Consider the following 113634-nt stretch of genomic DNA (forward strand, 5'->3'; position numbering starts at 1 on the left):
CCAGGGCGGACGGGTCGACGAGCTTCTCCGCGACGATCCGCGGGTTGGGGTCGACGCCCTCGCCCATCGGGTGGCGGCCCATGTGCTCGACGCCGCCGGCGATCGCGACGTCGTAGGCGCCCACGGCGATGCCGGAGGCCACGGTGGTGACGGCGGTCATCGCGCCGGCGCACATCCGGTCGATGGCGAAGCCGGGCACCGTCTTGGGCAGGCCGGCCAGCAGGGCGGCGGTGCGGCCGATGGTCAGGCCCTGGTCACCGATCTGGGTGGTGGCGGCGATCGCCACCTCCTCCACCTTCTCCGGCGGCAGCTGCGGGTTGCGGCGCATCAGCTCCCGGATGCAGCGGATCACCAGGTCGTCGGCGCGGGTGTTGCCGTACATCCCACCCGCCTTGCCGAACGGGGTACGGACGCCGTCGACGAAGACGACATCTCGAACTTCACGGGGCACTTGGAGCCTCCCTCGGCACTTGCCATTTGCACGGATGCTACTCGTCAGTAACCAATGGCGTCACCACTCCCCGTGTGGCCCATCCCACACCCGCGACCGGGATCAGGGGGTACGCAGGGCCTCGGCGAGCGCGGGCAGGAGCAGGGTGATCTGCCACTCGCGGGCGCCCAGGGTGCGCAGCGCCTCCGCGACGGTGTCGTCGGTGATCTCCTCCGGCGGCTGCCAGGCGACCCGACGGATCGAGTCCGGCGCGATCAGGTTCTCCGCCGGCAGCCGGTGGGCCGCGGCGGTGCCGACCACCACCTCCCGGCAGCGGGCCAGCCGACCCGCCGCCACCGGGTCGCGCTCCGCCCACCGGTGCGGCGGGGGCGGGCCCTCCACCGTCGGGCTCACCGGCAGCGCGTCGTCCGGAAGCTGGCGTGCGTCGTCCAACGCCGCCAACCAGGTACGCGCCAGCCGGCGCACCGAGCGACCTCCGAACCCGGGCAGGGTCAGCAGGGCCTTCTCGTCCTTCGGATCCAACTCGGCCGCCGCCACGATGGCCGAGTCCGGCAGCACCCGGCCCGGCGCGGCGTCCCGCCGGGACGCGATCTGGTCCCGGGCGTACCAGAGGGAACGGACCCGGGCCTGGGCGCGGGCCCCGCGTACCCGATGGATCCCGGACGTGCGTCGCCACGGTTCGGCCCGGACCCGGGGCGGACGGGCGCCGTTACGCACAAGCGCGGCGAACTCCTCCGCCGCCCAGCCCGACTTGCCCTGCCGGTCGAGTTCGGCGTCCAACACGTCGCGCAGGTCGACCAGGAGTTCCACGTCCAGTGCCGCGTACGTCAACCAGGACTCCGGCAGCGGCCGGCTGGACCAGTCGGCCGCCGAGTGGTGCTTCTCCAGGCTGAAGCCGAGCAGCTGTTCGGTCAACGCGGCCAGGCCGACCCGCTCGAATCCGGCCAGCCGGGCGGCCAGTTCGGTGTCGAACAGCCGGCGCGGACGCAACCCCACCTCGGCCAGGCAGGCGAGGTCCTGGCTGGCGGCGTGCAACACCCACTCGGTCTCGGCGATGGCCGCGTCGAGGGCGGACAGATCCGGCAGCGGCAGCGGATCGACAAGGGCGGTGCCGGCGCCCGCCCGGCGAAGCTGCACCAGATAGGCCCGCTGGCTGTAGCGGTAGCCGGAGGCGCGCTCGGCGTCCAGGGCGACCGGGCCGGTGCCGGCAGCGAAACGGGCCACCACCTCGTCGAGCTCGGTCGAGGTGGCCACCGGCGTGGGGGTGCCATCGCGCGGAGCGGTGAGCGGGACGGCTGCGCCCGGGTCGGTATCGGTCCCCGCGTCCGCCGGCTCCGGCCCGGCCGACGACGGATGCGGAGACACCTCTCCCGTACGGCTTTCAGCGGCCCGACGGCGCAGGGGTGGTTCGTCGGTCACCTGACAACCCTAGTGCGCCGGACGATCCGGCGCGCGCAGCCGGGTCCGGCGCGTGTCGAACGGATGTCCGCAGGTTGTCCGGAACGTGACGGGTTGCGCATGCGTGACAGGGTCGGACATCGGGGAAGACAAACCCTGTTCCCGCCGGTACGGTCCATCGAGCCGTGAGCGGAACGGGGGCGGCCGGGACAGCGGTCGGACGTCGGCGGAGCCGGCGGGGAGGACGGGCGATCATGGCAGGCGGGTACGGAACCGGCGACGGTGTGCCGGGGCAGGACGGCGACGGAACGGAGCGGCCGGGGCCGCTCCCGCCGCGCATCGCCCCACCCGACCCCGGATGGGGCGGCAGCGGCGGCTATCCGGGACGGCCGCCCTCCGGCGCTGCCCGCGCGGCATCACCTGTCGTGCCGGCCCAGCCGTCCTCGGGCTCGGCGTATCCGTCCTCGGGTCCGGCGTATCCGGCCCGGCCGAATTCCGGCCCCGCCCGTCCCGGGCAGCCCGCCGGGGCGGCCTACCCGGCCCAATCGGCGCCTCCGTACCCGGAGCGGCCGGCCGTCGGTTCGTCGTACCCCGGGTCGCCGGTCTCCGGCCCCACCTATCCGGGCCAGTCGTCCTCGGGTGCGGGCCAGCCGGTGTCGGGCCCCGCCTACCCGGGCCAGCCGGTGTCCGGCCCCGCCTACCCGGGCCAGCCGGTGTCCGGCCCCGCCTACCCGAGCCAGCCCGGGCCGGGTGCCGGCTATCCGGGCCAGCCGACAGGCGGTCCCGGGCAGGCCGGGTTCGGCGTGCCACCGCTCGCCGGTCATCCCGAGCGCCCCCGGCGCCGTGGCGCGCTGCAGCTGGTGGCGCTGGCCCTGGCCGGTGTGCTGGCGGTGATCACGGGCGTGCAGGCGTACCAGATCCACCGGCTCGACGACCGACTCGCCGCCGCCGACCGGCAGGCGGCCGAGGCCCAGGGCGTGGACGCCCGCCGGCTCGACGGGCTGGAGCAGCGCGCCGGAAGCCTGGAGAAGCAGGCCGGCGCCGCCTTCAACCCGGAGGCGGTGGCGAGCGCGGTGCTGCCAAGCGTGTTCCGGGTGCGGGCCGGCCAGTTCACCGGTACGGCGTTCGCCGTCGGCAAGGCCCCGTCCGGCGGCGGCACCACGCTGCTCACCAACTTCCACGTGGTGGAGGCGGTCTTCGCCGCAGGCGAGCGCAAGGTGTTCCTGGAGCGCACCGACCAGCGGTTCGAGGCGACCATCATCGACACCGACAAGGAGAAGGACCTGGCGCGGTTGCGCACCACCGCGAAGTTCGGCGGGCTGGTCGCGGCGCGCGCGCCGGTCAAGTCCGGCCAGCAGATCGTGGTGGTCGGCGCCCCGCTCGGGCTCCAGGACAGCGTCACCACGGGTGTGGTGAGCGCGTTCCGCCAGGACGAGGGGGGTTCCGGCCCGGTGATCCAGTTCGACGCGCCGATCAATCCCGGTAACTCCGGCGGCCCGGTGATCAACGGGTCGAAGGAGGTCGTCGGCATCGCCACGGCCAAGGCCCGCGACGCCGAGGGGATCGGCCTGGCAGTGCCGATCAAGACCGCCTGCGACCGGTTCAAGCTCTGCTGAGTGGTCGCTCGACCCTCGGCCGCCCCACGGGGAACCCGCACATCTGGAGGAACGACATGTCCCAGCCACCGACCGGAGCGGATGGTCACCCGCCCCAGCCGCCGGGCGGCACGGTCTACGGCAACACGTACGGGAGCCCGCCCACGCCCCCGTCGTACGGCCCGGCCCAGCCCGAGCCCACTCGGCCCCAGCAGCCCGTGCCCGGCCAGTACGCCCCGGGCGGCCCCGGCTCGGGTGGTTACGCCCCGGGCAACCCCGGCTCGGGGAGCTACGGCGCCGCCCCGGCCCCCGCGCCGGGACAGCCGATGTCGGCGCCACCGGTCTCCGTACCCCCGGTTTCCGGCGCCGGCTACCCGCAGTCGATGTCGGCGCCGCCCGGTCCCGCTTACGAACCGCAGCCGATGTCCGGACCGCCCGGCGTCGCGCCCCCGTACGGACCGGTCGGGTTCGGTCCGCCCGGGTACGGGCCGCCTGCGGGTGCGCCGGCCGGCGGCGGACGGGGACGGACCACGCTGGTCCTCGGCCTCGTCGCCGGGCTGCTCGTCGTCCTCGCCGGCGTGATGACCACCCTCTACGTCACCACCAACAGCAAGTTGACCAAGTCGGAACAGCAGGTCAGCCAGCGTGACGGCACGATATCGGCGAACCAGCGGGAGATCGACCGGCTCAAGGGCGAGATGAAGACGGTCCAGGAGCGGCTGGCCGACACCGAGCAGGACCTGACCGGCACCAAGAACGACCGGGACGAGCAGGCCCGGCAGAAGAAGGTCATCGGGGACTGCCTGAACAAGTTGACCACCGCTCTCGCCGCGGCGTCGCGCGGCGACAAGGCGGCCTTCGAGGCGGCCAACAAGGGCCTCGACAAGGTCTGCGACGAGGCCGAGAACTACCTCTGATCCCCTGCCTCGGTCGATCATGAGGTTGACGGCGATCTGGCTCTCCGGAACGGCCGTCAACCTCATGATCGCGAGGCTGACGGCCGGTGGGTGGGTGGGGTGGGTGGGGGTGGGGTCAGGCGGCGCCGGCGGAGCGGCGGGTGGGCAGCGCGGTGACGCCGGGTGGCGGCAGGCCCGCCGTCGAGGCCAGCAGCGTGCACCAGCCGAGCAGGTGCGGGCCCAGGTCCGCCCGCAGCGGCGTCCAGGAGGCGCGGATCTCGATGTCGCCGGCGGCGGGTGGCCCGGCCAGCTCGCCGAACCGGGTGGAGAGCGTCTGGGTGACCGTGCCACCGATCGCCCGGTGCCCGGCGCCCTGCGCGTCAAGCGCGTCGGTCAGCCAGGTCCAGCCCACGCCGGGCAGCAGCGGATCGCTTGCCAGGTCGACCTCCAGCTCGGCGGTCACGTAGGTGACCAGCCGCAGGGTGCCCTGCCATGCCTCGTGCCCGGCCGGGTCGTGCAGCAGGATCAACCGGCCGGTGGCCACCTCGTCGTCGTCGCGCATGACCGCGGCGGACAGGGCGAACGCGTACGGGGCCAGCCGCTGTGGCGCGCCGACCTCCTCCAGCTCGATCTCTGGCCGGGGTGTCACCGATCGCAACCCCGCGACCGCGCGAGCGAACGTTTCCGGGAGCGCGATCGGGGGGGCCATGCCGGCAGCCTATGCCGCCTCCGGCGCGCCGTGGGTGACGGCGCGCCGGGCGCGTCGCGGGCGCGGGTGTTAAGCGGGGGCCCCTGCTATACCGGAGGCGTTAAGCGGGGCCCCCTCCTTCTACGTCACAAATGCGGACGGGGGGCGTGGGGGGCGGTGGGGGGCGTGGCACGATTGCCGCGATGACCACCGACACCACGGGCACTGCCGCCCGAGACGGACAACCCCGCCGCGGCGGGCCGGCCGACTCGCCGTTCGTGCGCGCCTGCCGGCGTGAGCCGGTCCCGCACACCCCGGTCTGGTTCATGCGCCAGGCCGGCCGGTCGCTGCCGGAATACCGGGAGATCCGGGCCAGCGTGCCGATGCTGGAGTCGTGCCGCCGCCCCGAGCTGGTCACCGAGATCACCCTCCAGCCGGTCCGCCGGCACGGGGTGGACGCGGCGATCCTGTTCAGCGACATCGTGGTGCCGGTGGCCGCCGCCGGGATCGACCTGGACATCGTGGCCGGGACCGGGCCGGTGGTGGCCGAGCCGGTGCGCACCGCCGCCGACGTCGAGCGGATCGCCCTGATCGGCCGCGACGACGTGTCCTACGTGGACGAGGCGGTCCGGCTGCTCGTCGCCGAACTGGGCGACACCCCGCTGATCGGCTTCGCCGGCGCCCCGTTCACGCTTGCCAGCTATCTGGTCGAGGGCGGGCCGTCGCGCACCCACGCGAGGACCAAGGCGCTGATGTACGGCGATCCGGAGCTGTGGCACGCGCTCTGCGCCCGGCTGGCCGAGGTCACGCTGTCGTTCCTGCGGGTGCAGATCGACGCCGGGGTCTCCGCCGTGCAGCTCTTCGACTCGTGGGCCGGCGCGCTCTCCGAGGCCGACTACCGTCGCTTCGTGCTGCCCCACTCCACCCACGTGCTGAGCGGCCTCGACAACGCCGGGGTGCCGCGCATCCACTTCGGGGTGGGCACCGGCGAGCTGCTCACCGCGATGGGCGAGGCCGGCGCCGACGTGGTCGGCGTGGACTGGCGTACGCCGCTCGACGTCGCCACCGGCCGGATCGGGCCGGACAAGGCGGTGCAGGGCAACCTCGACCCGACCGTGCTGCTCGCGCCCTGGCCGGTGGTGGAGGCCGAGGTGCGGCGGATCGTCGAGCAGGGCCGGGCCGCCCCCGGCCACGTGTTCAACCTCGGCCACGGCGTCCTGCCGGAGACCGACCCCGACGTGCTGACCCGGGTGGTCGCGCTGGTGCACGACCTGTCCGCGCGCCCGGCCCGCTAGGGGGTCGTCGTGGCGCGTCCGTGGCGGGTGGCGATCGTCGGTGGCGGGATCACCGGGTTGGCCGCCGCCGTCCGGTTGCGCGACCGCGCGCCCGCCGGCACCGAGATCACCGTGTACGAGCAGTCCGGCCGGCTCGGTGGCAAGCTGCGCACCGGTGAGCTGGCCGGTGGCCCGGTCGAGTTCGGGGCGGAGTCGTTCCTGATGCGCGACCCGGCCGGCGGGGAGTCGGCGGCCGTGACGCTTGCGCGCCGGCTCGACCTGGCCGCGGAGATCGTGCACCCGAGCGTCGGGCAGGCCGCCCTGCTCGTCGACGGCGGGTTGCGCCAGGTGCCGGGCGGCACGCTCGTCGGCGTACCCGGGGATCTGGCGAAGGTGGCGGCGGTGGCGCGGCCGGCGGCGGACGCCGACCGGGACGCGGGCCGCCCGCTGCTGGCCCCCGGCGAGGACCTCGCGGTCGGCCGGCTGGTCCGGGAGCGTTTCGGTGACGCCGTGGTGGACCGGCTTGTCGACCCGATGCTCGGCGGTGTGTACGCCGGCCGGGCAGACGATCTTTCCCTGGTCACCACCATGCCGGCGCTGGCCCGCGCGGCCCGTCGGGAACACACGCTCGTCGGCGCGGTACGCGCCGCGCAGGCCGCCGCGCCGCGTGCCCCCGGCGCGCCGGTCTTCGGCACCCTGGCCGGCGGGTTGACCACGCTCGTCGACGCGGCGGCCCGGGGCAGCGGCGCGACGATCCGCCGGGACGCGGCGGTCCGCGAGTTGCGTCGCACCCCGGCCGGCTGGCGGCTCACCGTCGGCCCGACCCGCGACGCCGAGCACGTCGAGGCCGACGCGGTGCTGCTGGCGGTGCCGGCCCGGCCGGCGGCCCGGCTGCTCGCCGGCGAGGCGCCCGAGGTGGCGGAGACGGTGGGGGTGCTCGACTACGCGAGCGTCGCACTTGTCACCCTCGCCCTGCCCGGGCCGGCCCTGCCGGAGCTGTCCGGTTTCCTGGCGCCGGCCGGCGAGGGTCTGCTGATCAAGGCGGCCACGTTCTTCACCACCAAGTGGGGGCACCTGCGCCGGCCCGACGGGATCGCGCTGGTCCGCGCCTCGGTGGGCCGGTACGGCGACGAGACCTCGCTCCAGCTCACCGACGACGACCTGGCCGCCGCCGTGCACCGGGAGCTGTCGGCGGTGCTCGGTACGGCGCTGCCCGCCCCGGTGGCCCGGCACGTGCAGCGGTGGGGCGGCGCGTTGCCGCAGTACCGGCCGGGGCATGCCGACCGGGTGGCGGCGGCCCGGACGGCGTTGCACGCCGCCCACCCGACGCTGGCCCTGGCCGGGGCCGGTTACGACGGCGTCGGCATACCTGTGTGTGTCCGCTCCGGCGAGACGGCGGCCGAAGAGATCATCACGGCACTGGGAGGATCGGCAGCATGACCGAGCAGACCAACGCGGCGCGGCTGCGGGAACTCAACGAGACCATCCGCTACACCATGTGGTCGGTGTACCGGGCCACCAGCCCGCTGCCGTCGCTGCGGGAGAACGTCGGCCAGGAGGTCGAGTCGCTCTTCGCGGAGCTGGCCGGCAAGGACGTGACCGTCCGCGGCACGTACGACGTGGCCGGGCTGCGCGCCGACGCCGACCTGATGATCTGGTGGCACTCGTCGTCGAGCGACGCGCTCCAGGACGCGTACCTGCGGTTCCGCCGGACCACGCTGGGCCGGGCGCTCACCCCGGTCTGGTCGCAGATGGCGCTGCACCGGCCGGCGGAGTTCAACCGCAGTCACATCCCGGCGTTCCTGGCCGACGAGGAGCCGCGCGCCTACCTCTGCGTCTACCCGTTCGTCCGCTCCTACGAGTGGTATCTGCTGCCGGACGCCGAGCGGCGGGAGTTGCTGGCCGAGCACGGGAAGATGGCGCGGGGCTACCCGGACGTGCGGGCCAACACGGTCGCCTCGTTCGCGCTCGGCGACTACGAGTGGATGCTGGCGTTCGAGGCCGACGAGCTGCACCGGATCGTCGACCTGATGCGCGACCTGCGTGCCTCCGGGGCACGCCGGCACGTCCGCGAGGAGGTCCCCTTCTACACCGGCCGCCGCCGCCCCATCGCCGACATCGTCACCTGCCTGGTGTGAAAGGCGGGGGCCCCGCTTAACGCTTTCGGTAGAGGCGGGGGTGGGTCAGGCGGTTGTGGTGCAGGAGAGGATGCCGGGCACCGGGTTGGTTCCGGTCGAGGTGCCGGTGAAGCCGAACGAGGTGCTCGCTCCAGGCGACAGCGTGCCGTTGTAGGCCACGTTGCGCGCGGTGACGAGTGTTCCACTCGTGGTCACCGTGGCGTTCCACGCCGAGCTGACCTGCTGGCCGTTCTGGTAGTTCCAGCTCACCGACCAGCCGCGGATCGGGGAACCGCTGCCGTTCGTCACCTTCACCTCGGCCTGGAAGCCGCCGCTCCACTGACCGGTGATCTGGTAGGTCGCGGTGCAGCCCCCGGCCGGGTTCGGCGTCGTCGGGCCGCCGGTGGGCGACGCGGTGGGGCTGGTGGTGGGCGACGTGGTCGGGCGGGTCGTCGGCGAGGTGGTCGGGGACGCGGTCGGCGACGTGGTGGGGGACGCGGTCGGCGACGGGCCGCTGCCACCGAAGTCCACGTCGCTGCACAGGTAGTAGGACTGGTCCAGGTGGCTGGCCTGCCAGATGGTGTAGACGATGTGCCGGCCGGTGCGGCCCGGCGCGCTCGCCGGCACCTGGATCGACACGCCCGACGCCTCCGGCGTCCACTGGCTGGCCGGGGTGTTGCCGATCTGGCCGACCTGCTCCAGGTCACTCCACCGCAGCGGCGTGGTGAGCGCGTTGAAGCCCTGCTTGGTCACGTACACCCGGATGTAGTCGGCGCCGTGGCTGGCCTGGTCGGCCAGCTTGATCCGGAAGTTGTTGGAGATCGACGTGGTCTTCCAGGCGCCGACCGTGTCGAGCGCGTTGTAGCGGCCGGCGGAGGTGTGCCCGGCGCTGCACAACTGGCCGTCCGGGATGGCGCCCTGGTGGTTGCCGGCGACGCCCTCGCGGAACAGGGCGTTCCAGTTCCACATGGCGGACGGGTCCGCCTGCCAGGCCTGCCAGCACATCGGGTCCTGGGTGGCCATCGCCGGGTTCTGGAAGTCGCTGCCCCAACGCTGCCAGCAGCTGTAGTTGCGCGAGGCCGGGTCGATCACGGACCCGTGCGCCGAGGCCGGGCCGGAGAACGCGGTGGTGAGCAGCGCGGCGACGACCGCGCAGACGCCGAGGATCGCCGCGCCGAGCGGGATCCGACGGCGGTACGGAGTGGACATGTGAAGCCTCCGGGTGGGGGTCGGTGCACGACGCCCGGACTGTCGGGAGTTGCCCTCTCCCGCGTGGCGGCTCGGTTCCGCACGCTGCCACATAAAACGACATACGTCAATTAGTTTGGATTCCGGCGCATCGGCGTGTGCGGGATGCCGTCCTCCAGGTAGCCGGGGCCGCTCACCCTGAAGCCGTGGCCGGCGTAGAAGCCGACCAGGTGGGTCTGCGCCTCAAGCGCGCACGGCCGGTCGCCCACCGCGGCCAGCGCCTCGGTCATCAGCGTCCCGGCCAGCCCCGCGCCGCGGGCCGCCGGCGCCACCACCACCCGGCCGATCCGCGCCACGCCGTCGGGGTCGGCCAGAATCCGGAGGTACGCCTCGACGGCGCCGTCGCGGGTCAGCCACAGGTGGCGGGTGCCGGGCTCGACGTCCCGGCCGTCGAGTTCCGGGTACGGGCAGGACTGCTCCACCACGAACACGTCGATGCGCAGCCGGAGCAGGTCGTGGAAGGTGCGGGCGTCCAGTTCGGCGAAACCGGCCAGGTGGGACTCGACGGGCATCCCGCAAGGCTAGGCCGTGACCGCTGGGTGGCCGCCACCGGTGGGACCGGGCCCGCTCCGTCCTCCCCGGTCAGGCGGGGCGGGCGCCGACCGCGTCGCGGATCTCGGCGCCCTGGTCGCCCTCGACGGCGCGGGCGCAGTGGGCGCAGCAGAAGAAGCGGCCGGACACCTCGACGCCGTGCCCGACGATCTTGATCTGACAGTGCTCGCAGACCGGTGCCATCTTGTGCACCGCGCACTCGAAGCAGTCGAAGGTGTGCCGGGCGCCGTCCACCGTGCGCACCTCGAACGCCAGCCAGTAGTCGTTGCCGCAAACTTCACAGGTAGCCATGCGAAACCCCCCGAAAACGGACCTGTCATCCCAGGGTCGCGCAGCGGACACGTCGAGGCAACCGGAACCGGCGAACCTGGTCCGGCTCGACGGCGAGTCACCCCCGGCGTGTCGCACGCTGCCCCTGGTGACCGCCGAAAATCCCCGGAGGATCCGTGATCAAGCGCAACAAGCTCTTCGGCACCCAGACCCGGGTGACCTTCTGCCTGCCCCGGAACGCCCCGGCCGGCACGGTCAGCGTGGTCGGCTGCTTCAACGGGTGGGAGCCCGGCCGGCACGAGCTGGTGCCCCGACGCGACGGCACCCGGACCGTGAGCGTCCGGCTGGGCCCGGGTGAACACCGCTTCCGCTACCTCGCCACCGGCGGCGTGTGGCTGGACGACGAGGCCGCCGACCAGATCGACGAGGCCGGCGGCCTGCTGCGCCTCTAGGCGTTCGGCTCCAGCCGCACCGAGATCGAGTTGACGCAGTGCCGGGTGTCCTTCGGCGTGAAACCCTCACCCTCGAACACGTGCCCGAGGTGGCTGTCGCAGCGCGCGCAGCGGATCTCCGTGCGCCGCATGCCGAGCGTGTTGTCGGGGATCTCCTTGACCGCGCCCGGGATGGCGTCGTCGAAGCTGGGCCACCCGCAGTGCGAGTCGAACTTGGCGTCGCTGCGGAACAGCTCCAACCCGCAGGCCCGGCAGTGGTAGACGCCCGGGGTCTTGGTGTCGACGTACTCGCCGGTCCAGGGCGCCTCGGTGCCGGCCTCGCGGAGCACCCGGAACTCCTCGGGGCTCAGCCGGACCCGCCACTCGTCCTCGGTGCGGGGCAGTTCGTTGTCGGAAAGACTCACCCCTCCACGGTACGTCGAGTGTCGGGGGCATCGCATATGGTCGCCTGATGGCGGGCAGCAAAAGCGCCGTCGAGGAGATCGAGGTCGCCGGGCGGGCCGTGCGGCTCAGCAGCCCGGATCGGGTGATCTTCCCGCAGCGCGGCTTCACGAAGGCGGACGTGTTCCGTTACTACCTCGCGGTGGGCGAGGGGATCACCCGCGCCCTGCGGGACCGGCCGACCACCCTGCAACGCTTCCCCGAGGGCATCGAGGGGGAGATGTTCTTCTCCAAGCGCGTGCCGGCGCGCGGCGTACCCCCGTGGATCCAGACCGCGGAGATCAGCTTTCCCAGCGGCCGGAAGGCGCACGAGCTCTGCCCGGCCGACCTGGCCCACGTGGCCTGGGCGGCGCAGATGGGCACCGTGGTCTTCCACCCCTGGCCGGTGCGCGCCGCCGACACCGACCGTCCGGACGAGCTGCGGGTGGACCTCGACCCGCAGCCCGGCACCGACTTCGCCGACGCGGTGACCGCCGCCGGTGAGCTGCATGGGCTGCTGGACGAGCTGGGCGTGCCCGGCTGGCCGAAGACCTCCGGCGGCCGGGGTGTGCACGTCTACCTGCGCATCCAGCCGCGCTGGACGTTCGTCGAGGTGCGCCGGGCCACCATCGCGCTGGCCCGGGAGCTGGAACGGCGCCGGCCCGAGCTGGTCACCACCGCCTGGTGGAAGGAGGAGCGGGGGCGCCGGGTCTTCGTCGACTTCAACCAGACCGCGCGGGACCGCACCATCGCCTGCGCCTGGTCGCTGCGGGCCAACCCGCGCGCCACCGTCTCCACCCCGGTCGACTGGGACGAGCTGCCCCGGGTCGACCCGGACGACTTCCACCTGGGCACGGTGCCGGCCCGGTTCGCCGAGCGGGGCGACCCGCACGCCGCGATCGACGACGCCCCGTGGGACATCACGCCGCTGCTGGAGTGGGCCGAGCGGGACGCCGCCGACGGCCTCGGCGACCTGCCCTACCCGCCGGAATACCCGAAGATGCCGGGCGAGCCGAAACGGGTCCAGCCCTCCAAGGACCGCGACCGCCCGCGAGACGCCTGAGCGGGCGGCGCCCTGACGGGCGACGCCGCGTCGCATGCCCGACTGCCCGCACCGACCGCCGTCGATACCCTGTTCCGCGTGTTCTCCGACGCGGTACGGGAGCTTCGCCGGCGCGGCGCGCTGACGCAGGAGGATCTGGCCGCCAGGACGGGGCTGTCCGTCCGGCACCTGCGGGACCTGGAGGCGGGCCGGATCGCGCGCCCGCGACCCGTGACCATGCTGTTGTTGGCCGACGCCTTCGCGCTGCACGGGCCGGAGCGGGACCGGTTCCTCGCCGGGGCGCCGGCGCCGGCCCCGCTGGGCGGTGTTCCGGCGCAACTGCCGGCGGACGGTTTCGGCTTCGTCGGCCGGGCCGAGGCGCAGGCCCGCCTCGACGAGATCCTGGCCGGGACGGCGGAGCAGCCCACCGCGATGGGTCTCGCGATCGTCTCCGGCACCGCCGGGGTCGGCAAGACCGCGCTCGCGGTGCACTGGGCGCACCGCGCCGCCCCGCTCTTTCCCGACGGCCAGCTCTACGTCAACCTGCGTGGCTTCGACCCGGGCGGCGCTCCGGTCGGCCCGAGCACGGCGCTCGCCGGGTTCCTCAACGCTCTCGCCGGAGCGGGCGACCGTCCGCCCACCGGCCTGGAGGAACAGGTCAGTCGCTATCGCAGCCTGCTCAGCGGCCGGCGGATGCTTGTCGTCCTGGACAACGCCGGTGACGCCGACCAGGTACGCCCGCTGCTGCCGGGCGCGCCCGGCTGCTTCGTCCTCGTCACCAGTCGTGCCCAGCTCCCGGGCCTGGTCAGTGTCAACGGCGCCCACCCGGTCACCCTGGACGTCATGTCGGCGGCCGAATCCCGCGAGCTGCTGAGCCGGCGCATCGGCACGCGGCGGGTGACCGCCGAGCCCGAGGCCGTCGACGCCATCGTCGCAGCCGCCGCCGGGTTGCCCCTGGCGCTGTCCGTCGTGGCCGCCCGGGCCGCCATCAACACCGGTTTCCGCCTGTCGGAGCTGGCGGCTGACCTGCGCCAGGCGTCCGGACGCCTGGACGCCTTCGACGGCGGCGAACCCGTCACCGACCTGCGGCTTGTCATGTCCTGGTCGTACCGGACCCTCGACCCGGGCACCGCCCGGCTGTTCCGACTGCTGAGCGTCCACCCGGGCCCGGACTTCGCCGTTCCGGCGGCGGCAAGCCTCGCCGGGATCGCGCCCGCCCAGGTCCGCCGGCACCTGGCCGAGCTGACCCGGGCCCACCTGCTCACCGAACACCGTCCCGGGCGCTTCACCTACCACGACCTGCTCCGCGCGTACGCCGCGGAGCTGACCGCGGCCGAGGACGGCGAGGCGGACCGGCACACGGCCCGTGCCCGGTTGCTCGACCACTACCTGTCCGTCGCGTACGTCGCCGACGAGCTGGTCTATCCGCAGCGGGACCGGCTGCCGGTCGACCCGCCGGGGCCCGGCGTCGCGCCGGTGACCCTGGCCGACCGCGACCAGGCCCTGTGGTGGTTCACCGAGGAACGCCAGGTGTTGCTCTCCGCCCTGGCGCTGGCCGGCGGGCACGGCTTCGACCGCCACACGGCCCACCTCGCCTGGGCGATCACCACCTACCTCAACCAGCGCGGCTACTGGGAGGACTGGACCAGCAGCCTGCGGGCGGCGCTGTCGGCGGCCGTCCGCCTGGGCGACGACCAGATCGAGGCGTACGCCCACGGGGTGCTCGGCTTCGCCGGCATCTCACTGGGCCGGTACGACGACGCGCGGCACCACCTGGCACGGGCGTACGACGGGTATCGGCGGCTTGGTGACCTCGCCGGGCAGGCCCGGGTCGAACTCAACCTGGGGTGGATCAGCGACCGGACCGGCCAGCCCGAGCAGGCGCTTGCGCACGCCCGGGAGGCGCTGCGCCTGCACCGACGGGCCGGGCACGTCACCGGGCAGGCCTTCGCGCTCAACGCGGTCGGCTGGTCGCACGGCCAACTCGGTGACCACCGCGCCGCGATCGAGAGCTGTGAACAGGCCCTGGCCCTGTTCACGTCGGTCGACAACGTGCTGGGCCAGGCCATCACCTGGGCCAGTCTCGGGCAATCCCACCTCCAGCTCGACGCGTTCACCGCGGCGGTCGGCTGCTACGAGCACGCGGTCCGCCTGCGCCGCGAGATCGGCCACCGTCGGTTGGAGGCGGACGCGTTGGTGAGCCTCGGCGACGCGCACCTGGCCGCCGGCGACCCCGCGTCGGCCCGCCGGGTGTGGCAGCAGGCGCGGGATATCGTCGCGTCGCTCGACGTGGCCGACACCACCGGGATCGACGCCAAACTCGCCGCCCTGCGCTGAGCCGGCCCGGAAGTGCCGGCCAATCTCCGGTCCGGCTCCTGTCCGGGCCCGGCGGCGGACGAAACGATTGGGTGACAAGCCGCGCGACGCAGCGTCGCCCGCGCGACAGTCACCTCGACCAGGGGGTTCCCATGCTCCGACGTCTCGTCCGCCTCGGCCTCACCCTCGCGCTCACGGTCACGACCGCCGGCGGTGCGGTCGCCATCTCGTCGCCCGCCCAGGCCGCCCTGCCGCACTGCAACGGCGCGGGCGTCTACACCTCCACCTGGTCCGGCGCGCGGGGCGCCACGGCCTGGATCCCGGCCTACATCACCAGCACCTTCAACTTCAACTGCCTACTGACCCGGGGTGACCACAACTCCGGCGTCGGTGAGCTGCAGCGGACGTTGCAGGGCATCTACGGCAGGTACCTCGGCCCCAGCGGAGTCGACAACGACTTCGGCGGTTACACCCAGAGCGCGTTGCGCAGCGTCCAGTCCGACCTGGGCATCTCCGCCGACGGCGAGTACGGGCCGCAGACCCGTGACCACGTGTGCTGGCGGTGGACCGGCAGCGACAACTCCTGCATCTGGCTCAACAACAACCACTGAGGACGCGCGGGGCATGCCGACGGGGGGATGCCCCGCGACCGACCGCCCCGGCTCCGGCCGGGGCGGTCGCCCTGTCTCCACCCTCCCGGATCAGGCGGCGGCGAGGAGCATGCGGATGGACGCCTGGATGTGGTGAGGGCGGCGGTAGAGGTCCGTGGCGGTGTAGACGCGCATCCGCCAGCCCTGTTCGGCCAGCCAGTTCAGCCGCGAGCGGTCGTGGTGCAGGCGGTCGGGGTCGAGGTGGGAACGGCCGTCGTACTCGACGCCGATCCGCTGCCGGCGGTAGCCCAGGTCGAGCCGGTAGACCGGCACGCCGTCGCCGTCCGGGACCCAGAGCTGCGGCTCCGGCGCGGGCCGGCCGGCGTCGACCAGCAGCAGCCGCAGTTGGCTCTCCTGCCGGCACTCCGAGCGCGGGTCGGCCAACTCGGCCAGGTGACTCGCCTGGCGCACCCCGCGCAGCCCGGCATGCGACGCCACCTCGGTCATCAGGTCCTCGCGCCGGCAGGCCCCCACCCGCAGGCAGAGATCCAGCACGGGCAGCGCGTCCGCCCGGCGCAGCACCCGGGCCAGGTCGACGGCGCAGCGGGCGGCCGGGGCACAGGGCACCCCGGCGATGAACTCCACGTCGGTGACCGGCAGGACCGATTGGCGCACGGTCACGCCCCGGATGCTCGGCACCGGGCCGCCGGCCGGCACGATCACGTGCACCGAGTCGCCTGGCGCAGCCCCGAACCGGTGCAGCCGGGCGCCGGTGTGGAACCCCGCCACGGCGTCGGGCGGCAACCGACGGAACAGCGCCCGCAAGCGGCTCATCTCGTCGTCCGCGTATCCGTAGACGCCCCTCGAAAGCCGGCCGAGCCGTCCCGCCTCCACCCGGTGCCGCACCGCCCCGCGACTCATCCCGGCCGCGCGTAACTCCTCGTACCGCCACACCCCACCACCCTCGCGCCCCACCGGCCCCCGCGTCCGCCCCTGTGGATAACCACCCCACCCCAGGCCCCGCCCCGCCCCACCCCAGGCCCCGCCCCGCCCCAGGCCCCGCCCCGCCCCGCGCCCCGTGCCCCGCGACTCGCCCCGCGCCCCGGGTCTTGCCCCGCCCGGGCCTCCCGTCGATCTAGGACTTGTGGCAACTCGCAAAGGCCGCTAACGGCACATTTCCTGGCACCACAAGTCCAAGATCTGCGAGGCCCTGGGCGGGGCGAGACCCGGGGCGCGGGGCGAGTCGCGGGGCGCGGGGCGCCGGGCGGCGCGGGGCGAGTCGCGGGGCGCGAGGCGCGAGGCGCGGGGCGGCGAGGCGCGGGGTGGCGCGGCGCGGGGTGGCGCGGCGCGGGGCGGCGAGGCGCGGGGTGGCGCGGCGCGGCGCGGGGTGGGGTGGGGTGGGGTGGGTAACGATCTTGTAACGGGCGCGAACCTTTTCCCGGGCCTGGTGGGTCTTCCTGGTCATCGGCCCACCCGGGCCCGGGAGGGACATCGGATGAAGCTGGTGTGGAGGCGGGCGGTCGAGACCCGTGGGCTGCTGCTCGCCGCCGCGGTCGCGGCGCTCGTCGCGGTCGGGCTGGTCACCGGGCTCTCCGACTACAACCGGCGGGCGGTCGAGGCGGGCGCCCGCGCGGTGCTCGACGCCGCCCCGGCGGAGGAACGCAGCCTGCTTGTCAGCGGCTCCGGCGGCGCCGACGCCACCGCGTTCGCCGAGCGGGACCGGGCGGTCCGGGCGCAGTTCGCCGACGGCCTGGGCGGGGCGCCGGTCACCGTCGCCGCCGCCCGCTACGGCACCGGGCGGGAGCTGACCGGTGACGTGGGCGCCGCACGCGCCGACGACGACCCGATGTTCGCCAACCTCGCCGTCCTGGACGACCTGGCGACGCGCGCCGAGCTGACCGCCGGCACGTGGCCGACACCAGGCGCCACCCCGCTCCAGGTCACCGTCCCGGAGAAGGTGGCCGCGCGGCTCGGCCTGGCGGTCGGGGAGCGGGTGCCGCTGTTCGACCGGGCGGCGGAACGCGCCGGCTCGGTGACGGTCGCCGGCACCTGGCGGCCCCGGGACGCGTCCGACGCCTACTGGCGGCTGGCCCCGGGGGTCGGCGACAGCCAGGGCGACGCGGGAGACAGCTCGTACGGGCCGTTCGCGCTGGACCCGGCCGACTTCGCGCGTACCTTCCCGGGCTCCGTGTCGGCGGCCTGGCTTGTCGCCCCGGACCTGGTCCGGGTCGAGCCGGCCCGGCTGTCCGACGTCACCGCCGCGCTTGCCGACGTCACCGGCCGGCTGCCCGAGGCCACCGGCCTGGGTTCCTCTGCGCAGCAGGTCAGCCACCTGGACCTGCTTGTCGACCGGCTCGGCCGGGCCGACCTGGTGGGCCGGTCCGCCCTGCTCACCCCGCTGCTGCTGATCGTGGTGCTCGGCGGGTACGCGCTTGTGCTCGTGGCCGCGTTGCTCAACGAGGACCGGCGGGCGCAGACCGCGCTGCTGCGGGCCCGGGGCGCCGCGCGTGGCCAGCTCGCCGGGCTCGCCGTACGCGAGGCGACGCTCGTGGTGGCGCCGGCCGTGCTGCTGGCCCCGGCGGTGACCGGGCAGGCGGTCCGGTATCTCGGCGCGGACCTGGGGCTCACCGACGGCGGTGTGGCCCGGGTCTGGTTGGTCGCGGTCGGCGCCGCCGTCGGCTGCCTGCTCGCCATGGTGCTGCCGGCCCTGCGCCGGGCCGGCACCTACGTCGCGGACATGGCGGCCCGCTCCCGGCCCACCCGGGGCGCGGCCGTGCAGCGGGCAAGCGTGGACCTGGTGCTTGTGGCGCTTGCCGTACTCGCCTGGACCCAGCTGCGGCAGTACTCCTCACCGCTGGCCGGCGCGAACGGCAGCCTCGGCATCGACCCGCTGCTCGCCGCCGCGCCCACCATCGGCGTGCTCGCCGGCGCCGTCATCGCGCTGCGGCTGCTGCCACCGACCACCCGGCTCGCGGAACGCTTCGTCGACAGGCGGCCGTGGAACGCCACCATGTTCGGCATGTGGCAGGCCGGCCGCCGCCCGCACGCCGGGCCGGTGCTGCTGCTCGCGCTCGCCGTCGGCGGCAGCACCCTGGCCTGGTCGCTTGTGGCCTCCTGGGAGCGGTCGCAGCGCGACCAGGCCTGGCACACGGTCGGCACCGACCTGCGGTTGACCGAGCGCGACGGCACCGCCCCCGACGACCGGGCCGCCGTCTTGGCCGCGGTGCCCGGGGTGGACCGGGTGCTGCCGGCCTGGCGGGACGACATCCGCCTCGGCCGGGAGGCCCGGCCGGCCACCGCGATCACCCTGGACGCCGCCGCCGCGCGCGGGATGATCCGACTCGACGACGCCGACGGCGGGGCGTCCACCGCCGCGCTGCTGGACCGGCTTGTCGACGGGCGGGGCGCGCCCGCCGGAGGCGTCCTGCCGGCCGGGGCGCGGACGCTCGCCGGCACCGTCCGCACCCCGGTCGACACCGAGTTCGGGCCGCCGACGGTGACCGTGACCGCCCTGTTCACCACCGACGCCGGCACCGCCTGGCGGCTGCGGCTGGCCGAGGCCGGCGGCGACGGCCGGCCGGTGCGTTTCTCCGTCGCGCTGCCGGACTCCGGCGGCGCGCCGCTGCGGCTGGCCGGCTTCGAGGCCGACGGCGGGGACGTGCTCGGCTCCGCCTACCGGCTGCGCCTGGACGGGCTGCGGCTCACCGACGCCGGCGGCACCACGCTGCCGCTCCCGCTCGACGGCGCGTGGCGGGTGATCGACCCGGCGAACGGGCCGCGCGGCGCCGCCCGGACCACCCCGACGAGCGTGGACGCCACCCGGACGTTCGACGTGCCCGAAGGGATGCTCGTGTACGCGAGCACGCCGCCGACCCGGTTCGCCGTGGTGCCCCGGGGGGAGGACCCACCGGTGCCGGTGCTTGTCACACCGGGTGTCGCGGCGGCGTTGAGCGTGGGCACCGGCGACACCCTGAAACTGACGCTTGCCGAGGTGACGCTTGAGGTCACGGTGGTGGGCCAGGTCGACGCGGTCCCCGGCACCGACGGCGACGGGGTGCTCCTCGACCTGCCGGCCGCCACCGACCAGTTGCTCCAACGACGCGGCGGCGTCCGGCCGGTCGCCGAGTGGTGGCTGCGGGCCGGGCCCGGCGGTCACGTCGCCGCGGCCCCGGCGCTCGCCGCGCTCGACGGCACCACCCTGCACGACCGGCGAGAGGTGGCGCAGGAGGCGGCCCGGGACCCGTACTGGCGGGGCGCCCGCACCGGGCTGCTCGCCGCCGCGCTCGGCTCGGTGCTGCTCGCCCTGGTCGGCCTGGCGGTGGACGTCTGGGCCACCACCCGGCGCCGGCTCACCGAGTTCGCGGTGTTCACCACGCTCGGCGCGACCAGCCGGCTGCTGGCCCGCGCCTACCTGGCCGAGCAGACGTTCCTCGCCGCCATCGGGGTCGGTGTGGGGCTGGCGGTCGGCGCCGTGGTCGCGGCGACCATGGTGCCGCTGGTGATCCTCACCCCGGCCGCCGGCCGGCCGGTGCCGGAGGCGGCCTTCGTCGTGCCCTGGTCGCCGATCGGGCTGACCGCCGCCGGGCTGCTGCTCGCCGCGCTCGCCTTCGCCGCCGTCATCACCACCGGCATCCGCCAGCGGGTCGCCGCCGTGCAGCTCCGGATCGGGGGAGCCCTGTGAAGCGCGAGGAGGGGAGCGCGGTGAGGCTGCCAGGTGCCGCGGGCCGGGTCCGGGCGTACGGGGGGCAGTTCCTGCTGCTCGCCGTGCTGACCGTGGTGACCGCCCTGCTGATCACCGGGGTGCCGCGGATCGCCGACCGGCTCACCGGCCAGGGGCTGCGCGAGCACGTCGCCAATCAGCCGGTGGCCCTGCGCGACCTCACCTACGACACCGCGCCCGCCACGTTCCCGCCGACCCGCCAGCCGGTCGTCGCCCCTCAGGCCGCCCAGCTCGCGACGATCGAACACGGGATGCCGGAAGCGGTGCGGGAGACGATCGGGGAACGCTGGTACGTCGCGAACACGGCGTCGGGTCGGCTGCGCGGCCCGACGCTCGCCAGCGACAAGGGGCTGATCGACCTGATCCTGCGCACCGGGAACGGGCTGCGTGAGGCGGCCACGCTCACCGGCGGGCGGTGGCCCGAACGCGGCGTCACCGAGGCGGGCGCGATCGAGGTGGCGCTCGCCGACACCGTGGCCACCAGCCTCGGCGTCGCACCCGGCGACCGGTTCCGCCTGTCGCTGCTGCAACCGAACAGCCCGAACGGTGACGCGCTGATGTCCCGCCCGGTCGAGCTGGTGGGGGTGTGGCGGCCGAACGACCCGAAGGGCGGGGCCTGGGACGCGCTGCCGCCGATGCTGCGGCTCACCCCGCCGGAGGGCGACGGCAAGCCGTACGTGGCGGTCGGCTACACCGCCGACGCCGGGGTGGACGCAGCCGCCGCCGTCGGCTGGCCGGTGAGCTTCGCCTGGCGGTACCGCATCGCCCCGGACCGGCTCGCCCCCGGCCGGCTCGACGCGTTGATCGCGGGCCTCGACAGCCTGGAGCGGGTCCGCCCCGCCTCGGTCCGGCTGAACCAGGGCGTGGACATCGCGCTGCGCCGCTTCGCCGACGCGCTCGCCGCCGCCCGTACGCTGTTCGCCGTCATCGCCGCCGGGCTGCTCGCCACGCTCGCCGGGCTGTCCCTGCTGGCCGCCGGGCTGGCCGCGCGCCGCCGCCGCGCCGAGTTCCACCTGATCCGGGCCCGGGGCGGTTCGACAGGTGACCTGCTGCGTCGTGGCCTGGCCGAGTCGGCGCTCGTGCTGCCGGCGGCGGCCGGGATCGGTTGGCTGCTCGGCGGCCTGCTACCCGGCGCCGGCACGTCGCCGCGGTGGGTGCTGCTGGCCGCGCTGCTTGCCACCGGACTCCCGCCGGCCGCGGCGCTCGCCGCCGGCCGCCGGGGCACCCAGCGGTCCGACCTCGGCGGCCGGTCCCCGGCGGTCCGGCTGACCGTCGAGGCGGCGGTGCTCGCGGTCGCCGTGCTCGGGGCGTTCCTGCTGCGCCGGCGTGGGCTCACCCCCGGCCCGGTGGACCCGCTGCTGGTGTCGGTGCCGGTGCTGCTGGCGGTGGCCGCGGCGTTGCTGGCGCTGCGCGCGTACCCGTGGCCGTTGCGGCTGCTCAGCCGGGCCGCGGCCCGGGCGCGCGGCAGCGTGGCGTTCCTCGGCGCCGCCCGCGCCGGCCGGGCGGCCAGCACCGGTCCGCTTGTCGTGGTGGTGCTGGCCGTCGCCACCGCCGCGTTCTGCGGGGTGGTGGCGACAGGCATCGAGGCCGGCCGGGACACCGCCGCCGTCCACGCCGTGCCCGGGGACGTCCTGATCGACGGCGAGCGGTTCGCGCCGGACACCGCCGCGCAACTGGCCGCGCTTCCGGGCGTCCGCGCGGTGGCTCCGCTGCTGACCATCCAGGCCGAGCGGCCGTACGCCGACCGGGCCGGCCGCCTTGCCCCGGTCAAGGAGCTGCGGGTGCTGCTCGTCGACGGTGACCGCTTCGCCGAGGTGGCCCGCCGCGCCGGCGTACCGGTGCGGGTGCCCGACCCGCTGCGCGCCGGCGGTGACGGCAGTGCCCCGCTGCCGGCGCTCGTGTCCCCGGCGGTCGCCGGGGAACTGGCCGGGGCCGGGCTCGCGGACGCGCAGGGGCGGCGCCCCGCCTGGCTGGACGTGCAGGGCAACCGGTTGCCGGTGCGGACCGCCGCCACCGTCGACGGGTTCCCGCTCGTCGACGGCGACGTCAGCCGGTTCGTGGTGCTGCCCTGGCCGGCGCTGCCGGCGGACGCCCTGCACCCGCTCGCTCCAAACGGTTTCGTGCTGGCCGGGCCCACCGTGGACCCGGCCGAGGTGAACCGGGTGGCGATCGAGGGGCAGCGCCGTTACCTGCGGATCGGCGCGGTCGCCACCGCCGACAAGGCGCGCGTGCCGGAGGTGACCACCCGGTCCGCCGTCCGGGCCGAACTGGGCGGCAGTGGCGTGAACGGGCTGCTGGTGTTCGGTTTCGCGCTCGGCGCCGGCGGGGGCGCGGTGTTGGGCCTGCTCGGGCTCGCGTTCGCGGTGCTCGCCGGCGCCCGGTCCCGCGGGCAGGTGCTCTCCCGGCTGCGCACCATGGGCCTGTCCCGCCGGCAGTGGCGCGGGTTGCTGCTCGTCGAGCTGACCCCGCTGGTGCTGGTGGCGGTGTTCACCGGCGCGGTGGTCGGCGCGTTGCTGCCGCTGCTGCTCACCCCGGTGCTCGGCCTGCCCGCGTTCACCGGCGGGGTGACCGTGCGTCCCCGTTTCGAGCCCGGCCTGGTGGCCGGGGTGTCGGCCCTGGCCCTGCTGGCCCTCGGCTTCGCGATCACCGTGGAGGCCGTGAACAACCGCCGGATGCGCCTCGGCGAGGTGCTGCGGCTCGGAGAGGAGAGCTGATGACCGCGACCACGGAGACCGTGCCGGACCTGGCCGCCCTGCAACAGCGGGCGGCCGAGCGTGCCGCCGAACGGGCCGGTGGGCGGGACCGGCTGCGCGGGCACATCGTCTGCGACGGGCTGGTGCGCATCTTCAAGACCGAGGGCGTGGAGGTGGTCGCCCTCCAGGGTCTCGACCTGGTGATCGACCGGGGTGAGCTGGTCGCGATCGTGGGCGCCTCCGGCTCCGGCAAGTCCACCCTGCTCAACATCCTGTCCGGCCTGGACACCCCGACCGCGGGCATCGCCCGGGTCGCCGAGTACGACCTGCTCGCCCTGTCGAACCGGAAACGCCTGGCCTACCGGCGGGAGATGGTCGGCTTCATCTGGCAGCAGACCGGCCGTAACCTGCTGCCGTACCTGACCGCCCTGGAGAACGTCGAGTTGCCGATGAAGCTGGCGGGGCGGCACGGCGGCCGGCGGGACCGGCGGGAGCGGGCCCGCCGGCTGCTCGACCTGGTCGGGGTCGGCTACTGCGCGGACCGGCGGCCGGGCCAGATGAGCGGCGGCGAGCAGCAGCGGTGCGCGGTGGCCGTGGCGGTGGCCAACGACCCGGAGATCCTCTTCGCCGACGAGCCGACGGGTGAGCTGGACGAGGCGACAGGCGCGGAGGTCTTCGCGGCGCTGCGCACCATCAACGCCGAGCTGGGGGTGACAATCGTGGTGGTCACCCACGACCACGCCGTGGCCGGCCAGGTCCGCCGGACCGTCGCGATCCGCGACGGCCGGACCGCCTCCGAGGTACGGCGCACCGCCCGGGTCACCGCCGACGGCGGCACCGAGATGGTGAGCGAGGAGTACGCGGTGCTCGACCGCACCGGCCGGATGCAGTTGCCGGCGCCGTTCGTGGAGGCGCTGTCCCTGCGCGACCGGGTCCGGCTCAACCTGGAACCCGACCACGTCGAGGTGCGCCCCGGCGACCGGGCGCACGCCGAGGAGAGTGAGCGATGACCGACCAGGCCGTGGTGCTGCCGGCGACGACAGTCGAGGAGGTGGTCCGGGTCGAGGGGGTGAGCCGCACCTTCGGCCGGGGGGAGCATGCCGTGCACGCCGTACGGGACGTCTCGTTCGCCGCCGGGCGCGGGGAGCTGGTCGCGGTCCGGGGCCGTTCCGGCGCCGGCAAGACCACGCTGCTGAACCTGGTCGGCGGCCTGGACCGGCCGGACAGTGGGCGGATCCAGGTGGCTGGGCACGACGTGACGGCGGCGGGGGAGCGGGAGCTGCTGTCGTTGCGGCGGGGCACCGTCGGCTTCGTCTTCCAGACGTTCGGCCTGGTGCCGATCCTGTCCGCGGCGGAGAACGTGGGGGTGCCGTTGCGGCTGGCCAAGGTGCCGGCGGCGGAGCGGGAGCAGCGGGTGGCGGTGCTGCTGGAGCTGGTCGGGCTGGGCGCGCACGCGGCGCAGCGCCCGTACGAGCTGTCCGGCGGGCAGCAGCAGCGGGTGGCGGTGGCCCGGGCGCTGGCGAACGAGCCGGACCTGCTCATCGCCGACGAGCCGACCGGGCAGCTCGACTCCGAGACCGGCCGGTCGATCATGGATCTGCTCCGCGCCGTGGTGCACGCCCGGGGGATGACCGCGCTTGTCGCGACGCACGACCCGGCGCTGATCGAGCTGGCCGACCGCACCCTGGTCCTGCGCGACGGGCAGTTGGTGACCGACTGAGCCGGCGTGTGCGCCGAACTTCCCATACTTCTGAAGTAGTGTTGATGTCATGTCCATGCCGTTGGAGTCCGTGCCGTTCTCCGAGTTGCTGCGCCAGCCGGCGGAGACCGCCGAGCGACTGTCCCGAGCCCGCGCGTTGCGGCTGCGCCGCCGCGACGCCGCCGACCTGGTGCTGATGTCCGCCGACCGCGCGGCTGCCGAGGGCGAGGTGGTGGACCTGACCGCCCGGTTGATGGCCAGCCTGGTCCGCCGGGATCCCGGCCTGGTGCGCGAGGCGCTGCCCACCGTGCTGCCCTGGATGCGGTTCCTTCCGCCGGAAGACGCCCGGCAGATGGCCGGCGAGTTCATCGCCACCGCGGAGGCTGCCGCCGCGGTGGGCAACACGGCGGCGCTGTCGCAGCTGCTCACCGAGTGGCGGCACACCGCCGAGATCCACGCCGATCCCGACCTGCACCGGATCCTGGCCGCGCCCAGCGACGACGACTTCGGGCCGGTCACGCGCCCGACCGGCACGGCATGAGCGAACGCACCGAGCGGAGCGAGGGCCGTGAGCGCATGCCCGACCGGCACGGCATGAGCGAACGCACCGAGCGGAGCGAGGGCCGTTAGCGCATGCCCGGCAGCACGGCGTGAGCGCGAAGCGAGGCGACCGGGCCGCGCCACCACCGCGCCCCGGCGGCTACACCCTGCGATTCGCCACCAACGATGCGGCCAAGGGTTGGGAGGAGCTGTGCCGTCAGGCGGCGGCCAACACCCGCGCCGCGTTCGACGCCATCGAGGCCGAGCCCTGCCCCACTCCGCCGACCAACCGTCAGCATCCCCTCAAGGGCTCCCTCGCCGTCGGCGTGCACAACCGGGAGGCGCTGCCGCAGTGGCAGTACGAGGTCACCGCCGGTGGGCGCGTCTGGTACCTGGTGGACCACGACAACCGCACCTGCTGGATCAAACACGCCGGCACCGGCCATCCCAGAGCCACCGACTAGCGACCGGCCGTCGCCTCTGCGCCCGCGCGGCGGCGGTGCGCTCAGCCTGGTCGGCGGCCGGACGTGCGCCCTCCCCCCGCCGGAGGGATCCGGCACCCCCTACAGCGGCAGCTTCATCCCCTCGTGGCTGGCCACGAACCCGAGGCCGACGTAGAAGCGGTGCGCGTCGGCGCGCCGCTTGTCGGTGGTGAGCTGCACAAGCGCGCAGCCACGCTCGCGCGCCCGGTCGATCGCCCAGCGCATCATCGCCCGGCCCAGCCCGCGTCCGCGCCGGTCCGAGCGGACCCGCACGGCCTCGATCAGCGAACGCTCCGCGCCGTGCCGGCCCAACCCGGGGATGTACGTGATCTGGAGGCAGCCGACCAGCTCACCGCCGTCGTCGGCGACGATCAGGTGGTTGCGCGGGTCGGCGTCGAGGTCGGCGAACGCCCGCTCGTACGCGGCGTCGACCTCGGGGAGGTCGCGGGTGCGGCCCAACATGTCGTCGGCGAGCAGCGCGAGCACGGCGGGCAGGTCGGCCCGGACCGCCTCCCGGAAGATCACATCGGTCACGCGGGCAGCTTGGCACGGACGTTCAGCAGGCGTCCAGCCAGCTTCGCAGCGCCCACCACCAGTGGATGGTCCCTGGGCGCCGCCGGCGTGGTCAGGGTGATCGACATGCGGGACCGGCTGGCCGCCGCCGTCACCGGGCGGGGCAGCGCTGCCCCTCCCGGGGGACGGTGAGCGAGATCAGGTACGCGTCGACGGCCGCGGTCACGCACCGCGTCTGCGGGTAGGCGGTGTGCCCCTCGCCCTCCCACGTGAGCACCCGGCCCACACCGAGCATCGAGGCGAGCGCGCCGGTCTGCTCGTAGGGCGTGGCCGGGTCGCCCGTGGTGCCCACCACCAGGATCGGCGGCGCGCCGTCCGCCCGGCCGGTCGGATAGGGGTCACGCCCACCGGGCCACTCCACGCAGCCGAGCATCCCCACCGCCAGCGCCGGGCCGAACAGCGGGTATTTCTGCCGCCACTGCGACTGCAACGACCGGACCTGCTCCCGGGTCGGCTTCTCGGTCTCGTCGGCGCAGTTGACCGCCAGGTTGGCGTCGAACAGGTTGGAGTAGTGCCCGTCGTCCTCGCGGCCCGCGTACGCGTCGGCGAGCTTGAACACGCCCGCCGGGTCGCCGCCCTGGAGGTCGTCGATCGCCTGGGCCAACTCCTGCCAGCCCTGCTCGGTGTAGAGCGAGGAGATCACCGCGTAGAACACCCAGCCGGCGGTGGCCTCCCGACCGCCCGCGCCGCGTACCGGGGAGGCGTTCGCCTTGTCGATCGCGGCGGTGACCGCCCCGCGGGCGTCCGGCGCGATCGGACAGCGGCCGGCGTTCGCCGCGCACCACCGGGAGAAGTTGTCGAAGGCCCGCTCGAAGCCCTTGGCCTGGCTCTCCGAGCCGGCGATGAGCTGCTGTCGCGGGTCGACCGCGCCGTCGAGCACAAGCGCCCGCACCCGCTGCGGGTAGAGCTGCGCGTAGGTGGCGCCGAGCAGCGTGCCGTAGGAGTAACCCAGGTAGGTCAGCTTGTCGTCGCCGACCGCCGCGCGCACCGCGTCCATGTCCCGGGCGGCCTGCGCGGTGCCGTAGAGCGGGAGCTGGTCGCCGTATTTCCCGCCGCAGCGCTGCCCGATGCGCCGGTTGAGGTCGACGAAGCCGTCGAAGGACGCCTGGCTCTCCGGGTCGGGGTCGTAGCCGAAGCTGGCGTCCAGGTCGGCGTCGGGGATGCACCTGACCGGGCTGGACCGGCCCACCCCGCGCGGATCGAAGCCGACGATGTCGAACCGGTCGGTGACCGCCGTCGGCAGGCCGCCGAACGCCGGGCCGAAGGAGAGGTAGACCGCGGTGTCCACGCCGGAGGCGCCGGGGCCGCCCGGGTTGACCACGAGCGACCCGATCCGGTCGCGCTGCTTGGCCGGCCGGATCCGGATCAGCGCGATCTCGAACGTCTCACCGGTGCCCGGGCCGGCGGTCGCGCCGGTGGCCGCCCCGGCGCCCCAGTTACGTGGCACCGCGATCCGGGCGCACTCGTAGCGCATGCCGGACGCGCCCCGGCCGACCAGCTCGTCGGGCACCTCGGGGCAGGCCCGCCAGGTCGGCGCGGTGCCCGGTGGGGCCGCCTCGCCCTCGCTCTCGGCGCGCGGGGCGAACGCCGGCAGCGTGCAGCCGGCGGTGAGCACCACCGCCGCGACGAACGCGGCAAACGCGGGCCGGATCCGGCGGGGCCGGGCGGGGAAGCCTGTCACGTGGACGCCCTCCATGATCGTGTCGACAGTCAGGCTACGCCCGGCGGCCGGCGTCGTTCACCGTCGCCGCCGGATCCCCGCGCAGCACCTCGTCGACGTCGAAGCGGATCGGGCGGTCGAGCTGGCCGTAGTCGCAGGAGCGGGGCTCCCGGTCGGGCCGCCACCGCAGGAACCGGGCGGTGTGCCGCAGCCGGTCGCCCTCCATCGCGTCGTAGGCCACCTCGACCACCAGCTCGGGGCGCAGCGGCTCCCACTCCAGGTTCTTGCCGCCGGTCCACCGGCTCACCCCGCCCGGGATGCGCTGGCCCCGCTCGTGGTCGCCGTGCACCCACGGGTGGTCGCCGCCGACCTCGCGGTAGGGCTCCAACTCGTCGAGCAGCTCCTTGCGGCGGGCCATGGTGAACGAGGAGCTGACGCCGATGTGGTGCAGCAACCCGTCGTCGCCGTAGAGCCCCAGCAGCAGCGAGCCGACCACCGGGCCGGACTTGTGCCAGCGGAAGCCGGCCACCACCGCGTCCGCGGTGCGGGCGTGCTTGACCTTGGACATCAGCCGCTTGCCCGGCTCGTAGGGCAGGTCGGCCGGCTTGACGATGAGCCCGTCCAGGCCGGCGCCCTCGAACACCTCGAACCAGCGCCGGGCGGTCTGCGGGTCGGTGGTCACCTGGGTCACGTGCACCGGCGGCCGGACCCCGGCCAGGGCCTGCTCCAGCCGCTCCCGGCGCTGCGGGTAGGGCCGCCCGGTGAGCAGCTCGTCGTCGAGGGCGAGCAGGTCGAACGCGACGAAGTCGGCAGGGGTGGTCTCGGCGAGCAGCTTCACCCGGGAGGCGGCCGGATGGATCCGTTGGGCCAGCAGCTCGAAGTCGAGCCGCGGCTGCCCGCCTGGACCGTCCCGGCGGATCACGATCAGCTCGCCGTCGACCGCGCACCGGGGCGGAAGCTGGCGACGCGCCTGCTCGACCACCTCGGGGAAGTAGCGGGTCATCGACTTGCCGCCGCGACTGGCCAGCTCGACCTCGTCGCCGTCGCGGAAGACGATGCAACGGAAGCCGTCCCACTTCGGCTCGTAGGTCAGGCCGGGATCGGTGGGCAGCTCGGCCACGCTCTTGGCAAGCATCGGCTCGACCGGCGGGTTGATCGGCAGGTCCACGGCGACAAGTCAACCAGACCCCACCGACACCCGTGAGGCAGATCACCACCCGGCGCCGGGCGGCGTGTCCCGCCCGGGACCCGTTCATCACCCGCGCCCGGATGAGGTAGGCGCAGGTCAGAGCTACCGTCGCGGCGTGCCGGAGTGGAGCTGCGGATGCTGCGGTCGCTGGCGGGTCAGCGTGGAACTGGTCCGGGGGCGGTACCGCTACCGGCTCGTGCACCGCTATCCGCCGGAGCACGGCGGCGGCGCGAACGTCGTCGGCGAGGTGGGTTCGGTGGCCGAGCTGGAACGCCTGCTGCGGCGGTACGCCCCGGTCGGCCTGGCCGACCTCCACGAGGCCGCCTGAGCGCGCGGGGCCGCCTGAGCGCGGGACCACCTCTGAGCGACGCCCCGCGTAGCCTGAGGCGGACCGGCTCCGGGAGGGAACGCCATGCGCTTCGTCGATTCCGTCGAGATCGCCGCCGACGTCGATCGGGTCTGGGCGGTGCAGACCGACGTGGAGAGCTGGCCCGAGTGGACGCCCTCGGTCACCGCCGCCCGCAGGCTGGAGCCCGGTCCCCTGGTCCTCGGCTCGACCGTCCGGCTCACCCAGCCCCGGCTGCGGCCGGCGGTGTGGCGGGTCACCGAGATCGACCCGCCGTACGCCTTCGTCTGGGAGTCCGCGAGCCCCGGCGTCCGCAGCCGCGGCGAACACCGGCTGGTGCGGCTGGACGACCGGCGCACCCGGGTCGAGCTGGCGCTCGTCCAGACCGGGCCGCTGGCCGGGCTGGTCGGGTTGTTCGGCGGCGCGACCATGCGCCGCTACCTGCGGCAGGAGGCGGACGGGCTCAGGCGTCGCTGCGAGCGGGCGTGACCTTCTCCAGCACCGCCAGGCGGTTGCCGTTCTCGTCCGACCGGTGCGCCACCACGAGATAGCCGCGCCGCGCGTACAACCCCAGGTTCTCCGCGCTCCGCGCGCCGGTGAACAGCGCGAACCGCGCCACCCGGTCGGCGCACGCCGCCTCGATCGCGGCCAGCAGCCGGCCGCCGATGCCGCGACCCTGCTGGTCCGGGGCGACCGAGAGACGGCCGACGTGGGCGGTGTCGCCGTCCAGGCTTGCCCGCACCGAGCCGACCAGGCGGGCGCCGTGCCGGGCGGCGAGCACCACGACCGGGCCGGCCAGCGCGGCCCGGACCTCGTCAAGCGTCTCGGTCAACGGGGGCAGGAACACGTCCCGGTAGCGCTGCGCCTCCACCAGGTACGCGGCGCGCTGCACGGTGAGGATCTCACCGGCGTCCGCGGCGACGGCGGGGGCGACGGTCACGTCGTCGGTCACCCGGTCAGCACACCACACCCGCGCCGGGCGGTCGTACCCTGGCGGGTGTCCCGTGCGAGGAGAGGTGGCCGACGTGCCCGAGCTGACGTACCCCGAGGTGGGCGCGACCCGCGACGGCGACCTGCCGGCCGGCTACCACCACCTGCGCCACCGGGTCCGGCTGCCGGACGGCGCCTTCGCCACCGCGGCGGACGCGGTGCTCGGCTGGCGGCTGCACCGCGCCGCAGGCGTGGTGATGCGCGCCGACGCGCCGCGCGCCGCCCCCGGCGTGCGGGTCACGCCCGGGCTCGGCGTCGGCCCGGCGCGGGTCTGGGGCCCGACCGAGGTGGTCTGGGCCGTCGACGAGCCGGACCGGGCCGGTTGCGGCTACGGCACGCTGCCCGGGCACCCGGAGGTCGGCGAGGAGGCGTTCCTGGTCACCCGCGAGCCGGACGGGACCTGGTTCGAGGTGACCGCGTTCAGCCGGCCGGCGCACTGGTACGTGCGCGCGGCCGGGCCGGTCACCCGGGGCTTCCAGCGGGCGTACGCGTGGTGGCTGGGTCGGACGCTGCGCCGGCTCGCCGCTCAGTAGCGGGCGAAGGAGCGGATCGGGGCGCGCGGCCCGTACTTCGGGGCCTGGATGCCGGCGGCCTCCAGCAGCACGCAGACCCGCCCCCGGTGCCCGGTGAACGGCTTCAGCAGCGCCAGCATCCGGGCGTCGTCGCCACGCGGCTCCCCGGCCAGCGCCCAGGCCACCGTGTTCGGCACGTGATAGTCGCCGACGCTCACCGCGTCCGGGTCCCCGTAGGCGATCCGGACCACCTCGGCGGCGGTCCACGGGCCGATGCCGGGGATCGCGGTGAGCCGGCGGGTGGCCTCGGCGGCGTCCGCGCAGCGTTCCAGCCGGTCCGCGACGGCGGCGGCGCGGCGCAGCGTGTCGGCCCGGCGCTGTTCCACCCCGAACGGGTGGAACACCCAGTACGGCGTGGCCGCCACCGCGGCCGGCTCCGGCGGCAGCAGCAGCGGTTGCAGTGGGCCTGGCGCCGGCTCGCGGAAGTGCCGCACGGTCGCCGCGTACGCCCGGTACGCCTCCTTGCCGGTGACCTTCTGCTCGAACACGGCCCGCAGCAGTCGGGGGAAGACCTGGCCGGTGGCGGGCATCCGCAGCCCGTGGTGCGCCTGCGCCAGCCGGGCCACGAGCGGGTGCGCGGCGGCGAGCGCGGCGAACCCGGTCAGGTCGTCGCGCAGCCCGGCGACGCCGTCGGCGCGCTCGACCACCCAGGACGCGCCCGGGCCGTACCCCTCGGCGACAAGCTCGCCGGCCTCCGGGCGCAGCGTCAACGTGGCCGGTCCGTCCGGCGTGCGGGTGGCCCACCAGAAGCTGCCGGCGGCGATCCGCGCGCACGGGTCGTACGGGCTGAAGGTCAACGCCCGCACCGAGGCGGCAAGTCGGTAGCCGGCCGGCGGTCGCAGCGTCCGGCGGGCGTCGGGCGGGGTCACCCCGACACTCTGCCACGTGGCCCGGCCGGGACGGACGACACCGCCGTGGGCGGTGGGCCCAGGGCGGTGTCGGTGTCGGTGCCGGGAGGCGGGGCGATGCCGGTACGCCCCGCCTCCCGGGTTCACGACGGTGACCGGCCGCGCCCTCCCCGGCGGCGGCCGGTCACCGTGTCCAGTGCGGTCAGTACGAGTAGTCCGAGCCGCCGCCCGAGTCGCCCGAGTCGCTCGACGACGGGGGCGCCACCGCCTTCGGGGTGCCCTTCGGCAGGCAGGTCAGGTTCTTCTTGCCGTTGGGGTCGACGACGAACCAGGTGCCCCCGACGGCCTGGCCCTTCCACTGGCCGGGCTTCTTGTCGCCGATGTAGCGGTAGACCGGCCAGTCCCCGATGGTGATCTGCCGGGTGCCGTCCTGCCGGGTGACCGTGCCGATCTTGTCGTCGGAGACGCCCTGCAACTGCGGGTTGCCGTCGGTGAGCGCCGGCGGCCATACCTCGGCGCACTTGTCCACGCAGTTGGACTGCGCCGGCTTCGACGAGTCCTTGTCGAACCGGTACAGCACCCAGCCGTCCTGGTCGGTGACGACCTTGCCCATCCGGGGCAGGGTCTTGCCGACGAGCTGGTCGGTGAGTTTCACGTCCGACGGGGGTGCCGCCTGGTTGTCGGTAGGCGTCTCGGGGGTGGCCGACGCCTCGGGTTCGGCCGCCGCGGTGGGTTCGGCCGCGGCGACGGCGACCGGCTCCGCCGCGCTCGAGTTCGCCCCGTCGTAGCCTGCTGGGGCGCAGGCCGTAAGTGCGACCATCGCGCTCGCGACGATGACGGTCGTCCGCTTGTGGTGTGCCACGTGCCCTCCTCGTTCTTGGCAGTTCGCCGGGTAGTACGGGCGGCGGTGCTGTCAAGGTTGAACGCAGAAGCGTGGTCCATTTCACAGTGGATCGATTGAACCGATCCCGCCGGCCGCGCGTGCGCCACCACGACGGGACCGTCCGCAAACGACACGACGGCGCCGGGCGGTCTCGCCGCCCGGCGCCGTCGGCGCGGTGGATCTACAGGTCGGAGACGGTCACCAGCGGGCTGGCCACCCCGTTGACGTCCACGGACTGCACCTGGACCTTCTCGATGTCACCGAGCGGGGCCGAGGTGGACGCGGTCAGCTCCAGCCCGAGCGGGTTCTGGTTGGTGCCGTAACCACTGCCCGGCACCGACCAGGTGCCGACCACCTCGCTCGTGGCGTTCTTGCGCACCACGAGCAGCCGGCAGGTGCGCGGACCCGGCAACCGGCTCAGTTGCACGGCGATCTGCGTGCCGTACTCCTTCTTCGCCAGCCACATCGTGGTCTTCACCCCGGTGCCCGCGTCGGTCGCGTTGTGCTGGTCGCCCTCCTGCTCGTTCCCGCCGATGTTCGGGTCGTTCGGATCCTCGGACCCGCCGGTCGGGGCCGCGGTGGGCACGCTCTGCGTCGGCTCGGCCCGCGGCACCGGCGGCGGGTCGTCGCCGAGCATCCCGGCCGCGACCCCGCTCAGGCCGCCGAACACCACCACGGCCGCCGCGGTGGCAAGCAACTGCCGGACCCGGGTACGCCGGCGGTCCCGCCGCACCGCCACCAACGTGCGGTCCAGCAGCGCCGGATCGGTGTGGGTCTGCTCCAGCGCGGCCATCGCCTCGCCGTCGATACCGGAGAGCATCCCCACCACCGGGACCATCGTCTCCAACTCGGCGGCACACGCCCAGCAGGTGGCCAGGTGCTCCTCGAACCGCTCCGCGTCCTGTGCGTCGAGCACGCCGAGCGCATAAGCGGCGACGTCCATGTGGTCGGCCCGGCTCATTCCGTCACCCCCCTCTCCTGCAGAGCGGTGCGCAGCGCGCGCAGCGCGTAGTAGACCCGTGACTTGGCGGTGCCGAGCGGAAGGCCCAGCTCCTCCGCCGCCTCGGGGACGGTACGACCCCGAAAGTACGTCGCCACCAGGATCTCCCGGTGCGACTGGCTCAGCGTCCGCAGCGCGTCCGCCACGGTCATCGTGCGCAACACCCGGTCGGTGCTGTCCGACTCGGCGAACGCGGTCAGGTCCCGGTCGTACGTCTCCGCCGGGCGGGCCTGCTCGCTGCGGTGCTCGTCGATGGCGATCCGCCGGGCCACCGTGACCAGCCACGGACGCAACGAGCCCTGACCCTGCACACCCAGGCGGTGCGCGTTGCGCCAGGCCCGCAGCAGCGTCTCCTGCACGATGTCCTCGGCGCGTTGCCGGTCCCCACCGGTCAGTCGCATCACGAACATCAGCAGCGGGCCGGCGTGCTCGGCGTAGAGCAGGCGGATCAGCTGGTCGGAGTGGCTGGCCTCGGCGGAGGTCGCCTGGTGGCGTCCGGGAGCGGGTCGCGGCGGCACCGGATCATTCTGGCGATCGGCGGGGCGGGCGTCGACCCCCCGATCCGTACGCGCCGCCCGCGAGTGCGGCTGCGCCCGGGCGAACATCCACTCGGGCCTTGCCACCTCGCCGTGCCAGCCGGCCGCCACCGCATGCATGCAGACCTCCGGTGTCCAATGACATCAGCCGGCCCCCCACGGGCATGGCCGCCCGGTGATACGCACCGAACCCACGAACGGATCAACGTTTGACAGAAAAAATTCCTGGCGGCGGCGGAGCGGAGTCCACGGCGTCCACGTCGTGGACCACCGGAACGCCGCCGGCGAACCGGTCCAGCTCCGCGCCGGCCACCACCCGGCCGGGGAACCAGTCGCCGGCCGCGCGTCGGGTCAGCTCCGGCACCGGCGGCTCCACCCGGGACGCCACGAGCACCAGATTGCCGTACCGCCGGCCGCGCAGCACCGCCGCGTCGCCTACCAGGCAGGCCCGGGGCAACACGGTACGCACGGTGGCGACCTGCCCGCGGACGTGCCGCAACGGCGGGCCGTCGGCGACGTTCGCCAGGTAGCAGCCGCCCGGCGCCAGCACCCGGGCCACCTCGGCGGCGTACTCCACCGAGGTCAGGTGGGCCGGGGTGCGGGCGCCGGCGAAGACGTCCGCCACGATCACGTCGTACCCGGCGTCCCGGCTCGACGCCAGCGTGGCACGGGCGTCGGCCACCCGGACCCGCAGCCGCGGATCGGACGGCCAGGGCAGCTCCCGCCGTACCAGCTCCACGAGCGCGCCGTCCACCTCGGACACCCGCTGCGTCGAGCCGGGCCGGGTCGCCCGCACGTAGCGCGGCAGGGTGAGCGCGCCGCCGCCCAGGTGCAGCACCCGCAGCGCCGCGCCGGCGGGTGCGACCAGGTCGATCGCGGCGGCCAGCCGCCGCACGTACTCGAACTCCAGGTGGGTCGGGTCGGCCAGGTCGACGTGGGACTGCGGCGCGCCGTCGAGCAGCAGCGTCCACGAGCCCGGACGGTCCCGGTCCGGCACCAGCTCGGCCCGCCCGGTGTCGACGTCGGCCACCACCCGGTCGGTGTCGCGTCGCCGGCCCATCAGCGCCGCATCCCGCGCGCGGCCGAGGTGAGCACCCGGTGCAGCAGCCGCGCGTCGCCGAGCATCCCGCGCAGCCTGCGCTCCAGCCCGGCGATCGGCACCAGGTTCTGCGGCGCGCGCGGGTCCTTGTACGGCGTCGACGCGAACCGGGGCAGCGTGACGAGCGACAGGTCGGCGAGCGCGACCGCCTCCGGCACGCTCAGCTCGGCCGAGCACTCCATCCGCACGATGCCCGCCCAGGGCGCCCCGGCGGCCACCGGCAGTCGCAGATACCACGACCAGCCGCCCCACGCGGTGCCCAGCCGGAACACCGGGCAGCGCTGGCCCGGCGCCAGCCCGGTCACCACCGCGGTCAGCCGGGCGTCGAGGTATTGGCTGTGCTGCGTCTTGATGTAGCCGAGCGTGCGCGGCAGGTTCCGCCGGCTGCGCAGCGGGCCGTCCACCACGAGCAGATCGCCGTCGGCGCGCACCGCGTCCGACACGTCCACCTCAAGCGCGGTGAGCGGGCCCTGCACCGCGGCCGGCAGCTTGCTCAACTCGCCGGTGCCGCCGACCCGGTGCACCGGGTAGCGGATCGCGCCGGCCACCACGTCCCCCGCCGACGGGCTGGCCGTGAACAGACCCCGGCCCACCCGGGAACCGGCCAGCTCGGCGGCGCCCCGGTCCAGGTCACAGCGGACCACCCCGGCCGCGTACGAGGCGGCGATGCCGGGGAACGAGCCGCCGTCCTCCTCCGCCGTCCAGATGCTGGCGTCGATCCGGCGTACGCCGTCGACAAGCAGCACCACGTCCGGCGCCCGCACCCCCGGCCGGGGGCCGATGGCGCGCCAGTCGGTCACCGGCAGCTCGACGTCGGCCTCCACCTGGGCGCTGCTCGGCGTCGCCGGCCCGGACCCGCCCGCCGCCTCGAACGACGCCCCGTACGCCGGATCCCACGAGTCGACGAAGAACCGGGGCTGTGCGCTCACAGGCCGGTCCGCTCGATGCGGGCCGTGCGGGCGTCCTTGCGGACCTCGAAGCGGACCGGGATCCGCTCGGCGAGCGCCGGCACGTGGGTCACCACGCCGACCATCCGGTCCCCCCGGGCGGCCAGGTTCTCCAGCGTGGCCGCGACCGTGTCGAGCGTCGCCGCGTCGAGTGTGCCGAAGCCCTCGTCCAGCACGATCGACTCCAGGCTCGCCGCGCTCGTGGACATGCCGGCGAGCTGCTCCGACAACGCCAGAGCCAGGGCCAGCGACGCCTGGAACGTCTCCCCGCCGGACAGCGTCCGCACCCCGCGCCGCAGGCCGGCGTCGTGATGGTCGACCACGAAGAACTCGCCCTTGTCGTGGATCAGGTCGTACTGCCCGCCGGACAACTCGCGGAGGATCCGCGACGCGCCGTCAACAAGCAGGTCGAGCGCCTCGGTGAGCAGCCAGCGCTCGAAGTTGTTGGCCCGCAGGTGCCCGGCCAGCGCGCGGGCCACCCGCGCCTGGTGCTCGTGGCCGGCCCGCTGCTCCCGCAACTCGGCCGCCTGCTCGCGCCGCTCGGTCAGCCGGCGCAGCTCCGCCCCGGCCCGCTCCACCGCCACCGCGACGTCGCGCAGCGGATCGTCCGGCGCGTCCAGCCCGGCGGCGGTGAACGACGCGCCGATCCGGTCGGCCACCTCCGTCACCGCCCGCTGGGCCGCGTCGACCGCGTCGGCCAGCCCACCCCGGTCGGCCCGCCGGCGGTCGGCCTGCTCACCCGCCCAACCGGCGAGCGCCGCCCAGGCGGCGGCCACGTCGTCCCGGTCGGCGGCCGGCGGGCCGAACCGGGCCAGCCCGTCCCGCGCCGTGTCGAAGTCACGCCAGGCCCGGCGCAACCGGTCCTGCGCGCCGTCGAGCGTGCCCCGGGCCCGCCGGGCGGCCTCCCGCCCGGCCCGGACCGCGCCGGCCGCCTCGTCCAGCGCCGCCCGGAGCCGGGCGTGTTCGGCGAGCGACGCGCGCAGCGCGTCAGGCGTGGCGGCGTCGGCGAGTTGCCCGTCCAACTCGGCCAGCCGCGCACCGAGCCCGTCGTGTTCGGCCCGCACACGCAGCAGCACCCGTTCCAGGTCACGGGCGGCGGTGTCGCGCTCCTGCACCACCCGCTTGGCGGACTCGCTCGCCGCACGCGCCGACTTGCCGGCCGCGAGCGCCCGGCTCACCGCCGAGCCCTTCGGCATCGCCGGCACGGCGGCGACCACCTGCTCGCACACCGGGCAGGGCGCGCCGTCGACCAGATGCGCCCGCAGCGCCACCGCCTGGTCGGCCGCCTTCGCCTCCTCGTGCGCCCGGAACGCCGCCTCCAGCTCGGCCTCGGCCCGCGCCGCCTCGGCCCGCGCGTCGGCAAGCGCCGCCACCGCCGCGTCGTGCTCGACCCGCGCCGCGTCGACCGCCGCGCGGACCGTGGCCGCCTCGCCGGTCAGCCGCTCCCGGTCGGCGTACGCCCGCAGGTGCAGACGCAGCGCGCTCTCGTCACCGGCCGCGGCCAGCTCGCCGCGCAGCTTCTCCTCCCGCTCCTCGGCCAGCCCGACGGCCGCGGCCGTCTCGTCGGCGGTCACCCGGGCGGCGGCCACCGCGCGGGCCAGCTCGGCGATGCCGTCCGGCGGCCGGACCCCGGCCAGCACGCCCAGCTCGGCGTCGAGGGCGGCAAGCGCCGCGGCCCGTTCACCCGCCGTGGCCCGGGCCCGCTCCAGCTCCGGTACGGCCAGAGCGACCGCGCCGGCCAGCTCCCGTGCCACGTCGACCCGGCCCCGGGCGTCGGCCAGGCGCGCGTCGTCGACGTCGGCGAGGCCGCCGAGCATCTTGTCGACCGCCTCCAGCTTCGCCTCGGCCTGCCCGGCGCGCTCGACCGCCTTCTTCTGCACCCCCTCGTAGACGCCCAGCCCGAGCAGGTTGACCAGGATCTGCTGGCGGGTCGCCGGCTTGGCGTGCAGGAAGTCGGCGAACTGCCCCTGCGGCAGCACCACGCACGAGGTGAACTGCTCGTAGGGCAGGCCGACCGCGTCGAGCACCGCCTGTTCCATCTCGGCCGGCGTGCCGGCCACCACGTCGCCCAGATCCTCCGGGCTGAGCCCGGTGTCGAGCTTGGTGATGTCGAACCCGGGCGGCATGAGCTGGAGCCCGGCGTTCGTCGTCTTCACCGTGCCCCGGCCGTCGCGGCGGACCACCCGGGTGGCGACGTAGCGGTCGCCGGCGGACTCGAAGACCAACCGGACCCGCGCCTCGGTGGCCGACGGCGCCAGCGCGTTCGCGAGCCCCCGCGTCCCACCCCAGCGCGGCACCGTGCCGTAGAGCGCGAAGCAGATCGCGTCGAGCACCGTCGACTTGCCCGAGCCGGTCGGCCCGACAAGCGCGAAGAAGTCCGCGTCGGTGAAGTCGACCGTGGTCTCCTCGCGGAAGACGGTGAAGCCGGCCATGTCCAGCCGCATCGGCCGCATCAGTGCTCAACTTCCTCGAGCAGCTCGTCGAAGAGCTCCCGCACACCCTCGTCGGCGTGCCCGCGGCTGCCCAGATAGTCGGCGAACAACTCGCGCGGGGAGCGACCGGCCCGCTGGGCGGTGCGGGTGCCGCTGCCCGGCGCCGGCATCAGCTCCGGGTCGATCCGGATCTCCAGCGCGCGGGGAAGCAGCTCCTGGACCTCCTCGCGCAGCCCGGCCCGGGGCTGCTCCCGGACGAAGACCCGCAGCCAGCCGTCGGGCGGCTCGATCTCGGCGAGCTGGGCCAGCGTGCCCCGCACCGTGCGCAGCGGCACGGCGCCGGGCACCGGCACCTCCCGGACGCGCGCGGCGGTGGTCGCGGTCACCTCCACGATCGTCACCGAGCCGATGTTCTCCTGCTCGCCGAAGTCGACCGCGAGCGGGCTGCCGCTGTAGCGGATCGGGCAGGGGCCGATCACCCGCTGGGCGCGGTGCAGGTGGCCCAGCGCCACGTAGTGCGCGTTGCCGGGGAAGACGGTGGCCGGCACCGCGTAGCCGAGCACGGTGTGCGCGTCCCGCTCGCCGCCGCCGGTGCTCGCCCCGACCACGGTGAGGTGGGCGGTGACCAGGTGCACCCGGTCCGGCTCGGTGAAGCCCTCGGCCAGCTTGCCGAGCACCCGGCCGAGATGGTCGGCGTAGGTCTGGTTGGCCTCGGCCGGGGTGAGCGCGTACATCTCCACCGCGCGGACGGCGTAGCGCTGGGAGAGGAAGGGCAGCGCGGCGACCTGCCAGCGCTCGCCGTCGCCTGTCACCCCGTCGACGACGTGCTCGGCCGGATTCTCCCGCACGCTGCCGCGCAGCGTGATGCCGGCGGCGTCGGCCCACGGGCGCAGCGCGTCGAGCGCCGCGCCGTTGTCGTGGTTGCCGCCGATGGCCAGCACGTCGGCGCCGGTGCGGCGCAGCGCGGTGAGCGCGCGGGTCACCAGCCGGGTCGCCTCCGGCGTGGGCGCGGCGGTGTCGTAGAGGTCACCGGCGACGATCACCAGGTCCGGCCGCTCGTCGCGGGCGATGTCGATCACCTGGGCCAGGACCTGGGTGTGTTCCTCGGCCCGGGACTGCCCCTTGAGGACCTTGCCGACGTGCCAGTCGGAGGTGTGCAGGATCTTCATGTGGGTGCCGCCTAGAACGGGATGTCGTCGTCGGAGGAACCGGAGCCGACCACCGCGAACGGGTCGGCGGCCTGGGTGATCGACCGTAGCGTCTCCGACGGGGCGCGGCCGGCCTCGGACACCCGGGTCGCCCACGCCGGGAACGGGAACTCCAGGCACAGCGGCACCGGGATGTCGGGCTGGTTGACGAACATGGTGCCCGGCTTGGCCAGCAGCGCCCGCTGCCGCTGGGCGGGCGGGAGGAAGCCGTATTCCGGGCGGGACGCCTCGGCCGGGTCGAGCCGGCCGACCACCCGGATCGCCGAGTTGGTGACGATCCGCCGTTCCACCTCGCTCGCGGTCTGCTGCGCGCCGACCAGGATCACCCCCAGCGACCGGCCCCGCTCGGCGATGTCGAGCAGCACCTCCTTGATCGGGGAGGACCCCTCCCGGGGGGCGTACTTGTTCAGCTCGTCGAGCACCACGAAGAGCAACGGCTTGGCGGTGCCGGCCTTCTCCTTGCGCTCGAACTCGCTCTTCAGCGTCACGCCGACCACGAAGCGCTGCGCGCGGTCCGGCAGGTTGTGCAGGTCGACCACGGTGACCTGGGCGCTCTCCGCAGTGTTGATCGAGTGCGGGCGGCGGGCGGCCAGATCGCCCCGGATCAGCCGGCCCAGGTCCTTCTTGCTGCCGATGAGCCGGCGGGCGAACGCGTTGACCGTGCCCAGCCCGACCGCGCTCCCGGCCCACTCACCCCGGGTCTCGTCGTCGTTGAGCCGCTCGACGACGTGGTCGACCAGATCGGCGTAGGAGCCGAGCCGCACCCCGTCGATGCTCACCCCGCCGTCGGCGGGCTGGGCGTAGCGGGCCAGGTGGGCGGCGACCGAGTGGACCACCATGGTGTATTGCTGGCGCTCGTCGTCGGCGTCGGCGAAGACGTAGGGCAGCAGCCGGTCGGCGCAGAACTCGGCGAGCGTCCAGTAGAAACTGTCCACGCCGGTGAGCCGGCTGCTCACGTCGGGCGTGCCGGACGAGTCGCCGACCCGGGGCGGCGCGTACACCCGGACGTCGGGGAACGCGCCCGCGTCGAGGCCGAGCTTCGCGTACGCCGCGCGGGTCGGGTCGTCGAGCCGGCTGTTGGGGTGGTCGAGGAAGAGCAGGTCCTCGCCCTTGACGTTGAAGATCAGCGCCTTGGCGTTCACCGCGTCGCCGCCGAGCACCCCGGAGCGGAACACGGAGTAGAGCAGGAAGGTCGCGAAGCTGGTCTTGGTGGCGACACCGGAGATGCCGGAGATGGAGACGTGCGCGCCCCGGGTGCCGTCGAGGAAGTCGGCGTTGAGGTAGACCGGCACGCCGTCGCGGCCCATCCCCATCGGGACCCGCCGTTCCATCCGGTCGAAGTGCAGCGCCCGGGCCCGGGCGTCGCCCTCGGCCCGGTGCACCACCGCGCCCGGGGTGGGCGGGACGTAGAACTCCGGATCGACCCGGGTGGTGGTGATCTCGGCGGCCTCCTGCACCTGCGCCGGCAGCGTGCCGTCGGCGATGGCGAAGACATCGGAGTCGAACTGCGCCCCCTCGTGCCGGGCGCGCACCTGGGTCACCACGCCGGCGATGGTCACCGGCTCGCGGTCGGGCAGGTCGCGCCGGGTCACCACCACGTCGTCGAGTTGCAGGTAACTCCCCGGGGCGACGGCGGTCCAGAAGGTGAGCGGGGTGGCGTCGGCGGTGCCGAGCACCCGGCCGACACCCTCGCCGGGCCCGTCGAGCTGGTCGTCGGTCATCGGCGGTCTCCGGTCGGCTTGTCGTTCCGGTCACGGCGCACGTCCTGCATCCTGCCCGAGGTATGCGACAGGTTGCCACGCGACGCGGCGGACGCCACGCCTGTCGCGTCCCGGCCGGTCGCCGCGTGGATCCGGCCGACCACGGTGCGTGCGATTCCCCGCCCCGACCGACCTCACAACCCCCGTCCCCCAGCGTGACCCACCCACCCCCACCCCCACCCCGGCGCGCTGATTCACGGAAAGAGGGCTCATGCCGCCGGGGATGGCCACGCTTTCCGTGAATCAGCGCGCGGCGGGGAGGGGGTCACGCGCGTAGCGCAGCATCAGTACGCCGTCGGGGGTGGCCAGGGCGTGACGCAGGGGGAGGTGGCGTGGGGGGGTTGGGGAGCCGGCGGCGATCCGGCCGGGGCCGGCGCCGGCGAGCAACGGCGCCACGGTCAGGCAGAGCTCGTCGACCAGATCGGCCGCGGTGAGCGCGCCGAACAGGTGTGGCCCGCCCTCGCAGAGGAGTTGGCCCAACCCGCGGCGGCGCAGCTCGCTCAGGCCGGCGGCCAGGTCGACCCGGTCGTCGCCACAGTGGATCAGGTCGGCCACCTCGGTCAGGCCCGCGGGCGGCTCGGCGCCGGCCCGGGTGAGCACCAGCGGCCGGACCGGGGCGTCGGCGAAGCACGCCTGGGCCGGATCGAGGTCGAGCGAGCCGGAGACCACGACGAGCGTCGGGTACTCGGCCAGCCCCCGGTCGCGTCGCCAGGCCCGGCGCCCGGGGCTGAGCCGCACCGCGCGGTAGCCCTCGTGGCGCAGCGTGCCGGCGGCCACCAGCAGGCCGTCGCAGAGCATCCGCAGCAGCCCGAAGACGCGCTTGTCCGGCTCGCCGGAGAGCCCGGCGGAGTAGCCGTCCAGGGTGACCGCGCCGTCCGCGCTGACGACGAAGTTCACCCGCAGGCGCGGCGTGGGCGCGCGGCCGTAGAGCGCGGTGAGCTGCGGGTCGGTGAGCGGACCGGTGACGGGCGCGGGCCAGATCCGATCGATCGGTGTTCCGACGCTCATTCGCCGGCCGGACCGGTGACCGGCGGGGTGGGTTCGGGGGTACGGTGCTGGCAGTCGCACCACTTCCGGCCAGGACAGTCGTCGTGCCGCCGCTCCCGGCAGGCTCGGCAGATCATGCGGGCAGCCTATGCCGAGGAAGGATGGGACCACGTGTCGCGTCAGATCTTCCAGCTGATGGTGTCGCTGGCCGGGACCCGGCCGCCGGTGTGGCGGCGGGTGCTGGTGCCCGGTGGCTACACCCTGGACCGGCTGCACCGGGTGATCCAGCACGCGGTGGGCTGGCGCGACTGCCACCTGCACTCGTTCGACATCGGCGGCCAGCAGTACGGCGAGCCCGATCCGGGCGGCGAGCCGGCGCTCCGCGACGAGTTGGACGTGCGGTTGGACGCGGTGGTGGGCAAGGGCGACCGGTTCTGTTACACCTACGACTTCGGTGACTGGTGGGAGCACGACGTCGTCGTGGAGGACGTCTGCGCCGTCGACCCGGACGAGCGCTACCCGGTCTGCGTGGACGGCGAGCGCGCCGCCCCGCCGGAGGGCGTGGGCGGCCCGGAGGGGTACGCCGTGCTGCTTGCCGCGCTCGCCGACCCGGCGCACCCCGAGCACCTGACGATGCGGGACTGGGCCGGCCCGGCGTTCGACCCGGCCGGGTTCGCCGCCGATCGCGCCACCACGCTGCTCCGCCGCTGCTGCTGAGGCGTCCCGCGAGGGCGCGGATCAGGGGTAACGAAATGGGAACGCTCCCAGCGGCCTATTGACACCCCTGTTACCTGCCGGCAATCTCATGGGAGCGCTCCCGGGAGTGGCGTGGATCTCTTCCCCTGCCCGCTCCGGCACGAGCGATGCGCACCCCCCACCACACAGATAACTCGCCTCACCACCGAAAAGAGGGGTCTGAAAGATGAGCGTCCCAATCCGCCGTCGGCAGCTCGCGGCCATCGCGCTCGCGTCTGTCGTGGTGCTCGGCACCGCGACCGCGTGCAGCGACGACGACTCGCCGAGCGGCGGCGACAGCGACGGCCCGGTCACCCTGGTCGTCGACGTCTTCGGCGATCAGGGCTTCGGTTACGAGGACCTGTACAAGCAGTACGAAGCCGAGCACAAGAACGTCAAGATCCAGGAGCGGGGCAAGGGCCTCGGCCTGAACGACTACAACACCCGCCTGACCCAGCAGATCACCGCCGGGTCCGGCGCCGGTGACGTGGTGGCCCTGGAAGAGGGCACCATCGTCCAGTTCTACGCCCAGGCCGACAAGTTCGTGAACCTCGCCGACCAGGGCGCGAACGACCTCAAGGGCAACTTCCTGCCGTGGAAGTGGGAGCAGGGCACCACGCCCGACGGCAAGGTGCTGGGCCTCGGCACCGACGTCGGCGGCATGGCGCTGTGCTACCGCAGCGACCTGTTCAAGGCCGCCGGCCTGCCCACCGACCGCGAGCAGGTCGGGGCGCTCTGGCCGACCTGGGACGAGTTCATCGCCGCCGGCCAGAAGTTCACCGCCGCCGACAAGAAGCACAAGTTCGTCGACTCGGCGACCAACTTCTACAACGTGGTGCTGATGCAGATCGCGGGCCAGGGCACCGGCTACACCTACTACGACAAGAGCAACAAGCTGGTCATCGACCAGAACCCGGACGTGCAGGCCGCGTACCAGCTCGCCACCAAGATGGTCGGCGCCGGTCTGTCGAACAACCTGCAGTCCTTCTCCAACGAGTGGAACGCCGGGTTCAAGAACGGCACCTTCGCCACCATCGCCTGCCCGGCGTGGATGACCGGTGTCATCAAGGGCCAGGCCGGTGACGCGGCGACCGGCAAGTGGGACATCGCCAAGGCCCCCGGCAACGGCGGCAACTGGGGCGGCTCCTTCCTCGGCGTGCCGAAGTCGAGCAAGCACCAGAAGGAGGCCGTCGAGCTGGCCAAGTTCCTGACCAGCGCGCAGGGCCAGATCGGCGCGTACAAGGCGGTCGGCAACCTGCCGTCGAACCCGCAGGCGCTTACCGACCCGGCCGTGGCCGACTCGACCAACGAATACTTCAGCAAGGCCCCGGTCGGCAAGATCTTCGCCGCTGGCGCCACCGAGCTGAAGCCGGTCTACCTCGGCCCGAAGAACAGCGCGGTGCGTACCGCGGTGGAGAACAGCCTGCGCTCGGTGGAGCAGGGCAAGTCGGCGGACGCCGCCTGGCAGGACGCGCTGAAGAACGGTGCGGCCGCCGGTAAGTGACCCGGTTGAGCCGCCCGCGGGTGGCGTCGGCAGCCCCGTGCTGCCGGCGCCACCCGCGGTGCCCGCAGAGCCCGGTGTCGCCCGTGTGGCGGGTGGCACCGGCCGAGGAGAAGGACTCCCCATGAGCCTCGACCTGCACGCCACGGCGCCGCCCGAGCCCGGCCCGTCGCGCGCCACCCGCCCCGCGCACCGTCGCGCCACGTCGGCAAACAAGCTGGACCTGAAGTACTCGCCCTACCTGTACGTCCTGCCGTTCTTCGTGATCTTCGCGGTGTTCAGCGCGTATCCGATCGCGTACACGGTCTGGATCGCGCTGACCGACCGGTCGCCGCTGAACCCGACGATCTCCTTCGTCGGGATGGACAACTTCGTCGAACTGATCACCGAGGACCCGCAGTTCTGGAACGCGGTGGTGAACACCTTCGGCATCTTCGTGCTCTCCACGGTGCCGCAGTTGATGCTGGCGCTGATGCTGGCGAACGCGCTGAACCGGAGGCTGCGGGCGCAGACCTTCTTCCGGATGGCCATCGCCATGCCGATCATCACCTCGACCGCGGTGGTCGCGCTGATCTTCTCGATGATCTACGCGAAGGAATTCGGCCTGGTCAACTGGGTGCTGGACAGCATCGGCCTGGATCCGATCGACTGGCGGGCGAACCGCTTCGCCTCCTGGTTCGCCATCTCCACCATGGTCGACTGGCGCTGGGTCGGCTACAACGCGCTCATCTACCTGGCCGCCATGCAGTCGATCAGCAAGGACATGTACGAGGCCGCGGCGCTTGACGGAGCCTCCCGGCGACGTCAGTTCTGGTCGATCACCGTCCCGCAGCTGCGTCCCACGATCATCTTCACGCTGATCATCTCGACCATCGGCGGGCTCCAGCTCTTCACCGAGCCGCTCATGTTCACAAGCGGCGCCGGCGCCCTCTCCGGCGGCTCCGAGGGACAGTTCCAGACCATCACGATGTACCTGCTCGACGTGATGAACCAACGCTTCCGGTGGGGTTACGCCGGTGCGGTCGCGCTCGTGCTCTTCGTGCTCATCGCGCTGATGTCGACGGTCAACTACCTACTGGCCCGACGCATCAGCTCCGACAAGTGAAGGTGACGAGATGACGACCACCACGCTCCGTCCGCCCAGCCGGCCGACCGCGCCGGCCAAGGCCACCCACCAGGCCGAGCGGCTCTGGAAGGCCAGCCCGCTCACCTGGTTCGGGCTGGTCCTCGGCGTGCTCCTGTCGCTGTTCCCGTTCTACTGGATGATCGTGATCGCCTCGCGGACGAACGACGCGGCCAACTCCTGGCCGCCGCCGTTCCTGCCCGGCGGCAAGCTCGGCGAGAACATCGAGCGGGTGCTGTCGAACGGCGACGCCAACATCGTCAAGGGCCTGATGAACTCGTTCCTGGTCTCCGGGACGATCACCATCGCCACGGTCTTCTTCGGCTCGCTCGCCGGCTTCGCGTTCGCCAAGCTCCGCTTCCGGGGCAAGAACGCGCTGCTGCTGATCATCCTCGCCTCGATGATGGTGCCGATCCAGCTCGGTGTGCTCCCGCTCTACATCCTGATGGCGAAGCTCGAATGGCTGAACACCATGCCGTCGGTGACCGTGCCGTTCCTCATCGGCGGCTTCGGGATCTTCATGATGCGCCAGTACGCCGAGCAGGCGGTCCCGAACGAGCTGATCGAGGCCGCCCGGGTGGACGGCTGCTCCACCTGGAAGGTGTACTGGCACGTGGTGATGCCCGCGCTGCGTCCCGCCGCCGCGGTGCTCGGCCTGCTCACCTTCATGGAGCAGTGGAACCAGTTCTTCTGGCCGTTCGTGGTGCTGGCCGACCCGTCCAACCCCACCGTCCAGATCTCGCTGCGGAGCCTCAACACCGCCTACTTCGCCGACAACTCGCAGATCTTCGCCGGTACGTTGATCGCGACCCTGCCCCTGTTCGTCGTGTTCGTTCTGTTCGGCCGCCAGATCATCGGCGGCATCATGGAAGGCGCCGTCAAGTCGTGAGCAACCCAGCCAGCCCGCCCGCCGTCGGCGTTCTCGACGAGGGCCCGGCCCTGACCTTCCCGCCCGGCTTCCTCTGGGGCGCGGCCACCGCCGCGTACCAGATCGAGGGCGCCGCGGCGGAGGGTGGCCGTACGCCGTCGATCTGGGACACCTTCAGCCACACCGAGGGTCGGACGGTGGCCGGGCACACCGGCGACGTGGCCTGCGACCACTACCACCGGATGTCGGACGACGTGCGGCTGATGGCCGACCTGGGGCTGCGGTCCTACCGCTTCTCCGTCTCCTGGCCCCGGGTGCAGCCGGGCGGCGCCGGCGCGGTCAACCAGGAGGGGATGGACTTCTACCACCGCCTGGTCGACGAGCTGCTCGGCCACGGCATCGAGCCCTGGGTGACGCTCTACCACTGGGACCTGCCCCAGCCGCTTGAGGACGCCGGCGGCTGGCCGGCCCGGGACACCGCCGGCCGGTTCGCCGAATACTCGGCGCTTGTCGCCGACGCCCTCGGCGACCGGGTGAAATACTTCACCACGCTCAACGAGCCCTGGTGCTCGGCGTTTCTCGGCTACGGCTCCGGCGTGCACGCGCCGGGCCGTCGAGACGGCGCGGACGCGGTCCGGGCCGGGCACCACCTGATGCTCGGGCACGGACTGGCCGTGCAGGCGGTGCGGGCGTCCCGCCCGGAGGCGGAGCTCGGCATCACGGTGAACCTCTACCCGGTCACCCCGGCCAGCGACTCGGCGGCGGACGCCGACGCGGCCCGCCGCATCGACGCGCTTGCCAACCGCTTCTTCCTCGACCCGGTGCTGCGTGGCGCGTACCCGGCCGACCTGATCGCCGACCTGCGCGGCGTCACCGACCTCGGGCACGTCCGCGACGGTGACCTGGCGACCATCTCCACCCCGCTGGACATGGTCGGGGTCAACTACTACAGCCGGCACGTGGTCGCCGCCCCGGTCGAGGGCACGGAGCCGGAGCCCTACTGGCGGGCATCGTCCTGCTGGCCGGGCAGCGAGGCTGTCCGGTTCGTCACCCGGGGCGTGCCGGTCACCGACATGGACTGGGAGATCGACGCCCCGGGCCTGCTGGAGACGCTGGAGCGGGTCCACCGGGAATACACCGACCTGCCGCTCTACGTCACCGAGAACGGCTCGGCGTTCGTCGACACGCTCGTCGACGGTCGGGTCGACGACCCGGACCGGCTGGCCTACTTCGCCGCGCACCTGCGCGCGTCGCACGCCGCGATCGAGGCCGGGGTGCCGCTGAAGGGTTACTTCGCCTGGTCGCTGATGGACAATTTCGAGTGGGCCTGGGGCTACACGAAGCGGTTCGGCATGGTCTATGTCGACTACGACAACCAGGCCCGGATCGCGAAGTCCAGTGCCAGGTGGTACGCCGACGTGATCCGACGTAACGGCCTGGCCGCACAATAAACTGGGCCAGCCAGTAACGGGCGGCCCGGCGCCGGAGGCCTCAACCGGTGCCGGGCCCGCCCGACCGTCGGAGGAGCACAGACGATGACAACGCAGCGCACCCGCTCGCTCGGGCGCCCGACCCTCGACGCGGTCGCGGCGCGTGCCGGCGTCGGGCGCGGCACTGTCTCCCGCGTGGTCAACGGCTCGCCACAGGTCAGTCCGGAAGCCCGGGCCGCCGTCCAGCAGGCCATCGCCGAGCTGGGGTACGTGCCCAACCGGGCCGCCCGGGCGCTCGTCACCCAGCGGACCGACTCGGTCGCCCTGGTCGTCTCCGAGTCGGGGGAGCGGGTCTTCACCGAGCCGTTCTTCGCGGCGATCGTCCGGGGCGTCAGTTCCGGGCTGCTGGAGACGCCGATGCAGCTCTGGCTGGCCATGGTGCAGTCGCCGATCGAGCGGGAGCGGGTCGAGCACCACCTGACCAACCAGCACGTGGACGGCGTGCTCCTGCTCTCCCTGCACGACGCCGACCCGCTGCCCACGCTGCTGGAGGAGCGCGGCCTGCCGGCCGTGCTCGGTGGCCGCCCGGCCCGGATGCTGCACCCGAACGCCCAGCCGGCGTGGTTCGTCGACGTCGACAACGTCGGTGGCGCCCGGCAGGCGGTGGAGCACCTGTTCACCCAGGGGCGGCGGCGGGTCGCCACCATCGCCGGCCCGCAGGACATGGGCGCCGGCCTGGCCCGGCTCTCCGGCTACCGGGAGGCGGTGCGGGCGGCCGGGAGCGCGGTCGAGGCGGGCCTGATCGCGTACGGGGACTTCAGCGAGGGCAGCGGCACCGCCGCCATGCGCCGGCTGCTTGACACCTGCCCGGATCTGGACGCCGTCTTCGTCGCCTCCGACCTGATGGCCTTCGGCGCGTTGCGCGCGCTCCGCGAGGCCGGTCGCCGGGTGCCGGAGGACGTCGCGGTGATCGGGTTCGACGACGCCCCGGTCGCCCGGCAGGCCGATCCGCCGCTGACCACCGTGTTCCAGCCGGTGGAGGAGATGGGCCGGCAGTTGGCCCGCATGCTTGTCGCCCGCATCCGCGGCGAGGACGTGCCCTCGCCGCATGTCCTGCTGGACACCGAACTCATCCACCGCGCCTCCGCCTGACCCGCGCCGGGCGGGTCAGGACCAGCGGCGCAGTTCGCGGCGGGCCAGGGAGGCGCGGTGTACCTCGTCCGGGCCGTCGGCGAGGCGCAGCGTGCGGGCCTGGGCCCAGAGCGCGGCGAGCGGAGTGTCCTGGCTGACGCCGGCTCCGCCGTGCGCCTGGATCGCCTTGTCGATCACCCACTCGGCCATCGCCGGGGTGGCGATCTTGATGGCCTGGATCTCGGTGTGCGCGCCCTTGTTGCCGACCGTGTCCATCAGCCAGGCGGTCTTGAGCGCCAGCAGCCGGGCCTGCTCGATGCGGACCCGGGACTCGGCGATCCACTCCCGCACCACGCCCTGCTCGGCGAGGGGGCGACCGAACGCGACCCGGTCGAGGGCGCGCCGGCAGAGCAGCTCCAGGGCCCGTTCGGCCATGCCGACCAGCCGCATGCAGTGGTGGATCCGGCCGGGCCCGAGTCGGGCCTGGGCGATGGCGAAGCCGGTGCCCTCGGCGCCGACCAGGTTCTCCACCGGCACCCGGACGTCGACGAAGTCGATCTCGGCGTGCCCGCCGTGCGGCGCGTCGGAGTAGCCGAAGACCGTCATTCCGCGTCGTACCGTCACGCCCGGCGTGTCCCGGGGGACCAGGATCATGCTCTGTTGGCGGTGCCGGTCGGCGTCCGGGTCGGTCTTGCCCATCACGATGAGGATCTCGCAGCGCGGGTCCATCGCCCCGGATGACCACCACTTGCGGCCGTTGACGACGTAGTGGTCGCCGTCGCGGACGATCCGGGTGGCGATGTTCGTCGCGTCGGAGGAGGCGACCTCCGGCTCGGTCATGCAGAACGCGGAGCGGATGTCCCCGGCCAACAGCGGCGCCAGCCAGCGCTCCCGCTGCGCGTCGGAGCCGAACTCGGCGAGCAGCTCCATGTTGCCGGTGTCCGGCGCGGCGCAGTTGAGCGCCTCCGGGGCCAGGTGCGGGCTGCGGCCGGTCAGCTCGGCAAGCGGCGCGTACTGGAGGTTGGTCAGGCCGGCGCCGTAGCGCGCGTCCGGCAGGAACAGGTTCCACAGCCCGCGCGCCCGGGCCTCGGCGGTCAGCTCGGCCAGCACCGGCGGACGGGCCCACGGGTCCCCGGCGGCGGCCACCTGCTCGTGGTGCAGCGGCTCGGCCGGGTAGACGCACTCGGTGAGGAACGCCTCCAGCCGCTGCCGCAGCTCGACCGTCCGGTCGTCGTACGCGAACTCCATCTATTTCTCCCGCACCTCGTGCAGACCGTGCGCGACGAGCGGCGCCACCATCTCGCCGATCCGGTCGAAGCCCTCACCCAGGGTCTGCCCGAGGGTGTGGCGGTAGTGGATGCCCTCGCAGATCACCGCCAGCTTGAAGCAACCGAGCGCCACGTGCCAGTGCAGCGGGCCGACGTCGACGTCGCTGCGGCCGGCGTAGCGGTCGATCAGCTCGGCCCCGGTCGGGAAGCCGGCCCGGGGACCGATGCCGTCGGCGACCGGGTTGCCCTCGGCGTGGTCGCTGTCGCCGAGCACCTGCCAGTAGGTGAGCAGGAGGCCGAGGTCGGCCAGCGGGTCACCGAGCGTGGCCATCTCCCAGTCGAGCACGGCCCGTACCGCCACCGGGTCGACGGTGGCGAGCAGATTGTCCAGCCGGTAGTCGCCGTGCACGATCCGGCCGGCGTTCGCGCCCTCCGGCACGCTGCCGGCCAGCGCGTCGCGCAGCTCGTCGATGCCGGGCAGCGGGCGGCTGCGGGAGCGGTCGAGCTGGCCGGCCCAGCGGCGGACCTGCCGGGCCAGGTAGCCCTCCGGCCGGCCGAAGTCGGCGAGCCCGACCTCGGCCGGATCCACCCGGTGCAGCGTGGCGAGCGTGTCCATCATCGCCATGGCCAGGTCACGCCGCTGCCCGGCGGTGAGCGCGTCGGTCTGCTCGCGCCGCCGGTAGACCTCGCCGTCGACCCTGGCCATCAGGTAGAACGGCGCGCCGATCACGCTGTCGTCCGGGCAGAGCAGGAGCGCCTCGGGAACCGGCACCCCGGTCGGGGCCAGCGCCGAGATCACCAGGTGTTCCCGGGCCATGTCGTGCGCGGTGGCCAGCACGTGCCCGAGCGGGGGGCGGCGCAGCACCACCTCGCGGTCGCCGACCCGCAGCAGGTAGGTCAGGTTGGACCTGCCACCGGCGATCAGCCGCGCGGACAGCGGTCCGGTCAGGTCCGGCCGGTGTGCGGCCAGGTGGGCGGCGAGCCGGTCGAGGTCGAGCCCGGGTGGCGTCGGACCGGTCGGTGGCCGGGCGGCGTCGGCGGCCGGATCGGTCATCCGGATAGTTGATGGCAGCTCAGCTTTGTTGTCAAGGTCGGATTTTCCCGGCGGGACATGCCGCCGCAACGGGGTCGAAATGGTCAGCCGGCAGGCTGGGCCCCAGCCTGCCGGCCGCCGCCGGCCCGCCGAGCGGAGGGATCAGACATGCTGCTGCGAGTTCGGGTGACCCTGCCGGACCGACCGGGCACGCTCGGCCAGGTGGCCCGGACACTCGGCGTCTCCGGCGCCGACATCGTGCAGGTGGTGGTGCTGGAGCGGCTCGGCGGGCGGGCGGTCGACGACTTCACCGTGGTGTGGCCGGGCGCGGCGCGGGTGGAGCGGCTGCTCGCCGGGCTGGCCGCGATCCCCGGTGTCCGGGTGGACGGGGTGTGGCGGGCGATCGGCGCGCCGACCACCACCGGCCAGGACGCGGAGCTGCTCGCCCAGGTGGCGGCGAACCCGACCGACGGGGTGGCCACGCTCGTCGACGCGGTGCCGGGGCTGCTCGCCGCGGACTGGGCGGTGGCCGCGGTCGTCCCGCTGGACTGGGCGTCGCGCAGCGGCGGGGCCGGTTCGGCCACGGTCGGGCACGCGAGCTGGCGCGCTCCCACGCCGCCCCGGCTGCCCGAGGTGACCCCGTTGCGGGCCCGCGCCATGACCAGCCCCCAGCGGCACCACTACGCGGTGGCGCCGTTCGGCCGGGCCGGCCTGGTGCTCGTGGTCTCCCGCGACCACAGCGAACCGCTCTCGGCGGCCGGGTTCCACTCCACCGAGGTGGACCGGCTCGCCCAGCTCGTCCGGGCCAGCGCGGTGATCCTCGGCGACCGGCTGGACCTGGTGGGCGCGCCGCCCGTGACCACCATCACCTGAGGCGGGGCGGAGCGTCACCCGGGGGCAACGGGCGCGCAACAGGCGACCGGCATGGTCGTCGGTGAGGAAGGGAGACAACGATGGCGCTGTGGCGGATCCGAGCCACCGTGGACGACCGGCCGGGCTACCTGTCGGTGCTCACGGCGAGCCTCGCGTTGCGCGGGGTCAACATCCTCACCGTGCAGGTGCACACCACCGAGGTCGGTGCGGTCGACGACTTCCTGGTCGACGCGCCCGAGCCGGTGACCGAGGCGGACCTGCGGGCCGCGGTGGAGCGGGGCCGGGGGCGGAACTGCTGGGTGGCGCGCAGCGAGGCGCGCGGGCTGGCCGACGAGCCGACCCGGGCGCTCGGGCTGGCCGGCCGGCTGGTGCGGGACCCGGAGGCGGCCGGCGCGACGCTGCGGACGCTGCTCGGCGCCGACGCGGTGACCTGGCGTCCGATTCCGGTCGGTGCGCCCGGCGGCGTGGGCGGCACCACGATGCTGCTCACCGACCCGGCGGGCGGCTCCTACGAGCTGCGCCGCCGGGAGCCGAGCTTCACCCCGGCCGAGTACGCCCGGGCGCAGGCCCTGGTCGAGCTGGCGGCGACGGTGGGCCGGCGGGACACCGACCGGGTCGTCCTGGTGCTGCCCGACGGCGCCGAGGTGTCGGTGCGTACGGCCATCGCCGACGACGTGCCGGCCGTACGCGAGCTGCACGCCGGCTGCTCCGAGCGGAGCCGGCAGCGGCGTTACCTGAGCGGGGCGGCGGAACCGTCGCCGGCCCGGCTGCGCCGGCTGCTGGAGCCGGCCCGTGGGGTGACCCTGCTCGTCACGGCGGGCTCCGGCGGGGCAGCGGAGCCGGTCGTGGCGATGGCCAACCTGCTCGGCGAGGGTGACGAGGCCGAGGCGGCGCTGCTGGTCCGGGACGACTGGCAGCGCCGGGGTCTCGGCTCGGCGTTGTTGCGCCGCCTGGTCGGGCACGCCGACCGGGCCGGCTACGCCGCGGTGCTGCTGCACGTGCAGGCCGAGAACACGCCGATGCTGCGGACGCTGCGCCGGCTGGACCGGCCGGCGGCCCTGGAGCGCGACTGCGGCGTGCTGACCGCGACCGTGCCGCTTGCTCCCGCCGGCCGGGTGGGCGTGCTGGCCGGCCGAGGGCCGGGAGCCGTCCGACCGGCGTGGCCCGGCCGGGACACCGCGGCGGGCCTGCCGGCGCAGCGGCCGGGTTGAAGCTGACGGTAGCCCGGCCGGGGCCACTGGCGAGCTGCAACGGCGCGGCGCGCCGACGGCCCCGGCGGGGAGCCGACACCGGCGCCGATGCGGCGCCACCCTGACCGACCTCCGATGCGGGGGACGGTGACACGAACGGGGCCTCCGGTGCGGGGGCCCCGTTCGTGCTCGGGACGCGCTCGGGGACAGCGAGGTGATCATGAAGCTGGCGGCATCAACGAAGATCAACACCGCCGTCAACCTCATGATCGACCGCTCGACCAGGAAGTGCGGCGGGCAGTGTCCGGCGGACCTCGAAGGCCGCTTCACCGCCTGGACCGAGCCTCGCGGCTGACCCTCCCGGAAGGAATGGTCCGCGACGTACGATCGCGGTCAGGGCGAAGCGCCAGGCCGAGATGCCGGCACCGGTGTCAGGGGGTGTCGGGATGTTCGGTCGGCAGAAGCTCAACGATCTGATGGCGCAGCTCAGGCCCGACCTCAGCCGGGAATCGCTCGGCGTCGGGCCCGACTTCCCGGGCGTCGCCCCGAACCCGCTCCTGAGCGGTGATGCGCGGAAACGCAATGCGGAACTGCGTGCGGGGGTGCTTGCGCTCGGCGTTCTCGTCGACTGGCGAGAGGTGAACAGCAACCCTCGCGTGGTCCTGATGTTCGACGTGGAGACCGCTGACGGCATCTCGTTCCGCGGTATCGCAGACGAAGATCTCACGATCACCGAGCTCACCCGACTCGCCCCAGGACAGACGTTGCCCGTGCGGTACCGGCCGGCCGTCATGGATCACTACGTCGCCCTTGCGCGGGACGCGGATCCGGCCCGTGTGCGGCAGCTCGCTGATGAGATCGCGAGCCGCAGGCGGACCTGACCCCGAAACCATCGGCCGGGTGCGGCTGGAGCCAAGACTCCGGGCAAGACGTGAGAAATGAGCCCCCTGGGGTGCTGGCGCGGCGGCCGTCTTCCCAAACTGACGGCCGCGAGATTACATTGTCAAACATCCATGGGAGCGCTCCCGCGCTCCTGCGGTCCACCCCACCACCACCGCCGCACGGCGGCCCGACCGGCACCGTCCGACGCCGGATCGCGCCGCCGTGCGGCAGCCCATCCTCCACAGGAGCTCGCCATGCCCCGACCGACCCCGCCACCGCGCGGTCGCCCGTCCCGCCGGCTGCTCGCCGCCGGCGCCGCGCTGGTGGCCGCGCTGGCCGCCGCCGTGCCGCTCCCGGCCGCCGCCGCCCCGGTCACCGCCGGCAATAACGCCCCGGCCGCCGGGGCGCAGGCCGCCGCGGCCACGTTCAACTACGCCGAGGCGTTGCAGAAGTCGCTGTTCTTCTACGAGGCGCAGCAGTCCGGTAAGAAGCCCTCCTGGAACCGGGTCTCCTGGCGCGGCGACTCGGCGCTCACCGACGGCGCGGACGCCGGGCTCGACCTCACCGGCGGCTGGTACGACGCCGGCGACCACGTCAAGTTCGGCTTCCCGATGGCGTTCAGCACCACCATGCTGGCCTGGGGCGCGGTCGAGTACCGGGACGGCTACGTCGCCTCCGGCCAGCTCAGTTACCTGCTCAACAACCTGCGCTTCGTCAACGACTACTTCGTCAAGGCGCACCCCGCCGCGAACGTCCTCTACGGCCAGGTCGGCAAGGGCGACGACGACCACAAGTGGTGGGGCCCGGCCGAGGTGCTGCCGATGGCGCGTCCCGCGTACAAGATCGATGCGAGCTGTGGCGGCGCGGACCTGGCCGGCGAGACGGCGGCGGCGATGGCCGCGTCATCCATGGTGTTCCGCCCCACCGACGCCGCCTACGCGGACAAGCTGCTCGGCCACGCCAAGCAGCTCTACACGTTCGCCGACACCGTGCGGAAGGCGTACAGCGAGTGCATCACCGACGCGGCGTCGTTCTACAAGTCGTGGAGCGGCTACCAGGACGAGCTGGTCTGGGGCGCGATCTGGCTCTACCGGGCCACCGGTGACGCGGCCTACCTGACCAAGGCGGAGAGCGAGTACGACAAGCTCGGCACCGAGCCGCAGTCCACCACCCGCTCCTACAAGTGGACGCTCGCCTGGGACAACAAGCAGTTCGGCGCGTACGTGCTGCTGGCCAACCTGACCGGCAAGCAGAAGTACGTCGACGACGCGAACCGGTGGCTCGACTACTGGACCGTGGGCGTCAACGGGCAGAAGGTGCCGTACTCGCCCGGCGGGATGGCGGTGCTCGACTCCTGGGGCGCGTTGCGCTACGCCGCGAACACGTCGTTCGCCGCGCTCGTCTACAGCGACAAGACCACCGACGCGACCCGTAAGGCCCGCTACCACGACTTCGCGGTCCGGCAGGTCAACTACGCGCTCGGCGACAACCCGCGCAACTCCAGCTACATGATCGGGTTCGGGAACAACTCGCCGAAGAACCCGCACCACCGCACCGCGCACGGCTCCTGGTGGGACAGTCAGACCGTGCCCACCGAGACCCGGCACGTGCTCTACGGCGCGCTCGTCGGCGGCCCGTCGTCGGCGAACGACGCCTACAGCGACAGCCGCTCCGACTACGTGATGAACGAGGTGGCCACCGACTACAACGCCGGCTTCACCTCCGCGCTGGCCCGGCTGGCGAACGAGTACGGCGGCAGCCCGCGCGCCGGTTTCCCGACCGCCGAGACGCCCGACATGGACGAGTTGACCGTGGAGACCACGGTGATGCAGGCCGAGCCGCGGGCCACCGGGCTCAAGGCGATCATCTACAACAAGTCGGCGTTCCCGGCCCGCGCGTTGACCACTGGAAAGTTCCGGTACTACTTCCGGCCCGACGGCACCGGCCCGGTGACCGTCACCCCCGGCTACACCCAGGGTTGCCCGTCGCCGTCGACCGCCAAGCAGCTCAGTGGCGACATCTGGTACGTCGAGGTGGACTGCACCGGCTACACCATCGCGCCGGCCGGGCAGTCGCAGCACCGGATGGAGGTGCAGTTCAAGATCGGCGTACCGGAGGGTGGCACCTGGGACCCGACGAACGACCCGTCGTACCAGGCCACCGCCGGGCCGAACCGGAAGGTGCCGCTCTACTCGGGCGGCGTGCGGGTGTGGGGCGACGAGCCCGGCCCGGCCACTCCGGACACCACCGCGCCGAGTGTGCCCGGCACCCCGGTCGCCTCCGCCGTCACGGCGACCGGCGTGACCCTCACCTGGGCCGCCTCCACCGACACCGGCGGCAGCGGCCTGGCCGGCTACGAGGTGACCCAGGCGCAGACCGGCAGCGACGCGCTCGTGCTGCGTCAGGCCACCACGAACACGCTCGCGGTGACCGGGTTGACGCCCGAGCGGACGTACCAGTTCACCGTGCGCGCGGTCGACGGCGCCGGCAACCGGTCCGCGGCGTCGGCGGCGGCGACCGTCACCACGCCTGTCGCCCCGGCGCCGGACACCACCCCGCCGACCGCGCCCGGCACGCCCACCGCCTCCGCGGTCGGGTCGACCGGGCTCACGCTGACCTGGGGTCCGGCCACCGACGCGGTCGGGGTCACCGGCTACCGCGTCTACCGGGGCGGGACCGTCCTGGTCGGTTCCACCACCGGCACCACGCTCGCGGTGACCGGCCTGACCGCCTCCACCACGTACACGTTCACCGTGGTCGCGGTGGACGCGGCGGGCAACGTCTCGCCGGCCTCGTCCGGCGTCACGGTCACCACCACGGCACCGCCGACCGGCGGTGGCTGCGCGGTGACCTGGACGGCGAACACCTGGGACACCGGGTTCACCGCGAACGTCACCGTCACCAACACCGGCACGACGGCGATCAACGGCTGGACGCTCGCGTTCACCTTCCCCTCGACCGGGCAGAAGGCCGGGCAGGCGTGGTCGGCGAACGTCACCCAGGCCGGCACGTCGGTGACCGCCTCGAACCTGCCCTACAACGGGGCGCTCGCGGCGGGGGCGTCGACGAGCTTCGGCTTCAACGGCACCCACACCGGCAGCAACCCGAAACCCACCGCCTTCACGCTCAACGGTTCCGCCTGCGCCGTCTCCTGAACGCCGCGCGTGGTCGGTCACCGTACCGAAGTGACCGACCACGCGCATCGTCGAGAAACTACCGAAACTTTTCCGAAACATATTGTCCGGACGGATGCCCGATGAAAGCATCGGCATACGTAAATTCATTAACCCAGACGTCCAGTCGTCCCCGCCCAGACGGCTCGGGTGTTGGCCAGTGAGGAGGCCGCAGTGCCAATGACCCCATCCGTTCAACCTGGCGGGACCCGGCGGCGGCGACCGCCCGCTGTCCGGGCGCTGCTCGCCGGCGCGGTGAGCGTCGTGACAGTGGCCGCGGTCGCGGTCATGATGCCGTCGGCGAACGCCGCGGCGAGCACGCTCGGCGCCGCCGCCGCGCAGTCGGGCCGATACTTCGGCACCGCCATCGCGGCGAGCAGGTTGAACGACTCGACGTACAGCACCATCGCGGCGCGCGAGTTCAACATGATCACGGCTGAGAACGAGATGAAGCCGGACGCCACGGAGCCGAACCAGAACCAGTTCAACTTCAACTCCGGCGACCAGATCTACAACTGGGCGACCCAGCGTGGCCTGAAGGTCCGCGGGCACACCCTGGCCTGGCACGCCCAGCAGCCGAGCTGGATGCAACGCCTGAGCGGCAGTGCGCTGCGTAACGCGATGATCAACCACATCAACGGTGTGATGGCCCACTACAAGGGCAAGCTCGCCGCGTGGGACGTGGTGAACGAGGCGTTCAACGAGGACGGCAGTCGCCGTAACTCCAATCTCCAGGGCACCGGCAACGACTGGATCGAGGTGGCGTTCCGGACCGCGCGGGCGGCCGACCCGAACGTGAAGCTCTGCTACAACGACTACAACATCGAGAACTGGTCGTACGGCAAGACGCAGGGCGTCTACCGGATGATCCAGGACTTCAAGTCCCGGGGCGTGCCGATCGACTGCGTGGGCCTGCAGACCCACTTCACCGGTGGCAGTTCGCTGCCGAGCAACTTCCAGACCACGCTGTCCAGCTTCGCCGCCCTCGGCGTCGACGTGGCCCTGACCGAGGCCGACGTCACCAACTCCTCCACCAGCCAGTACGCCGGGCTGACCCAGGCGTGCATGAACGTGCCCCGCTGCATCGGCATCACCGTCTGGGGCGTGCGCGACAGCGACTCGTGGCGCTCGGGTGAGAGCCCGCTGCTGTTCGACGGCGGCGGCAACAAGAAGGCCGCGTACACCTCGGTCCTCAACGCCCTGAACGCCGCCGGCCCCGGGCCGACCAGCACGCCGACCAGCACGCCGACCGCGACGCCGACCACGCCGCCGCCGTCCGGTGGCGCCGGCCGGATCGTCGGCGTGCAGTCGGGCCGGTGCATCGACGTGCCGAACTCGTCGCAGACAAACGCCACCCGGGTCCAGCTCTACGACTGCAACGGTCAGTCGAACCAGCAGTGGACGTACACGTCGAGCAAGCAGCTGATGGTCTACGGCAGCAAGTGCCTCGACGCGAACGGCGCGGGCACCGCGAACGGCACCGGAATCATCATCTACGACTGCAACGGCCAGTCGAACCAGCAGTGGAACATCAACTCCAACGGCACCATCAGCGGCGTGCAGTCCGGCCGCTGCCTGGACGTCTGGGGCACCGGAAACGGGCAGCAGGTCCAGCTCTACGACTGCCACGGGCAGACCAACCAGCAGTGGCGGACCGACTTCAACGGCTCCACCTCGGCGCCCCCGACCTCGACGCCGCCGACGTCGACGCCCCCGACCTCGACGCCGCCGAGCGGCTGTGCGCTTCCGTCGACCTACCGGTGGTCCTCCACGGGCGCGCTGGCGAACCCGGCGAACGGCTGGGCCTCGGTCAAGGACTTCACAAACGTCGTCTACAACGGCAAGCACCTGGTCTACGCGTCGAACGTCAACAGCAGCGGCCAGTACGGCTCGATGAACTTCAGCCTGTTCACCAACTGGTCCGACATGGCCTCGGCCGGACAGACCGGGATGAGCCAGGGCACCGTGGCGCCCACGCTGATCTACTTCGCCCCGAAGAACATCTGGGTGCTGGCATACCAGTGGGGACCGACCTCGTTCAGCTACAAGACGTCGAGCGACCCGACGAACGCCAACGGCTGGTCCTCGGCGCAGACGCTCTCCACCGCCAGCCTCCCCGACGCACCGTACGGCGTGATCGACCAGACCCTCATCGGCGACGACCAGAACATGTACCTCTTCTTCGCCGGGGACAACGGCAAGATCTACCGGTCGAGCATGCCGCTCGGGAACTTCCCGGGCAGCTTCGGCTCCAGCTACACGACGGTCATGAGCGACTCGACGAACAACCTGTTCGAGGGCGTCGAGGTCTACAAGGTGGCCGGCCAGAACCAGTACCTCATGCTCGTCGAGGCGATCGGGAGCCAGGGGCAGCGCTACTTCCGCTCCTTCACGTCCAGCAGCCTGGGCGGCTCGTGGACCCCGAACGCGACAAGCGAGAGCAACCCCTTCGCGGGCAAGGCCAACAGCGGCGCGACGTGGACCAACGACATCAGCCACGGTGACCTGGTCCGCACCAACCCCGACCAGACCAAGACCGTCGACGCCTGCAACCTCCAGCTCCTGTACCAGGGCAAGAACCCCAACGCGGGCGGCGACTACAACCTGCTGCCGTGGCGGCCGGGTGTGCTGACCCTGCAACGCTAGGGAACGGGGCTCAACCCGAGGGGCGTGTCCGGCACCGCACGGTGCCGGGCACGCCCTTCCGGCTACCGGCCGTCGATCAGTCGGCCAGGTCCTCGGCGAGCAGGTCCATCAGGAGGCCGTCGTGCCAGCGGCCGTCCGACCCGCGCTCGTAGCGGCGCATGATGCCCACCGGGCGGAACCCCACCTTCGCGTACGCCCGGATCGCCGCGGTGTTCGCCGCCGCCGGGTCGATGGTGAACCGGTGGTGGCCGTACTCGTCGGCAAGGTGCCGGGCCAGCGTGCGGATGGCGTCCCCGCCCAGGCCGGCCCCACGTGCCGCCGGTTCGAGGAAGATGTCCAGGCTGGCGTGGCGGTAGTCGGGGTCGGTCTCGGCGTACCACTGGATCGCGCCGACCAGCCGGCCGTGGTGCTCGATCACGTAGACGGTGAGCGAGTCGTCGGCCAGGTCGGCGCGGACCGCCCCGGCCAGGTCGTCGTCGCCGCGCCACCAGCGGCGGACCTCAGGGGTGGCCCGGATCGCGGCCAGCGCGTCCACGTCGGCGTCCGTCGCCGGCCGCAGCGTCACCGCCCGTCCCCGCAGCATCGCCTCAGCCCCGCCGCTCGCCGTGCTCGACGCAGACCGCCGACCAGCCGGCCGGCACGACCTGCACCTTCATCCGCCGCCGGCAGGACGCGCACCAGCGCGGCGGCTCCCACGCCCGGGCCGCCACGCACGCCGGGTGCGGGCCGGCGGCCACCGACTCGCCGCACCTGTCGCACCAGGACGCCGCCGCGCCCGCGTCGTCTGCCGGCGCGGCGGGTCGGGTCAGCTCCGTCACCATCGCCTCACAGGGTCGCCGAGAGCGCCTTCACCGGCATCTTCAGGTCGTTCAACAGTTTCAGGTCGTCGGTCGCCGGCCGGCCCAGCGTGGTCAGGTAGTTGCCGACGATGACCGCGTTCACGCCGCCGAGCAGGCCGTCGCGGGTGCCGAGGTCACCGAGGGTGAGTTCCCGGCCGCCCGCGTACCGCAGGATGGTGCGCGGCATGGCCAGCCGGAACGCGGCGATGGCCCGCAGCGCGTCCTTGCCCTCGACCACCGGCTGGTCGCCCAGGGGCGTGCCCGGGCGCGGGTTGAGGAAGTTTAGCGGCACCTCGTGCGGGTCCAGCTCGGCGAGCTGGGCGGCGAACTCGGCCCGCTGCGCCACCGACTCGCCGAGCCCGAGGATGCCGCCGCAGCAGACCTCCATGCCGGACTCGCGGACCATCCGCAGCGTCTCCCAGCGCTCCTCCCAGGAATGCGTGGTGACCACGTTGGGGAAGTGGGAGCGGCAGGTCTCCAGGTTGTGGTTGTAGCGGTGCACACCCATCTCGACCAGCTCGTCGACCTGCTCCTGGGTGAGCATGCCGAGCGAGGCGGCGACCTGGATGTCGACAGCCGCGCGGATGGCCGCCACGCCCTCGCGCATCTGCTTCATCAGCCGGGCGTCCGGGCCGCGGACGGCGGCCACGATGCAGAACTCGGTGGCCCCGGTCGCGGCGGTCTGCTTCGCGGCCTCGACAAGCGCCGGGATGTCCAACCAGATCGAGCGGACCGGCGAGGTGAACAGGCCGGACTGGGAGCAGAAGTGGCAGTCCTCCGGGCAGCCGCCGGTCTTCAGCGAGACGATGCCCTCGACCTCGACCTCCGGGCCGCACCACCGCATCCGGACCTCGTGGGCGAGCTGAAGGGCGGCGGGCAGGTGCTCGTCGGGCAGGTTCAGCACGGCAAGGATGTCCGCCTCGTCCAGGCCGACGCCGTTGCCCAGCACCCGGGTCCGGGCCTGGTCGAGGATCTCTGGCATGGCTCGTAACCTAACAGGCCGCCGGAACGGCGGGAAACCGTCGTGAGCGGCCCGGCGAGCCGGGACCGCGCCACGCCGGGCCCGCCGGCCCGGGTGGTAACTTCGCCCCGCGGAAGCGCCCGGCGGGGGCGACGCTCGGCGGGAGGGGACGACGCGGTGGCGGACTGGCTGGCGGCCCTGGACCGCGCCGCCTCCCGGCGGGCCGAGGCGGGCCTGACCCGCACGCTGCGCCCGCGCGCCGCCGACGACGCCGTGGTCGACCTGGCCGGCAACGACTACCTCGGCCTGGCCACCCACCCGGAGGTCACCGCCGCCGCCGCGGCGGCCCTGTCCCGGTACGGCCTGGGCGCCACCGGGTCGCGCCTGGTGCGTGGCTCCACCGACCCGCACCACGCGCTCGAGGACGAGCTGGCCGACTGGCTCGACGTCGACCGGGCGCTCGTGTTCTCCTCCGGCTACCTGGCCAACCTCGCCGCCGTCCGGGGCCTGACCCAGCCGCGTACGCTGCTCGTCTCCGACGCGCACAACCACGCCTCGCTCATCGACGGCTGCCGGATCTCCCGCGCCGAGACGCTTGTGACGCCGCACGCCGACGTGGCGGCGGTGGCCGCCGCGCTGGCCGCCGCGCCCGGCCGGCCGGCCGTGGTGGTGACCGAGTCGGTCTTCTCCGTCGACGGCGACCTGGCCCCGCTCGCGGACCTGCACGCGGTGGCCCGCCGGCACGGCGCGTTGCTGCTCGTCGACGACGCGCACGCGCTCGGCGTCACCGGCCCGGCCGGGGCCGGCGGGGTGGCCGCCGCCGGGCTCGCCGGGGAGCCCGACGTGGTGGTCACGGCGACGCTGTCCAAGGCGCTCGGCGGTGCCGGCGGCGTGGTCGCCGGTCCGGGGGAGTTCGTCCGGCACCTGGTGGAGACCGGCCGCACGTTCATCTTCGACACCGCGCCGCCACCGGCCGTGGTGGCCGGGGTGCACGCCGCCGCGCGGCTGGCCCGGGCCGGCGACGCGCTCCGCGCCGAGCTGGCCGACCGGGTCGCGTTCGCGGTGCGCCGGCTGGGCGGGGCGGGGCTGGCCGTCTCCGCCCCCGACGCGGCTGTGGTGTCGGTGGCCGCGCCCGGGCCGGAGGCGGCGACCGCGTGGGCGGCGGCCTGCCGGGACCGGGGCGTGGCGGTCGGTTGCTTCCGCCCGCCGTCCACGCCGGACGGCCGCTCCCGGCTGCGGCTGACCATCGGCGCCGGGGTGGACCGGGCGGACTTCGAACGGGCGCTGGACGTGGTGGTGGAGTGTGCCTCATGAGTGACGGCTGGACCGGAGCGGTCCTGGTGACCGGCACGGACACCGAGGTCGGCAAGACCGTGGTGACCGCTGCCGTCGCCGCCGCCGCGCAGGCGGCCGGCCTGCGGGTCGCGGTGGTCAAGCCCGGACAGACAGGTACGGCCACCGGTGAACCAGGCGACGTCGACTCGGTGAACCGGCTGGCCGCCCCGCTCACCGGCCGGACGCTCGCCAGCTATCCGGACCCGCTCGCCCCGCTCGCCGCGGCCCGGGTCGCCGAGCTGCCGCCGCTGGAGCTCTACAACGCGGTCGACGCGATCCGCGAGGAGGCCGACAAGCACGACCTGGTGCTTGTCGAGGGCGCCGGCGGCCTGCTCGTACCGATGGGCCTGCGGCCGTCCGGCGAGCCGTGGACGGTGGCCGACCTGGCGGTGTCGCTCGGCGCGCCGGCCGTGGTGGTGGCGCGGGCCGGGCTGGGCACGCTCAACCACACCGCGCTGACGCTCGAGGCGCTTGAGCGGCGGGCCGTGCCGGCCGGCGTGGTGATCGGCGCCTGGCCGGCCGAGGCGGAGCTGGTGCACTGGCTCAACCTGTCCGAGCTGGTGCCGAACCTGCTCGGCGCGCTGCCGGACGGCGCCGGCGGGATGGACCCGGGGGTGTTCCGCCGTTCGGCGCCCGGCTGGCTCACCCCCGCCCTGTACGGCGTGCTCGACGACTGGCGGGCCTGGGCCGAGGAGATCTGACTTTCGTCGGTGCCCGGACCGGCCGCGCGTCGGTAGCGTGGCCGCCGTGGACCTGCGCCGGATGTCGTCGGCGGCCCGGCACCGGGCCGGTGACCTGCTGCTCTGGGCCGTGCTCGCGACGCCTGTGACGTACGCCCGGCTCACCCCGCCGTGGCGGCCGTACGAGGCGGCGCTGCTTGCCGGCGTGCTGGCGCTGCTCGGCCTGGCGGTGGCGTCGGCCCGGCGGTGGCCGCTCGCGGCGGTGCTGGCGGTGGTGGCCGGTTCGCTCGTCGACGGCAACGTGGTGTTCGCCATCCCGGTCTTCGGCTACCTGGCCGGCCTGCGCAGCGCGCGGGCCGCGCCGGCCGCGGCCGTGTTCGCCGCCGTCGCGGTGAGCGGCACCGTGCTCAATCTGGGCCTGCTGGGCACCGAGCCGGCCACCTGGTTCCTGCTCGCCTCGGTGCTGCTCTTCGCCGGCGTGTTCCCCTGGCTGCTGGGCCGGCTGCGGCGGCAGCACCGGGCGCTTGCCGCGGCCGGGCGGCGGCACGCCGAGGCGGAGCGGCGGAGCGCGGCGGAACGGGTCCGCCTGCGCGAGCGGGCCCGGATCGCCCAGGACATGCACGACTCGCTCGGGCACGACCTGAGCCTGATCGCGTTGCGGGCCGGCGCGCTGGAGTTGGCGCCCGAGCTGCCCCCGGCCCAGCGCGCGGCGGCGGGGGAGCTGCGGGCCAGCGTCGCCGCCGCCACCGAGCGGCTGCACGAGGTGATCGGCGTGTTGCGCGAGGAGCGCCCGCGACGGCCACCGGGCGAGACGGTCGCGGACCTGGTCGACGGCGCCCGCGACGCCGGCATGATCGTCGATCTACGCGTCGGTCCGGAAAGCGCCGACCGGACCGCCGGGCCGTCCGTCGCGGGCGGGTCCGCCGGGCCGGACGCGAGGCGCGCGGACGCCGGCCTGCCGCCGCTTGTCGCGCACGCCGTGCACCGGCTGGTCCGGGAGGCGCTGACCAACGCCGCCCGCTACGCCCCGGGCACTCCGGTCACGGTCGCGGTGGAGCACGCCGCCGACGCGGTCACCGTCGCGGTGGTGAATCCGCCGGCCCCGGCCGGCCCGCTGCCCGGGCCGGCGTCGCACGGCTCCGGGCTGCTGGCGCTGCGCGAGCGGGTACGCCTCGCCGGCGGCGCCCTGGACGCCGGCCCCCGCGACGGCGGCTGGGCGGTCACGGCACGCCTTCCGCTGGCCGGTGCCGGTCCGCTCGACATCGACGAGTCCGGATCGGCACCGTCCCCGACCCCCACCGGCGAGGCGCACCGCCTCCGAGAGGCCCGCCGGCGGGTACGGCGCAGCCTGCTCGTCGCGTTCGGCGCGCCGGCCGGGCTGGCCCTGGTGCTCGCGCTCGTCTACTACCCGCTCGCCACGGCCGGCGCGGTGCTGGACCGGTCCGGCTACGACCGGTTGCGGCTTGGCGAGCAGCGCGACACGCTCGGGCTGCCCCGCCGGCAGGCCGACCCGCCCCCGGACGGCGCGGCGCCGGGCTGCGAGTTCTACACCGACGGCAACTTCCCGTTCGCGGAGCCGAGCTGGCGGCTCTGCTTCACCGGCGGGCGACTGGTCAGCAAGGAGCGGATCGCGTCATGACCGACGACCACGGACACCCGGTGCGGGTGGTGCTCGCCGACGACGAGGCCATGGTCCGCGCCGGAGTGCGGGCGATCCTGGCCGCCGACCCGGGCATCGAGGTGGTCGGCGAGGCGGGCGACGGCCACGCCGCGGTGGAGCTGGTGCGCGCGCACCGGCCCCGGGTGGCGCTGCTGGACATCCGGATGCCCCGCTGCGACGGGCTCGACGCGGCGGCGCAGATCCGCCGCCTGGTGCCGGAGACCGCGCCGGTCATGCTCACCACGTTCGGCGACGACGACCTGGTCGCCCGCGCGCTCGGCCATGGCGCCGCCGGCTTCCTGCTCAAGTCCGGCGATCCGCGGGAGCTGCTGGCGGGGGTGCGCGCGGTGGCCGACGGCGGGGCGTACCTGTCGCCCCGGGTGGCCCGCCGGGTGATCGAGCTGAGCGGCGGGCGGCTGGCCCGGGGCCCGCACGCCCGGGACCGGCTGGCCGGGTTGACCGACCGGGAGCGGGAGGTGCTCGCGCTTGTCGGGGCGGGCCTGTCGAACGCCGAGATCGCCCGCCGGCTGCATCTGGTCGAGGGCACCGTGAAGAGCTACCTGACGAGCGTCTTCACCCGGCTGGACGTGCGCAACCGGGTGCAGGCGGCGATCCTCGCGTACGAGGCGGGGCTGGTGCCGCCCACCGGCTGACCAGCCCCGCCCCGCCGCGCCGTTCGCGGGTCAGGCGTCGCGTCGGGTCAACGCCCACCGGCCGAGCACGAGCGCGGCGGCGGCCCAGCCGGCGAGCAGCAGCAGTCCCACCGCCGCCGGGTACGGGTCGGTGTCCCCGGCCAGGAAGTGGGCCCCGGCCACCGCGGGGAACGCGTCGGCGATCCGGGTGAGCCCGGTGATGTCCGGCTCCTGCAACGACAGCGGCACGATGTACAGCAGCGCGAGGAGCACGGTCAGGGTCAGCACCGGGCCGCGCAGCGCCGCGGCCAGTCCGAGCGCCAGCACACCCACGAGCGCAAGGTACGCGGAGCAGGCCAGCACGTCGGCGACGGTGCCGCCCAGCGGCGCCCGCCCCCACTCGCCGAGCACCGGCCCGGCCACCGCCGCGCCGACCGTGCCGAGCAGCAGACCGACTCCGAACGTCACCGCGCCGACCACGATCGCCTTCGCGGCGAGCACCCGGCTCCGCGACGGGGTGCAGCGCAGGGTGGTGCGGATGGTGCCGGTGGCGAACTCGCTCGTGACCGCGAACAGGCCGAGCGCGAGCACGACGAACTGGGTCAGCTCCAGCGAGCCGGCCACCACGTCCCCGACCGGCACCACGCCGGGGTTCACGGTCGGGTCGTCGTCGGTGTTGGCGTTCACCGCGTAGATGGCGAGCTGGGCGGCGCTGGCCGCCATGGTGGCCAGCGCCGCGACGAGCGTCCACCAGGTGGAGCGCACCGACCAGAGCTTCGTCCACTCGGCGGCGACCGCGCCGGCGAGCGGGTGGCCGGCCGGCGCGGGCCCGGAGGCCGGCCGGGTCCGGTCGAGCGTGGGCGTCGTGGTCATCGGATCCCGCCTCCGGTCGAGCCGGCGGCGTACTCGACGCTGCCGGCGGTCAGTTCCAGGAACGCCTCCTCCAGGGAGGGCGCCACCGGGGTCAGCTCGTGCAGCCGCACCCCCAGCTCGTACGCGAGGTCGCCGACCCGGCCGGCGGTGCTCCCCGTGACGGTCCACCCGTCCCCGTTGGCGGTGACCGTGGCGCCCTCGGCGGCCAGCCGGTCACCGAGCGCGGCGAGCGCGGCCGGCTCGGGTCCGCGTACCCGGACCGCGGCGGCCGGTTGGGCGGCGATCAGCTCGGCAAGCGGCGCGTCGGCCACCAGCCGGCCGCGGCCGAGCACCACCACCCGGTCGGCGGTCTGCTGCATCTCGCTCATCAGGTGACTGGAGATCAGCACGGTGCGTCCCTCGTCGGCGAGCTGGCGGGTGAATCCGCGGATCCACCGCACCCCGTCCGGGTCGAGCCCGTTGACCGGTTCGTCGAGCAGCAGCACCGGCGGGTCGCCGAGCAGCGCGCCGGCGATGCCGAGCCGCTGCCCCATGCCCAGCGACAGCGCCCGTCCCGGCTTGCCGGCGGCCCGGTCGTCCAGGCCCACCAGGTCGAGCACCTCGGCCACCCGCCGGGCCGGCACGCCGTTGCTGCGAGCCATCGCCCGCAGGTGCGCCACGCCGGAGCGGGCCGGATGCACACCCGTGGCGTCGAGCAGCGCGCCCACCTCGTACAGCGGGTGTCGCAGCGTGCGGTACGCCCGGCCGTTGACCAGGGCCGCCCCGGCGGTGGGCCGGTCCAGCCCGAGCACCATCCGCATGGTGGTGGACTTGCCCGCGCCGTTCGGGCCGAGGAACCCGGTCACCTGGCCGGGGCGGATCTCGACGGTCAGGTCGTCGACGGCGGTCACCCCGCCGAACCGTTTCGTCAACCCACGAAGTGTGATCATGCGCCGACGCTATTCCGCGCCGGATCCCCCGCACCGCCACCGAACGGCACCACCCCACCCCCACTTTGGCAAGGCGGGGGCCCCGCTTAACGCATTTGGTAGAGGCGGGGGCCCCGCTTAACCGCGCCGGTTAAGCGGGGCCCCCGCCTAACCGGCGCGGGTGGGGCGGCGGGCGCCGGGCGGAGCGGGGTTCAGCTCCCACACCCGGGTGTGCTTCATCCGGACGCTCTCCAGTGCCTCGGGGACCGGCACGTCGTAGGCGGCCAGCTCGTGGAAGCGCTCGCGGGGCAGGTACGCCCGATCCGGGTCACCCACGAGCACCCGGGCGCCGGAGCGGGCGGCCCGGAGCAGGAAGCGCAGCATCCGCCGGGCCATCGCCTCGCTGTAGAACACGTCCCCGGCCAGCACCACCTCGGCGTCCCCGGCGTCGGAGTCGAGGACGTCGCCGAGTTCGGCGTCGACGCGTACCCCGTTGCTGTCGGCGTTGAGGGCGACCGCCGCGACGGCCCGCTCGTCCACCTCGACGGCCCGGACGGCCGCCGCGCCGCACCGGGCGGCGGCGATGGCGACCAGGCCGGAGCCGGCGGCCAGGTCGAGCACCCGGCGGCCGGCGACCAGCTCCGGGTGGTCTGTGACGTACCTGGCGAGCGCCTGCCCGCCGGCCCAGGCGAAGGCCCAGAACGGGGGCGGCTGTTCGCTGTGGAACTCGCCCTCGGTCAGCTCCCAGAGGCCGATCGGCTCGTCGGCCTGGTAGAGCCGCACCTCGGGGACGAACGCGACCGGGGTGAGGCGGGCGTGCAGCCGGACGAACGCGGCGGACAGCTCGGACACCCGGAGATTGTGGCCCACCGCCGATCCCGGGCGTGTCGGCGGGTGGCCGTGACCGGTTCACCACGGTCGGTGAAACCGCCCCCCGATGTTGACGTTGGGTGCGAACACGCCCGTCTACCGGCGCGGGGGCCGCGCTCCTAGCGTTGCGGGTGGATACGACCGAGGTGAGGAGGCGTGGTGAGCGGGTGGCGGCAGGCGCTGCGGATCGGGCTGGTGCTGACCTGCCTGGCGGGAGCCGGGTACGGCGGGGCCGCGCCGGCCCGGGCGGCGGCGGCCTTCTCCACGGAGTTGAGCGGCCTGCCGGACGAGTTCACCGCGGGCAACCGGGTGGAGACGCTCTCCGCGGTGGTGTCCCGGTCCGACCGCGCCGACCGCAACGACTGCGTGAAAGTGCGCTGGTCGATGCTTCTCCAGGTGCAGGGCCTGCGGCTGGACCAGGTCAAGGTGGACCGGGTGGAGGAGACCGGCTCGTTCCCGCTGGAGATCCGCGCCGAGGGGGACACCGCGCGCCTGACCGACCGGCAGTTGGACCCGGGGGTCCTCTGCCCGGGCCGCACCGTGACCGCGCAGTACCGGGTGGCCTTCGCCGAGGACATCGGGCGCGGCCGGGTGAGCATCGCCGCCGAGGCGTACGACCCGCAGTTGCGGCTGCTGGCCCGACGGACCGCTTCGCGCCAGGTGGTGGGTGAGGCGGCCGAGCCGACGCCGGAGCCGTCGCCGACGAGCGCCGCGCCTACCGATCCGCCGAGCGAGGAGCCGCCCACCGAGGAGCCGGCGACGGACGAGCCGACCGACGCGGCGGTGGTGGAGCCGCCGCTGCCGGGCGCGGCCGGCCGGCCGGTGGCCGAGACGGGTGGCTTCGGCGTGGTGCAGGCCGCCTTCCTGCTGGGTGGGCTGCTGCTCTTCCTCGGCGGCGGGCTGCTGCTGCGCATGCGGCGCCTGCTCCGTCCCGCCGGTGGGCCGTCGGAGGACGAGGCGGCGTCGTTCGGGCGACGGCGGACCGTCCGGCGGCAATGGCACTGACGCCCTTTACAAAAACTCCGGTCTTGTAAAATTGCTCCCCGGCTGACACAGTCGGGTCAGGAGCAACCGATCGGAGTTCGACGATGCGCACCGAGACCGTTCCGTGGCGCGATCCCCGTAGACCGCTCTGGCCGCTCGCCCTGCTCGTCCCGGCGCTGCCGTTCGTGGCCTGGTCGATCTGGCACGCCGGTGGCTCCGGCTGGGCCTGGTGGCTCACCCCGGCGGTGGTCTTCGGCGTCATCCCGGTGATCGACCTGCTGATTGGCGACGACCGGGAGAACCCGCCCGAGGTCGCGGTGCCGGCGTTGCAGGCCGACGGCTACTACCGCTGGCTCACCTACCTCTACCTGCCCGCCCAGTACGCGGCCCTGGTGCTCTGCTGCGCCGTCTGGGCCGGCGGCCGGCTCTCCTGGCCGGCCGCCGCCGGTCTGGTCGCCACGGTCGGGGTGGTGAACGGCATCGCCATCAACACGGCCCACGAACTGGGGCACAAGCGGGAGCAGGCGGAACGCCAGCTGTCGAAGATCGCGCTCGCGCCGGCCGGGTACGGGCACTTCTTCGTCGAGCACAACCGCGGTCACCACACCCGCGTCGCCACCCCCGAGGACCCGGCCAGCTCGCGGCTCGGCGAATCGTTCTGGGCGTTCTGGCCGCGCACCGTCCTGGGGAGCCTGCGCTCGGCCTGGCGGCTGGAGGCCGGCCGCTTCCGGCTCCGCGGTCGCAGCCCGTGGACCTGGCGCAACGACGTGCTCAACGCCTGGGCCCTGACCGCGCTGCTCTACGCCGTGCTGGCGGTGGCGTTCGGCCCCGGCGTGCTGATCTTCCTGGTGCTCCAGGCGGTGGTCGGCTTCTCCCTGCTCGAGGTGGTCAACTACCTGGAGCACTACGGCCTGGCCCGGCAGCGCGCCGCCGCCGGCCGCTACGAGAAGGTCGACCCGCGGCACAGTTGGAACAGCGACCGGACGGTCACCAACGTCTTCCTCTTCCAGCTCCAGCGGCACAGTGACCACCACGCCAACCCGCTGCGGCGCTACCAGGCGCTGCGCAGCTTCGACGCCTCGCCGCAGCTCCCGGCCGGCTACGCCACCATGGTGGTCGTCGCGCTGCTGCCCCCGCTGTGGCGGCGGATGATGGACCACCGGGTGCTGGCCCACTACGGCGGCGACCTGTCGTTGGCGAACGTCCACCCGCCGGCCCGCGCCCGCCTCACCGGCGGCGCCGGGCTCGCCGGTCGAGCCGGCGGCCTCAGTCGAGCTGGCCGGGCTCCAGGCTCAGTTCGCGGGCGGCGACCAGGCGGACCCACTCGGCGATCTGCCGACGGGTGATCACCCGCTCGTGCACCGCGAGCTGCACCGCCAGGCCGTCCATCACGGCGCTGATCCGCCAGGCCGCGCCGGCCGGGTCGGGACAGGCGAAGGTGCCGTCGGCGACGCCGTCCGCGATCACCGCGGCCAGGTCCTGCCGCCACCGCAGGTCGAGGCGACGGGAGAGCTTCTCCAACTCCGGGGTACGCAGCGACTCGGACCAGCCGTCGATCCAGATCGACCACGAGGCGGAGCGGCCGGTCGGCGCGTAGAGGCGGAGCATCCGGCGCAGCTTCGCCAGTGGCGGGGCGGCGGAGCGGAGCACCGCGTCGAGCCGGGCCAGGTCCTGCTCGACGGCGTACGCGAAAGCCTGCGCGAGCAGCCGGTCCTTGGTCGTGAAGTGGTAGAAGACGAGCGCCTGGCTGACCCCGGCGGCCTCCGCCACGTCGGCGGTGCGGGTGTTGGCGAGCCCTCGTTCCGCGATCACCTCGCAGGCCGTACGCAGCAGCGCGTCCAGGCGGATCTCGGCGGCTCGTCTCGTCACGCCGTTACGGTAACCCATCCGGTTGACCACGAGGAGTTACCGGACCGGCCTGTCGGCGGTAGGGCAGTCGGATGCCGGACACTCGGCTGCCCGGCCAGATTCGCAGGTGGACGGGCCTGTCACGGCCGCACCGATCTACCCACCCAGGCTCCTAGGAAGCCTGGAGGTGTGCGCACCGTTCACCCCCAACGCGCCGGAAGGGGGATCCGATTTGGCAAGCCTTCCCCCGCTCGGCTAAAGTTCTCATCCGTCACCGGGTAACGCCGGGGGCGTGCGGACGTAGCGCAGCTGGTAGCGCATCACCTTGCCAAGGTGAGGGTCGCGGGTTCGAATCCCGTCGTCCGCTCGGAGATGCCGCCACGCACGACGGGGGCAACCTCGGTGGAGTGGCCGAGAGGCGAGGCAACGGCCTGCAAAGCCGTGTACACGGGTTCAAATCCCGTCTCCACCTCGGCAGTTGACGAGGGCGATTGGCGCAGTGGGAGCGCGCTTCCTTGACACGGAAGAGGTCACTGGTTCAAACCCAGTATCGCCCACCAGCGGAAAGGCCGTGTCGATCATTCGACACGGCCTTTCTCGTCGCCCGGGCGGGGACACCGCGAGCGCCCCGCATACCCGAGACTGGCCGGGTGAACGAACAGCGCATCCGAGCCCAGCAATTCCGTAGCCTGCACCTGCCCGGCGAACCGTTGGTCCTGGTCAACGCCTGGGACGCGGCGAGCGCCCGGATCGTGGCCGCCGCCGGCGCCCGCGCGGTCGCCACCACCAGCGCCGGCGTGGCCTGGAGCCGCGGCGCGCCCGACGGTGACGAACTCGCCCGGGAGACCGCCGTAGACGCGATCCGCCTGGTCGCCGCGGCGGTACGCCTCCCGGTCACCGCCGACATCGAATCCGGGTTCGGCGACACCCCCGACGAGGTGGCCGAGACCGTGACCGCGGTGCTCGCGGCCGGCGCGGTCGGCGTGAACGTGGAGGACGCCCGGTACGACGGGGACGGGCCGTTGCGCGCGGTCGACGAGCAGTGCGCCCGCCTCGCCGCGGTCCGGTCCACCGCCGACGGCACCGGCGTGCCCCTCTTCCTCAACGCGCGGGTGGACACGTTCCTGCGCCGGGCCGGCGGGGTGCCGGAGACGGTCGCCCGGGCCGAGGCATACCTGGCCGCCGGCGCGGACGGCATCTTCGTGCCGGGGACTGTCGATCCGGAGACCGTGGCGGCGCTTGTGGCCGCCATCCCGGCGCCGCTGAACGTGCTCGTCGGGCCGGGGGCCCCGCCGGTGGCCGATCTGGCGCGGCTCGGGGTGGCCCGGATCAGCCTCGGGTCGAGGGTCGCGGCGGCTGCGTACGCGGTGGCCGGCCGGGCGGCGGCGGAGGCGTTCCGCGCCGGGACGTACGAGGCGCTTGCCGACGCGCTCGACCACGGCACGCTCAACGAGCTGATGAGAGCCTGACCCGGGTACGCGAACGGGGGCGCCGCTGGGCGCCCCCGTCCAGGCTTGGCCGGGGACCGATCAGCTCCGTCGGCCCCCGGTGCGGTCGGATCACATCGGCGGGGTGACGTCCCGCCGCTCCTCCACCCGGCGATACTCCACCGGCTGCTCGGCGGTGGTGGTGACCACCTGGCGGCGCCGGCCCCAGACCAGCGTCGTCATGATCAGGCCGAGGACGCCGGCCGCCATCAGGATCCAGCCGACGACGTCGAGGTCGACGCCGCCGACGTTGGCGTTCAGCGCGAACGTGAGGATCGCGCCGACCGCGATCAGGAAGATGCTCGTACCGATACCCACGACAGCCTCCTTCAGGGGGATGGTTGTGCTGTCGTGTCGCTCAGTACCCCGGCGGCGACCAGCGCAACCGCCACCGGTCGGGGGGCTGCCGCGGTGGGTCCGGGCGTCGGGTAGAGTTTCCCCCGTTGCCGGCGCGAGCCGGTGACGACGCGGACGTAGCGCAGCTGGTAGCGCATCACCTTGCCAAGGTGAGGGTCGCGGGTTCGAATCCCGTCGTCCGCTCGCGAACTGCCCCGGGCGATTGGCGCAGTGGGAGCGCGCTTCCTTGACACGGAAGAGGTCACTGGTTCAAACCCAGTATCGCCCACCGAAGAATCACCCTCCGCCGCCGGTTGATCGGCGTGCCTGTCCCACCGGCCGGTCGGCACCGGCCACATCGGTCGCCCGTCGCGCCGAGAGCCGGGTCCGCATCCTCCGAGCGGGTTATGGAGCGCAGGTCCAGCGCATGTCAGGGTGAGGCCCGATGCGCAGGGAGGCGGTCACATGCGGACGATCGGGCAGGGAAGATGGCGGCGGAACGCCGCCCGACTGGGCGTGGCGGCGATCGTCGCGACGGCCGGGGTGATGACTGTGGGAGCCGCCCCCGCGCAGGCCACCGCGACGCGGACCATGGCGTTCTGGAGCATGGACGAGCCGGCGTCGTCGACCCTCCTGAAGGACAGCAGCGGCAGCGGACGGCACGGGGCGGTCGGCGGCGAGGTGGTCACCGGCGCGATCTACGCCGGCGCCACCGGCCACCGGTTCGCCACCCACCTGCCCACGGACCAGGAGTACGTGCCGGGCCACGTGGACCTGGTGCCGCACAGCACCGACTTCAACCCGGACGCCGGGGACTTCTCGGTGACCATCCGCTACCGGACCACGTACTCCTTCGGCAACATCCTCCAGAAGGGACAGGGCAACACCGCCGGCGGCTACTGGAAGTTCGAGGCGCCGGGCGGCAGGCCGAAGTGCCTGTTCCGCGGCGGTGACGGCGCCTCCCGGACCGGTTACACGGACGTGCCGATCGCCGACGGCCAGTGGCACACCGTGACGTGCAACCGCACCGCCGCCTACGTGGAGATGTACGTCGACGGCGTGCGGACCAGCCGGCTCAACGGGCCGACCGGCACCATCGCCAACTCCTGGCAGCTCTCCGTCGGCGGCAAGAGCCAATGCGACGGTACGAAGGTGACCTGCGACTACTTCGCCGGTGACATCGACTACGTGAAGATCCTCAAGGGCTCGGGCGGCCCGGCCAACCAGCCGCCGGTGGCCGATCTGGCACCTACCTGCTCCGGGCTGGTGTGCACGTTCTCCGGCGCCGGTTCCACCGACGCCGACGGCGCCGTCCAGGACCACCTGTGGAACTTCGGCGACGGGTCCACCACCGACACCGTGTCAGTGCCGACCACCTCCCACACGTACGCGGCGGCCGGCACCTATCCGGTCACCCTGACGGTCACCGACGACCGGGGCGCCACCGGCACCGTGACCGTCGAGGTCACCGTCGCGCCGGTGCCGGAGCGGATCTCCTTCGTCGGGCAGGCCACCGCGAACGCCAACTGGACCAGCCACACGGTGACCGTCCCGACCGCCGTCCAGCCCGGGGACATGCTGCTGCTCCTGCTCGGCCAGAACACCCACACCGGCACCGGGGAGCCGACCGGGGTGACCGGCTGGAACCGCCTCGACCGGCTCGACGGGGGCTACGCCACCACCACCGCCTGGTGGAAGACCGCGACCGCCGGGGACGCGGGCACAGCCGTACGGGTGGCTCTGGACGGCCAGGCGAAGGGCAACCTGGTGCTGGCCGCGTACCGGGGGGTCGCGCCGGGCGCGCCGGTGTTCGCCCGGACCACCGACCCGGCAAGCACCGCCACCCGGACCACCCCGTACGCGCCGGTGACCACCGCGCAGAGCTGGGCCGTGTCGTACTGGCTGCACGGCGACGCCGCCACTACCACCCTCACCCCGCCGGCCGGGGTCGCGGTCCGCAGCAACAGTTCGCAGACCGGCGGCGGCCGGGTGACCGGCCTGCTCGCCGACGCGGCGAGCAGCGTCCCGGTGGGCAGCTACGGTGGACTGACCGCGGTCGGTGCCGCAGCCAGCACGACCACCACCACGTGGACGTTCATCCTGCCGCCGGCCTGACCCGGGTACGCGTGAAGGCCGGCACTCCGTGGTTCGGGGTGCCGGCCTTCGCGGTGCTGCTTACTTGTTCCAGTGCGTGGTGACGAGGTCGGTGGCCTGGTTCTCCCACTGGGCGTAGGCGTCCGGGTAGGCCGACACCTGGACGGTCTGGGCGGCCTCGGTCAGCGGCATGTCCTGCCAGCCGTCGACCTGCTTCAAACCCTTCAGGAACGCCAGGGTCGAGTACTCCGGGTCGGTGATCTGCTCCGGGCTACCCCAACCGGACGACGGGCGCTGCTGGAACAGGCCCAACGAGTCGTGGTCGTTGGTGTCGCCGAGGTGGCCCAGATTCTCCAGCTTCGACTCCTGGAGGCTGGTGGCGATGGAGATGACCGCGGCCCGCTCGGGCAGGCCGGCCTTCTTCGTCGCCGCGATGATCGCCTTGACGTTGGCGGTCTGCTCGTCGTTGAGGGTGATGGTGGACTGCTTGCCCTCGGCCTGCACCGCCGCGACCGGCTTGGTGGTGTGGGTGGGGGTGTCGGCGTGGGCGGCGATCGGACCGGCGAACACACCACCGGTGAACGCGAGACCAGCAACACCCAGAACGCTCTTACGCAGGATCGTGTTCATGGTGGGGGCTCCATTCGGGGGTCGACGACGCGCACCGAGAGGGGGGTTGGCACGCGGGCAAGCACCGTCAGGCGCTCAGGATTTGCGGGGGGACCGGCTGCTCCGCGGGGCAGGGCCACACCACGGGGCCGGGAGACTGTGTAACGACCGGCTACCCACCGCCATTCCCGGGGGCGGGTCGGCAGCGCGGCGAACCGGTGCGCTGGCCTTCCTCGGCCGTTCACCCGGTTATAACGCCCCCACCCCCGCGACCATTCCACCGCCAGAGTGCCACCCACCACCCCCGAACCCGACACCCCACCCACCCGGAACACCCGGGCGGCACACCACGACCGGCATTCCACACGCCCGTCACACACCCGTACATTCCACCCGCGCTCCCGACAGGCCCACCACTGCAACGGGTATGGGGGCATCACCGCGCCCGAGACACCCATACCGTTCCACCCGCGCTCCGGACAGGCGACGACTGGAACGCCAGGGGTGCATCAACGCGCCGCAGACACCCGTGACGTTCCACCCGCCGCCACCGGACCCGACATCCCGGCCCACCCAGCAGCGGTGGGGCGGATTATGCCTGGCCGCACTCACTCGCGCCTCCGCGAACCGAGTCGCTTCCGCCGCCCGCCGGGACCGCCATAGATCTTGGTGCGAAAGTGCCCCCAGAGGGGCTAATTCGTACCAAGATCTCTTGCCATCTCACCGGAGCGGCGACGACTCCGTCGATCGGGCGGAACGGGGTGGATCATTCTGCCGTTGGCAGATCCGCTCACCGTGAAACCTGGTGTCCGGGCACGGTGCCACCGGGCAGGGTGGGGGCCATGCGACTGCTGATGCTGGGTGGCACGGGCTTCGTCGGTGGGGCGGTGGTGACGGAGGCGGTACGCCGCGACTGGTCGGTCACCGTGTTCAACCGGGGGGTGCACGGGGAGACGCCGGCCGGCGTACACCGGTTGCGGGGTGACCGGGACGCGCCCGACGGTCTCGCCGCGCTCGCCGGCGGCGAGTGGGATCTGGTGGTGGACACCTGGGACGGCGCGCCCCGGGCGGTACGTGACGCGGCGCGGGCGCTGGCCGGTGCGGCGCCGCACTACGTCTACGTCTCCAGCGGCTCGGTGTACGCGCCGCCGGTCGGCCTGGGCACCGGGGAGGAAGCGCGGACCGTCGCCGCCGAGCCGGACGCGGACGACGGCGACTACGCGAGCAACAAGGCCGGCGGGGAGCGGGCCGCGGTGGAGGTGTTCGGCGACCGGGCGCTGCTGGCGCGGGCCGGCCTGATCCTCGGGCCGGGGGAGGACATCGGCCGGCTGCCGTGGTGGCTGCACCGGATCGCCCGGGGCGGTGCGGTGCTGGCACCGGGCCCGCGCGACCTCCCGGTGCAGTACGTCGACGTCCGCGACCTGGCGATCTGGCTGCTGGACCGGGGCGCCGAGGGCGTCGGCGGAGCGTACAACGTGGTCGGTCGCACCGGGCACACGACGATGGGTGAGCTGCTCGACGCGGTGGTGGCGGCGACCGGGTCGGACGCGACCCTGCGCTGGACGGCGCCGGAGCCGATCCTGGCCGCCGGGGTGGAACCATGGAACGACCTGCCGGTCTGGATCCCGCGCGGGCATGAATACCGCTGGTTGCAGGAGCGGAACGTGGAGCGGGCGTACGCGGCGGGTCTGGTCTGTCGGCCGGTCGCGGAGACGGTCGCCGACACCTGGCGGTGGCTGCGCGAGGTGGGTCGGGTGCCGGCGCGGGCGGGCCGGCCGGCGCGGGCCCGGGTGGGCCTGGCCCCGGAGCGGGAGGCCGCGCTGCTGGCCACCCTGCCGGCCTGACCGGCCGGGACGTCGGCGGGGTCAGGCCGGCACGACAGGCAGGTCGAGCACCTCGTCGACCGGGCGACGCGGGGTGGCGCGTCCCGGCTGTCCGTAGCCGATCCGCATGACCATCTGCGGGGTGCCGAACCGGCCCAGGGACAGCCGCAGCGCCTCCCGCGCCGCCGGCACCTCGATCGGTTGGGAGAGCAGCGACGCGCCCAGCCCGGCGTCGGTGGCGGTGAGCAGAACCCGTTGCAGCGCCTGCCCGGCGACGACCTGGTCGGTGGCGGTGTTGCCGGGGGTGCCGAGCACTGCTACGAGCGGCTCCGGTTCGAAGTCCCGGCCGGGGGCGCGGTGGCGACCGCCGAAGCCGCGCTGCGGCAGCAGGTCCTGCGGTTCGCTCCGCGGCCCACCGGCGGCGGCGGGCACCCCGTCGGGGGCGGGCTCCGAGCGCATCCAGTCGACCCGCTCGGCCACGTACGCGGGGTCGCGTTCGAGCACCCGGTGGGCGCTGCGGGCGACCTCGGCGAGCGCGTTCACCGCGCTGGTGCCGATGACCAGCTCCAGCCAGCACTGCTCGGCGCGGGCCGCCTCGCCGAGCCGCCAGCGGGCCTCGGCCGGCACCGGGTCCGGCCAGAACGGCGCACGGTTGCTGAACCGGCGGGCGATCGCCCCGTGCAGGCTCTGCTCGGTCGGGGTGGGCCGGCGCGGCACGTCGGGTTCGAGCCGGGCCACCACGTCCGGGTCGGCCGGGTACGGGCGTAGCCGGACCGTGGCCGGGGTGCCCGCCACGGCGAGCGCCAGCCGCAGGTTGAGCAGCGCCGCCCCGCAGGCGATCCGCGCGCCCCAGCCGGTCGGGTCGGTGGCGGGCAGGCCACGGTGCGGGTCGACGGTGACCTCGATGCCGCCGTCGCGCAGCCGGAACCGCCACGGCTGGGTGTTGTGCAGCGACGGCGCGCGTACCGCGTCGGCGACCGCGGCCCGTAGCTGCCGGACGGTATATCCCATGGTCGTGCTCCCTCCGGTCGGTCCACTCTCACGGTGCGTCACCGCGATGGGCCCTGAGCAGGGCCGGAGGTCCCCACCTGGGCGGGGCCGACCGTCCCGGACCAGACCGACCGTCCCGGACCGGGCGGGCCGGACGGGACCTTCGGCCCGTGCGGGGGCGCCGGGGGAGCGGTAGAAAGGACTGATGATCCGGGTGTTCCTGCTCGACGACCACGAGGTCGTCCGTCGTGGCCTGGCCGACCTGCTCACCAGCAGCGGCGACATCGAGGTGGTCGGCGAGTCCGGCCTGGCCCAGGAGGCGGCGCGGCGGATTCCCGCGCTCCGCCCCGACGTGGCGATCCTCGACGCCCGGCTGCCCGACGGCAACGGCATCGACGTCTGCCGGGACGTCCGCGCCGTGGACTCGACGATCAGGGGGTTGATCCTCACCTCGTACGAGGACGACGAGGCGCTGTTCGCGGCGATCATGGCGGGCGCCGCCGGCTACGTGCTCAAGCAGATCCGGGGGACCGATCTGGTGGACGCGGTGCGTCGGGTGGCGGCCGGGCAGTCGCTGCTCGACCCGGCGATCACCACCCGGGTGCTGGAGCGCATCCGCAGCGGCGTGGAGCAGCCGCGGGAGCTGAAGTCGCTCACCGAGCAGGAGCGGCGGATCCTGGAGTACGTCGCCGAGGGGCTCACCAACCGCGAGATCGCCGGGAAGATGTTCCTGGCCGAGAAGACGGTGAAGAACTACGTGTCAAGCGTGCTGGCGAAGCTGGGCCTGGAGCGGCGGACCCAGGCGGCGGTGCTTGCGACCCGGCTGCTCGGCAAGCACTGACCTCAATCGAGCGGGACGCTCCACCGCAGCTCGGTGCCGTGCGGCTCGACCCGGCGCAGGGTGAACCGGCCGCCGAGCCGTTCGGCGCGCTCGCGTAGGTTGACCAGGCCGCTACGGGCCGCCGCCGGGTCGCAGCCGATCCCGTCGTCGGTGACCGTGACGTCGACCCGGCCGCCGTCCACCCCCACCCGCACCGCCACCCGGTCGGCGTGCGCGTGGCGTACCGCGTTGGACAGCGCCTCGCGCAGCACGGCGACCAGCTCGGGGCGCAGCTCGTCCGGGACGGCGCTGTCGACCGGCCCGACCAGTTCCAGGTCGGGCCGGTGGCCAAGCGACTCGGCGGCCACCTCGACCGCCTCCCGGATCTCGGTGCGCAGCGCCGCGCTCATCGGGGTGCGTAGCTCGAAGATGGTGCGGCGGATGTCGCGGATGGTGGCGTCCAGGTCGTCGACCGCCTGGTTGATCCGCTTGGCCACCTCCGGGCGGGCGTTCATCGCGCCGCTCTGTAGTTGCAGGCCGGTGGCGAAGAGTCGCTGGATCACCACGTCGTGCAGGTCGCGGGCGATCCGCTCGCGGTCCTCCAGGACCACGAGCAGCTCCCGTTCCTCCTGCCCGCGGGCGCGTTCCATGGCCAGCGCGGCCTGGCCGGCGAAACTGGCGAGCAGGGCGAGGTCGTCGTCGGCGGCGGGGCCGTGGTCGGGCCGGTGGGCGATCACGAGTACGCCGTGCAGCGTGTCGGCCGCGGCCAGCGGGGACACCACCGCCGGTCCGGCGATCACCGGGCGGGGCCAGGGCGCCGCCTCGGCGAGGTCGTCGACCTGCTCGTGCCGGCGTTCGGTGGCCGAGCCGGCGAAGCTGGTCTCGGCGGCGGGCAGGACCGCGCCGACCAGTTCCCGGGCGATCGGGTCGGCGCCGTCGACCACCTCGACGGTGAACTGCGCCTCGTCCTCGTCGTAGAGCAGGACCAGGGCCAGCTCCGCCTCGGCGACCTCGCGGGCGCGGCGGGCGACAAGCGACAGCGCGTCGGTGCGGCGTACCTCGCCCAGCAGCACCGAGGTGATCTCGGCGGCGGCGGCCAGCCAGCGTTCCCGCCGGTGCGCCAGCGCGTAGAGGCGGGCGTTCTCGATCGCCACGCCGGCCGCGGCGGCGAGCGCGGTCACGATCTCCTCGTCGTCCTCGGTGAACTCGGCGGCGCCCTGCTTCTCGGCCAGGTAGAGGTTGCCCCAGACGTGGTCGCGGATGCGCACCGGCACGCCGAGGAAGCTGTGCATCGGCGGATGGTTCGGCGGGAACCCGTACGACCTGGGGTGCCGGGTGATGTCCGGCATGCGCAGCGGCTTCGGCTCGTCGATGAGCAGGCCGAGCACGCCCCGCCCGTGCGGCAGCTCACCGATGCGGGCATGCAGCTCGGGGCCGATGCCGTGGACGATGAAGTCGTGCAGCATCCGGTCGGGGCCGATCACCCCGAGCGCGCCGTAGCGGGCCCCGGCCAGCTCGCACGCCGACTGCACGATCCGTTGCAGCGTGCTGCGCAGGTCGAGGTCGGAGCCGATGCCGACGACCGCGTCGAGCAGCGCGCGCAGCCGTTCCCGGCTGGTCACCACCTCGCCGACCCGGTCGAGCATCTCCTGGAGCAGCTCGTCGAGGCGGACCCGGGACAGCGGGGTCAGCCCGAGTGACGGCGTGACGTGCTCGTGCCGGGGGTTCGGTGCGGCGACCACCGGGCGATGCTATCGCCAGGTGGCGCGCGCCGACGAGACCCTCAGGAGCTGTGGTCGCGTACCGCCGAGGTGTCGACGGTCTGCGCGGCGTCCAGCCGCGGGGTGTGCGGCGGGCCGGCCTGCGCCGGGTCGGCCACGCCGAGGCGCATGCTCAGGTAGGGGTGGCCGAGGCCGGCGAGCGTCTGCCGCAGCACCTCGCGGGTGCCGTCGACCTCCACCACGCCGGAGAGCGGCACCAGGGACACCCCGTGCCGGGTGGCTTCGAGCCAGGCGGCGGAGAGCGCCTCGCCGGCGCGCAACCAGCTCAGCGGCTCGTCCTCGGAACCCCAGAGGATGGCGTAGACGGCGGCCTTGTCGTGGCCTGGGCCGATCGGCAGCGAACCGGGGTGGCCGAAGTCCCGGCCCGGCACTGTGGTCTGCGCCGGCTGGTCGGGCAGCACCTCCGGCGGCAGGCCGGTGCCGGCGCCGGCCCGGTTGATCCAGTAGGCCAGTTCCTCGCGCAGCTCCGGGCTGTCCGCCTCGACGACGGCGGCCTGCTGGGCGGCGCCGGCCAGCTCGATCTTCTGCATGTCGTTGAGGAGTTGCAGGTTCACGCCTTCGCGGGTGGCGGCCCGGTCGATGTCGCCGAGCACGGCGGTGGGGACCTGCTCGTCGCTCACCGGTCGCCGGTCGGTGTGCCGCACCCGCATGCACTGCACCAGGCGCATGGCGTCCGGGTCGGCGCCGGTGTGGCGCAGCCCGGTGAGCCGGGCCATCAGGTCGGGCTGGTGCGGGTCGGGCAGGCGCTCCACCACCGGGGTCCAGCCCTCGGCGGCCAGTGCCACCCGGGCGTGGTGCAGCGCGGCGCCGCAGCTCACCACCAGCAGCCGACCCTCCGGGTCCATGACGCTGAGGTGCCGTTCCTTGACGACCCGCAGTTCCAGCGCGTCGGGGAGGACGGTCCAGTGCCATGGCTGGGTGTTGTGCACCGAGGGGGCGTGGCCGGCCATTCCGGCGGCCTCCGCGAGCGCGGTGGTCAACTGGCGATCGGTAGCCGGCGTCTCGTGGCTCATCGTCACGACCTTTCCTGTCTCTCCCCATCGTGCCCCACGCCCGGGACGCGCCGGGTGGGGTTGCCGCTCCATCCTCTGGCATGTCCGGGTGGATCGCACGGGTCCTTCGACCTCCCGGATTACCCGCGTTCGCCCTACCTGCTCCGCGCCGGCACTGAGACGATCCGCACGTGGGAACCGAACCGCGCGAATGCGTACCCGAACGGCCGGCCCGCGCCCGGCGGGCCGCGACGGCCGAGTGGGCCCCGCTGGCGCTGCTCACGCTTGCCGTGCTCGGTGGCGCGGCGCTGTGGTTCGCGGGGGCGCGGGGCGCGGCCGGTCTGGTCTGGGCGGCGGTCACCGTGTTCGCCCTGGCGCCGGCCGTCTGGTCGGTGCTGCGCCAGCTCTGGCGCCGGCAGTTCGGGGTGGACGTGATCGCCGTGCTGGCCCTGCTCGGCGCGCTGCTGGTGCGGGAGTACCTGGCCGGGGCCGTCATCGCGGTGATGGTCGCCACCGGGCGGTCGCTTGAGGAGTACGCCCGTCGCCGGGCCACCCGTGACCTGCGGTCGCTGCTGGAACGCGCGCCCCGGCAGGCCCGGCGGCGCGCCGCGGGCGGCGGGATCGAGGTGGTGCCGCTGGACCGAGTGGCCGCCGGCGACCGGCTCGTGGTGGGTCCGGGTGACGTGGTGCCGGTGGACGGCGCGGTCGAGGAGGCGGCCACGCTCGACGAGTCGGTGGTGACCGGCGAGTCGCGGCTGGTCGGCCGCGCCGCAGGCGAGCAGGTGGCGAGCGGCGTGGTGAACGCCGGCGCCGGTTTCGGGTTGCGGGCCAGCCGCAACGCGGCGGAGAGCACGTACGCCGGCATCGTCCGGCTGGCCGGGGAGGCGACGGCGCGCAAGGCCCCGATGGTGCGGCTCGCCGACCGGTACGCGGCCGGGTTCGTGCCGTTCACGCTGCTGCTGGCCGGCCTGGCGTGGCTGCTGTCCGGCGAGTTCGTGCGGGCGGTGGCGGTGCTTGTGGTGGCCACCCCGTGCCCGCTGCTGCTGGCCACCCCGATCGCGGTGGTCTCCGGGCTGTCCCGGGTGGCCCGCCGGGGTGTGCTGGTGCGTGACGGCGGGTCGCTGGAGCAGCTCGGCCGTGCCCGTACCCTGCTCGTGGACAAGACCGGCACGCTCACCGCCGGCCGGCCCCGGGCCGCGGAGACGGTGGTGGCGCCGGGGGGCGACCGGGACGAGGTGCTGCGGTTGGCGGCCTCCGTCGAGCAGCTCTCGCCGCACGTGCTGGCCGCCGCGCTGGTCCGGCAGGCCCGCGAACGGGGGCTGCCGTTGGCCGAACCGACCGGGGTCACCGAGGAACCGGGGCGCGGGGTGACCGGCCGGGTCGACGGCCGGGTGGTCCGGGTCGGCCAGCTCGACGGCGAGCCGCCGCCGTGGGCGGACCGGGCGCGGGAGCGGGCCGAGCTGTCCGGCCGCTCCACCGTGTGGGTGAGCGACGAGCGCGGGCCGCTCGGCGTGATCCTGCTTGAGGACCCGGTCCGCCCGGACGCGCGGCGGACCGTGCGGCGGTTGCGGGAGGCCGGGCTGACCCGGCTGGTCATGGTGACCGGCGACCGGCCGCGCACGGCCCGCCAGGTCGCGCAGGTGGTGGGCGTGGACGACGTGATCGCGCGGTGCTCGCCGCGGGAGAAGGCCGATCGGGTACGCGCGGAGTCGGCGCGGGCGGTCACCGTGATGGTCGGCGACGGGGTGAACGACGCCCCGGCGCTTGCCGAGGCGCACGTCGGGGTGGCGATGGGCGCGACCGGGGCGACCGCCTCCGCCGACGTGGCCGACGCGGTGCTCACCGTGGACCGGCTTGATCGCCTCGCCGACGCCGTCGAGATCGCCAGGTACGCCCGCCGCGTCGCGGTGCAGAGCGCCACCGTGGGGATGGGGCTGGCGGTGCTTGCCATGCTTGTGGCCGCCGCCGGCCGGCTGCCGCCGGTGGCCGGCGCGTTCCTCCAGGAGGGCATCGACGTGCTGGTGATCCTCAACGCGCTGCGTGCCCTCGGCGGCGGCCTGCGACGGCGCGAGGTGCCCCCGCACACCCGGGAACTGCTCGACAGGTACGAGCGCCAGCACGGCGCCGTCCGTGACGTGCTGGCCCGGCTGCGGGACACCGCGGACCTGGTGGCGACCCGCCCGGACGACCCGGAGTGCGGGCCGGCGTTGCGCGACGTGCACCGCCGGCTGGTCGACGAGGTGCTGCCGCACGAGGAGGCGGAGGAACGGCAGCTCTACCCGGCGCTGGCCGGCCCGCTCGGCAGCGACGAGGCGACCTCGACGATGAGCCGGGCGCACGTGGAGATCGTCCGGCTGGTGGAGCGGATCGGCGGGCACCTGGCGACCCTGGACGGCCGGCTGCCCGTGCCGGAGGTACCCGACCTGCTGGCGGCGCTCTACGGCTTGGACGCGGTCCTGCGCCTGCACCTGGCCCAGGAGGAGGAGGACTTCTTCTCCCTCAACCCCGCCGACGGGTCGTCGGGGCGTTAAGCGGGGCCCCCTCTTATGCAGAATGCGTTAAGAAGGGGCCCCTCCTTCACTCCCGGACGACCGCGACGGGGCAGTGGGCGTGCTGGATCAGCTGCTGGCTGACCGAGCCGAGCAGCATGCCCCGCAGGCCGCCCCGGCCCCGACTGCCGACCACCACGAGCTGCGCCGACCGGCTCGCCTCCACGAGCAACGACGCCGCGCTGCCGGGAACCGCCGAGATCTCCACCGGCACGTCGGGGAAGGTCTCCCGCCACGGGGCCAGCTCGGCCTCCGCGGCGGCCCGCTCGATCCCGGTGCTCTCCTCCGGGTCGAAGCCCGGCGACGCCCACCTGTCGCGCGGCGGATCCCAGGCCCGCAGCACCCGCAGCGGCACGTCCCGCTGGGCGGCCCGCTCGACGGCGAAGCCGAGCGCCCGCAGCGCCGGCTCGGAGCCGTCCGTGCCGACCACCACCGGCCCGGACGTGGCGACCTGGCCGTCGCGGACCACCACCACCGGGCAGTGGGCGTGCGCGGTGACGGAGACCGCGGTGGAGCCGGCGAGCAGGCCGCCGAAACCGCCGTGCCCCCGGCTGCCGAGCACAAGCATCCCCGCCTCGGCGGAGCGTTCCTGAAGCACAAGCGCGGGCGGGCCGTCGAACACCTCGCCGTGCACGGTGACGCCGGGCCGTTCGGCGGCGGCGTCCGCCGCCGCCTTGCGGACCAGTTCCTCCACCTGCCCCCGGGCGCGCTCGTCCGGCCAGATCCCCGGGGCCACGCCGGGCCCGATCCAGCCGGCCACGGTCAACCACTCGAAGACGTACGCCAGCCGCACCGGCCGGCCCGAGCGGCCGGCCTCGTCAAGCGCCCAGCGCAGGGCCACCGACGCGTCGGCGGAGCCGTCGTAGCCGACCAGGATCTCCTCGTTCGCACTCATTCGCCACTCCTGACAGCGGGGTCGGTCTCGCGGATCCAGCGCCACTCGGCGACCCGGGGGTCGTCCTCGCCGTACTCACGGGTGTGGTCGCGGCAGGCCTGGCGGGTGTCCACCATCTCCTGGCGCAGGTGCGCGGCGCGTGACCGCAGGCCGGGCACCCGGTCGATGGTGTCGATGACCAGGTGGAAGCGGTCCAGGTCGTTGAGCATCACCATGTCGAACGGTGTGGTGGTGGTGCCCTCCTCCTTGTAGCCGCGCACGTGCAGGTTCTCGTGGTTGGTCCGGCGGTAGGTGAGCCGGTGGATCAGCCACGGGTAGCCGTGGTAGGCGAAGATGACCGGCTTGTCGCGGGTGAAGATGGTGTCGAACTCGTTGTCCGGCAGGCCGTGCGGGTGCTCCGAGGGCGGTTGCAGGCGCATCAGGTCGACCACGTTCACCACCCGCACCTTCAGGTCGGGCAGGTGCCGGCGCAGCAGGTCGGCAGCCGCGAGGGTCTCCAGCGTCGGCACGTCGCCGGCGCAGGCGAGCACCACGTCCGGCTCGGCGTCGTCGTCGGTGCTGGCCCAGTCCCAGATGCCCAGGCCACGGCGGCAGTGCTGGATCGCCTCGTCGACGGTCAGCCAGTTCGGCGCCGGCTGCTTCCCGGCCACCACCACGTTGATGTAGTGCCGGCTGCGCAGGCAGTGGTCCATGGTGCAGAGCAGCGTGTTGGCGTCCGGCGGCAGGTAGACGCGGACCACTTCGGCCTTCTTGTTGACCACGTGGTCGATGAAGCCCGGGTCCTGGTGCGAGAAGCCGTTGTGGTCCTGCCGCCAGACGTGGCTGGAGAGCAGGTAGTTGAGCGAGGCGATCGGCTCCCGCCAGGGAATGTGCCGGGTCACCTTGAGCCACTTGGCGTGCTGGTTGACCATCGAGTCGACGATGTGGATGAACGCCTCGTAGCTGGTGAAGATGCCGTGCCGGCCGGTCAGCAGGTAGCCCTCCAGCCAGCCCTCGCAGAGGTGTTCGGAGAGCACCTCCATCACCCGGCCGTCGGGGGAGAGGTGGTCGTCGCCGGGCTGCCGGCGGCCGACGAACGCGCGGTCGGTGACCTCGAACGCGGCGCCGAGCCGGTTCGAGGCGACCTCGTCCGGGCCGAACAGGCGGAACGTCTCGGGGTTACGGGTGATCACGTCGCGGACCCAGGGGCCGAGCGTGCCTGTCGCGCCGGCCACCGTGCCGCCGGGCTCCTCGACGTCGACCCCGTAGTCGCGGAAGTCCGGCAGGTCCAGGTCGCGCAGCAGCTTGCCGCCGTTGGTGACCGGGTTGGCGCTCATCCGCCGGTCGCCGGTCGGTGGCAGCGCGGCCAGTTCGGCGGCCGGGCCGCCGGTGGCGTCGAACAGCTCCTCCGGCCGGTAGCTGCGCAGCCAGCGCTCCAGCTCGGCCAGGTGCGCCGGGTTGCCGCGCACCTCGGCGATCGGCACCTGGTGGGCGCGGAAGGTGCCCTCGACCTGCTTGCCGTCGACGTCCGCCGGCCCGGTCCAGCCCTTCGGCGTGCGCAGCACGATCATCGGCCAGCGGGGGCGTTCGACGTCGCCGCCGGAGCGGGCGCGGCGCTGGATCTCACCGATCTCGTCGACCGCCCGGTCCAGCGTCGCGGCGAGCAGGTGGTGCACGGCCGTCGGGTCGTCGCCCTCGACCACGTACGGGTGGTAGCCGTAGCCGCGCATCAGATCCAGCAGGTCCTCGGCGGGGATCCGGTCCAGCACGGTCGGGTTGGCGATCTTGTAGCCGTTGAGGTGCAGGATCGGCAGCACCGCCCCGTCCCGGGCCGGGTTGAGGAACACATTCGACAGCCAACTGCCGGCGAGCGGGCCGGTCTCCGCCTCGCCGTCGCCGATCACGCAGGCGACGAGCAGGTCCGGGTTGTCGAACGCGGCGCCGTAGGCGTGGCTCAGCGCGTATCCCAGCTCGCCGCCCTCGTGGATCGAACCCGGCACCTCCGGCGCCACGTGGCTGGGGATGCCGCCGGGGAAGGAGAACTGGCGGAACAGCCGCTGCATGCCGGCCTCGTCCCGGGGGATGTGGTGGTAGAGCTCGCTGTAGGTGCCCTCCAACCAGGTGTTCGCGACAAGCGCGGGGCCGCCGTGGCCGGGGCCGGTGACGAAGATCGCGGACAGGTCCCGGTTGACAATGACGCGGTTGAGGTGCGTGTAGAGCAGGTTGAGTCCCGGGCTGGTGCCCCAGTGGCCCAGCAGCCGCGGCTTGATGTGCTCGGGCCGCAGCGGCTCGCGGAGCAGCGGGTTGTCGAGCAGGTAGATCTGCCCGACGGTCAGGTAGTTCGCCGCCCGCCAGTAGGCGTCCAGCCGGCGCAGTTCGTCGTCGGTCAGGGGACTGTGCAGGTCCAGCGCGGTCTCCATGCTGCGTCAGCCTCTCGTGGCTCGGGGTCGTCTGCCACTCGGGGAGGCGTCTGCCGTCCCCGACACGTCCAATCTCTCCCGTGGGCGGTGGCGCCGGTCAGGGCCGTAGGTCCCGGGCCGGGTGGGCGTCATGGCCCGTCCCCGTCGCCGGGGTCGAGCCCGCGTACCACGATCAGCGGGGCCGGCGAGTGGTAGAGCAGGGACTGGCTGACCTCGCCCAGGCTCGACTGCACAGGTCCGTCGCCCCGCGCGCCGACGAGCGCGAGCTGCGCCGAGCGGGACCGGTCGAGCAGGACGGTTCGGGGGTCGCCACGAACGGTCTGACAACTCGCGGCCACCCGGGGGTGCCGGGCGGCGTGCCGGTTGACCGCCTCTTCGAGCACGGCGTCGCCGCCGTCGTCGCGGTCCGGTTCGACCACCCGGACGGCGAGCAGCCGGGCGCCCCGGCGTTCGGCGCAGTCGAAGGCGTATCCGAGGGTGGCGCGGGACCCCGGCGAGCCGTCGTAGCCGACAAGCAGTGGGCCGGGCGGGGCCGGCTCGGTCCGACCGATCAGGACCGGACAGCCGGCCCGGGCGGCCAGTTCGACGGCCGGCGCGTCGGCCGGTACGCAGGCCGGGCAGGTGGCCATGCCACCGTCGCCGAGCGCGACCAGGAACGCGGCGTCGGCGGCCCGCAGCAGCGCCTCGACAGGTGAGCCCTCCACGATCTCGCCACTGAACGGCACCTCCGGCGCTGCGTCGGCGACGATCTGGCCGGCCCGCTCCAGCACGTTCTCGGCGTCGACGCGGGTGCCGCCGGCGGGGGCGGGGCCGCCGGTGGCGGCCCAGTTGAACGCGTGCAGCAGGTGCAGCGGCCGGTCGTGCGCGGCGGCCTCGCCGGCGGCCGTGCGGACCACCGTGAGGGCCTCCGCGGACCGGCCCACGCCGACCACCACCGCGCCGTGGCTGGGTGCGGCCATGGCGGCTCACCTCCCGACCGCGCTTTTCCCCACCGTAGACGGATGGTCGGGTCGGCCGGACCGGGTCGCCGGAATCGGCGGGCGCCGGGATGCTCAGCGCGGGGCGGGCACGGTGGGGTGGACGCGCAGCACCACGGCGGTGGCGTTGTCCTCGCCGCCGGCGTCGAGGCTGGCGTCGAGGAGGGCCTGGGCGGTGCGGGTCGGGTTCCGCCGGGCGGCGAGCAGGTCCCGCAGCCGGTGGTAGCCGAGCTGGTCGCTCACCCCGTCGGTGCAGAGCAGCCAGGTGTCCCCGCGGCGCAGCGGCACGGCTAGCAGGTCCGGATCGGGCCGGTCCGGGTGGCCGACGTAGCGCAGCAGTTGGTAGCGGGCCCGGGTCGCCTCCGGCGAGCCGACCGGCCACCAGCCGTGCAGCACGCCGAGCCAGGCCAGCGTGTGGTCGACGGTGACCAGCTCCAGCAGCCCGTCGCGCAGCCGGTACGCCCGCGAGTCGCCGATCTGCACCAGCCATCCCTGGTCGCTGTCCGGCTCGACGACGAGCGCGGTGAGCGTGCACCCGGTCAGCCCGACCTGTGCCGCGCCGGCCTGGCGTACCCGGGTCTGGGTCTCGGTGGCGGCGGCCCGCAGCCCGGCGGCGTCGACGGTCGGCCAGGCGGCGCGGACCTGTTCGACGAAGGTCCGGGTCGCGGTCGTGCCGGCCACCCGGCTGCCCTCGCCCTCGCCCATGCCGTCGCAGACCACGGCCAGTGGCAGTGTCTCGTCGACGTGCAGCACGTCGTAGTTCTCCGGGTAGTGGTGCCCGACCACGCTGCCCCCGGCGATCTCCAGGGTGAGCCGGCCGGCGGTGAGCCGGCGCGCGGCCTCGACCGGCCGGTCCAGCGGACGGCGACGGAACACCTACGGAACGTAACATCGGGCGGCGGTGGGCGGGGGTAGGCGGCGGCGTGTCATCTGTCAACCGGGGTTGACGAGCGCCGATTGTCAACCTACATTGACAGTATGAGTCAAGCGACGGAACTCGCGGCGGCGGCCGGCAGCACCGACCCGAAGGTCGGCCTGCGCGCGGTCCTCGCCCTGCGCCGGCTGCTCGAACGGCTCGAGGTGGTCCAGGTGGACAACGCCCGGCGGCAGGGCTGCTCCTGGCAGGAGATCGCCGACGCGCTCGAGGTCAGCCGGCAGGCGGTCCACAAGAAGCACGCCGGGCGGCCGGCGGTACGCGAGAGCTGGGAGGCGTGATGTTCGAACGATTCACCGACCGGGCCCGGGCCGTGGTGCGCCACGCGCTCGTCGAGGCCGAGACCGAGGGCCGGCGCCCGGTGGGCACCGAGCACCTGCTGCTCGGCGTGCTGGCCGACCGCGACAACCTGGCGGTCCGGCTGCTGTCCGCCGACGGCGTCGACGCCGACGGCCTGCGCGCGGCGGTGGCCCGCCACACCGCGCAGGGCGTGGACGGCCTCGGCGCGGCGGACGCGGCGGCGCTGCGCGAGATCGGCATCGACCTCGCCGCGATCGTGGCCCGGATCGAGGAGTCCTTCGGCCCGGACGCGCTGCGCGAGGCGGCGCCGCGCCCACGCCGGTGGTGGCGCCGGCGGCACGACGGCGGCCGGTTCTCGCCCCGGGCCAAGAAGGCGCTGGAGCTGTCGCTGCGGGAGGCGATCCGGCTGCGCCACCACCACATCGGCACCGAGCACATCCTGCTCGGCCTGCTGCGCGAGGGCGGCGGCCTGGGCGCGCAGGTGCTCGCCGAGGCCGGCGCCGACCTCGACGACCTGCGGCTGCGGGTCGAGGCGGCGCTGCGCGAGGCGGCCTGACGCCGGGTCGGGATTTCAAACCTGTTTGCGGTCCTCGCAACGACCCCGGCCGCCGGCTCGCCGCCGCGCCCGGCGTCCTGCACACTGACGCCGTGGACGGTGCAGAAGACAAGCGCCCGGTGACCGCGGAGAACCGGACCCCGCGCTCCGCCGTGGTGGTCAACCCGGTGAAGGTGGCCGACCTGGACGAGTTCCGGCGGACCGTGGACGGCGCGCTCGACGCCGCCGGCTGGCCGGCCCCGACCTGGCACGAGACCACGGTCGAGGACCCGGGTCGCGGCCAGGCCGAGGCGGCCGTCCGGGCCGGGGCCGAGGTGGTCTTCGCCTGCGGCGGCGACGGCACGGTGATGGCCTGCGTCACCGCGCTCGCCGGCACCGACGTGGCCCTTGCCGTGCTGCCCCAGGGCACCGGCAACCTGCTCGCCGCCAACCTCGGCCTCTCCGGCGACCTCGCCGCCGGGCTCCAGGTCGCCGTCGAGCGCGGGATGCGCCGGCTCGACGTGGGCGTGGTCGACGACAAGTGCTTCGCGGTGATGGCCGGGATGGGCTTCGACGCCCAGATGCTCGACTCGACCTCCGAGACCACCAAGAAGCGGATCGGCTGGCCGGCCTACCTGGTCGGCGCCGCCCGCCACCTGCGGGACCGGCCGATGCGCGTCTCGATCCGGATCGACGGCCGACCGCCGCTGCGCCGCCGCGCCCGCTCGGTCCTGGTCGCCAACGTCGGCCGCCTCCAGGGCGGGGTACGCCTGCTCACCGACGCCGAGCCGGACGACGGCTGGCTCGACGTGGCGGTGCTGACCCCGCGCACGCTCGGGCACTGGGTCGCCATGGGCTGGGCGTTGGTCCGCCGAACCGGCAGCGTGCCCCGGATGGAGGTGTTCCGGGCACGCACCGTCGAGATCGCCAGCAACCGGGCCCAGCCCCGCCAGCTCGACGGCGACCTGATCGAGCCGGGTCGCTCGCTCACCGCCACCATCCGGCCCGAGTCGCTCTGGCTCTGCGTCCCGCAGCCCGAGGACCATCCCGACCTGGCGGAGGACGCCGAGGCGGCCGGCGAGCGCGGCGAGCACCTGGTCGAGGAGGCGCGCCGTGAGTAGCACCAAGCTCGTCCCCGAGACCCGGCTGATGACCTCCGACGAGCTCTCCGCCGACGACGCCTGGCACACGCTGCGCCGGCACGGGGGCTGGTGCCTGCTGCGGGACGCCTTCATCCGGTTCCGCTACGGCGACGGCTTCAGCCACTCCCGCGCTCTGGCGTTCCAGCTCTGCCTGGCCGTGGTGCCGTTCCTGATCGCGCTCACCGGCCTGATCACCGACCTCGGCGCGGACGAGGGCGGCAAGGTCGTCGCCGACACGGTCCTGGCGATCACGCCGGGCCAGAGCGAGTCCATGGTGCAGGAGCTGCTGTCCGACTCGGACCGCACCGAGGACGTGGGTGAGCTGGCGCTCACCCTCGGTCTGATCACCGGGTTGGTGGCGTTGACCACCACGATGGCGCAGATCGAGCGCGGCGCCAACCGGATCTACGGCGTGGAGCGGGACCGCCCGGCGTTCCCCAAGTACGTGCGCGCCGCGGTGCTCGCCGTGGTCGCCGGCGTGCCCGCGCTGATCGGGTTCCTGATCCTGGTCGGCGGCGGCGCGGTCGGTGACTCGGTACGCCGGCACTACGAGTGGGGCGCCGTCGCCACCGTGATCTGGGACGTGGTCCGCTGGCCGCTCAGCCTCGGCCTGACCGTGCTCGCCGTCGCCGCGCTGTTCCGGCACACCCCCCGACGCAAGCAGCCCGGCCTGTCCTGGCTCTTCTTCGGCGCCGGCATCGCCATCGCCATCTGGTGGGTGGCCAGCCTGCTGCTCGCCGCGTACGTGAAGTACGGCGGCGGTTTCGGGCAGACCTACGGCGCGTTGACAGGCATGATGGCGTTGCTGCTCTGGGCCAACCTCACCGGGATGGCGCTCTTCGGCGGGCTGGCCTTCGCCGCCCAGTTGGAGGCGATGCGGATCGGGGTGGAGGAGCCGGCCCAGCCGGACCTGTGGGAGCCGGACGCGCAGCGCGAGGAGCTGTTCGACACCGGCGAGATGACCGCGCTCTGACGCCGCGCCGGTGCGGCGTGTACGAAACACACCGATCGGGTACAGCGCGCCTCGCAGAAGAACGAGGGAGGTGCGGTGTGACCGAGGTCAAGGAGTCCGGTCGCCGGCCGCTCGGCCACTTCGCGGAGCGGAGCCTGGTCGGGCTGCTCGCGGTGGCCGGTGCGGGCGTGGCGTTCGGCGTGCTGCTCATGCTCGTCCGGTTCCGGTGGAGCCCGCTCCAGCACGCCGACCACGAGGCGGCCGAGTGGTTCAACAACCTCGTGGCGCCGCACCATCCGCTCGTCACGGTGCTCCAGGCGATCACCGACCTGGGCGGCCGGCCGGTGCTGATCTGGCTTGTCACCATCGCCGTGGTGGGCCTGCTGATCCGTCGCCAGTCCCGGCTGGCGGTCTATCTGATCATCACCGGCGTGGGCGGGCTGATCCTCGACCCGTCGCTCAAGGCGCTCGTCGGGCGGCTGCGCCCGGTGGTGGACGTGCCGGTGGCGAGCGCGCCCGGCAACAGCTTCCCCAGCGGCCACGCGCTCGGCTCGTTCGTCGCGTACGGCGCGCTGCTGCTGGTGTTCCTGCCGGCGATGGCGCCGCGCTGGCGCAAGCCGGCCATCGCCATCGCCGCCGTGCTGATCTTCCTGGTCGGGCTGACCCGGATCGCGCTTGGCGTGCACTTCGTCTCCGACGTGCTCGGCGGCTGGCTGCTCGGCGCGGCCTGGCTGGGCGTCACCGCGTACGCCTTCCGGCTGTGGCGGCGCGAGCGCGGCCGGCCGGTGCCGCCGCTCACCGAGGGCCTGGAGCCGGAGGCGGGCGAGGAGATCGCCCCCGCGCCGGCCGAGGAGAAGGTGCTTGAACATCCCCGGTCCGCGGTGGCCGAGCTGCTTGTCGGCTGGGTGATCGTCTTCGGCGCGCTCTACGCCTTCGGCATGTACGTCAGCTACCACGCCAAGGGCACCGTCTTCGACTGGCTCGACACCGAGGTGCCCCGCTGGTTCGCCGCCCGGCACACCGACGCGCTCACGGATCTGAGCTGGTGGTGGAGCAAGTTCGGCGACACCCACGCCATCCTGCTCGTCTCGCTCGTGTTCTGCCCGATCGTGCTGGCCGTGTGGCGTCGCTGGCGGCCGGTGCTGTTCGTGGTGCTTGCGATGTTCGGCGAGCTGAGCCTCTTCCTCGCCAGCGCGCGGGTGGTGGAGCGGCCCCGGCCGCCGGTGGAGAACCTGGACGGGCAGATGCCCACCTCGTCGTTCCCGTCCGGGCACATCGCGGCGACCATCTGCCTCTGGGCCGCGATGGCGATCATCGTGTTTCCCCGCACCGACAGGTGGTGGCGGTGGCTGTTCGTGGCGATGGCCGTGATCATGCCGGTCGGCGTGGCGACCTCCCGGATGTACCGGGGCATGCACCACCCGACCGACTTCATGGGCGCGATCATCCTCGGCACGCTCTGGCTGTCGCTGCTCTGGTGGGTGATCCGGCCGAACGCCGACGTGGCGCGGGGCAACCAGCCGGCGATCGAGTCGGAGCAGGTGGACGAGCTGGACGACGAGCTGGCCAGGGCCGGCCGGGCGGACTGACGGCGATGCTGCGGGTGATGACCTGGAACATCCGGACCGGCGGGCGGGACCGCGACGGCACCGACCGCCGGGACCGGATCGTCTCGGTCGTCGCCGCGCAGCGCCCCGACGTGCTGGCCCTCCAGGAGCTGCGCGGGCTGGACCGCACGCTCGGCGGGCTGGCGGAGCGGACGGGCCTGGCGCCGTACGTGGCCCGGTCCTGCTTCGGCCAGCCGGTGGCGGTGCTGGTCCGGCCGCCGCTGCGGGTGCTGCGCGCCGGGCGGGTGCGCCGGCCGTTCCACCACGCCGCCGCCCGGGTCGAGGTGGCCACCGGGGCGGGACCGCTCACCGTGTTCAGCACCCACCTCAACCCGTACTCGGGTGGGCGGCGGCGGTGGGAGGCGGACTGGCTGGCGGCGGCGGTGCGGCGCACCGGGGGAAAGTTGGCCCTGCTTGTCGGGGACCTGAACACGCTGGAACCGGCCGTCGACCACGCCGACCGGCTGGCCGGGCTCGCCCCCGGATACCGACGCCGGCATGTGCGCCGCGACGGCCGTACCGTGGACACCCGCGCGGTGGCCCGGCTGCTCGGCGGCGGCCTGGTCGACCTCTGGCCGCGCTACGGCGACGGGTCCGGCGGGTTGACCGTGCCGACCGGGCACGGCGGCGCGGAGTTCGCCGGGATGCGGTTGGACTACCTGCTCGCCACCCCGGCGCTCGCCGAGCGGGTCCGCGCGGTGCGGGTGGTGCGCGACGGCGAGGCCGACACCGCCTCCGACCACTACCCGGTCCTGGCCGAGCTGGACCTCGGGCCCTAAGCCAGGTCGGACAGCACGATCGCCACGAAGATCAGGATCACCGCCTCGCTGATGATCCACGAGTGCGCGTTGGACCAGTCGCGGATCTTCGGCAGCAGGCGTTCCGCGCGGCTGCCGAGCAGCACCAGCGCGAGCAGCGGCAGCGCCAGCAGCAGCACGGTCAGCACCAGGAACGGCAGCAGGTGCCACCACGGCCTGTCGTGGCCGGCCAGGCTGCCGGCGACCGACGCCATGGTGACCTCGTCGCTGGGCATGGCGAGGAAGAGCACCACGCCGAGGGCGAACGCGAACGCGGGCCTCGGGTCCTCCAACTTGCGCATCCAGCCCGGCGGCTGGTTCCGCTTGCGCTTCAGAAACGTGATCACCATGAGTACGAGCAGCAGCACCAGCACGATCCAGTCGATCAGGTGCCGGCTGCCGCTGTCCTTCGAGCCGCTGCCGGCGCTGTGCCTGACCACCCGGAACACGCCGTACCAGATGGTCAACCCGACAAGCACGCCAAGCGCGGCGCCCGCCAGAAAGACCACCGAGCTGCGCCGTGGATCCCGGCTGGCGGCCAGGAAGACCGCGCTGACCAACTGCGGCCCGGCGACCATCACGAACGCCAGCGGCAGCACGGTGAGCAGGTTCATGGCCTCATTCTGTTGCCGCCCGCGCGGCGACGCGGCCGGTTCTACAGGATCAGGTTGAGCAGCACGGTCAGCACCACCGAGGCGACGATCGAGAACAGGATCATCAACAGGCAGCCGACCCCGCCGCCGGCGGGGCGGATCTCGAAGCGGCTCACAGCTCGCGCAGTCGGGGCAGCAGTTCCTCCCGGGCCCAGTCGATGAACATCGGCTGGCTGTCGCCGCCCACCTGGAGCAGCGCCACGTGGGTGAAGCCGGCGTCGACGAACTTCTTGAACGCCTCGACGTGCCGGTCGGTGTCCGGCCCGCAGGAGATGCCCCCGGCCACGTCCTCCTCGCGGACGAACTGGGTGGCCGCCGCGAACGCGTCCGGGTTCGGCAGGTCGGCGTTGACCTTCCAGCCCATCCCGAACCAGCGGAACTGGTCGTGCACGATCTTGCGGCACTCGTCCTCGTCCGGGCCGTAGCAGATGGCCACCTGACCGTAGCGGGGGCGGCCCGCGCCGCCGGCCTCTTCGTACATGTCGACCAGGTGGGGCAGCGGATCGGTGGCGATCATGGCGTCGGCGTACTCGGCGGCGAGCGTGGCCGACTGCCGGCCGGACGCGGCCACCGCCATCGGCACCGGCCGCTCCGGGCGGTCCCAGACGTACGCGTCGGGCACGTCGAAGTGGTTGCCGGAGAACGTCAGCGTCTCGCCGTTGAGCAGCGGCCGGATGATCTGGAGTGCTTCCTCGAACATCTCGTGTCGCTGCTGCACGTGCGGCCACCCGCCCACCACGTGCTCGTTCAGGTTCTCCCCGGCGCCGAGGCCGAGGGTGAACCGTCCGTCCGAGAGCACGCCGATGGTGCTTGCCTTCTGCGCCACCACCGCCGGGTGGTAGCGGCGGATCGGGCAGGTGACGAACGAGAGCAGTTCGGGCCGGCTGGTGGCGTGCGCGACGGCGCCGAGCACCGACCAGGCGTACGGGGAGTGGCCCTGCGACTCCAGCCACGGGTAGTAGTGGTCGGACATGACCAGATGGTCGAAACCGGCCGCCTCGGCGCGCACGGCGTGGTCGACCAGATCCTTCGGGCCGGCCTGCTCGCACATCAGGGTGTAGCCGACGTTGACCATGTCGCCTCTCCTTCCGGGTGGATTGTCCCGCTATACCCCGCCGGGCGCACGTCAACCTTGACGGCTTCCCGGATGCTGCCTACAGTCCGGCTTAACCGGTTCAGACCGGGAGGCGCACCATCCTGTGGTGGGGGTGACCGCCCCTGTGGCGGCCCGTGGCGACGCGGGCCGCCACAGGACTTAACCGGTTGCTTCACCGGGTCCATCGGCCTACGCTGATGCCGGCGTCCGGGCCGTCGCCACCTTCTGAGGACAGCCATGAAGAAGATGCTCTCCGTCGCGGGCGCCGCCCTGCTGACGGCCCTCACCGCCGTCTTCGCCTTCGGGCAGCCGGCGCAAGCCGCCACCGGTTTCTCCGTCTCCAACGGGCGGCTCTACGACGCCAACGGCAGCGAGTTCGTCATGCGCGGGGTCAACCACGCGCACACCTGGTACCCGCAGCAGACCAGCTCGTTCGCCAACATCAAGGCGCTCGGCGCCAACACCGTCCGGGTGGTGCTTGCCACCGGCGACCGCTGGACGAAGAACAGCGCCGCCGACGTGGCGAACGTGATCTCGCTGTGCAAGACCAACCGCCTCATCTGCGTGCTGGAGGCACACGACACCACCGGGTACGGCGAGGACGGCGCCGCCACCACGCTGGCCAAGGCCACCGACTACTGGCTGAGCATCGCCGACGTGCTCAAGGGCCAGGAGAAGTACGTCATCGTCAACATCGGCAACGAGCCGTTCGGCAACCAGGGCTACAGCGCCTGGACCACCGACACCTCGAACGCGATCAAGCGGCTGCGCGCCGGCGGCCTCACCCACACGATCATGGTGGACGGGCCGAACTGGGGTCAGGACTGGACGTTCACCATGCGTGACAACGCCGGCACCGTGTTCAACGCCGACCCGCAGCGCAACACCGTCTTCTCCATCCACATGTACGGCGTCTTCGACACCGCCGCGGAGATCACCGACTACCTGGGCCGGTTCCGTACCGCCGGGCTGCCCATCGTGGTCGGTGAGTTCGGCTTCAACCACTCCGACGGCAACCCCGACGAGGACACCATCATGTCCTACGCCCAGGCCAACCGGATCGGCTACCTGGGCTGGTCGTGGAGCGGCAACGGCGGCGGCGTCGAATACCTCGACATGACCACAAACTTCAACCCGGCCCAGCTCACCACCTGGGGCCAGCGCATCTTCGCCGGGGCCAACGGCATCACCGCCACCTCCCGCGAGGCGTCGGTCTACTCCGGCAGCTCGCCCAGCCCGACGACCAGCCCCACCACCAGCCCGAGCCCGACCACGAGCCCGACGACCAGCCCCAGCCCGACCACGCCGCCGACCAGCACGCCCCCGCCGGCCGGTGGCTGCACCGCCACCTACACCGTCACCAACTCCTGGCAGGGCGGCTTCCAGGGCGACGTCAAGGTGACCGCGGGCTCCGCCGCGATCAGCGGCTGGACGGTGAAGTGGACGTACGCCAACGGCCAGGCCGTCAGCCAGGCGTGGAACGCCACGGTCAGCAACAGCGGGTCGACCTGGACCGCCCGCAACGTGGACTACAACGGCCGGCTCGGCGCCGGCGCCAGCGCCACCTTCGGCTTCATCGGCAGCTGGACCGGCACCAACACGACGCCCGCGGTGACCTGCACCGCGAGCTGAGCACAGGTGGCCGGGTCCGCCGGGACCCGGCCACCTTTCTCCGGGTACGCCTCAGGCCGGTGCGGTCGGACCGTCGGCGTGCCTGCCGTGAGGGCAGAGACGACTCAGCCTCAGCCGCCCCGGCTTACGATTCGACCGAACCGTTCGGCGGTCACTCCGGCGCCCTGACACGCCCATACCGTTCCACCCACTAGCCGGGCGGGGCGTGGGTGGAACGCTATGGGTGTCTCCGGCGTCCGTCGAGAGCACCCGCGCGAAGCGGCGGAAGACGAACCGTCCTATCGGAAGGCGACGCACTCTCGGGCGTGGTCCTCGATAGCCTCAGCCAGTTCGGACAGCGCCGTGAGTCGATGCATCGGCAACGGTGAGCCGCACTCGCCGCACTCCAACCGGTCAATCCGGGTAGGCCACCACCAAACGTTGGTGTTGACTGGCACGCGCATCGGCTCTTCCTCGGACAGCACCGATCCACCTCCGTGACAGAGCCGGTGAGGCGCCCTGATCCGTGCCGGGGGTCAGGACGCCCTCCGATGGCCGACGGCCCGCACCGACATGACGTCCACTACGGGCCGCGCCTTTCCTGACCCCTAGTGCCAGTAGTGCAAGCAGTGCCAGGCGTGTCAGCGGTGCTGATCCGGGTAGGCGGCACGATGACGCCCGTGCCCATCCCGCACACGGCGAAGGAGATCGCCGACGATCTGACCCGCCGCATCGGCGCCGGGGAGTTTCCGCGCGGGACCCGCCTGCCGACGTACGACGCACTTGCCGCTGAGTACGGCTCGGCCCGGCGCACCGTCGCACGTGCCGTGGACACCCTCAAAGCGCACGGCATCGTGGTGGGCGTACCGGGGTCGGGAACATACGTTGCGGAGGCGTAGGCGCCCGGCGATGATCCTCAGGAAACAGCGTCGGCCCGAATCCTGAACTGGGCGAGGTGCGGGCGTACGGGCCGGGCTGGCGTACGATCTGGCGCGCGTCGCGCCGACCGGCCGGCGCGCGACCGTCGGGAGGGGACGTGATGAGCACGCCGGGGACCAGGGGGCGACCGTCGGGGCTGGTGATCGGCTCGCTCGTGGCCATCTCGTTCGGGACCGTGTTCATCCTGGTCAACAGCGGTGGCCTGCCCGCGCCGTGGCCGCTCGTGGTGCGGATCGCCGGTCTGTTGGTGGCCGCGCTGCTCCTGGTCGGCCTGTTCCGGGTGGCCCGGCACGCCCCACCGGCAGCGCAGGGACCGGAGGCGGCCGGCTTCATGGACCGCCGCTACTGGATCGTGGTGGCGCTGGAGGCGGTCGCGCTCTTCGGCGGCCTGGCCGTGATCAACGGCGTGCTCGACCGGCCCGCCGTGGCGGTGGCCTGGGTCGCGGTGGTGGTCGGTGTGCACTTCTTCGGCCTGGCCGCGGTCTGGAAAATGCCCCGCTACCACTGGCTCGGCGCGGTGATGACCGCGCTCGGCGTGGCCGGGTTCCTGACCTACGCCCTCGGTGGCGGCGCGGGAGCGGTCGGCCTGGTCTCCGGCGTCGGCTGCGGCGCTGCCCTCTTCGCCACCGTGGCCCTGGCGCTGCGCGACACCACCCGCCGGCCGACCTGACGTCCGCTCGGCTCTGACGTTGCCCGGGCGACGGCAAACGCACCCGGAACGGTTCAGACGGCGGTGACCTCCAGCAGCAGCGCCTGCTCCGGGTGCAGGGCCGGCAGTTGCAGGCCGACCGCACCGAGCACCGACCCGGGCAGCACCACCCCGGCACCAGCGCCAGCACCGGTATCAGCGCCTGTGCCAGCGCCAGCCAGCCAACCCGGCGGGGTCAACTCCAGCGCCGCCGGCTCCGGCACGCCTGCCGGCGGGCGCACGCGGTAGCGCCGTGCCGGGTCCAGGCCGGGCAGCCGCACCACGCCCGGCACCTGCGCGACGGACGTGGCCACCCGGCTGATCGCGTACACCGCCCGGGAACGGTCGTGGGCGACCACGCCGTGGGCCTGCACGGCCGGGTCCGGGTGGTCGACCCGGACCACCCGACCGCCGTGCAGCAGCGGGCGCAGCCGCTTGTGCAGCGCGACCCAGGCGGCCAGTTCGGCCCGCGTGGTCGCGTCGATGGCGCTGATGTCCCACTCGATGCCGTGGTGGCCGAAGAGCGCGGTGGCCGCCCGGAAGCCGAGGTCGTGCACGCGGCGCGTGGTGTGCGAGCGCTCCGGCCCGATGTGCGTGCCGATCAGCTCCGGTGGCAGCAGCAGCCCGGTCCAGCGCTGGATGGCGAGCCGTTCCAGCGCGTCGTTGCAGTCGCTGGCCCAGACCCGGTCGGTGCGGCGGAGGATCTCCAGGTCGACCCGGGCGCCGCCGGACGAGCAGCTTTCGATCTCCAGGCCCGGGTGACGGGCGCGCAGCTCGTCCAGCAGCCGGTAGGCCGCGAGCGTCTGGGCGTGCACGCCGGGTCGGCCGGCGTGCCCGGCCTCGGTGAGGTCGCGGTTGTGGTCCCACTTCAGGTAGGCGATGCCGGCGTGCTCGGTCAGCACCGCGTCGAGCCGGTCGAGCAGGTACGCGTACGCGTCCGGGTGGGCCAGGTCGAGCACCTGCTGGTGCCGCCACGGCGGGGGCAGCCGGCCGGGCGCCTGGAGCACCCAGTCGGGGTGGGCGCGGAACAGGTCGGAGTCGGGGTTGACCATCTCCGGTTCGACCCAGAGCCCGAACTGCATGCCGTGCCCGCGTACGTGGTCGATGAGCGGTTGCAGCCCGCCCGCCCAGACCTGCTCGTCGACGAACCAGTCGCCGAGCCCGGCGAGGTCGTGCCGCCGGCCCCGGAACCAGCCGTCGTCGAGGACGAAACGTTCCACCCCCACCTCGGCGGCCCGGTCGGCGAGCGCGCGTAGCCGGTCCAGGTCGTGGTCGAAGTAGACCGCCTCCCACACGTTGAGCGTGACCGGGCGGGGCGGGCGCGGATGGCCGGGCCGGGCGCGCACGTGGGTGTGCAGCGCATGGCTGAGCCCGTCCAGCCCGTCGGCCGACCAGGCCGCGTAGAGCAGCGGGGTGGCGTACTCCTCGCCCGGCCCGAGCACGATCTCACCGGGGGCGAGCAGCTCGCCGCCGCCGAGCGTGGCCTCGCCTGTGGGACGGCGCTCGGCCACCGTGACGTGGTCGCCGCTCCACGCGGTGTGCACCGCCCACACCTCGCCGTGCCCGAAGCCGAAGCCTGGGGTGCCGGCGACCAGCAGCAGCGTGGCGTCGTGCCCGGTGCGGCCGTGCCGCCCCTCGCGGACCCAGGCGCCCATCGGCCACGGGTGCCGCTGCGGCGCGCGTTCCCGGCACCACCGGCCGGTCAGGTCGAGCAGTTCGGTGGCGACCGCCGGCACCGGCAGCACCGGCGTCAGCTCGCGCAGCTCGTAGCGGCCGTCGCCGTCGTTGCGTACCCGGTGCCGCATCGTCAGCACCCCCGCCGCGTCCAGCGCGATCTCGACGGTGAGGCTCAACCCCGCGTCGGCGTCCACCGCCCGCACGGTCAGAAGGAGGGGGCCCTTCTTAACGCCTGGGGTAGATGAAGGGGCCCCTCCTAACAGCTCGTCGTGCAGCTCGATGCCGGTGAGGCGGAAGGCGGTGGACCAGTCCCGGCCGTCGCGGTGGCCGGCCAGCCCGGGCCGGCCACCCCAGCCCGCGCTCGCCTCCGGCAGCAGCGTCAGCACGGTCGGCGCGTCGAAGCTGCTCGGCACCACTGGCGCGACTGTGGCGTCGACGAGCGCGGGCAGATCGTCGGTGGACAGTGGCCCGAGGTCGGCGCCCCAGTGCACGACCCGGGGCAGGCCGGGGCCGCGTGCGTCGAGCACCAGGCTGGTCCGCGCGCGGCGCAGGTGGACGATCGTCATCCCTTGGAGGCTCCAAGCGTCAGGCCCCGGACGAACTGCTTCTGGAGCAGGAAGAAGATCACCAGGGTGGGGATCGCGACAAGCACGGAGCCGGCCGAGACCAGGTTGTTGTCGGTGAAGAACTCTCCGCGCAGGTTGTTCAGCGAGCTGGTCACCGGGAACTTGTCGCCGGTACGCATCAGCACGGTGGCCCAGAAGAACTCGTTGTAGATCCAGGTCACCTCCAGGGTGGCAAGCGCGGCCAGGGCCGGCCGGCACAGCGGCATGGTCACCTGCCAGTACTGCCGCCACACGCTCGCCCCGTCGACCATCGCGGCCTCGTACAGCTCGTGTGGCAGCGCCTTCATGTAGTTGCTCAGCACGAATACGCAGAAGCCGCACTGGAACGCCACGTTGACCAGGATCAGCCCCCAGTAGCTGTCGTAGAGCAGCTCCGAGTCGCTCATCCAGGCCGGCAGCGGGATCTCGGTGAACATCCGGAACAGCGGGATGAGCAGGGACTGCTGCGGCAGCAGGTTCGCCGCGGTGAAGAGGCCGAGCAGCGCGATGTTGAGCTTCCAACTGAACCGGGCGATCACGAACGCCACGCACGAGGCGAGGAAGAGCGTGAGCAGCACCGCCGGGACGGTGATGTAGAGCGAGTTGAGGAAGTGCTTGCCGAACTCGGCGGTACGCCACGCGGTGACGTAGTTGTCGACAGTCCAGCCGCCGAGCGAGACGTAGCCGTGGTCGGCGGTGTAGCGGTAGGAGCGGAACGAGGTGAGCACCGCCCAGAGCAGCGGGAACAGCCAGCCGACGGCGACCGTACCCAGGAAGACGTGCAGGACGACCCGGGCGGGCCGCACCGGCCGGCGGCGCCCGGGGGAGACGGCGGCGGTCATCGTTTGTCCTCCCGCATCACGGTCCAGAGGTAGATGGTGATGAAGACAAGCGAGACGGCGAGCATGATCGTCGCCAGGGCGGAGCCGAAGCCGATCCGGCTGGCCTCGCCTACCACGTTCTGGGTGACCAGGGCGGAGATCAGCTCCAGCCCGTTGCGGCCCTTGTTGATGACCCAGACGAGGTCGAACGCGCGCAGCGACTCGATCACGGTCACCACCAGCACGATGATGTTGATCGGGCGCATCACCGGGAAGACGACCCGGAAGAACGTGCTGGCCTCCGAGGAGCCGTCCACCGCGGCGGCCTCCCGCAACGTCGGGTCGACGCCCTTGAGCCCGGCCAGGTAGAGCAGCATGATGTAGCCGACGTGGCGCCAGCCGGCGGCCACCAGCACGGCCCAGATGTTGACGTTCGGGTCGCCGTACCAGTCGGTCTCGCCGCCGAACACGCCGTTGAGCAGGCCCTGGTCCCGGCTGTAGATGAGCTGCCAGATGAAGCCGACGAGGGCCAGCGAGAGCACCACCGGCAGGTAGAGCGCGGTCTGGTAGAACCGGCTGCCGCGCAGTTCCTTGTCCAGCAGCACGGCGAGGAACATGCCGAACGGGGTGGCCACCACGAAGAGCGCGGCCAGCCAGAGCAGGTTGTTCTGCACCGCGGGGACGAACGGCGGGTAGTTGTTCACCACGTCGTCGTAGTTCTTCCACCCGACCCAGTCGATCTCGCCGATCGGGCCGATGCCGTCCCAGTTCGTGCCGGAGAGCAGCACGGTCGCCGCCGCCGGCACCCAGACCAGGCCGAGGACGAGCAGCAGGGGCACCACCACCATCAGCGTGATCACCACGCGGTCGGTGCGGGACAGGAGCCGTAGCCGTCGGCCGCGACCACCCGTGGTGGTGGTCGCGGCCGGTGGCGGTACGGCGCGATCCGCTTGGATCAGGGGCAGGTCGGACATGGTGTCCTTCCCCCTTCCGCCGTCAGCTTGTGAAGATCGACTTCTTCTGGTTCTCGACGCTTGTGAGCATCCCGCTGATGTCCTTCGGGTCCTTGATGAACTGCTGCAACGCCGGGATCATCACGGTGGAGGCGAAGTCCGGCCGGGTGTCCCGGTCGAGGAACTGGGCGATCTCGGTGGCCGAGCCGACCAGCTCGGCGGCCTTCTTCTGGAGTGCGGTATAGCTGCCGATGTCCGCGCCGCTGTTGGCCACGAGCGTGCTCGGGTCGTTCTTGACCGTGATGTCGGCGGCGTCCTTCGAGCCCAGGTACGTCAGCAGCTTGGTGGCCGCGTCCTTGGACTTCGGCTTGCGGGCCATCATGTAGCCGTCGATCGGCGCGTCAAGTGCCTTCGCGCCGATCGTGGAGTCGATCTCGGGGAACGTGAAGAAGTCCAGGTCCTCCAGGTCGGCGCCGCTGAACTGCTGGCCGACGAAGAGACCGAGCAGATACATGCCGCTCTTCTTCTGCTGCAACGACTGGGCGGCCTCCTGCCAGGTGCGGCCCAGCGCGTCCGGCTGGTGCAGGGGGAGCAGGCCGGCCCAGGTGTCGAAGACCTTCTTGACCTTGTCGGAGGTCCAGGCCTCCTTGCCGGCCATCAGGTCGATGTGGAACTGGTAGCCGTTGATCCGCAGGTTGAGGATGTCGAACGTGCCCATCGCCGGCCAGCCGTCCTTGTCGGCGAAGGCGATCGGGTTCAGCCCGTCCTTCTTCATCTGCGCGCCGAGCGCGGTCAGTTGGTCAAGCGTGGTCGGCACCTGGTAGCCGCGCTGCGCCCAGACCGACTTGCGGTAGAAGACCGCCCACGGGTAGTACGACGCCGGCACGAAGTACTGCTTGCCGTCGTCGCCTGTGGACGCCTTCTTGAACGCGTCGGAGTAGCCGTCGAGTTTGCCCCAGACGTCGCTGAGGTCGCCGGCCAGGCCCTTGGACGCGAAGAACCGCATCCGGTAGCCGGCGAACCAGGTGAACACGTCGTCCGGCTTGCCCTGGAGATAGTTGTTGATGTTCTCCTGGAACGTGTTGTGGTCCACCGTGTTGATGTTGACGGTGACCCCGGCGGATGTCTTGAAGCCGTCCATCACCTTGGCGATGACGTCCTTGGGCTTCGGGTCCGACTGGTTCGAGCCGAGCGAGACGCTCTTCGCGTCGCCGCCGGAATCGGAGTCGGAGTCGCCGCAGCCGGCGAGCGCGCCGGTGCCGAGCAGCGCGCCCGCGCCGGCCGCGCCGGCCAGCAGCGAGCGCCGGTTCAGGCCGGCGACGGACGGGGGTACGAGCCGGGCGAGGTATTCGGCTTGCGAGCGGGGACGGGACATTGCGCCTCCTGCGTGGAGAGGTCTGCGACGAGATCCACCGAGAATCCACACGTCCGAACAGAAATAGCCGGTGGCGGTTGAAGCTACCCGTTGATTCGGCGCTGTCAATAGGGCGCAAAGGTGTTCTGGGCAGGGAGAAAAGATAGTAAACGTTGTAACGTCTGTCGATGTTGGGAAGTGTTGACTTGGGTGGCGTTCGGGGGCACCCTCAGCTCTCATGCGGACCTGGCACGGCGAGGGCATCTGGTACGGCGCCGACTACAACCCGGAGCAGTGGCCCGAGGAGGTGTGGGCCGAGGACGTCGACCTGATGCGCCGCGCCGGGGTCAACCTGGTCTCGGTCGGCATCTTCTCCTGGGCCCTCCTGGAGCCCACCCCCGACCGCTACGAGTTCGGCTGGCTGGACCGGGCACTTGACGTGCTGCACCACGGCGGGATCAGCGTCGACCTGGCCACCGCCACCGCCAGCCCGCCGCCGTGGCTGGCCCACCGGCACCCGGAGACGCTTCCCCGCCGCGCCGACGGCACGGTGCTGTGGCCCGGCGGCCGGCAGGCATACTGCCCCAGCTCGCCGGTGTTCCGGGAACGCTCGCTCGCGCTCGTCGAGGCCGTGGCGAAGCGGTACGCCGCACACCCGGCGGTCGTGCTCTGGCACGTCTCCAACGAGCTGGGCTGCCACAACGTGCACTGCTACTGCGACGTCAGCGCCGAGGCGTACCGCCGTTGGCTGCGCGAGCGCTACGGCGACCTGGACGCGCTCAACGCCGCCTGGGGCACCGCGTTCTGGAGCCAGCGCTACCACGACTGGGCCGAGGTGAACCCGCCGCGCGCCGCGCCGACCTTCGCCAACCCGACCCAGCAGCTCGACTTCCTGCGGTTCTCCTCCGACGAGCAACGCGCCCAACTGCGCGCCGAACGGGAGCTGCTGACCCGGCTCGTCGCCCAGCCGGTCACCACCAACTTCATGATCGGCATCGGCATCAAGCACATGGACTACCACTCCTGGGCGTCCGACGTGGACGTGGTAGCCAACGACCACTACCTCAGCGCCGCCGATCCGCAGCCACATGTCGGCTTGGCGCTCGCCGCCGACCACACCCGCGGCGTGGCCGGCGGCGCACCCTGGCTGCTCATGGAGCACTCCACGAGCGCGGTCAACTGGCAGCCCCGCAACGTGGCCAAGACACCCGGCCAGATGCGCCGCAACAGCCTGGCGCACGTGGCGCGCGGCGCCGACGGGGTGCTCTTCTTCCAGTGGCGCGCCTCCCGGGCCGGCGCGGAGAAGTTCCACTCCGCGCTTGTGCCGCACGCCGGGCCGGAGACCAAGGTGTTCCGCGAGGTCTGCCGGCTCGGCGCCGACCTGCGGGCGCTTGCCGAGGTACGCGGCAGCCGGGTCGACGCCGACGTCGCCCTGCTGTTCGACTACGAGGCGTGGTGGGGCGCGGAACTCGACTCCCACCCCAGCGTCGACGTCACCTACACCGACCGGCTGGCCGCGCTGCACGGCGCGCTGTGGCGGGCCGGCGTCACCGCCGACGTGGTGCACCCGTCGACCGACCTGTCCCGCTACCGGCTGGTCCTGGTGCCCACGCTCTACCTCACCCGCGACGCCGACACGGCCGCGCTGCGCCGCTTCGTTGAAGCCGGCGGCACCGCGCTCGTCACCTACTTCAGCGGCATCGTCGACGAACACGACCACATCCGGCTCGGCGGCTACCCCGGCGCGTTCCGCGACCTGCTCGGCGTACGCGCGGAGGAGTTCTTCCCGCTGCGGGCCGGCGAGACGGTACGCCTCGACGACGGCGCCCACGCCGACGTGTGGACCGAGTGGCTGCACGCCGAGGGCGCCGACGTGCTTGCCGCGTACGCCGACGGGCCCCTGCCCGGCGTGCCGGCGCTGACCCGGCACGCCGTCGGCGCGGGCGCCGCCTGGTACGTCGGCACCCGGCTCGACGACGCGGCCACCGACAAGCTTGTGGCCCGGCTGCTCACCGAGGCCGGCGTACGCCAGGTGGCGCCGGCGCCGGCCGGCGTCGAGGTGGTCCGCCGCCGGTCGGCGGACCGGAGCTGGCTGTTCGTGGTCAACCACACCGACGCGCCGGCCCACCTGCCGGTCACCGGCGTCGAGCTGCTCACCGGCGACCGGTGCGACGGCGAACTGACGGTGCCGCCGGGCGAGGTGGCGGTGGTGCGCGAGGAACCCGTGCCCGAGCCCGCGACCACCTGACCGGTAACCTGCCGCTCGCGCCGAGGAGGTCCACATGCTCGCCCAGCAACGGCAGAGCGCCATCCTGGAGCTGATCCGCCAGCGCGGCGGCATCCGGGTCAGCCACCTGGTGAGCCGCTTCGGCGTGTCGGACATGACCATCCGCCGTGACCTGGAGGTGCTCGCCGAGCGCGGCCTGATCGACAAGGTGCACGGCGGGGCGACGCTCGCCGGCCCCAGCTCGACCGAGGAACCCGGCTTCGCCGCCAAGTCGGCGCGGCAGCAGGCCGAGAAGCGGGCCATCGTGGAGCGGGCCGCCGGGCTCGTCGAACCCGGCATGGCCGTCGCGCTCTCCGCCGGCACCACCACCGCCGCGCTCGCGGCCCGCCTCGCCGAGGTACGCGGACTGACCGTGGTCACCAACTCGATCCCGGTCGCCGACGCGCTCTACCAGAACCCGCGCGCCGACCAGACCGTCGTGCTCACCGGCGGCATCCGCACCCCGTCGGACGCGCTCACCGGCCCGGTCGCCGAGGCGGCCATCGCCGCGCTCAACGTCGACCTGCTCTTCCTCGGCGTACACGGACTGAGCCGCCGCACCGGCTTCACCACCCCCAACCTGCTGGAGGCGGCGGTGAACCGCCGGCTGATCGGCGCCGCCCGCCGCCTGGTGGTGCTCGCCGACCACACCAAGTGGGAGACCATCGGCATCGCCACCATCGCCCCGCTTGAGGAGGCCGACGTGCTGATCACCGACGGCGGCCTGCCCGTCGAGGCCCGCCGGGAACTCGGCGAACAGGTCGGCGAGCTGATCGTGGTGGAGGTCGGCTGACCCATCCGCCGTCGGCCGTGCGCGTCTCGGCTTCGGCCGTGCGCGTCTCGGCTTCGGCCGTGCACGGTCCGGCGTGGTCGGCCCGCCCGGTGCAGCGTCGGCGGTCCGGCATGATCCGGTCGCAGAACACCCATCGGCGTACGTACTGGGCGTCCTCGGCCGAGACGCTGACGCCGGCGACGTCGATCCCCGGGACCAACGCCAGCGAATGCGCCGGGTGTACGCGAAACGCAGCCCTGCACCCAAAGACGCAGATCTTGGAAGGAAAGTGCCCCTGGGAGGGCCATTTCGTACCAAGATCTCTGCTGCATGCTTCAGGGGACGTCGGCGGCCACGTGCTACCGCTTGCGGTGAAGCGCGCTTCAACAACGATCCTTGCTCAGTGCGCCTGGCGAGCGGAAGAACCGCGAGCACTCCGCAGAGCGCACGAGGGAGGATCTTGACGTGAAGCCGGAACCACCGCGCAGTCTGGAGCAACGTAAGCAGGACACGCTGGCCCGCCTCAACGAGGACCTGGACGCATGGGTCGCGTCAGCAGACCGGGACGGGAGCCCCTATCTGGTGCCGCTGTCCTTCCTCTGGGACGGCGCGACGTTCCTCTTGGCGACAGCCGAATCCAACCCGACCGCGCGCAATCTACGTTCCTCTGGGCGGGTGCGGATGTCGCTGGGCCCGACCCGCGACGTGGTTCTCATCGAGGGCACCGTCGAGACGTTCTCGCGCGAGACCGTGCCAGGCGAGCTGGCCGACGCGTTCGCCACGAAACTCTGGGACGCGCGGGTCGGCACCACGCGCTACGCGTACTTTCGGGTGACGCCTCGCCGGATACAGGCATGGCGGGAGGAGAACGAAATCGCTTGCCGTGACCTCATGCGCGGTGGTCGTTGGCTGGTCTGACGGCTGTCTCACAGGCACTTCTCAGCGACGGCGGTTAGGGTCCCCTCACCATGCGTCCGACGGTCCATGTCGGAGCGCCGTCCCGCGGGAGAGACGATGGTCTTCAAGAAGATGTTGAGCGCGTTCGGCGTGGGCGGCCCCAGCGTCGACACGGTGCTCGCCAACCCGAACACCCGGCCCGGCCTGGCCCTGGACGGGCACGTCAACCTCGTCGGCGGCGACGCCCCGGCGCGCATCGAACAGATCAGCGTCGGCCTGGTCACCCGGGTCGAGATCGAGGGCGGCGACAGCGAGTACGCCGGCGTCATGGAGTTCCACCGGATGCCGGTGAGCGGCGCGTTCGAGCTGGCGCCGAAGCAGCAGCTCGCCATCCCGTTCCAGTTGCCGGTGCCGTGGGAGACCCCGGTCACCGACGTCTACGGCCAGCGTCTGCACGGCATGACCATGGGCCTGCGTACCGAGGTCGCGGTGGCCCGGGCGGTCGACAAGTCCGACCTGGACCAGGTGTCGGTGCACCCGCTGCCGATCCACGAGCGGATCCTCGACGCGTTCCAGGCGCTGGGTTTCCGGTTCAAGCACGCCGACCTGGAGCGCGGACACATCTACGGGGTGCCGCAGACGCTGCCGTTCTACCAGGAGATCGAGTTCTTCGCGTCGCCGCAGTACGCGCAGACCGTCAACGAGGTCGAGTTGACGTTCGTGACCAGCCAGCAGGGCATCGAGGTGATTCTGGAGTGCGACAAGCGCGGCGGTTTCCTCACCGCCGGGCACGACGCCTTCGGTCGATACTCCATCCCGCACACCGACGCCGCCCGCACCGACTGGGTGCCTGTGGTCGACGGTTGGCTGCAGGAGACCACCTCCCGGTACGGCGGCCTGCGCGCCCAGGGCTTCGGCGGGCAGGCCCACCACGGCGCGCCGGGCCACTACGGCGCCCCCGGCCACTACGGCGCGCCGGGTCACCACGGCCGTCGCGGCCCCGGCATGGGCGGGGTGGTGGCGGGCGCCGCGCTCGGCGTCGCCGGTGGGCTGGTCGCGGGTGAGCTGATGGAGGACGCCTTCGGCGGCGACGACGACGGCGGCGGGGACTTCGGCGAGGAGTGACCACACGCGACGACGCCCCCGGGACGGATCCCGGGGGCGTCGCCGTTCGCATGCGGAGCGGTCAGTGCCGGCCCCGACGCTCCCGGCCGGAGCGGCGCGCGCTGCCCGCCTTGGACAGGCCCCGGCTGACCAGGTACGCGCCGGTCAGCGCGGTCAGGTACCACCAGGCCTGGTTCGGGTTGTTGATGTTCAGGCCGTTGGCGGTGGTGCCCTTCCAGAACGCGGCGATCACGACGACCGCGGCGGCTGCGGCGTACACCCAGAACTCGGTGGTGAGGAACGCCTGCTTCGTCTCGGTGCCGGGGGCGGGCATCTCCTCCCGGTGACCGTCGTGCATCGACGGCATCGGACGCGTCGGCGACTCCTGCATGCCGGTCCGGTTCTGGACGTCGGACATCGGCCGGTTCATCGGCCTGGTGGATGCAGCCTGCGTGCTCATCTGGTCCTCCTCAGGATTTGATGAGTCGTTACCTGCACACCCTCGCCCCGCTACCGCAGGTCGGCCACGGCACGGTTCGCGCTCAGTGGCGGGGGCACCCTCCGTCTACCCCGCCCCCGAGACAAGGTAACCGCCGGATCCCGTCGGTATCCGCCGCCGTCGCGGACCCGGACATTCCGCGATCCCGGTACGAGATGTCCCCCCGTACCCCAATCTGCCGTTCCTTCCGGCGCGCGCCGGGGTGTCCCCGGTTTCAGCCAACGGACCCCGGGCACGCACCAGGGACACCCACACCGAAGCTGCGAGGTGGTTGACGTGCGTGAGGACGACATGCGGCAGGACGCCGCCCGGCGGGCCGAACAGCGGGTCGCCGGCGGGGTGTACGGCGAGGGCGCGCTCGACGAGGTCACGGTGCCGCAGACCGACGTCGAGCGGATGACGCAGGAACTGGATCCGGACGACCCGGCGGACGTACCTGTCGACCCGACCGTGCTGCGCGACGGCGGACCGACCCGGGGCCAGGGCGCGGTGACCACGACCGGCGGCACGGCCGGCCCGGCGAGCGTGCGCCGGGTGGCCCGCCAGCCGGAACGGCACCCGGGCAAGGTGGCGCCGACGACCACCGGGGACGCCACCACCGGTGGGATGAGCACCCCGGCCGGCGGTTCCACGAGCGACGCCTCGGCCCCGGGCGCCCAGGTCGGCAACGTCACCGACGAGGGCGCCAACCCCGGGTGAGTGGTGTTAATAAGGGGCCCCGCCTCTACCGAATGCGTTAAGCGGGGGCCCCTCCTTACATCCGGAGGATGCCGAGGCGCTGGGTGGCTCGCGTCAGGGCCACGTAGAGGTCGCTGTGGCCGCGGGGGGACTCGGTCACGATCCGGTCCGGGTCCACCACGAGCACCGAGTCGAACTCCAGGCCCTTGGCCTGCTCGGTGCTGAGCACCACCACCCGGTTCGCCAGTTCCGGCTGCTCGCCCACGGCCGCCTCCGGCAGCGCCGCCACGACCGCGTCGCCCCACTCGGTCACCCGTCCGGTCGGCACGATCACGCCGAGCCGCCCGTCGCCGAGCGAGGCGGCCTCGCGGGCGGTCGCCTCGACAAGTTCGCCGACGAGCCGGTCCGCCGGGACGGTCCGGTCCCACGGGGGTACGCCTGTGGCGCGTACCGAGCGGGGTGGGCGCAGCGCTGGGTCGATCTCGGCGAGCACGCCGGCGGCGACCGCCATGATCTCGGCCGGCGTGCGGTAGCTGACGGTCAGCTCCTCCAGCCGCCACCGGTCCGCCACGTACGGGCGCAGCGCCTCGCCCCAGGACGGGGTGCCGGCGAGCGCGCCGGTCTGCGCCACGTCGCCGACGATCGTCATCGACCGGCTCGGGCACCTGCGCATCAGCAGCCGCCAGGCCATCGGGCTCAGCTCCTGCGCCTCGTCGATGATCACGTGCCCGAACGCCCAGGTCCGGTCCGCGGCGGCCCGCTGGGCGGTGGTGAGCCGGTCGGACTCCTCCTGCCGTTCGGAGAGCCGGGCGGCGTCGATCAGGTCGGTGACGCCGAGGATCTCACCGCCGTCGGCCTCGTCCTCGACGTCGATCGAGCGGGAGCCCCGCCAGATCTCCAGCACGCCCTCGGCGTACTCGCGTTCCATCGTGCGGATCCGTTCCCGGCGGGCGGCGGCGGCGCGTTCGTCCTCGCCGAGCAGTTCGGCGGCCTCGTCGAGCAGCGGCACGTCGGCGGGGGTCCAGCCGCCTGGCTCCCGGTGCAGGGCGGCCCGCTCGGCGTCGGTGAGCGTCGGCGCGGCGGTGG

The 113634-nt window shown here is 73.5% G+C and carries 102 protein-coding genes, 5 tRNA genes and 2 pseudogenes (2 of these 109 cut by a window edge); 61 read left to right on the forward strand and 48 right to left on the reverse strand.

Annotated elements, in window-relative coordinates; translation table 11 throughout:
* Together SM450_RS11980 and SM450_RS11985 are read right to left on the reverse strand one after the other, a co-directional pair.
* On the reverse strand, nucleotides 1-451 hold the 5' portion of the coding sequence (locus SM450_RS11980) for a thiolase family protein (RefSeq protein WP_474619790.1). It extends 746 nt beyond the left edge of the window; only the first 451 of its 1197 coding nucleotides appear in the window; its start codon is at nucleotides 449-451; the stop codon falls past the left edge of the window.
* 102 nt (nucleotides 452-553) lie between these two features.
* Nucleotides 554-1816: a ribonuclease D gene (locus SM450_RS11985; protein ID WP_474620067.1), complete on the reverse strand. Its 1263-nt coding sequence runs from the start codon at nucleotides 1814-1816 to the stop codon at nucleotides 554-556.
* A 287-nt stretch (nucleotides 1817-2103) separates the two neighbouring features.
* Between SM450_RS11985 and SM450_RS11990 the strand changes: the two genes are divergently transcribed.
* A complete protein-coding gene (locus tag SM450_RS11990; protein WP_474619791.1) occupies nucleotides 2104-3465 on the forward strand; it encodes a S1C family serine protease in 1362 nt (453 codons plus the stop codon).
* Nucleotides 3466-3521: 56 nt separating this feature from the next.
* Nucleotides 3522-4361, forward strand: coding sequence for a hypothetical protein (locus SM450_RS11995; protein WP_474619792.1), 840 nt, complete (start codon nucleotides 3522-3524; stop codon nucleotides 4359-4361).
* Nucleotides 4362-4476: 115 nt separating this feature from the next.
* On the opposite strand, the gene SM450_RS12000 is transcribed toward SM450_RS11995, so the two are convergent.
* Nucleotides 4477-5049: a DUF3000 domain-containing protein gene (locus SM450_RS12000; protein WP_282287704.1), complete on the reverse strand. Its 573-nt coding sequence runs from the start codon at nucleotides 5047-5049 to the stop codon at nucleotides 4477-4479.
* A gap of 182 nt (nucleotides 5050-5231) precedes the next feature.
* On the opposite strand from SM450_RS12000, the gene hemE reads away from it, so the two are divergent.
* The 3 genes from hemE to hemQ are packed head-to-tail and all read left to right on the forward strand — an operon-like array spanning nucleotide 5232 to nucleotide 8440.
* Entirely contained in the window at nucleotides 5232-6323 is a 1092-nt protein-coding gene (gene hemE / locus SM450_RS12005; RefSeq protein ID WP_474619793.1) for a uroporphyrinogen decarboxylase, read from the forward strand.
* 9 nt (nucleotides 6324-6332) lie between these two features.
* Nucleotides 6333-7742 carry a protoporphyrinogen oxidase gene (gene hemG, locus SM450_RS12010; RefSeq protein WP_474619794.1) on the forward strand — a complete coding sequence of 470 codons (1410 nt, stop codon included), beginning with the start codon at nucleotides 6333-6335 and terminating at the stop codon, nucleotides 7740-7742.
* Nucleotides 7739-8440 carry a hydrogen peroxide-dependent heme synthase gene (gene hemQ / locus SM450_RS12015; protein WP_474619795.1) on the forward strand — a complete coding sequence of 234 codons (702 nt, stop codon included), beginning with the start codon at nucleotides 7739-7741 and terminating at the stop codon, nucleotides 8438-8440. Before hemG ends, hemQ begins: the two co-directional genes overlap by 4 nt.
* Before the next feature lie 45 nt (nucleotides 8441-8485).
* Here hemQ and SM450_RS12020 read toward each other — a convergent pair whose 3' ends face one another.
* The 3 genes from SM450_RS12020 to SM450_RS12030 form a co-directional block, all read right to left on the reverse strand.
* Nucleotides 8486-9628, reverse strand: coding sequence for a lytic polysaccharide monooxygenase (locus tag SM450_RS12020; protein ID WP_474619796.1), 1143 nt, complete (start codon nucleotides 9626-9628; stop codon nucleotides 8486-8488).
* 110 nt (nucleotides 9629-9738) lie between these two features.
* A complete protein-coding gene (locus tag SM450_RS12025; protein ID WP_474619797.1) occupies nucleotides 9739-10179 on the reverse strand; it encodes a GNAT family N-acetyltransferase in 441 nt (146 codons plus the stop codon).
* Nucleotides 10180-10249: 70 nt separating this feature from the next.
* Nucleotides 10250-10510 carry a Prokaryotic metallothionein gene (locus SM450_RS12030; protein WP_474619798.1) on the reverse strand — a complete coding sequence of 87 codons (261 nt, stop codon included), beginning with the start codon at nucleotides 10508-10510 and terminating at the stop codon, nucleotides 10250-10252.
* A gap of 155 nt (nucleotides 10511-10665) precedes the next feature.
* Here SM450_RS12030 and SM450_RS12035 point away from each other — a divergent pair, with 155 nt between their 5' ends.
* Nucleotides 10666-10941 carry an isoamylase early set domain-containing protein gene (locus SM450_RS12035; protein ID WP_474619799.1) on the forward strand — a complete coding sequence of 92 codons (276 nt, stop codon included), beginning with the start codon at nucleotides 10666-10668 and terminating at the stop codon, nucleotides 10939-10941.
* Here the strand turns inward: SM450_RS12035 and msrB are convergent.
* Nucleotides 10938-11345 carry a peptide-methionine (R)-S-oxide reductase MsrB gene (gene msrB, locus SM450_RS12040; RefSeq protein WP_474619800.1) on the reverse strand — a complete coding sequence of 136 codons (408 nt, stop codon included), beginning with the start codon at nucleotides 11343-11345 and terminating at the stop codon, nucleotides 10938-10940. The genes SM450_RS12035 and msrB overlap by 4 nt on opposite strands.
* A gap of 47 nt (nucleotides 11346-11392) precedes the next feature.
* Here msrB and ligD point away from each other — a divergent pair, with 47 nt between their 5' ends.
* The 3 genes from ligD (at nucleotide 11393) to SM450_RS12055 (ending at nucleotide 15330) form a co-directional block, all read left to right on the forward strand.
* On the forward strand, nucleotides 11393-12424 hold the full coding sequence (ligD, locus tag SM450_RS12045) for a non-homologous end-joining DNA ligase (protein ID WP_474619801.1): 1032 nt from the start codon (nucleotides 11393-11395) through the stop codon (nucleotides 12422-12424).
* A gap of 78 nt (nucleotides 12425-12502) precedes the next feature.
* Nucleotides 12503-14740 (forward strand): ATP-binding protein, encoded by a 2238-nt coding sequence (locus tag SM450_RS12050; RefSeq protein ID WP_474619802.1) that lies wholly within the window; start codon nucleotides 12503-12505, stop codon nucleotides 14738-14740.
* A gap of 131 nt (nucleotides 14741-14871) precedes the next feature.
* The gene (locus SM450_RS12055; protein WP_474619803.1) at nucleotides 14872-15330 is read left to right on the forward strand and encodes a peptidoglycan-binding domain-containing protein; all 459 of its coding nucleotides are present in this window, start codon (nucleotides 14872-14874) and stop codon (nucleotides 15328-15330) included.
* A 90-nt stretch (nucleotides 15331-15420) separates the two neighbouring features.
* Here SM450_RS12055 and SM450_RS12060 read toward each other — a convergent pair whose 3' ends face one another.
* Entirely contained in the window at nucleotides 15421-16263 is an 843-nt protein-coding gene (locus SM450_RS12060; protein WP_474619804.1) for a hypothetical protein, read from the reverse strand.
* Between the two features lie 541 nt (nucleotides 16264-16804).
* Between SM450_RS12060 and SM450_RS12065 the strand changes: the two genes are divergently transcribed.
* The 6 genes from SM450_RS12065 (at nucleotide 16805) to SM450_RS12090 (ending at nucleotide 25425) form a co-directional block, all read left to right on the forward strand.
* Nucleotides 16805-19990: an ABC transporter permease gene (locus SM450_RS12065; RefSeq protein WP_474619805.1), complete on the forward strand. Its 3186-nt coding sequence runs from the start codon at nucleotides 16805-16807 to the stop codon at nucleotides 19988-19990.
* Between the two features lie 20 nt (nucleotides 19991-20010).
* The gene (locus tag SM450_RS12070; RefSeq protein WP_474619806.1) at nucleotides 20011-22743 is read left to right on the forward strand and encodes an FtsX-like permease family protein; all 2733 of its coding nucleotides are present in this window, start codon (nucleotides 20011-20013) and stop codon (nucleotides 22741-22743) included.
* Nucleotides 22743-23732, forward strand: coding sequence for an ABC transporter ATP-binding protein (locus SM450_RS12075; protein ID WP_474619807.1), 990 nt, complete (start codon nucleotides 22743-22745; stop codon nucleotides 23730-23732). The genes SM450_RS12070 and SM450_RS12075 overlap by 1 nt, the downstream gene beginning before the upstream one ends.
* On the forward strand, nucleotides 23729-24442 hold the full coding sequence (locus tag SM450_RS12080; protein WP_474619808.1) for an ABC transporter ATP-binding protein: 714 nt from the start codon (nucleotides 23729-23731) through the stop codon (nucleotides 24440-24442). Before SM450_RS12075 ends, SM450_RS12080 begins: the two co-directional genes overlap by 4 nt.
* A 49-nt stretch (nucleotides 24443-24491) precedes the next feature.
* Complete coding sequence (locus SM450_RS12085) at nucleotides 24492-24962, forward strand: hypothetical protein (protein ID WP_474619809.1); 471 nt, start codon at nucleotides 24492-24494, stop codon at nucleotides 24960-24962.
* 109 nt (nucleotides 24963-25071) lie between these two features.
* Nucleotides 25072-25425, forward strand: coding sequence for a hypothetical protein (locus SM450_RS12090; protein ID WP_474619810.1), 354 nt, complete (start codon nucleotides 25072-25074; stop codon nucleotides 25423-25425).
* 99 nt (nucleotides 25426-25524) lie between these two features.
* Here the strand turns inward: SM450_RS12090 and SM450_RS12095 are convergent, their stop codons facing one another.
* The 3 genes from SM450_RS12095 to SM450_RS12105 all read right to left on the reverse strand — a co-directional run bounded on the left by SM450_RS12095 (nucleotide 25525) and on the right by SM450_RS12105 (nucleotide 28844).
* Nucleotides 25525-25977 carry an N-acetyltransferase family protein gene (locus SM450_RS12095; RefSeq protein ID WP_474619811.1) on the reverse strand — a complete coding sequence of 151 codons (453 nt, stop codon included), beginning with the start codon at nucleotides 25975-25977 and terminating at the stop codon, nucleotides 25525-25527.
* A 130-nt stretch (nucleotides 25978-26107) separates the two neighbouring features.
* Nucleotides 26108-27697 (reverse strand): alpha/beta hydrolase, encoded by a 1590-nt coding sequence (locus SM450_RS12100; RefSeq protein ID WP_474619812.1) that lies wholly within the window; start codon nucleotides 27695-27697, stop codon nucleotides 26108-26110.
* A gap of 34 nt (nucleotides 27698-27731) precedes the next feature.
* The gene (locus tag SM450_RS12105; RefSeq protein ID WP_474619813.1) at nucleotides 27732-28844 is read right to left on the reverse strand and encodes an ATP-dependent DNA ligase; all 1113 of its coding nucleotides are present in this window, start codon (nucleotides 28842-28844) and stop codon (nucleotides 27732-27734) included.
* A gap of 136 nt (nucleotides 28845-28980) precedes the next feature.
* On the opposite strand from SM450_RS12105, the gene SM450_RS12110 reads away from it, so the two are divergent.
* Entirely contained in the window at nucleotides 28981-29193 is a 213-nt protein-coding gene (locus tag SM450_RS12110; RefSeq protein WP_474619814.1) for a hypothetical protein, read from the forward strand.
* Between the two features lie 84 nt (nucleotides 29194-29277).
* Nucleotides 29278-29700: an SRPBCC family protein gene (locus SM450_RS12115; RefSeq protein ID WP_474619815.1), complete on the forward strand. Its 423-nt coding sequence runs from the start codon at nucleotides 29278-29280 to the stop codon at nucleotides 29698-29700.
* Here SM450_RS12115 and SM450_RS12120 read toward each other — a convergent pair.
* Complete coding sequence (locus SM450_RS12120) at nucleotides 29675-30163, reverse strand: GNAT family N-acetyltransferase (protein ID WP_474619816.1); 489 nt, start codon at nucleotides 30161-30163, stop codon at nucleotides 29675-29677. The two genes, SM450_RS12115 and SM450_RS12120, sit on opposite strands and share 26 nt — an antisense overlap.
* Nucleotides 30164-30236: 73 nt before the next feature.
* Here SM450_RS12120 and SM450_RS12125 point away from each other — a divergent pair, with 73 nt between their 5' ends.
* Nucleotides 30237-30734 (forward strand): DUF1990 family protein, encoded by a 498-nt coding sequence (locus SM450_RS12125; protein WP_474619817.1) that lies wholly within the window; start codon nucleotides 30237-30239, stop codon nucleotides 30732-30734.
* On the opposite strand, the gene SM450_RS12130 is transcribed toward SM450_RS12125, so the two are convergent.
* The 10 genes from SM450_RS12130 to SM450_RS12175 all read right to left on the reverse strand — a co-directional run bounded on the left by SM450_RS12130 (nucleotide 30728) and on the right by SM450_RS12175 (nucleotide 42494).
* The gene (locus SM450_RS12130) at nucleotides 30728-31642 is read right to left on the reverse strand and encodes a DNA-3-methyladenine glycosylase family protein (protein ID WP_474619818.1); all 915 of its coding nucleotides are present in this window, start codon (nucleotides 31640-31642) and stop codon (nucleotides 30728-30730) included. The genes SM450_RS12125 and SM450_RS12130 overlap by 7 nt on opposite strands.
* Before the next feature lie 181 nt (nucleotides 31643-31823).
* Complete coding sequence (locus tag SM450_RS12135) at nucleotides 31824-32483, reverse strand: hypothetical protein (protein WP_474619819.1); 660 nt, start codon at nucleotides 32481-32483, stop codon at nucleotides 31824-31826.
* A gap of 202 nt (nucleotides 32484-32685) precedes the next feature.
* Nucleotides 32686-33465, reverse strand: a complete 780-nt coding sequence (locus tag SM450_RS12140) for an anti-sigma factor family protein (RefSeq protein WP_474619820.1) — start codon at nucleotides 33463-33465, stop codon at nucleotides 32686-32688.
* Nucleotides 33462-34160 carry a sigma-70 family RNA polymerase sigma factor gene (locus SM450_RS12145; protein ID WP_474619821.1) on the reverse strand — a complete coding sequence of 233 codons (699 nt, stop codon included), beginning with the start codon at nucleotides 34158-34160 and terminating at the stop codon, nucleotides 33462-33464. The genes SM450_RS12140 and SM450_RS12145 overlap by 4 nt, the downstream gene beginning before the upstream one ends.
* Before the next feature lie 82 nt (nucleotides 34161-34242).
* Complete coding sequence (locus SM450_RS12150) at nucleotides 34243-35100, reverse strand: spermidine synthase (RefSeq protein ID WP_474619822.1); 858 nt, start codon at nucleotides 35098-35100, stop codon at nucleotides 34243-34245.
* Nucleotides 35100-36068 carry a hypothetical protein gene (locus tag SM450_RS12155; protein WP_474619823.1) on the reverse strand — a complete coding sequence of 323 codons (969 nt, stop codon included), beginning with the start codon at nucleotides 36066-36068 and terminating at the stop codon, nucleotides 35100-35102. Before SM450_RS12155 ends, SM450_RS12150 begins: the two co-directional genes overlap by 1 nt.
* Nucleotides 36065-38539, reverse strand: a complete 2475-nt coding sequence (locus SM450_RS12160) for an AAA family ATPase (protein WP_474619824.1) — start codon at nucleotides 38537-38539, stop codon at nucleotides 36065-36067. Before SM450_RS12160 ends, SM450_RS12155 begins: the two co-directional genes overlap by 4 nt.
* Nucleotides 38539-39687 (reverse strand): exonuclease SbcCD subunit D, encoded by a 1149-nt coding sequence (locus SM450_RS12165; protein ID WP_474619825.1) that lies wholly within the window; start codon nucleotides 39685-39687, stop codon nucleotides 38539-38541. Before SM450_RS12165 ends, SM450_RS12160 begins: the two co-directional genes overlap by 1 nt.
* 11 nt (nucleotides 39688-39698) lie before the next feature.
* Nucleotides 39699-41447: an ATP-binding protein gene (locus tag SM450_RS12170; protein ID WP_474619826.1), complete on the reverse strand. Its 1749-nt coding sequence runs from the start codon at nucleotides 41445-41447 to the stop codon at nucleotides 39699-39701.
* Between the two features lie 282 nt (nucleotides 41448-41729).
* Nucleotides 41730-42494 (reverse strand): pyrimidine reductase family protein, encoded by a 765-nt coding sequence (locus SM450_RS12175; RefSeq protein ID WP_474619827.1) that lies wholly within the window; start codon nucleotides 42492-42494, stop codon nucleotides 41730-41732.
* A 150-nt stretch (nucleotides 42495-42644) separates the two neighbouring features.
* Between SM450_RS12175 and SM450_RS12180 the strand changes: the two genes are divergently transcribed.
* The 6 genes from SM450_RS12180 (at nucleotide 42645) to SM450_RS12205 (ending at nucleotide 49282) form a co-directional block, all read left to right on the forward strand.
* Nucleotides 42645-43190, forward strand: coding sequence for a plasmid pRiA4b ORF-3 family protein (locus tag SM450_RS12180; RefSeq protein WP_474619828.1), 546 nt, complete (start codon nucleotides 42645-42647; stop codon nucleotides 43188-43190).
* A 205-nt stretch (nucleotides 43191-43395) separates the two neighbouring features.
* Nucleotides 43396-44712, forward strand: a complete 1317-nt coding sequence (locus tag SM450_RS12185; protein ID WP_474619829.1) for an ABC transporter substrate-binding protein — start codon at nucleotides 43396-43398, stop codon at nucleotides 44710-44712.
* 121 nt (nucleotides 44713-44833) lie between these two features.
* The gene (locus SM450_RS12190; RefSeq protein ID WP_474619830.1) at nucleotides 44834-45814 is read left to right on the forward strand and encodes a carbohydrate ABC transporter permease; all 981 of its coding nucleotides are present in this window, start codon (nucleotides 44834-44836) and stop codon (nucleotides 45812-45814) included.
* A 10-nt stretch (nucleotides 45815-45824) separates the two neighbouring features.
* Nucleotides 45825-46721, forward strand: coding sequence for a carbohydrate ABC transporter permease (locus SM450_RS12195; protein WP_474619831.1), 897 nt, complete (start codon nucleotides 45825-45827; stop codon nucleotides 46719-46721).
* A complete protein-coding gene (locus tag SM450_RS12200) occupies nucleotides 46718-48151 on the forward strand; it encodes a GH1 family beta-glucosidase (RefSeq protein ID WP_474619832.1) in 1434 nt (477 codons plus the stop codon). Before SM450_RS12195 ends, SM450_RS12200 begins: the two co-directional genes overlap by 4 nt.
* An 84-nt stretch (nucleotides 48152-48235) precedes the next feature.
* Nucleotides 48236-49282 carry a LacI family DNA-binding transcriptional regulator gene (locus tag SM450_RS12205; RefSeq protein WP_474619833.1) on the forward strand — a complete coding sequence of 349 codons (1047 nt, stop codon included), beginning with the start codon at nucleotides 48236-48238 and terminating at the stop codon, nucleotides 49280-49282.
* A 15-nt stretch (nucleotides 49283-49297) separates the two neighbouring features.
* On the opposite strand, the gene SM450_RS12210 is transcribed toward SM450_RS12205, so the two are convergent.
* Both SM450_RS12210 and SM450_RS12215 read right to left on the reverse strand, forming a co-directional pair.
* On the reverse strand, nucleotides 49298-50509 hold the full coding sequence (locus tag SM450_RS12210) for an acyl-CoA dehydrogenase family protein (protein WP_474619834.1): 1212 nt from the start codon (nucleotides 50507-50509) through the stop codon (nucleotides 49298-49300).
* Nucleotides 50510-51583, reverse strand: coding sequence for a phosphotransferase family protein (locus SM450_RS12215; protein ID WP_474619835.1), 1074 nt, complete (start codon nucleotides 51581-51583; stop codon nucleotides 50510-50512).
* A 147-nt stretch (nucleotides 51584-51730) separates the two neighbouring features.
* Between SM450_RS12215 and SM450_RS12220 the strand changes: the two genes are divergently transcribed.
* From SM450_RS12220 to SM450_RS12245, 6 genes are all read left to right on the forward strand, one after another.
* On the forward strand, nucleotides 51731-52435 hold the full coding sequence (locus SM450_RS12220) for an ACT domain-containing protein (protein WP_282287762.1): 705 nt from the start codon (nucleotides 51731-51733) through the stop codon (nucleotides 52433-52435).
* A gap of 80 nt (nucleotides 52436-52515) precedes the next feature.
* Nucleotides 52516-53646 (forward strand): GNAT family N-acetyltransferase, encoded by a 1131-nt coding sequence (locus SM450_RS12225; protein WP_474619836.1) that lies wholly within the window; start codon nucleotides 52516-52518, stop codon nucleotides 53644-53646.
* Nucleotides 53647-53839: 193 nt separating this feature from the next.
* Nucleotides 53840-53980, forward strand: coding sequence for a hypothetical protein (locus tag SM450_RS12230; RefSeq protein WP_474619837.1), 141 nt, complete (start codon nucleotides 53840-53842; stop codon nucleotides 53978-53980).
* A 91-nt stretch (nucleotides 53981-54071) separates the two neighbouring features.
* The gene (locus tag SM450_RS12235) at nucleotides 54072-54506 is read left to right on the forward strand and encodes a hypothetical protein (RefSeq protein ID WP_474619838.1); all 435 of its coding nucleotides are present in this window, start codon (nucleotides 54072-54074) and stop codon (nucleotides 54504-54506) included.
* A gap of 255 nt (nucleotides 54507-54761) precedes the next feature.
* A complete protein-coding gene (locus SM450_RS12240; protein ID WP_474619839.1) occupies nucleotides 54762-57662 on the forward strand; it encodes a glycoside hydrolase family 9 protein in 2901 nt (966 codons plus the stop codon).
* 192 nt (nucleotides 57663-57854) lie between these two features.
* Nucleotides 57855-60326 carry a non-reducing end alpha-L-arabinofuranosidase family hydrolase gene (locus SM450_RS12245; protein WP_474619840.1) on the forward strand — a complete coding sequence of 824 codons (2472 nt, stop codon included), beginning with the start codon at nucleotides 57855-57857 and terminating at the stop codon, nucleotides 60324-60326.
* Between the two features lie 76 nt (nucleotides 60327-60402).
* Here SM450_RS12245 and SM450_RS12250 read toward each other — a convergent pair whose 3' ends face one another.
* The 3 genes from SM450_RS12250 to bioB are packed head-to-tail and all read right to left on the reverse strand — an operon-like array spanning nucleotide 60403 to nucleotide 62147.
* A complete protein-coding gene (locus tag SM450_RS12250) occupies nucleotides 60403-60909 on the reverse strand; it encodes a GNAT family N-acetyltransferase (RefSeq protein ID WP_474619841.1) in 507 nt (168 codons plus the stop codon).
* 4 nt (nucleotides 60910-60913) lie between these two features.
* Nucleotides 60914-61147 (reverse strand): biotin synthase auxiliary protein BsaP, encoded by a 234-nt coding sequence (gene bsaP, locus SM450_RS12255; RefSeq protein ID WP_474619842.1) that lies wholly within the window; start codon nucleotides 61145-61147, stop codon nucleotides 60914-60916.
* A gap of 4 nt (nucleotides 61148-61151) precedes the next feature.
* Entirely contained in the window at nucleotides 61152-62147 is a 996-nt protein-coding gene (gene bioB, locus SM450_RS12260; protein WP_474619843.1) for a biotin synthase BioB, read from the reverse strand.
* A 156-nt stretch (nucleotides 62148-62303) separates the two neighbouring features.
* Between bioB and SM450_RS12265 the strand changes: the two genes are divergently transcribed.
* From SM450_RS12265 to SM450_RS12280, 4 genes are read left to right on the forward strand one after another with little or no spacing between them, the layout of a single operon-like run.
* Nucleotides 62304-63440, forward strand: coding sequence for an 8-amino-7-oxononanoate synthase (locus SM450_RS12265; protein ID WP_474619844.1), 1137 nt, complete (start codon nucleotides 62304-62306; stop codon nucleotides 63438-63440).
* Nucleotides 63437-64162: a dethiobiotin synthase gene (gene bioD / locus SM450_RS12270; protein ID WP_474619845.1), complete on the forward strand. Its 726-nt coding sequence runs from the start codon at nucleotides 63437-63439 to the stop codon at nucleotides 64160-64162. The genes SM450_RS12265 and bioD overlap by 4 nt, the downstream gene beginning before the upstream one ends.
* 46 nt (nucleotides 64163-64208) lie before the next feature.
* Nucleotides 64209-65780 carry a sensor histidine kinase gene (locus SM450_RS12275; protein WP_474619846.1) on the forward strand — a complete coding sequence of 524 codons (1572 nt, stop codon included), beginning with the start codon at nucleotides 64209-64211 and terminating at the stop codon, nucleotides 65778-65780.
* Complete coding sequence (locus SM450_RS12280; protein WP_474619847.1) at nucleotides 65777-66454, forward strand: response regulator; 678 nt, start codon at nucleotides 65777-65779, stop codon at nucleotides 66452-66454. Before SM450_RS12275 ends, SM450_RS12280 begins: the two co-directional genes overlap by 4 nt.
* A gap of 30 nt (nucleotides 66455-66484) precedes the next feature.
* Here the strand turns inward: SM450_RS12280 and SM450_RS12285 are convergent, their stop codons facing one another.
* The 3 genes from SM450_RS12285 to SM450_RS12295 all read right to left on the reverse strand — a co-directional run bounded on the left by SM450_RS12285 (nucleotide 66485) and on the right by SM450_RS12295 (nucleotide 69066).
* The gene (locus SM450_RS12285) at nucleotides 66485-67306 is read right to left on the reverse strand and encodes an ABC transporter permease (protein WP_474619848.1); all 822 of its coding nucleotides are present in this window, start codon (nucleotides 67304-67306) and stop codon (nucleotides 66485-66487) included.
* Nucleotides 67303-68235 carry an ABC transporter ATP-binding protein gene (locus tag SM450_RS12290; protein ID WP_474619849.1) on the reverse strand — a complete coding sequence of 311 codons (933 nt, stop codon included), beginning with the start codon at nucleotides 68233-68235 and terminating at the stop codon, nucleotides 67303-67305. The genes SM450_RS12285 and SM450_RS12290 overlap by 4 nt, the downstream gene beginning before the upstream one ends.
* Before the next feature lie 147 nt (nucleotides 68236-68382).
* Nucleotides 68383-69066, reverse strand: a complete 684-nt coding sequence (locus SM450_RS12295) for a class I SAM-dependent methyltransferase (protein ID WP_474619850.1) — start codon at nucleotides 69064-69066, stop codon at nucleotides 68383-68385.
* A 177-nt stretch (nucleotides 69067-69243) separates the two neighbouring features.
* On the opposite strand from SM450_RS12295, the gene SM450_RS12300 reads away from it, so the two are divergent.
* Nucleotides 69244-70089 (forward strand): hypothetical protein, encoded by an 846-nt coding sequence (locus SM450_RS12300; protein WP_474619851.1) that lies wholly within the window; start codon nucleotides 69244-69246, stop codon nucleotides 70087-70089.
* 83 nt (nucleotides 70090-70172) lie between these two features.
* Nucleotides 70173-71414 carry an alkane 1-monooxygenase gene (locus SM450_RS12305; protein ID WP_474619852.1) on the forward strand — a complete coding sequence of 414 codons (1242 nt, stop codon included), beginning with the start codon at nucleotides 70173-70175 and terminating at the stop codon, nucleotides 71412-71414.
* Here the strand turns inward: SM450_RS12305 and SM450_RS12310 are convergent.
* Entirely contained in the window at nucleotides 71335-71937 is a 603-nt protein-coding gene (locus tag SM450_RS12310) for a TetR/AcrR family transcriptional regulator (protein WP_474619853.1), read from the reverse strand. The two genes, SM450_RS12305 and SM450_RS12310, sit on opposite strands and share 80 nt — an antisense overlap.
* Before the next feature lie 273 nt (nucleotides 71938-72210).
* Here SM450_RS12310 and SM450_RS12315 point away from each other — a divergent pair.
* The 4 genes from SM450_RS12315 to SM450_RS12330 all read left to right on the forward strand — a co-directional run bounded on the left by SM450_RS12315 (nucleotide 72211) and on the right by SM450_RS12330 (nucleotide 73385).
* A tRNA-Gly gene (locus SM450_RS12315) sits at nucleotides 72211-72283 on the forward strand.
* A gap of 34 nt (nucleotides 72284-72317) precedes the next feature.
* Nucleotides 72318-72388, forward strand: a tRNA-Cys gene (locus SM450_RS12320).
* 13 nt (nucleotides 72389-72401) lie between these two features.
* A tRNA-Val gene (locus SM450_RS12325) sits at nucleotides 72402-72476 on the forward strand.
* 90 nt (nucleotides 72477-72566) lie between these two features.
* The gene (locus SM450_RS12330) at nucleotides 72567-73385 is read left to right on the forward strand and encodes an isocitrate lyase/PEP mutase family protein (protein WP_474619854.1); all 819 of its coding nucleotides are present in this window, start codon (nucleotides 72567-72569) and stop codon (nucleotides 73383-73385) included.
* A 90-nt stretch (nucleotides 73386-73475) separates the two neighbouring features.
* Here SM450_RS12330 and SM450_RS12335 read toward each other — a convergent pair whose 3' ends face one another.
* The gene (locus SM450_RS12335) at nucleotides 73476-73721 is read right to left on the reverse strand and encodes a DUF6458 family protein (RefSeq protein WP_393519469.1); all 246 of its coding nucleotides are present in this window, start codon (nucleotides 73719-73721) and stop codon (nucleotides 73476-73478) included.
* Between the two features lie 149 nt (nucleotides 73722-73870).
* On the opposite strand from SM450_RS12335, the gene SM450_RS12340 reads away from it, so the two are divergent.
* The 3 genes from SM450_RS12340 to SM450_RS12350 all read left to right on the forward strand — a co-directional run bounded on the left by SM450_RS12340 (nucleotide 73871) and on the right by SM450_RS12350 (nucleotide 75854).
* Nucleotides 73871-73943 (forward strand) — tRNA-Gly (locus SM450_RS12340).
* Nucleotides 73944-73956: 13 nt separating this feature from the next.
* Nucleotides 73957-74028 (forward strand) — tRNA-Val (locus SM450_RS12345).
* Between the two features lie 176 nt (nucleotides 74029-74204).
* Nucleotides 74205-75854: a PKD domain-containing protein gene (locus SM450_RS12350; RefSeq protein WP_474619855.1), complete on the forward strand. Its 1650-nt coding sequence runs from the start codon at nucleotides 74205-74207 to the stop codon at nucleotides 75852-75854.
* Nucleotides 75855-75914: 60 nt separating this feature from the next.
* Here SM450_RS12350 and SM450_RS12355 read toward each other — a convergent pair whose 3' ends face one another.
* Nucleotides 75915-76463, reverse strand: coding sequence for a hypothetical protein (locus SM450_RS12355; RefSeq protein WP_474619856.1), 549 nt, complete (start codon nucleotides 76461-76463; stop codon nucleotides 75915-75917).
* A gap of 821 nt (nucleotides 76464-77284) precedes the next feature.
* Between SM450_RS12355 and SM450_RS12360 the strand changes: the two genes are divergently transcribed.
* A complete protein-coding gene (locus tag SM450_RS12360; RefSeq protein WP_474619857.1) occupies nucleotides 77285-78286 on the forward strand; it encodes an NAD-dependent epimerase/dehydratase family protein in 1002 nt (333 codons plus the stop codon).
* A gap of 21 nt (nucleotides 78287-78307) precedes the next feature.
* Here SM450_RS12360 and SM450_RS12365 read toward each other — a convergent pair whose 3' ends face one another.
* Nucleotides 78308-79276 (reverse strand): Acg family FMN-binding oxidoreductase, encoded by a 969-nt coding sequence (locus SM450_RS12365; protein WP_474619858.1) that lies wholly within the window; start codon nucleotides 79274-79276, stop codon nucleotides 78308-78310.
* Between the two features lie 184 nt (nucleotides 79277-79460).
* Here SM450_RS12365 and SM450_RS12370 point away from each other — a divergent pair, with 184 nt between their 5' ends.
* Nucleotides 79461-80096, forward strand: a complete 636-nt coding sequence (locus SM450_RS12370) for a response regulator (protein ID WP_474619859.1) — start codon at nucleotides 79461-79463, stop codon at nucleotides 80094-80096.
* Between the two features lie 2 nt (nucleotides 80097-80098).
* Here SM450_RS12370 and SM450_RS12375 read toward each other — a convergent pair whose 3' ends face one another.
* Both SM450_RS12375 and SM450_RS12380 read right to left on the reverse strand, forming a co-directional pair.
* On the reverse strand, nucleotides 80099-81766 hold the full coding sequence (locus SM450_RS12375; RefSeq protein ID WP_474620068.1) for a sensor histidine kinase: 1668 nt from the start codon (nucleotides 81764-81766) through the stop codon (nucleotides 80099-80101).
* A gap of 92 nt (nucleotides 81767-81858) precedes the next feature.
* Entirely contained in the window at nucleotides 81859-82869 is a 1011-nt protein-coding gene (locus SM450_RS12380; protein WP_474619860.1) for an Acg family FMN-binding oxidoreductase, read from the reverse strand.
* Nucleotides 82870-83039: 170 nt separating this feature from the next.
* On the opposite strand from SM450_RS12380, the gene SM450_RS12385 reads away from it, so the two are divergent.
* A complete protein-coding gene (locus SM450_RS12385) occupies nucleotides 83040-85379 on the forward strand; it encodes a heavy metal translocating P-type ATPase (RefSeq protein WP_474619861.1) in 2340 nt (779 codons plus the stop codon).
* A 46-nt stretch (nucleotides 85380-85425) separates the two neighbouring features.
* Here SM450_RS12385 and SM450_RS12390 read toward each other — a convergent pair whose 3' ends face one another.
* The 4 genes from SM450_RS12390 to SM450_RS12405 all read right to left on the reverse strand — a co-directional run bounded on the left by SM450_RS12390 (nucleotide 85426) and on the right by SM450_RS12405 (nucleotide 90544).
* Entirely contained in the window at nucleotides 85426-86292 is an 867-nt protein-coding gene (locus tag SM450_RS12390; protein ID WP_474619862.1) for a universal stress protein, read from the reverse strand.
* Complete coding sequence (locus tag SM450_RS12395) at nucleotides 86289-88691, reverse strand: phosphoketolase family protein (RefSeq protein WP_474619863.1); 2403 nt, start codon at nucleotides 88689-88691, stop codon at nucleotides 86289-86291. Before SM450_RS12395 ends, SM450_RS12390 begins: the two co-directional genes overlap by 4 nt.
* 128 nt (nucleotides 88692-88819) lie before the next feature.
* A complete protein-coding gene (locus SM450_RS12400; RefSeq protein WP_474619864.1) occupies nucleotides 88820-89650 on the reverse strand; it encodes a universal stress protein in 831 nt (276 codons plus the stop codon).
* 93 nt (nucleotides 89651-89743) lie between these two features.
* A complete protein-coding gene (locus SM450_RS12405) occupies nucleotides 89744-90544 on the reverse strand; it encodes a PP2C family protein-serine/threonine phosphatase (protein WP_474619865.1) in 801 nt (266 codons plus the stop codon).
* 102 nt (nucleotides 90545-90646) lie between these two features.
* Between SM450_RS12405 and SM450_RS12410 the strand changes: the two genes are divergently transcribed.
* From SM450_RS12410 to SM450_RS12440, 7 genes and pseudogenes are all read left to right on the forward strand, one after another.
* Nucleotides 90647-90883 (forward strand): helix-turn-helix domain-containing protein, encoded by a 237-nt coding sequence (locus SM450_RS12410; RefSeq protein WP_474619866.1) that lies wholly within the window; start codon nucleotides 90647-90649, stop codon nucleotides 90881-90883.
* Nucleotides 90883-91086 (forward strand): annotated as a pseudogene (locus SM450_RS12415) (Clp protease N-terminal domain-containing protein); the annotation flags it as partial. The gene SM450_RS12410 and the pseudogene SM450_RS12415, both read left to right, overlap by 1 nt.
* Before the next feature lie 168 nt (nucleotides 91087-91254).
* Nucleotides 91255-91458: pseudogene (locus SM450_RS12420) on the forward strand (Clp protease N-terminal domain-containing protein); the annotation flags it as partial.
* A gap of 92 nt (nucleotides 91459-91550) precedes the next feature.
* Nucleotides 91551-92558, forward strand: coding sequence for a diacylglycerol/lipid kinase family protein (locus SM450_RS12425; RefSeq protein WP_474619867.1), 1008 nt, complete (start codon nucleotides 91551-91553; stop codon nucleotides 92556-92558).
* Entirely contained in the window at nucleotides 92551-93552 is a 1002-nt protein-coding gene (locus tag SM450_RS12430) for a YihY/virulence factor BrkB family protein (protein ID WP_474619868.1), read from the forward strand. Before SM450_RS12425 ends, SM450_RS12430 begins: the two co-directional genes overlap by 8 nt.
* Nucleotides 93553-93629: 77 nt before the next feature.
* Entirely contained in the window at nucleotides 93630-95120 is a 1491-nt protein-coding gene (locus SM450_RS12435; protein WP_474619869.1) for a phosphatase PAP2 family protein, read from the forward strand.
* 5 nt (nucleotides 95121-95125) lie between these two features.
* Nucleotides 95126-95917, forward strand: coding sequence for an endonuclease/exonuclease/phosphatase family protein (locus SM450_RS12440; RefSeq protein WP_474619870.1), 792 nt, complete (start codon nucleotides 95126-95128; stop codon nucleotides 95915-95917).
* On the opposite strand, the gene SM450_RS12445 is transcribed toward SM450_RS12440, so the two are convergent.
* Together SM450_RS12445 and SM450_RS12450 are read right to left on the reverse strand one after the other, a co-directional pair.
* On the reverse strand, nucleotides 95914-96549 hold the full coding sequence (locus SM450_RS12445; RefSeq protein WP_474619871.1) for a GAP family protein: 636 nt from the start codon (nucleotides 96547-96549) through the stop codon (nucleotides 95914-95916). The two genes, SM450_RS12440 and SM450_RS12445, sit on opposite strands and share 4 nt — an antisense overlap.
* 151 nt (nucleotides 96550-96700) lie before the next feature.
* Nucleotides 96701-97663 (reverse strand): TIGR03557 family F420-dependent LLM class oxidoreductase, encoded by a 963-nt coding sequence (locus SM450_RS12450; RefSeq protein ID WP_474619872.1) that lies wholly within the window; start codon nucleotides 97661-97663, stop codon nucleotides 96701-96703.
* A 258-nt stretch (nucleotides 97664-97921) separates the two neighbouring features.
* On the opposite strand from SM450_RS12450, the gene SM450_RS12455 reads away from it, so the two are divergent.
* The 3 genes from SM450_RS12455 to SM450_RS12465 all read left to right on the forward strand — a co-directional run bounded on the left by SM450_RS12455 (nucleotide 97922) and on the right by SM450_RS12465 (nucleotide 100904).
* Nucleotides 97922-99316, forward strand: coding sequence for a cellulase family glycosylhydrolase (locus SM450_RS12455; protein WP_474619873.1), 1395 nt, complete (start codon nucleotides 97922-97924; stop codon nucleotides 99314-99316).
* 617 nt (nucleotides 99317-99933) lie between these two features.
* On the forward strand, nucleotides 99934-100194 hold the full coding sequence (locus SM450_RS12460) for a winged helix-turn-helix domain-containing protein (RefSeq protein WP_474619874.1): 261 nt from the start codon (nucleotides 99934-99936) through the stop codon (nucleotides 100192-100194).
* Between the two features lie 140 nt (nucleotides 100195-100334).
* The gene (locus tag SM450_RS12465) at nucleotides 100335-100904 is read left to right on the forward strand and encodes a hypothetical protein (protein ID WP_474619875.1); all 570 of its coding nucleotides are present in this window, start codon (nucleotides 100335-100337) and stop codon (nucleotides 100902-100904) included.
* A gap of 53 nt (nucleotides 100905-100957) precedes the next feature.
* On the opposite strand, the gene SM450_RS12470 is transcribed toward SM450_RS12465, so the two are convergent.
* From SM450_RS12470 to SM450_RS12485, 4 genes are read right to left on the reverse strand one after another with little or no spacing between them, the layout of a single operon-like run.
* Nucleotides 100958-103165 (reverse strand): alpha-galactosidase, encoded by a 2208-nt coding sequence (locus tag SM450_RS12470; RefSeq protein WP_474619876.1) that lies wholly within the window; start codon nucleotides 103163-103165, stop codon nucleotides 100958-100960.
* The gene (locus SM450_RS12475) at nucleotides 103162-104046 is read right to left on the reverse strand and encodes a carbohydrate ABC transporter permease (RefSeq protein WP_474619877.1); all 885 of its coding nucleotides are present in this window, start codon (nucleotides 104044-104046) and stop codon (nucleotides 103162-103164) included. The genes SM450_RS12470 and SM450_RS12475 overlap by 4 nt, the downstream gene beginning before the upstream one ends.
* On the reverse strand, nucleotides 104043-104999 hold the full coding sequence (locus SM450_RS12480) for a carbohydrate ABC transporter permease (RefSeq protein WP_474619878.1): 957 nt from the start codon (nucleotides 104997-104999) through the stop codon (nucleotides 104043-104045). Before SM450_RS12480 ends, SM450_RS12475 begins: the two co-directional genes overlap by 4 nt.
* Nucleotides 105000-105021: 22 nt before the next feature.
* Entirely contained in the window at nucleotides 105022-106353 is a 1332-nt protein-coding gene (locus SM450_RS12485) for an ABC transporter substrate-binding protein (RefSeq protein WP_474619879.1), read from the reverse strand.
* Nucleotides 106354-106570: 217 nt separating this feature from the next.
* On the opposite strand from SM450_RS12485, the gene SM450_RS12490 reads away from it, so the two are divergent.
* From SM450_RS12490 to SM450_RS12505, 4 genes are all read left to right on the forward strand, one after another.
* A complete protein-coding gene (locus SM450_RS12490) occupies nucleotides 106571-108580 on the forward strand; it encodes a beta-galactosidase (protein ID WP_474619880.1) in 2010 nt (669 codons plus the stop codon).
* A 34-nt stretch (nucleotides 108581-108614) separates the two neighbouring features.
* Nucleotides 108615-109391 (forward strand): DeoR/GlpR family DNA-binding transcription regulator, encoded by a 777-nt coding sequence (locus tag SM450_RS12495; RefSeq protein ID WP_474619881.1) that lies wholly within the window; start codon nucleotides 108615-108617, stop codon nucleotides 109389-109391.
* A 444-nt stretch (nucleotides 109392-109835) separates the two neighbouring features.
* Complete coding sequence (locus SM450_RS12500) at nucleotides 109836-110288, forward strand: pyridoxamine 5'-phosphate oxidase family protein (protein WP_474619882.1); 453 nt, start codon at nucleotides 109836-109838, stop codon at nucleotides 110286-110288.
* Between the two features lie 96 nt (nucleotides 110289-110384).
* A complete protein-coding gene (locus tag SM450_RS12505) occupies nucleotides 110385-111392 on the forward strand; it encodes a sporulation protein (RefSeq protein WP_474619883.1) in 1008 nt (335 codons plus the stop codon).
* 61 nt (nucleotides 111393-111453) lie between these two features.
* Here the strand turns inward: SM450_RS12505 and SM450_RS12510 are convergent, their stop codons facing one another.
* On the reverse strand, nucleotides 111454-111831 hold the full coding sequence (locus tag SM450_RS12510; protein ID WP_474619884.1) for a hypothetical protein: 378 nt from the start codon (nucleotides 111829-111831) through the stop codon (nucleotides 111454-111456).
* Nucleotides 111832-112146: 315 nt separating this feature from the next.
* Between SM450_RS12510 and SM450_RS12515 the strand changes: the two genes are divergently transcribed.
* Nucleotides 112147-112569: a hypothetical protein gene (locus SM450_RS12515; RefSeq protein WP_474619885.1), complete on the forward strand. Its 423-nt coding sequence runs from the start codon at nucleotides 112147-112149 to the stop codon at nucleotides 112567-112569.
* Nucleotides 112570-112624: 55 nt separating this feature from the next.
* On the opposite strand, the gene SM450_RS12520 is transcribed toward SM450_RS12515, so the two are convergent.
* Nucleotides 112625-113634, reverse strand: partial view of a HelD family protein gene (locus tag SM450_RS12520; RefSeq protein WP_474620069.1) — the 3' portion only. 1207 nt of this gene lie beyond the right edge of the window; the window shows 1010 of its 2217 coding nt (coding positions 1208-2217); the start codon falls outside the window, past its right edge — the gene reads right to left on this strand; its stop codon occupies nucleotides 112625-112627.

This window comes from Micromonospora marincola (genome assembly GCF_056150385.1).

Coding starts and splice junctions, on each gene's coding strand:
- SM450_RS12455 (WP_474619873.1), top strand. CDS start 97,922: ATGAAGAAGATGCTCTCCGTCGCGGGCGCCGCCCTGCTGACGGCCCTC.
- SM450_RS12380 (WP_474619860.1), bottom strand. CDS start 82,869: ATGAGCCACGAGACGCCGGCTACCGATCGCCAGTTGACCACCGCGCTC.
- SM450_RS12445 (WP_474619871.1), bottom strand. CDS start 96,549: ATGAACCTGCTCACCGTGCTGCCGCTGGCGTTCGTGATGGTCGCCGGG.
- SM450_RS12020 (WP_474619796.1), bottom strand. CDS start 9,628: ATGTCCACTCCGTACCGCCGTCGGATCCCGCTCGGCGCGGCGATCCTC.
- SM450_RS12185 (WP_474619829.1), top strand. CDS start 43,396: ATGAGCGTCCCAATCCGCCGTCGGCAGCTCGCGGCCATCGCGCTCGCG.
- SM450_RS12195 (WP_474619831.1), top strand. CDS start 45,825: ATGACGACCACCACGCTCCGTCCGCCCAGCCGGCCGACCGCGCCGGCC.
- SM450_RS12140 (WP_474619820.1), bottom strand. CDS start 33,465: ATGAGCCGGGCCGACCACATGGACGTCGCCGCTTATGCGCTCGGCGTG.
- SM450_RS12485 (WP_474619879.1), bottom strand. CDS start 106,353: ATGTCCCGTCCCCGCTCGCAAGCCGAATACCTCGCCCGGCTCGTACCC.
- SM450_RS12145 (WP_474619821.1), bottom strand. CDS start 34,160: ATGCATGCGGTGGCGGCCGGCTGGCACGGCGAGGTGGCAAGGCCCGAG.
- SM450_RS12395 (WP_474619863.1), bottom strand. CDS start 88,691: ATGGAGACCGCGCTGGACCTGCACAGTCCCCTGACCGACGACGAACTG.
- SM450_RS12290 (WP_474619849.1), bottom strand. CDS start 68,235: ATGATCACACTTCGTGGGTTGACGAAACGGTTCGGCGGGGTGACCGCC.
- SM450_RS12165 (WP_474619825.1), bottom strand. CDS start 39,687: ATGAAGATCCTGCACACCTCCGACTGGCACGTCGGCAAGGTCCTCAAG.
- SM450_RS11990 (WP_474619791.1), top strand. CDS start 2,104: ATGGCAGGCGGGTACGGAACCGGCGACGGTGTGCCGGGGCAGGACGGC.
- SM450_RS12235 (WP_474619838.1), top strand. CDS start 54,072: ATGTTCGGTCGGCAGAAGCTCAACGATCTGATGGCGCAGCTCAGGCCC.
- SM450_RS12075 (WP_474619807.1), top strand. CDS start 22,743: ATGACCGCGACCACGGAGACCGTGCCGGACCTGGCCGCCCTGCAACAG.
- SM450_RS12160 (WP_474619824.1), bottom strand. CDS start 38,539: ATGCGGCCGATGCGGCTGGACATGGCCGGCTTCACCGTCTTCCGCGAG.
- SM450_RS12030 (WP_474619798.1), bottom strand. CDS start 10,510: ATGGCTACCTGTGAAGTTTGCGGCAACGACTACTGGCTGGCGTTCGAG.
- SM450_RS12470 (WP_474619876.1), bottom strand. CDS start 103,165: ATGACGATCGTCCACCTGCGCCGCGCGCGGACCAGCCTGGTGCTCGAC.
- SM450_RS12215 (WP_474619835.1), bottom strand. CDS start 51,583: ATGACCGATCCGGCCGCCGACGCCGCCCGGCCACCGACCGGTCCGACG.
- SM450_RS12205 (WP_474619833.1), top strand. CDS start 48,236: ATGACAACGCAGCGCACCCGCTCGCTCGGGCGCCCGACCCTCGACGCG.
- SM450_RS12225 (WP_474619836.1), top strand. CDS start 52,516: ATGGCGCTGTGGCGGATCCGAGCCACCGTGGACGACCGGCCGGGCTAC.
- SM450_RS12440 (WP_474619870.1), top strand. CDS start 95,126: ATGCTGCGGGTGATGACCTGGAACATCCGGACCGGCGGGCGGGACCGC.
- SM450_RS12495 (WP_474619881.1), top strand. CDS start 108,615: ATGCTCGCCCAGCAACGGCAGAGCGCCATCCTGGAGCTGATCCGCCAG.
- bioB (WP_474619843.1), bottom strand. CDS start 62,147: ATGCCAGAGATCCTCGACCAGGCCCGGACCCGGGTGCTGGGCAACGGC.
- SM450_RS12465 (WP_474619875.1), top strand. CDS start 100,335: ATGAGCACGCCGGGGACCAGGGGGCGACCGTCGGGGCTGGTGATCGGC.
- SM450_RS12355 (WP_474619856.1), bottom strand. CDS start 76,463: ATGAACACGATCCTGCGTAAGAGCGTTCTGGGTGTTGCTGGTCTCGCG.
- SM450_RS12490 (WP_474619880.1), top strand. CDS start 106,571: ATGCGGACCTGGCACGGCGAGGGCATCTGGTACGGCGCCGACTACAAC.
- SM450_RS11995 (WP_474619792.1), top strand. CDS start 3,522: ATGTCCCAGCCACCGACCGGAGCGGATGGTCACCCGCCCCAGCCGCCG.
- bioD (WP_474619845.1), top strand. CDS start 63,437: ATGAGTGACGGCTGGACCGGAGCGGTCCTGGTGACCGGCACGGACACC.
- SM450_RS12175 (WP_474619827.1), bottom strand. CDS start 42,494: ATGAGCGTCGGAACACCGATCGATCGGATCTGGCCCGCGCCCGTCACC.
- SM450_RS12350 (WP_474619855.1), top strand. CDS start 74,205: ATGCGGACGATCGGGCAGGGAAGATGGCGGCGGAACGCCGCCCGACTG.
- SM450_RS12410 (WP_474619866.1), top strand. CDS start 90,647: ATGAGTCAAGCGACGGAACTCGCGGCGGCGGCCGGCAGCACCGACCCG.
- SM450_RS12085 (WP_474619809.1), top strand. CDS start 24,492: ATGTCCATGCCGTTGGAGTCCGTGCCGTTCTCCGAGTTGCTGCGCCAG.
- SM450_RS12025 (WP_474619797.1), bottom strand. CDS start 10,179: ATGCCCGTCGAGTCCCACCTGGCCGGTTTCGCCGAACTGGACGCCCGC.
- SM450_RS12510 (WP_474619884.1), bottom strand. CDS start 111,831: ATGAGCACGCAGGCTGCATCCACCAGGCCGATGAACCGGCCGATGTCC.
- SM450_RS12220 (WP_282287762.1), top strand. CDS start 51,731: ATGCTGCTGCGAGTTCGGGTGACCCTGCCGGACCGACCGGGCACGCTC.
- SM450_RS12055 (WP_474619803.1), top strand. CDS start 14,872: ATGCTCCGACGTCTCGTCCGCCTCGGCCTCACCCTCGCGCTCACGGTC.
- SM450_RS12210 (WP_474619834.1), bottom strand. CDS start 50,509: ATGGAGTTCGCGTACGACGACCGGACGGTCGAGCTGCGGCAGCGGCTG.
- SM450_RS12080 (WP_474619808.1), top strand. CDS start 23,729: ATGACCGACCAGGCCGTGGTGCTGCCGGCGACGACAGTCGAGGAGGTG.
- SM450_RS12305 (WP_474619852.1), top strand. CDS start 70,173: ATGCGCACCGAGACCGTTCCGTGGCGCGATCCCCGTAGACCGCTCTGG.
- SM450_RS12280 (WP_474619847.1), top strand. CDS start 65,777: ATGACCGACGACCACGGACACCCGGTGCGGGTGGTGCTCGCCGACGAC.
- SM450_RS12360 (WP_474619857.1), top strand. CDS start 77,285: ATGCGACTGCTGATGCTGGGTGGCACGGGCTTCGTCGGTGGGGCGGTG.
- SM450_RS12390 (WP_474619862.1), bottom strand. CDS start 86,292: ATGAGTGCGAACGAGGAGATCCTGGTCGGCTACGACGGCTCCGCCGAC.
- SM450_RS12065 (WP_474619805.1), top strand. CDS start 16,805: ATGAAGCTGGTGTGGAGGCGGGCGGTCGAGACCCGTGGGCTGCTGCTC.
- SM450_RS12000 (WP_282287704.1), bottom strand. CDS start 5,049: ATGGCCCCCCCGATCGCGCTCCCGGAAACGTTCGCTCGCGCGGTCGCG.
- SM450_RS12150 (WP_474619822.1), bottom strand. CDS start 35,100: ATGGGCCGGCGACGCGACACCGACCGGGTGGTGGCCGACGTCGACACC.
- ligD (WP_474619801.1), top strand. CDS start 11,393: ATGGCGGGCAGCAAAAGCGCCGTCGAGGAGATCGAGGTCGCCGGGCGG.
- hemQ (WP_474619795.1), top strand. CDS start 7,739: ATGACCGAGCAGACCAACGCGGCGCGGCTGCGGGAACTCAACGAGACC.
- SM450_RS12400 (WP_474619864.1), bottom strand. CDS start 89,650: ATGGCCGCACCCAGCCACGGCGCGGTGGTGGTCGGCGTGGGCCGGTCC.
- SM450_RS12475 (WP_474619877.1), bottom strand. CDS start 104,046: ATGACCGCCGCCGTCTCCCCCGGGCGCCGCCGGCCGGTGCGGCCCGCC.
- SM450_RS12250 (WP_474619841.1), bottom strand. CDS start 60,909: ATGCTGCGGGGACGGGCGGTGACGCTGCGGCCGGCGACGGACGCCGAC.
- SM450_RS12190 (WP_474619830.1), top strand. CDS start 44,834: ATGAGCCTCGACCTGCACGCCACGGCGCCGCCCGAGCCCGGCCCGTCG.
- SM450_RS12505 (WP_474619883.1), top strand. CDS start 110,385: ATGGTCTTCAAGAAGATGTTGAGCGCGTTCGGCGTGGGCGGCCCCAGC.
- SM450_RS12365 (WP_474619858.1), bottom strand. CDS start 79,276: ATGGGATATACCGTCCGGCAGCTACGGGCCGCGGTCGCCGACGCGGTA.
- bsaP (WP_474619842.1), bottom strand. CDS start 61,147: ATGGTGACGGAGCTGACCCGACCCGCCGCGCCGGCAGACGACGCGGGC.
- SM450_RS12285 (WP_474619848.1), bottom strand. CDS start 67,306: ATGACCACGACGCCCACGCTCGACCGGACCCGGCCGGCCTCCGGGCCC.
- SM450_RS12115 (WP_474619815.1), top strand. CDS start 29,278: ATGCGCTTCGTCGATTCCGTCGAGATCGCCGCCGACGTCGATCGGGTC.
- SM450_RS12370 (WP_474619859.1), top strand. CDS start 79,461: ATGATCCGGGTGTTCCTGCTCGACGACCACGAGGTCGTCCGTCGTGGC.
- SM450_RS12240 (WP_474619839.1), top strand. CDS start 54,762: ATGCCCCGACCGACCCCGCCACCGCGCGGTCGCCCGTCCCGCCGGCTG.
- SM450_RS12170 (WP_474619826.1), bottom strand. CDS start 41,447: ATGACCGACGACCAGCTCGACGGGCCCGGCGAGGGTGTCGGCCGGGTG.
- hemE (WP_474619793.1), top strand. CDS start 5,232: ATGACCACCGACACCACGGGCACTGCCGCCCGAGACGGACAACCCCGC.
- SM450_RS12480 (WP_474619878.1), bottom strand. CDS start 104,999: ATGTCCGACCTGCCCCTGATCCAAGCGGATCGCGCCGTACCGCCACCG.
- SM450_RS12450 (WP_474619872.1), bottom strand. CDS start 97,663: ATGGTCAACGTCGGCTACACCCTGATGTGCGAGCAGGCCGGCCCGAAG.